The following is a 115343-nucleotide window of genomic DNA, read 5'->3' on the forward strand; positions in this document are numbered from 1 at the left end:
CCTAAAAACACAGGGTAGCTGACCGCGTAATTCTTGCCGTTCTGCCGGAAGGTGAAAAGTTCCCGTTTAACCGCCGCGGTGGATACTTGTTCCGACTCATCCGGCTGGGAAGAAGATGTCAGATCAGAATCACTGGAAGATTCCGGTTGGGAAGAAACCGGAGCAGAGGACTCTTCTGAGGACACCGCCGAACTGTGGGAAGTATCTCTTGAGCACCCCCCAAAAGACAGCAACAGGGCAGCCACCGCCACTCCCGCCAAAAACAGCTGCTTCATTGTCATTCCGCCTTTCTTCTGGACCTTTTGTGTTTCCGGCCGAACCGGCCTATTTGGTGGGAAGCAAAAAGATTTGCAAAAAAGAGAGCAACGCGATAGAACACACCACAAAAGCCACGCAAAGTATTTTCATCTATTATAATCGACGTCACACCACTGTCACAACCAATGATATCGTCATCCTCGTCATCTGCTTCATTATCATCTGCTTCCACGGCCTCTTGATACCAGCCCCAGCCGGTAAAGCCCGCGGCAGCCACAAACCAAACTGCAAGAAGAGTAAATACTGTTCCCAACTTTTTCATAGCATTCTCCCTTTTTGTTTCGCTATTCCCAACTGCTATAAATCAAATTTACAAAACAGAAAAAAGGGAAAAGGGATGGCAGGCATCCTCTTTCCCCTTTTCGCATTCATTTCACATCGGCCTTGTTCGTCCGGCCAGGCAAAACAATTTAATAGGCTTTTCCCCAATAAACCATCGCCTTGGCCTTCTGCCCGCAGCAGACACAGGTCTCCGTAATCTGTTCCTGCTCAAAGGGCATGCAGCGAGAAGTCACTCCGGCTAATTCCTTCAGTTTTTCCTCGCACTCCTGGCTACCACACCACATGGCTTTAATAAAGCCCGGTTCGGAATCCGCCACCGCACGGAACTCATCCAATGTTGTTGCTGTATGCGTCATGCATTCCCGGCGTTTCAGCGCCGCGTCATACATGCCCCGGCGCACAATGTCCAGCTGTTCCAACACAGCCTTCTCCAAATCCGCCAAAGAAACAAAGCTCTTTTCCCTGTCGGTTCTGCGCACCAATACACACTGCTCTTTTTCTATATCCTTGGGCCCGATCTCCAAACGGATCGGCACCCCTTTCATTTCGTACTGAGCAAATTTCCAGCCCGGCGACTGATCACTGTCATCTACCAAAACACGGCAGACTTTTTTAAGCCTTTGTTCCAGCTCTCTGGCCTTTTCCAGAACGCCTTCCTTATGCTGTGCAACCGGAACAATCACAACCTGAATAGGTGCAACCGCTGGCGGCAGAATCAATCCATCATTGTCACCGTGGGTCATAATAATGCCCCCGATAATCCGTGTGCTCAGGCCCCAAGAGGTCTGATACGGATGACAAACGGAATTGTCTCTGCCCTGGAAAGTAATATCGAAAGCCTTCGCAAATCCATCGCCAAAATAATGACTGGTACCAGACTGTAACGCCTTGCCATCATGCATCATGGCCTCTATGGTATACGTCATTTCAGCGCCGGCGAATTTTTCCTTATCGGTTTTTCGCCCTTTAATAACCGGAATCGCAAGCTCCTTCTCACAAAGCTCCGCATACACCTCAAGCATCTGCTCGGTTTCAGCCTTAGCCTCTTCCGGCGTTTCATGCATGGTGTGTCCTTCCTGCCAGTGGAATTCCACCGAGCGCAGGAACGGCCGCGTTGTTTTTTCCCAGCGAACCACAGAACACCACTGGTTGTAAAGCTTTGGCAGGTCGCGCCAGGACTGGATTTTTCGCGCATAATAATCACAGAATAAAGTCTCTGAAGTGGGGCGCACGCACAAACGCTCCTGCAATTCCTCGCTGCCGCCATGGGTAACCCAGGCAACTTCGGGAGCAAAGCCTTCTACGTGATCCTTTTCCTTTTGCAGCAGGCTTTCGGGAATAAACATCGGCATCGATACATTCTGATGCCCCAACTCCTTAAACCGTCTGTCCAGACTATCTCTGATGTTCTCCCAAAGAGCCCAGCCATAGGGTTCAATCACCATACAGCCACGCACGCTGGAATAATCCATCAGCTCTGCTTTTTTTACAATATCAGTATACCATCTGGCAAAGTCTTCCTCCATAGGAGTAATGGCTTCCACCAGTTTCTTTTGTCCGGCCATGCTTTTATTTGCTCCTTAAAATTACGATTGCTATTTCTGCTTCTTGGCGCCTGTAACCTTATCCAAAAGGACAATCAAAGCGTAAATAAGCACCATTACGATAAAGATACCGAGCATTCCTTTGCCCATCAGCTCAAGAGAGTGGTTAATATCCTCGGTTTGTACCGAGCCCATGACGCTCTGAAAGGCAATTGCTAATGTTGTCAAATTCATGATAAACCCCCTCCTTTAAGCCAAAAATACTTTTGCCAAAGACAGAATGATACCGCCGGCTACAACGGAACCAATCTGACCAGCAACGTTTGCACCAACAGCGTGCATCAGCAAGTGGTTCTGATTGTCCTCTTTCAGAGCCATCTTCTGGATAACACGAGCGGACATCGGGAACGCAGAGATGCCGGCGCCGCCGACCATCGGGTTGATTTTCTTCTCCTTCGGCAGGAAGATGTTGAGGATTTTTGCAAACACAACACCACCAATGGTATCGAAAACGAACGCGAACAGTCCCAGAGCCATAACAATCAGTGTGCCCCAGTTCAAGAAGCGGTCTGCCTGCATGGTGAAAGCAATGGTGATACCAAGGAAGATGGTAATCAGGTTTGCCAGCGGGCCCTGAGCTGTCTGAGACAGGCTCTCAAGACGGCCGCTCTCACGAATCAGGTTACCGAACATCAAGAAGCCTACCAGCGCTACAGAATCAGGAGCAATCATGCCCGCAATCAATGTAACGATAACAGGGAACAAAATCTTAGTGGTCTTAGTAACAGACTTGGGGTTGTAGGGCATGCGAATCATGCGCTCTTTCTTGCTGGTAACAGCTTTGATTGCCAAGGGCTGAATAATTGGTACCAAAGCCATGTACGAATAGGCCGCCACAGCAATAGCACCCATGTACTCACTCTGCAGCTGCTGAGAAACCAGAATAGAAGTCGGGCCGTCGGCTGCGCCGATAACACCGATACTCATGGCATCCTTCAGCGGGAAGCCCAACAGAACTGCCAACACAACAGTCAGGAAGATACCGAACTGTGCCGCGCCACCAAACAGCAGCATGCGGGGGTTAGACAGCAAGGGTCCAAAGTCGATCATTGCGCCGATACCTACGAACAGCAGAAGCGGGAACGCTTCGGATGTAGCGATACCAACATTAAACAGCCAGGTTACAATACCTTCGGTCTGCTCGTCACCAATAACGCCCGGAAGGGGCAAGTTAACCAGGATAGCACCAAAGCCCATGGGGAGCAGCAGTGCAGGTTCAAAGTCTTTTTCGATCGCAAGCCACATCAGCAGTGCTCCAACTGCCCACATGACCAGCATTTTGGGGTTGTCGGCCATAGTTTGTATGCCGTCAACTAAAAAGCTGAATTCATTCAACGATTTTAACTCTCCTTTTGAAATATTTTATTTTCCATGCTAACTTCATACATTATATCGGCTTCCTTTGTGATTTTCAAGTCAATTCCCCAAAAAACTTATAAAAAAACCGCTGTGCCTAGCACAACGGTTTAAATTTTTGGTAAAAATACATTATTATACATTATAATACATGACCATACTATACATGCTATACATGTTCTTCAATGTATTTCACAAGTTCGCCGACTGTTTTAATGTTGTCAATTTCTGTGTCGGGAATCTCAATTTCAAATTCATCTTCAATCGACATCAGCAAATCAACCACATCCAGAGAATCCGCACCCAGATCATCCACTACAGATGTATCTAAAGTAATAGAATCCTCCTCAACATCAAACTGCTCGCTGAGAATCGCCTTTACCTTCTCAAAAACCATCCTATTTCCTCCTTGCCTTTATAAAATAAAAAATGATTGCTTCGGTTTGCAATCAAGAATATTGTATGCTACAATTTCCCTACCCACATATTATTAGCAATCTTTCTCTTTGTCAATAGAAATTATAAGATTCCTGATATATTTCTTTTCAGAGGAGTTTCCATATGAAAAAACATCATTTTGGATTGATTGGATTTCCGGTAACCCACACCATGTCCCCGTTTATTCACGAAGAATTATTTCGTCTTAGCGGACTCGATGCGGAATATACGGTTTTTTCCCTTTCCGCCGAGGAGCTAAGCCAATCCCCAACCCAAGAAAAGCTTCGGGAACTGGACGGTTTTAATGTGACAATTCCTCACAAAAAAGAAGTCATCTCCATTCTGGATCAAATGGATCCCAAATCGGAGCTTTCTTCTTCGGTGAATACCGTGAAAAAAGAAAACGAACGTCTGCTGGGCTACACTACTGATGGTGAAGGTTTTTTGGCCGCGCTGCACGCAGGCGGAATCCAGCCCGGGGGCAAAGCTTTGGTTCTGGGCAGCGGGGGCGTTTCGCGGGTGATGGCCTTTGAATTGGCCGACGCCGCCTATTTTCCCGATTTAACGATTTGTGTGCGGGAAAGCGGACTTTCTTCCGCTCACGCTTTAGCGGAATCTCTTACTGAAAAGCTGAAAAAAGAGCAAAAAATATTTGAGGTTCAGGTCTGTCTTTATGAAGAGCTGAATCCGAAAGAATCTTACGCTTTGGCAGTCAACGGAACTCCGGCGGGAATGCATCCCAACATCCATACCATTCCCCCCATCCCACCGGAATTATTCAAAAACATTCACGCAGTTTTTGATGCCGTTTACAATCCGCAGCACACACCGTTTTTGCAAAAAGCCCGTCAGGCAGGCTGTGTGGCCGTTGGCGGTATGGACATGCTGGTCTGGCAGGCAGCGGCGGCACATAAAATTTGGTACGGCGCACAATTTGATCCCGAACAGATTGCTGAAATCAGCGCCAAGGCAGTTATCGAAATGCAACGCCTGTTCGGCGAACCAAAGGGGTGAGGACAAATGGAGCCTTCCATTGTGCTGTGCGGTTTTATGGGCAGCGGAAAAACCACCGTAGGAAAACAATTAGCTCAAATGAGCAATCGCCAATTTGTGGATTTGGATCAATACATTGAACAAAAGCAGGGACAATCGGTTTCCGATATTTTTCGCTCGGCAGGCGAACCCGGCTTTCGCCAAATGGAAACAGCGGCAGCCCGGGATCTGTCCGGCTCCGGAAACCTGGTCATTGCCACCGGCGGCGGCACGGTGCTAAAAGCAGAAAACATCGATTTGCTTTGCAAAAACGGGGTGATTGTTCTGCTGGACGTTCCTCTCTCCACATTAGAAACCCGGCTGGCACAGGCAACCGACCGGCCGCTTCTTCAGCGGGAAGATAAGTCCGAATTTATGCACCGGCTTTATGAAGAACGCATGCCGTTTTATCGCTCTGCGGCACAAATCTGTGTGGATGCAGACGGGGATCCGCAGAAAATTTCAGAATGCATTTTACAAAAAATAAAAATTTATTTCTCTCAAAAGGCTTGACAAACATTTTTTCATTGTTTATCATGAACCCAAGTTGAAATAAAAGCCGGAGGAACCTTTCTCATGGATTTGATTCGTAACAACGCACGATTTACAAGCTACTTTAGCTATCCCCGCCATTATCTGGTGTGGGATTTTGTTGCGTGCTATGAATGCCATGACTGTTTTTGTCGGCCTAAATTTACTTCTCGCACAGGGTGCCAGATGCATCCCTGACTTTTGCTAGGGTAATTATATTAGGGACGAAGCTGCCGGGCAGCTTCGTCCCTATTTCTTTACCTAAAAACGATACAGGAGGGTTATTTTATGATCATCGTATTAAAACCGGAATGCACGAAGCTTCAGCTGGATCAGTTTGTCGAAAGGCTGCAAAGCCGTTATGATCTTCAGGTAAACACCTGGGTGGGCACGCAAAGAACCGTGCTGGGTCTAATAGGCGACACCTCCAGCGTTGACACGGATTCTCTGTCCGCACAGGATTTCGTAGAAAGCGTCAAGCGCGTACAGGAACCTTATAAAAAGGCCAACCGCAAATTTCACCCGGACAACACCGTAATCACTCTGCCGGGCGGACAGAAAATCGGCGACGGCTCCCTGACTTTGATGGCCGGCCCTTGCTCAGTGGAAGGGGAAGAACAAATCTGCGGCATTGCAGAACAGGTTCAGGCTTCCGGCGCTAAATTCCTGCGCGGCGGCGCATTCAAACCCCGCACCTCTCCCTACTCCTTTCAGGGCATGAAAGCAGAGGGTCTGGAATTGCTGAGCCTTGCCAAAAAGAAAACCGGCCTGCCCATCGTAACTGAAATCATGCGCGTGTCTCATCTGGAACTGTTTGAGGATGTGGACATCATTCAGGTGGGCGCCCGCAATATGCAGAACTTTGAGCTGCTCAAAGAACTGGGAAAAATTGATAAGCCGATTCTGCTCAAGCGTGGGCTTTCCAGCACCATTGAAGAATTGCTGATGAGTGCCGAATACATCATGGCGGGCGGCAATGAGAAAGTCATTCTGTGCGAGCGCGGAATCCGCACTTATGAAACCTACACCCGCAACACGCTGGATATCTCGGCAGTGCCGGTGCTGAAAAAGCTCTCTCATCTGCCTGTTATTGTAGATCCCAGCCACGCCGGCGGAATCGCCTGGCTGGTGGAGCCTTTGGCCCTTGCCGCAGTAGCCGCCGGAGCCGACGGCCTGATGATCGAAGTACACAACGACCCACCCCATGCACTGTCTGACGGTGCCCAGTGCCTCACCCCCAACCAGTTTGATCGCGTGGCTTCGCGTTTGTTTGAAGTGGGAAAAGTCTTCGGCAAAACCCGCTGAACAAATGGCACAACTGCCGCTTTGGGGCAGACAAATCGGGTAAGGAGAGTGTTATAGCTTTGAAGGCAACAGAAACCGCCGCTGTGCAGCAGCCAAAAGAACGAAACATCGTCATTGTTGGTCTGGGGCTGATTGGCGGCTCTTTGGCAAAGGCGATTGCCGCCAAAACCCGTCACCGGGTAACAGGAATTGATAAGAACGCAGACGTAATCCAACAGGCTTTGGACTGCGGTGCAATTTATAAGGAAGCCGATGACAAAGACTTGGAAAATGCAGATATTTTAATTCTGTGCTGCTATCCCCAAGACTGCATCGATTTTATAAAGCAAAAAGGTTCTTTCCTTCGGGGTGCCGTTGTGACAGACACCTGCGGCATAAAAAGCGCCATCTGCCCCCAGCTGACAGAATTGTCCCGGGAATTTGGATTTTCTTTTGTGGGCGGCCACCCCATGGCGGGCACAGAAAGAAACGGATTTTCCGCCAGCGATCCGAATTTGTTTCAAGGGGCCAGCTATCTTTTGGTTCCCTGCGGAGCGCCCGACAGCGCCGTCCATATGGTGGAGGAATTGGCCTTTGACATAGGGGCGGCCCGTACCATCACCACAACGCCAGAGCATCATGACGAAATGATCGCCTTTACCTCTCAGGTTCCTCATGCTTTGGCCTGCGCTTATGTGCTGAGCCCCCTCTGCCCTCAGCATCCCGGCTATTCGGCAGGAAGCTACCGGGATGTGTCCCGGGTAGCCCGCATGAATGAAACTTTGTGGAGCGAACTGTTCTTAGAAAACCAAACACCCCTGACTCGGGAGCTGGACATCCTTATCGGAAATTTGACCCAAATTCGAAACCTAATCTCAGAAAATAATCCAGAAGAACTTCGTGCCTTGCTTCGGCAGGGACGCGAAAGAAAAGAAAGGCTGGGAGAATAATGGAACTCATGATTCAAACCTCAAAACCCTATCAAATCCTCATCCAACGGGGATGTCTGGATCAGGTCGGCCATCACGCATCCCAGCTGTTCCGCGAAAATAGCCGGGCACTCATTGTAACCGACAGCAACGTTGCGCCGCTTTACGCCCAGCGCACAGCTGACTCCTTAAAAGAAGCGGGTTTTCTGCCCGAACTCTTTGTGTTTCCTGCCGGGGAAGAAAGCAAGCGGCTTTCTTCCATCGAACAGATTTATTCCGCCATGGCCGAACACAGCATGACCCGAACCGACTTTATCGTGGCTTTGGGCGGCGGTGTCACCGGGGATATGGCTGGCTTTGCCGCAGCCACCTTTTTGCGGGGCATCGGTTTTCTTCAAATCCCCACTTCTTTGCTGGCACAAATTGATTCTTCTGTGGGCGGAAAAACCGGTGTGGATCTTCCCCAGGGAAAAAATCTGGTAGGCGCCTTTCATCAGCCCCGCATGGTTTTGATTGACCCGAACACCCTTTCCACCCTACCTCCCCGTTTTTTTGCAGACGGCATGGCCGAAGCCATCAAATACGGCTGCATCAAAAGCCGCTCCCTGTTTCAACTGATCGAAGAAAATTCAATGGATCAGGATTCCGAAAAGCTGGAGGAAATGATTTTTCAGTGCATTGACTGGAAGCGCCGGGTGGTGGAAGCCGACGAATTTGACACAGGCGAGCGGATGCTCTTAAATTTCGGGCATACTTTGGGCCACGCGCTGGAACAATACTATTCCTTCGGAAAATTAACTCATGGGGAAGCAGTGGGCATCGGCATGGTATGGATGAGCCGGGCCGGGGAATCCTTAGGGCTTACCAAACCGGGAACTGCAGAGAAAATCAGTCGGGTACTGACACAATACGGCCTGCCGGTAAACGATTCCGCTCCGGCGGAACAACTGGCTGCGGCCGCTTCTATGGATAAAAAAGGAATGGGTGAAACCCTAAACTTGATTCTTCTAAAAGAGATCGGCAGTTCCTTGGTTCACCCCATTCCCAAAAGCAATTTGCTTTCTATTATATATAGAAAGGAGGCGCGGATATGAACCGGGCCATTTTATCCCCTTCCCGCCTTTGCGGCTCAGTGACAGTTCCCCCTTCTAAAAGCGCCGCACACCGGGCAATTCTGTGTGCCGCTTTAGCCAGAGGGAAAAGCCGCCTTTCTAATGTATCGGATTCCGAAGACATTCGGGCAACTTTGGGGGCAATTGAAGCCCTTGGGGTGCAGGTATGCCGGGAAGGGGAAACCCTGTTTTTAGACAGCAGCGGAAAATGGGAGGACGAAGCAGAAATTGACTGCGGAGAATCCGGCTCTACCCTTCGCTTTTTGATTCCCATTTTGGCAGGGCTGGGTGTGGATGCCCGCCTGACCGGCCGGGGCCGCCTGCCTTATCGCCCCTTGGGTACTTATTTGGAATGCCTGCCACCTCACGGCGCTATTTTAAAAACAAAGGGCGGACTTCCGCTCACAATAGACGGCGGCCTGAATCCGGGTGTGTATTCTTTGCCGGGCAACATTAGCTCTCAATTTATTACCGGGCTGCTTTTGGCCTTGCCCCTTCTGCCCGGCGACAGCCGCATTGAGCTGACAACTCCGTTGGAATCAGCGGGATACATCGATTTGACACTGGCGGTTCTACAAAGTTTCGGAGTAACGATTCAGCCCACTGATTCCGGCTGGAATATTCCGGGCTGGCAGCGGTATCAGCCCGGGGAATACACAGTGGAGGGGGACTGGTCACAGGCTGCATTCTTTTTGGCGGCTGGTGCTTTGGGCGGGGAATTATCCATTCACGGCCTTCGCCGGGATTCCGCTCAGGGTGACCGGGAAGCAGCTTCTTTGTTTCGGCAATTCGGCGCACAAATCCGATGGCAGGGGGATGTGCTTCTGGTATCCGGTTCTTCGCTTTGCGGTATTGAAATTGATGCCGCACAGATTCCGGATTTGGTTCCGGTATTGGCAGCAACCGCTGCCTTGGCCAAAGGCCGCACGGTGATTACCGGGGCATCCCGGCTTCGTCTAAAAGAAAGTGATCGGCTCAACGCCATGACAGAAGGGCTCACCGCTTTGGGCGCAAAGGTCACCCAATCTTCCGATGGACTGATCATTGACGGGGCCGAACGCCTCTCAGCAGGAGTCGCTCAGGGCTGCCGCGATCACCGGGTCGTCATGGCTCTTTCCATTGCCGCTCTGCGGGGCGGTGAACCCACTGAAATTACCGACGCCGACAGCATTTCCAAATCCTATCCCAACTTTTTTGCGGAATACAACCGATTAGGGGGAAAAGCCAATGTCATCTAGCTTTGGAGATTCCATTCGCATCAGTATCTTCGGGGAAAGCCATGGGGATGCCATTGGCGTGGTGCTGGATAACCTGCCCGCCGGCGAACCCATTCGGGAAGAAGAAATTGAGCAGCAGATGGCGCGCCGCGCACCGGGACAGGATTCCTCCGCAACACCACGCAAAGAAAGTGACCGGGTGCGCATTGTCAGCGGCCTGCTGAACGGAAAAACCACCGGAGCACCCTTGTGCGGTATGATTGAAAACACCAATACCCGATCTTCTGACTATGAAAACCTGCGTATAACCCCCCGCCCGGGGCATGCGGATTACACCGGATCCATCCGTTACAGCGGGGCCAATGATGTGCGGGGCAGCGGACATTTTTCCGGCCGCCTAACGGCTCCGCTGACATTTGCGGGGGCTGTTTGCCGTCAGATTCTGTTTGCCCGGGGAATCCATATTGGCGCCCATGTGCTTCGCATTGCCTCGGTTGCTGATTCTCCCTTTGATCCGGTTCAAATTCCAGACGAACTGTTAGATCGCCTTTCCACACAGTATTTTTCTCTTATTGATAAAAGCAAAGAAGCCCCCATGCGGCAAGAGATTGAATCTGCCCGTCAGTCAGGGGATAGTGTGGGCGGCATTGTAGAATGTGCCGTTACCGGTTTGCCCTCAGGAATCGGTTCCCCCATGTTTGGGGGAGTAGAAAATGTACTGTCCGGTGTCCTGTTTGGAATTCCGGCGGTAAAAGGCGTGGAATTTGGCGATGGTTTTGCCTGCACCTTTCTGCGGGGCAGCGAAAACAACGATGCCTTTTCCATAGAAAACGGCCGGGTAAAAACCGTAACCAATCATTGCGGGGGCATTTTGGGCGGTATCACCACCGGCATGCCGGTTCTGGTTCGGGCCGCTTTCAAACCGACTCCTTCTATTTCTTTGGAACAAAACACGGTAAATCTTAACGCCATGGAAAAGACAACGCTTTCCATTCACGGGCGGCACGATCCCTGTATTGTGCCCCGAGCTATCCCGGTAGTAGAGTCCGCTGTAGCTTTGGGTCTCATCAACTTAATGGCGGAAAGGGGAAAATTACAATGACATTGGAAGAAATCCGCAAAAAAATTGATGCGATCGATAACCAGCTTCTTCCCCTTTTAACTGCACGGCTGGACTGTGCCCAACAGGTTGCTGCCATCAAAAAAGAGTCTGGCGGGCCGGTTTTAAATCCACAGCGGGAACAAGAGATTTTGGATCGCATGGAAACCCGATCCGAAAAGTACGGCAAAGAGATTCGTATGCTCTACACCGCCTTTATGGAATCCAGTCGGGCAATTCAGCATCAGATTTTGGGAAGCGGCGAAGAAATCCGCGCTTTGATTCGTGGTGCATCCCGGGATTTGCCCGACAGCCGTCGCATTGCCTGTCAAGGAGCCGAGCAAGCCTATTCTCATCAGGCGGCACTGCGGCTGTTCCCCCAAGGGCAGCCCACTTTTTACCCGGCATTTGGCGATGTCTTTCAGGCACTGGAAGAACACACGGCAGATTTCGGGATTCTTCCCGTAGAAAACTCTTCTGCCGGTTCGGTATCAGATGTGTATGATCTCATTTTAAAATACCGTTTCTTTATCGTGGCGGCTACCACAGTTCACATCTCGCACTGTCTGGCCGCTCCCCCGGGAATCCGCCGGGAGCAAATCCAAGAGATCTACTCTCATCCTCAAGCGCTGGCGCAATGCGCCGACTTCATTCAAAGTGCCGGGCTGAAAGCCAACCCCTTCAGCAACACGGCAGCGGCAGCCAAAATGGTAGCACAAACAGGCGGAGCCATCGGTGTAATTTGCTCCCAGCAAGCAGCCAAAACCTATGGCCTCGATATTTTGTCTTATGACATCCAAAGCACCCACAATAATTGCACCCGATTTATTGCGGTCTGCCGTAACCCCGTAATCCCACCAAACGCACAAAAAATCAGCTTGTGCTTTTCTTTGCCTCACACCACCGGGTCACTGTCCAGTGTTTTGTCCCGGTTCGCTTTAAACGGACTGAACCTGACGAAAATAGAATCCCGGCCGTTGGCGGATAAAAATTTTGAATACGATTTTTATCTGGATTTTACCGGCAACGTACATCAGCCCAAAACATTGGATTTAATTGCATCTTTACACGAAGAACTGCCCCGATTTTCCTTTTTGGGGAACTATCTGGAACTGGAATAAAATTCCCTATATATAATGAAAAAGGACAGCCCCTCTGTTTTATGGCAATTTGCGCCAATAAGCAGAGGGGCTGTCCTTTTATTTTAGAATGGAAATCAACCTGAGTGACAAGAGCAGATATTATCCCTTCGCAGGAATGTCCGCATCTTTCAGCTTTACAATCATTTCGATTTCACAAGGGGCATTCCCCGGCAGCGAGGTTGTGCCCACTGCGCTTCGGGCTGGGCATCCGCCCTCTTTGCCGAAAATGGAAACCAGCAAATCAGAAGCGCCGTTGGCCACCTTGGCGTGATCTGCAAAATCTTCGGTAGTGTTGAGAAACACCGTCATTTTCATAATAGCTGCCACATTATCCAATCCCCCGGCGTAATGATCGATAATAGTCAGGCAATTGAGGGCGCAGATCTTTACCGCATCATACCCTTGCTCTATGGTAACTTGCTGCCCCAGCTTCCCGGTCAACACCAGCTTGCCGCCGCTTTTGGGGGTCTGACCCGCGGTAAAAATAGTATCACCGCATCGAACAGCAGGGGAATAGTTGGCCGCCGGCAGATTAAATCCCGGTAATTCAATTCCTAATTCTTTTAGTTTTTCTGCGATCTTCATTTTGTCCTCCAAAAATCGTATTTATTTCTTTAAAGTGATGCTAAAAATGGCAGTTCTGTATTCCCGCCAGAAAGCAAAAAGCAAACTTTTTGGTCTGGCTTAAAACGGATGTTGCCCTCCAGAATCGCTCCCATGGTAATGGAAGAGGCTGGCTCTGCAATGATTTTTCCTTCTCTGCTAAGCAGCTGAACGGCTTTTATAATATATTCCTCACTGGTAGACACTACCTGATCCACATGCTGTTTGACCAGCGGAAAATTCGTTTTGCCCGGCCGGGTTACCAGCAAAGCATCTGCCAAAGAAGCCGCCTTGGGTAAGCTGACCGGTTCCCCAGCCTGCAAGCTTTGAGAATAACGAGCCACCACGGCAGGCTCGGCACCCACCACCCGCACAGATGATTTTTCCCCTTTTGCGCCAATGGCAACACCGGATACCAGCCCTCCTCCGCTAACGGGAGTCATAATCACATCCACTTCCGGCAGCTGGCGTACAATTTCTAATCCACAAGTTCCCTGCCCTGCAATAATCGCTTCATCGTCATAAGGGGGTACAAAGGTGTATCCGTGCTCTTCCACCAAGCTGTCAGCCAATGCCTGACGGCTGTTTAGTTCACACAGCATCACCTGAGAGCCCAAATCACGAATTCCGTTGATTTTAATTTCCGGCGCGGTATCTGTCAAAACCACCGTGGCCTTTACGCCCAAAAGTTTCGCGGCATAGGCCACACCGATTCCGTGATTCCCAGACGAAACCGTTACAATGCCTTTTTCCAGCTGTTCCGGGGAAAGGGACAAAATTTTGTTGAGAGCTCCCCGCAGTTTAAACGAGTGGGTTTTCTGCATATTTTCGGGTTTGACATAAACCTGGCATCCCAATGCTTCATCCAAATTTTGAATCCGAATGATTGGGGTTTCGTAAATGTATTTGCCAATACGCTCTTTTGCTTGAGCAACCTCTTTTGCAGTTACCATAAAGTCACTTCTCCTTTTTATTAATCACCTGATTGCACTCTTTCTTTTTATATCTGTAAGAGAAATATATCATCTTAAAGTTACCATATCCCCAACTGTCAGGCAAATAGATATTTATCTATCCTTTCATATAAAACAACTTATAAAATGTAACTGATACCGTGTTCCCGGAACGAAAAAAGAATATTCCAAACATCCACACCCTTTTTCTCCTTCAGCCGGTTTCGCCCCCATGCACAAAAACGTTTTTTGCCATCACTCTCAAAGAACAATCTATTGGATATCACAGCGGCAGTACTAACATCATGGTATAAAAAAACAGGGCGCTTTCCTTTAAAAAGTGCCCTGTTCCAGTGAGTTAAATCATTTCTAAATAAGACCGGAATGTAACTGTAAAATCGCTGATTTCAACAAAATATGCAAAAACGCCATTTACTCCTGACGGTCTCATACAAAACTGCCTTTTACTATAAAATAGGCAAAAGAAACCTTTTTCAGAAATATCTTTTAGTCCAAAATTGCTTTTTCTGTCTCTTTATCAAACAGATGGAATTTATCCATATCCAAAGCAATGTTAATTTTATCGCCCGATTTTGCTGTAGAAGTGGGGGCAACACGAGCAGTCAGGGAATTGCCCTCGCAATTCAGGTACAGATAGATTTCCGCACCCATCAACTCCGTAACCTCAACATCCGCAGAAGTCAGATTGTCTTGAGATTTCGCCAAAAATTCCGGCTCATCATGTACATCTTCGGGGCGAATTCCAAAGGTAACCTCTTTGCCCACATAAGCATCCAAAGAAACCTGAGCAGTCTTCTCTTTGGGAATTTTAACCGTGGTTTTGCCAAAGGTCAGGGTATACTGATCGCCTTCTTTATTCAGCATAGCGTTCAGGAAGTTCATCTGGGGGGAACCCATAAATCCGGCAACAAACTCATTGACAGGATGTTCATACAAATTTTGCGGGGTATCCACCTGCTGAATAAAACCGTCTTTCATAACAACGATTCTGTCGGCCATTGTCATCGCTTCGGTCTGATCGTGTGTTACATAAATAAAGGTAGTGCCAAGGCGTTTGTGCAGCTTGGCGATCTCGGTTCTCATCTGTGCGCGCAGCTTTGCGTCCAAGTTAGAAAGCGGCTCGTCCAGCAAAAACACTTTCGGGTCCCGAACAATGGCGCGGCCCAAAGCCACACGCTGGCGCTGACCGCCAGACAATGCTTTCGGTTTTCTGTCCAACAGGTGAGAAATATCTAAAACACGGGCAGCCTCTTCCACACGGCGCTTAATTTCATCCTTAGGAGTTTTACGCAGCTTCAACCCAAACGCCATGTTATCAAACACAGTCATATGGGGATACAGTGCATAATTCTGGAACACCATGGCAATATCGCGGTCTTTTGGGGCAACGTCGTTCGCCAGCTTGTCCCCAATATACAGCTCACCCTTCGATATTTCTTCCAATCCGGCAATCATCCGCAGCGTTGTTGATTTACCGCAGCCAGAAGGACCAACCAGAATAATAAATTCCTTGTCCTCAATTTCCAAGCAAAAATCAGTAACCGCAGTAACTCCTCCGGAATAGATTTTGTAAATGTTTCTGAGTGATAAACTTGCCATAACTAACCTCCTGAGCATCTTCAGACGAATCTAAAATCATAGCCTTTGGCTATCTAGTTCATTTTGAACAAAGCAATATTTGATACTTATTAATATATCAGAACTGCCTTAATTTTAACAGACCTTTTTTACCCAAACTTTGCATGTTTGGTTTAGGTAAATCCCATAAAACAAGAAAAGATGTAATAAAAAGCATCTGTCTTTTCAGGTGAAAACCGCCAGAATTTCTTCGCTGGTCATCAGACGAACCTGCCCGGGAGCCAAAGATGAATCCAACCCCAGGCTGCCGATCTGAACCCGGCTCAGCTCCTGCACGGTTTTGCCTCTGGATAAAAACATTCTTTTTACCTGGTGATATTTTCCCTCGCGAATACACACTTGCACCTGGCGCTCTGACGGGATAATACCACTGTCACAAAGTTCTTTGGGCAAAATGCACAATTTTGCAGGAAGAGCTTCGAAATCCTTCATTTTTACCCCTTCCACAAACGCTGTAATATCGTCAGAATCAACAGGAAAGTCCAATATAGCATGGTATATTTTTTCTATATTTTTTTTGGGAGAAAGCATTTTATGTGCAAAATCCCCATCGTTAGTCAAAATCAAAAGTCCCGTGGTATCTTTGTCCAATCTTCCCGCAGGAAACAATCCTTTCCTTTGCCATTCTTCTGGCACCAAATCGATTACCGTTTTGGCTCTTGTATCCCGGGAAGCGGACAGCACACCCTTTGGTTTATTCATCATCAAATACACATAGCGGGACACCTCCAGCCGATGCCCCTGCACCGAAATAACATCCTTTTCGGCGTCAATCTTCTGATCCGCGCGCACCGCCGGGGTTCCATTCACAGTGACCATTCCCTTGCGAATCATGGTTCCCACTTGTTTTCGGCTTCCGATATTCTGTGATGCCAGTATTTTGTCCAGTCTTTCCAGCGCCATCCAATAACCCCCACATTTTTTACTATTCTAGTATTGTACCCTTGCCCAAAGCATGCGTCAAGAAAAAGCCTTCGGGTCGCCCTACACTTGTTCGGGATACCCCTCGTTTTCTTCGTCCCTTCTTGTTTCTGTTTTTTTTAAATAGATATCATAATAAATAAATTTCATAAAAACTCAAAAATGAACTATTTGATATCATAACTTGTATCAATCTTTTAATACCAGTTGGTAAAAAATGGTTTTTTGGCAACTCAATTTTTTGTTTTAGATAAAATTCACAGAAATTTTTATCTTGTGTTTTTTGGCGCTGAATCAAAACAAAAACGGGTGAACAGAAAATTCTCTGTTCACCCGTTTTTCTGAATTAATCCACAGGCCACGCATTGGTGGGAATTTCACTGAGGTTCTTGCCTTCCTTTGCCTGAGATTCTGCCGGAAGCTGTTTGGCCATATTGTCAGGAGAAATCCGCTCGCTGCCTGAAAATCCGCACATGTATCCGTCAAGCGGGGTAGAGCTGATGTCGCCGCCGATTACTTTTCCGCCATAAACCAACAGCGTAGCATGCACCGGTGAGCCCTGATCCATGGCATTATTCACCTGATAAACCCATTGTTTGCAGATTTTTCCCGCATAACGGGTTAAGTCCAGTCCCTGTTCTTTTTGAATGGCATTGTATTTTTCATATACATCGTTAAAAGACGCAGGAATGGTCACTTCTCGAATTTCAATGGGCTCTGGGGAAACCTCCCACCCAAACTGCTTTAAAAATGCCACACGATCTTCATTTGTTTCTGCCTTAACGCTGTATTTTCCGCCTGCCATAGTGGTCTGACTGCCGGATCCATGAACCAAAACAGCGGTTAATATCACCAACAACAATATCAATATTAAAAGGATCATTAAAACAATATTTTTCCTTTTCGCTTTTACCGATACCATAAACATTGTACTCTCCCCCTTGTGTCACATAAATATGCACGGCGGCACTCTCTCATGCACAAATCGGCCCAACAAATTCAAAGAAAGCCAGAAAAACCTCTTTTGCGGCGTTTTCAAAATGCAAAAAGTCACTTGTTTTGAATTTGGCACTGTAATCAGCATAGCACATTGATGCACCAGATAACAAATGGCTGATAAAAAACATCGATTAAAAAGGCCCCAACAATGGGAACAATAATCAGCGCCTTGCGTGAAACCCCAAATTTTTCATGAATGGTAGTCATATTCGCCACCGCAGTGGGGGTAGAACCGATGTCGTGTCCGATGAGTCCGGCACACATCACGGCGGCATCATAATTTTTACCCAGCACACGGAAAATCACAAAATAAGTTAAAAGTACCAGCAAAACCGTCTGGGTCACCAGAACAATCAGAAGCGGGAGCGCCAGCTCTGCCAGCTCCCACAATTTCAGAGTCAAAAGCGCCATGGATAAGTAAATTCCTAAACTGATATCGCCCACTTTGTCATTGAGGTCCAGCCGAAAGTCATAAAAGTGGAATTTTTCATTCAGGTTTCGTACCAAAACTGCAAAGAACATGGCCCCCACATAAGTGGGAATCGCCATATGAATCAGCTGGCCCAGATACCCCACAATCATGGATCCCAGTGTCATACAAAGCATCAGAGCAGTCAGGTTTTTCATGGTATCCGCATAACTCATTTCCGCCTTATTTTCTTCTTCATAGCCACTTACATCCATCTGAAAACTATCATCAGATTCCGGCGTTAAGCGATACTGAATGATCAGCCTGCGGCCCAATGGCCCGCCAATCAGGCTTGCTGCAATCAGTCCAAAGGTAGCCGCCGCAAGCCCCACCAAACTGGCACCCGGATACCCCATGCTCTCCAGTGTTTGGCCATAAGCAGCGGCTCCCCCGTGGCCGCCCACCAGCGCCACAGGCCCAGAAACAATGCCATAAGCCGGGTGAAGCCCAACCAGCGGGCCAAGCCCTACCCCAATTCCGGTTTGCAGTACAGTTACCACCACATTTACCAGCCAGTAAACCACCAGCAGTTTTCCTCCGGTGAGCAAAACCTTCAGGCTGGCCCCCAACCCTACGGTAGTGAAAAACGCCAGCATAAATACCGCCTGAAGAGAAGAGTCAAATTGAAAATGAATAATGCCGCTCAGGTAAAATCCAAAATTAAGAAACACAAACAGAAATCCGCCCACTACCGGGGCAGGGATACAGAATTTTTCTAAAAAATAGACTTTTCTTTTCATCCAATAGCCAATTAACAGAAAAATCGAAGCTAAGGTCATGGTTCCGATGTTGTCAAAGGTAAAGGTCAATACAGAATTCAGCATTTCAATACGCACACTACCCGCCCCCAAGCATTCAGAATTTTGTGTGGAATGAAAATCTGCCATGCAATAAAAAAGGAAGCGGAACAGGCTGGTGTACAGCCTGCCCGCAGAGACTTAAAATCCCCACGGGGTTCCGCTTCCTTTGCATTGGCATCAGCATCCCGATTTATAAATATGTCGGGATCGAAACCAATTATGTTTTTTCTATTACCGCATCATTCTTTCGGGTCATCCATAAGATAGACTTCTGTCCAACCTTTAATTTTCCCCTTCTGCGGCCTTGGCCAAAGCCACCACTTTTTGAGAAACCTGTGCCGGCGCTTCTTCATAGCGAACAAAGGCAAACGTAAAGCTGCCGCGTCCCTGCGACACCTGACGGATAAAGGTTGTAAAATCATGCATTTCGGCCATGGGAACTTCCGCTTCCACCACCTGAAGCCCCGCCGTGGCCGGATTCATACCCATAATCCGGCCGCGCCGTTTGTTTACTTCTCCCATCACGTCGCCGGTGTTGGCATCGGGAACAGTGGCTTTCAGCGTGCCGATCGGCTCCAGCAAAACCGGATTCGCCTGAGGCATTCCGTTTTTGTATGCTACAGCCGCCGCCAGCTTAAAGGCCATTTCTGAAGAGTCCACCGGGTGATAAGAGCCATCATATAACGTAGCCCGAAGCCCTACCACAGGATATCCTGCCAGCGGCCCCTTTTGAATGCATTCCCGCAAGCCCTTTTCCACCGCGGGGAAGAATCCCTTCGGAACCGAGCCGCCCACAACCCTTTCTGCAAACTCAAGGTCATCACAGTCACAAGGCCCAAATTCAATCCACACATCACCAAACTGGCCATGTCCGCCAGTCTGTTTCTTGTGGCGTCCCTGAATCTGTACCTTTTTACGGATTGTTTCACGATAAGGAACTTTGGGCTGTGTTAATGTAATTTCCACCCCAAACTTGCTCTTGAGCTTTGACACGATTACATCTAAATGCTGTTCGCCCAACCCGGTCAAAACCATCTGGCGGGTTTCTGCGTTATTGACAAAGCGCAAAGTGGGGTCTTCTTCCAGCAGGCGCAAAATTCCCTGGGCGATTTTATCTTCTTCGCCCTTGCTTTTGGGAACAATCGCCATTGAAAGAGTGGGTGACGGATAAGCCACACCTTCCAGCGTCACTTTGCGGGCAGGCGAGCACAAAGTATCGCCCGTTGCAGTTCCCTGAAGCTTCGGCACAGCACCAATGTCACCGGCTATCAGCCCCTGGGATTCCTCTTGCTTTTTGCCGCGCATCGTAACAATTTTTCCGACTTTTTCCGGGTTCCCGGTTCTCATATTGACCAGTGGTGTTTCCGATGTGATTTTACCGGAAATTACCTTTAAATAAGACAATTTACCAATAAAAGGATCCGCAATGGTTTTAAACACCACAGCCGCAGCCGCACCGTCCTCATTGACAGAAAGCTCCACCGGGTTTCCATCCATATCCATGCCCAGCTCGCCGCCTTTTTCTTCAGCAGAAGGGGCCAGCCAAATCAGGCCGTTGAGCAGGTGTTCAATTCCATAGGTCAACTGGGCATCGCCGCAGAACACCGGGCTAATGGTGCCGTTTTTAACACCCTTGCTGATTCCAACAATGACTTCTTCCGGCGTAAACTGCTCGCCGGAAAAATATTTTTCAAACATTTCGTCACTGGTTTCGGCAACCGCTTCATAAATGGCGGTGCGCAGCCCCTCCAGTCGATCACCCATATCGGGCATGGGCACTTCAGACGCCACTCCGTTCTGATACCGGTACGCCTTATATTCCAAAATATTTACATAGCAATCTGCATTGCCATCCACTATGTAAGGAACTACCACCGGGCAGACCGACGGGCCAAAACTGGATTTCAAATCTTCAAACACCCGGTAAAAACGGGCGCTTTCGTCGCAAAGGCCGTTGACAAAAAATATTTTGGAAAGCCCCCGGGCGGTTGCCGCCTGGTTGGCCTTTTCTGTTCCTACCAGAACACCCGATTTTCCGGATACGGTAATCAGCACCGAATCTGCAGCGCGAACCGCTTCAGACAATCCGCCTTCAAAATCGAACAGTCCGGGCGTGTCAATCAAATTAATTTTATGATTTTTCCATTCCAAAGGAGCTACCGCAGTGGCTACGGATGCCTTTCTGCGGATTTCTTCGGGATCAAAATCACATACCGTATTTCCTTCCCCTACCTTTCCCAGTCGGTCGGACGCACCGGACAAAAACAGTAATGCCTCCGCCAACGTGGTCTTTCCCGAACCGCTGTGGCCCGCGATTGCAATGTTCAGAATGTTTTTTGCATGATACTGCTTCACTTGGTAAAACTCCTTTCAACTTGCCCCAGCCGGGGCAGTAGGGTAATGCCGGGAAACCGTTCTATACGGACAGTTAAAATATAGATATTTATAACAATCCTGTCCCAGTTATTGATTCCAATTATATCCTAAATTCACATAAGACGCAATGCTTTCTCATAAATTAAACGCTTTGAATAAGTATTTTTTATTGATACTATACAATTTAACGAAATCAAACAAACTTATCCGGCACGCCTAAATTTTCTTGACGGCACAAAAAAAACAGACAAGCCCCGGTATTTGGGGCTTGTCTGTTGTATTTTGCCGAAACCAATCGATTTCTGTTTGTTTGGAATAGTTATGGCTTTCGCAGCCTGGGAATCAAAAAGACAGCGGCTGCCCAAAAGAACTGATACAGTACCAAAGCCAAAGTAGTCAGCTGTGATAACCCGGAATAGAACACTAAAAATGTTACCAAAACGAACCCCAGAACCACACCCACGGTTTGCAGCAAAGTGGCCATAGTCACATTGCTTTTTTCGCGTACACAGGCCGACAAGATCCGCATCATGGCCGCAGGCCTGCCCTTGCTGACAAACAATGCGTCTGCCCGCTCTCGGGGCTTTTCGATTTGCTTCTGATAAACTTCTCCCAAAGTCTCCGGCAGAATCCGTACCGAATGGGGGTCAAGGCCAAAGCACTCTGCTACGAATTCCGAAGTGATGTTCGGGTCGGTAGTGCGCAGCACCAAACTGATTCCGTTTTCTTCCATACGGCGCAGCTCCAAAGCCCTGCGCTTATCCGAATTATAAGAAATGACAAACATGGCAACCAGCTCCCCCTGAGAAGCCAGATAAACCACCTTTTTTCCGCCCAGCAGATATTTCTTTTCGTAATCCCGAGAGGGCGGAGTCAAACCGTGCTGTTCTAACAGATGCCGGTTTCCCACCAGAGTCCGCCTGCCGCCAACCCAACCGGTCACGCCGCGCTCATCCTCATAGGTAATATTTTCTGCCTTGGGCAAAATCTCTCTGCGGCTTTGAATGATCTGCTCAAACAAGTCACTGAGCGGCCCTCCCACAGTGCACATCACCGCGGTGGCATCCATGAGCGCTTCGTCGATCCGCTGTCCGCCAAACGTTTTAATTCCGTTCAGAATAACAGTGCCTTTGGGAAACAGCTCTTTCGCGTCCATCATTACCGCATTGGTGTTGCAAAAATATTCCACCGCCGGATTCCCCACCAGCATGGTTCCGCACCGGCGGGCCAATGCGCACAAACGACTGATGGGCATATTGACACAAAGCATATTGGTAAAGGGAGCCCCAATACAGGCCGCAGCGGCAAAAGCCGTAATGGCGGCGGCCGCACTGCGGGTCAGCACCAAGCTGACAATGCATAAAATCAGCGAACCGATAAACAAAAGCGGTGCCATAGACTGTGATGCCTGTTCGCTGGGATCCGGTTCATAAGAATTCCGCAAAAAATTCTTAAAGAAGTCAGTTTTCTTTTGATAGGCAATAATAGGTTCCCCCATTACACAGCCTTTGGCCAGCTGTAACGCTGTGTTGTAATCGTCAAACAGCTCCACCCCCATTTTTTGTTCGGGAGAAGCCAAAAATTTAAAATTGCTTCGGATTCGGCGAACCATCGAAAGTTTTCCGGCTGTATTCAGAAATAATCCCAATGCCGCCAGCACCGCATACAAGTGCAGCTGTGCGCTTGTGACTTCCGGCAGGTAAAACAAAAGCAAAACACCCTGAATCCAGGCCGCAACCACAGCCACCGCCACGCCGCTGTCTGAATTGGCCTGAAGGCGGAACAGCGCCCGCAGTCCGCCAAATACCGCCCGCCAACAAAACCCGATAGAAATGCTGAGCAGACACAGGTTCACAACCAAATAGGCAAGGGGAAGAATCTCTATTCGAAGAAATTCCGGCAGCATCCCCACTCTTTCATTGACAAAACCCCAAAACAGCAAAACTGCGCCAATCATTCCCGTAACCGAAAGCCGCAGCGCCAGCGCCCGGTTTTCCGCGTTCAGTTCATGCAGAATCGAAGGGGCATCCTCCTGCGCGGTGTAATCATCCAGATTTTCCGGCTCCGGTTCTGTTCCGGCTCCCGGTTCATCCCCGGGCTCATTGTCGTCTTCCACTTCTCCGGTAAACCGAAAACTATGTATTCCTGTGGTGCCCACCTGCCGCTTTTTCCTGCTGCGATGCTTGGGCTGTTCTTCCTGTTCCTGCGGCAAAGGCATATAATCCTCCTCCGCTTTGGATAAAGCCAATGTCAGACGATCAAACTCAAGTACATGCACAGGCAGGGTTTCGGGCCGGTATTTTTGAGAGGCTTTAACAAGTTCCCGAATTTGCTCTTTTTTGCGCTGAGTCGCCTCCCGCAGTATTTCTTCGTCTTGTTCCTTCTTCATCTGGGCATCCGCCTGTGGCAATTGCTCCGGTTTTCGTGTTGGCACCTCGACTTCTGGTTCTTCTGTTCTGCAGGTTTCCCCATCCGGCTTACCGCAAGTCTCTGTTTGAACAGAGACCCCTTTCACCGCCTCTTGCTGATCCACTTGCGCCACCGGCAATTCTTCCGTTTCCGGTTCCTGCTCAAGCGAGGGAGAAGGAAGAGAGTCTCTCTGTTTCTTTTTCGCCTTTTTCTTCTCTTCTTTTACAGGCAGCGGCTCTGGTTCGGGCTGGGCTTCCCGCACCATACGGGCAGCCTCTTCAAGGTCCGCATATTCTTCCGGCTCTTTAGGGAAGGGCAGCGGTGTCTGTTTCAGTGTATACACACCGGAAGGTTCCGGCAACGAAAACTCTACTGTTTTGCTCTCTTGCCTTACCGCTTTCTGTTTTGGCAAAGGCACTGTTTTTGCAGCCGATTCTTTTTGGGTTTTTAAGGGGGTTTCTGCCCCTTGCACATCCGCTTTGTCCGCAGGCACTTCCCGAATGGAAGTCCGGTCACCTTCCTGCGCATCTCCGGTTATCAAATGAAAGGGGGCGCGAACGTCCGGTTTCAGCGGTTGAAACCGAGCCGAAATTTCTTTCTCCACCTCTTCTTCAGGAGTCGCATCAAATAAATATTGAAAGGCTGGGGTCGGCCCGTGTTCGCTGAGGGCACCATCATCATACCCTTTTTTGTATTCATCTACGGCTTTCAGCTGAAGTCCGTAGTAAATATCCCCTTCTTCTTCAAACTCACAGCCGCATATCTTTTCTTGCTTACGACGGCGGCGGCGCTCAAAAAAGCCGGTCAGCCCGCGCTTTTCGGCAGGCTGATTCGACATTGATTCATACTCTTCTTCCGGCATTCGCTTTTCAAAACGAATTTCTCCATTTTGCCCGGGCGTGGCCGGCTGTGCCGGCATTTCCTGAGGAGCCGGTTGTACCGGATCCGAAATCTCCGGTTCGGGTTGGGGAACGGCAGGCTGCTCCGGCCGCTGTGGCGGCTGGGGAGGCTGCGGTGTCCTTTGGGTATCATCGCCGGCCAGCGTTTCAAAGGTTTTCTGGCTCAGGCGGCCTTTTGCTTCGGCTAAGATTTCATCCACCGAATAATCCAGCGGGGTTTTTCCCCTGTTGTTTTCCATGGTAGACTACACGCTCCCGTCCTTTCGCTTATTTGGCCTCTATCCCCCTGCGCTGCCGCGCGACCTCATAGCAAATCACGCCGCATGCTACAGAAGCATTGAGCGAGTTTATCTTTCCCAACATGGGCAAAGATATGATAAAATCCGATTTTTCCTTCACCAATCGGCTGACACCAAAGCCCTCCGACCCAATAACAATGGCAGCAGGATCCCGATAATCCACCCCGCACCAATTTTGTCCGTCCATATCGGCGGCATAAATCCAAAGGCCCCGTTTTTTCAAATCTTCAAGAGTCTTCACCAAATTGGTTACCCGTGCCACCGGAACATATTCCACCGCCCCAGCCGAAGCCTTGCCCACGGCAAAGGTTAACCCGGCAGCCCGTCTGCGGGGGATAATAACTCCGTGAGCCCCGGCACATTCTGCTGTACGCAGAATCGCCCCCAGGTTATGGGGGTCTTCCAGCTCGTCCGCCACAATGAAAAAGGGAGGCTCTCCCCGTTCCTCTGCCAAACGGAACATGTCCTCAACTGTAGCATATTCTTTCACTGCAGCAACTGCCACCACACCTTGATGGTTGGCGTGCCCGCACAAATAATCCAGCTTTTTGGGATCCGCCTCTTTGACTGCAATTCCCAATTCCTTTGCTTTGGCAATAATTGCACCGATCGAACCCGTGCGGTTTCCTCTTGCCAAAAACAGACTGTCAATGGTACGCCCTGCTCTCAGAGCCTCTGCCACTGCATTTCTGCCTGCAATGATATCTTCCCCGCGGGTAGATTTGGTTTCTTCCATATGTTATGCTCCCCTTTACCGGTCTTTTGCTTGCTCCTGCGCATAAGCGGGCCGGCCCCGGGCGGCAGCTCCGCCCCATGGGCAAAATATCTTTATTTTTCTAAAAAATCCTTTTATATAGCAGATCAAAACAGAAAAGCCGCTGGGCTATACTTTATTTTTGCCTGCAACCCCAGATTATTGAAACCATAATTTTCCTGCGTACCATTTGTAACGCACAAAATTGCAAAAAAGAGAAAGTCATGATTCAATGTTCTCAGGTATCCGTTCGAAATCTTCGATTTCGGTAACGAGTGAGGTTATTCACACAGGATAATATACCCCCAGGCTCATTTTCACCTGAATTAGCATACTTTCGCTAATCTTATCCTGTTTCAATGTTCTCTCAGCCGCCGAAAGCTTCGCTTGCGTCTGCGGCGTGAGGTTATTTTGGCGCCGTTTTCCTCAAACTACTTTTACTAAAAACGTATCCTCGTTTCTCTCTTAGCCGCGCCCAATGTTCCCTCAGGCGTCCAAAGCTATGCTTTGGTTTACGCCGTGGGATTATTATATCACAAAAGGCCATAAAAAGGGAATAAATTGTTAAAAAAACACGCAATTTAGGTGGCGGCAAAATACAGAACAGTCGCCACCGCCGCCACTGCCGCCGGAGGCACCACACGAGTCAGCCAGAATGACGTTCCCCGGGCTTTTTTCATGCCGGACGGGGCATCCAGGCTGCGCAGAATTTTTCGGGCTTCTTTTTCCAGCAATTCTCGTTCTGCACTGGCGTATTCCGGTTTTACCACCAAATAGGCACTTTCATAGTAAATATTACCAGTTTCCCTTACTTCAATAATTTGCCTGCTGATTCCACGGATCATATGAATCCTCCTGCTGATTTGATTATCCTTATTTTAGGCGGAACCCAGTCGTTTATACGAAAGGTTTGCGTAAAAGAACGCAGAAAACACTTTGTTATACAATGCGTAAAACTTCTGGGTTTACATAAAACCCGTGGATAACCTGTGACACACTGTTGATAACCCTGTTGAAAGTGTTGATAAGTTCCGGTTTTCCGCTGTGGAAAGAATCAAACCCGATGTGTGAAAATATTCATTATGTCAACCAAAAAGCACAAAATTCTCCATTTGTCAAACAACAGTCAGTATTTTTGCCTTTACGGGCAGGCCATTTTAATTTTCTTTTGACCGAAAATATGCTATACTGGATTCAAAAGAACGACAAAAAGCCATCAAAAATTCGGAAGGAAATCGCTATGCGTCAGGATATTACCACCATCCCCATCAGCGAAGTGTTTGAGCCAAGACAGGGCTGCCCCATCTGCCGCATGCAAAAAATGCTGGAGGAACATCTGACGGAATATATTACCGGAGCAGCCATGATGGAGCCGGATGTTCGCGAACAAACCAACCGTTTGGGTTTTTGCGCCATCCACTGGGAAAAAACTCGGCAAACTGGCAGCCGTCTTTCGGTGGCTTTAATTTTAGAAAGTCATTTAACCCAATTGACAGAACAGCTTTTTACCCAAAGCCGCCTCTCAGAAAAAAAGCGGCTTCAGTTAGCACAGAATCAGCAAACCTCTTGTTTTCTTTGTGAAAAAACTGAACAGAGCTTATCTCACTTGCTGGAAACGGTCTATGCTTTGTGGGGAAAAGAGGAAACATTCCGCTCCCTCTATACACAGCAGGAGTTTTTGTGCCTTCCTCACTACACCCGCCTGATGCAAGAAAGCCAGAAGGTGTCCCGCGATCAGCGGCAGTTCTTCCGGGAAGCTACCACCCGTTTGGCTCAAAATCAATTAACCTGTTTGAGCCAGGATATTACCAAATTTTGCGCTATGTTTGATTACCGAAATAAAAACGGTGACTGGGGAAACTCCCGGGATGCCATTGAACGAAGTATTGCGTTTTTAACGGCAGATGCCGTAACGAAAAAGGAGGAACCATGATTTATCAGCAAACCAGCCGCGGAATTGAAATTCCCTCTTCGCCGGAACTGGATTTGGGCCAGACCCTGGACTGCGGCCAGTGCTTCCGGTGGCAGATTTTGCCCGACGGCGTCTATCAGGGAATTGCCATGGGCCGCCGGCTGACCATTACCGAACAGGGCGGTACCGTTCTGTTTCATGATGTGACTGCCCAGGATTTTGAATCGATCTGGGCTCCTTATTTTGATTTGGATTTTGATTATGCCTGCGTGCGCAATGATCTGTCCGAAATTCATCCTGCCCTGTGCGAAGCTGCCCAGTTTGCCCCCGGCATCCGCCTTCTAAGGCAAGATCCCTGGGAGGCGCTGTGTTCTTTTATTATTTCCCAAAATAACAATATTCCTCGCATTAAAGGAATTGTCGATCGGCTTTGCCAGCTGTTGGGTGAAGAACGGGATGGATTTTATGACTTTCCCACCCCGCAGTGTCTGGCGGAACAAACCGTGGAATCACTTGCCCCGGTGCGCAGCGGATTTCGTGCCAAATACCTGATTGACGCCGCCCAAAAAGTAGCCGGCGGGCAGGTTAATTTAGCCGAGCTGTCGGTCATGCCTTTGCAGGAAGCCCGCCAAAGCCTGATGACGATTTACGGCGTGGGGGAAAAAGTGGCCGAATGTGCTTTGCTTTATGGACTGCATCGTTTGGAGGCTTTCCCCATGGATGTATGGATGAAAAGAGCCATGGCAGTTCTTCTTCCCGGATATCGGCCGGAACAACTGGGGGCTTATGCGGGCATTGCCCAACAGTATCTGTTCCATTACAGCCGCTGTAACGCTCAGCTTTTTACCGCTTAAATCTAAAAAAAGAAAAAACAGATTTTTTAAAAACAAAACTGTATTTTCTTTTTATTTATGATATAATCATTTTATAAAATATCTTAGCCCAAGTTAACACTCGGACTAAAAAAATAAAATCAGGAGTGTGATCCAAATGCCATTGGTAAATACGACGGAAATGTTTGAAAAGGCCTATCAAGGCGGATATGCCATCGGTGCATTTAACGTCAATAACATGGAGATCGTTCAGGGAATTACAGAAGCATGCCAGGAGTTAAATGCTCCTGTGATTCTTCAGGTATCTGCTGGCGCGCGCAAATATGCCAACCACACCTATCTGATCAAGTTGGTAGAAGCGGCCGTGGCACAATGCCCTCAGCTGCCCATTGCTCTGCATTTGGATCACGGCCCGTCTTTCGAACTGTGCAAAGACTGCATCGACGGCGGCTTTACCTCCGTCATGTATGACGGCTCCTCTAAGCCTTATGAAGAGAACATCGAAGAAGCCCGCCGCGTTGTGGAATATGCCCACAAATATAACGTGACGGTAGAAGCTGAACTGGGTCAGCTGGCCGGTATTGAGGATGATGTGAATGTGGAAGCTGAAAATGCTTCTTTCACCGATCCCAATCAGGTTGAAGATTTTGTCAAAAGAACCGGTGTGGATTCTTTGGCCATTGCCATCGGAACCAGCCATGGCGCTTATAAGTTTAAACCCGGGCAAAAACCCCAGCTGCGTTTTGATATTTTGGAAGAAGTCTCTCGTCGTCTGCCCGGATTCCCCATCGTTCTGCACGGCGCATCTTCTGTTGTTCCCCAGTTTGTGGAAGAAATCAACCGCTATGGCGGCAATATGCCCGACGCAATCGGAATTCCCGAAGAAATGCTTCGTCAGGCAGCCACCATGGCCGTCTGCAAAATCAACATTGACTCTGACCTGCGTTTGGCCATGACAGCCAGCGTGCGTAAATATCTGGCGGAAAACCCCAGCCACTTTGATCCCCGCCAATACCTCGGCCCCGCCCGCACTGCCATTAAAGACATGGTGGCTCACAAAATCAATACGGTTTTGGGCTGCGCCGGAAAGGCCTAACCACCTTTTGAAAGAAACAGAACTTTTTCTGCGTTTGGCGATAAAGATGGTTCGATTCAAACCGTTTCCAGGACAGTCCGATGAAAATGCAGCGCGCCAAACCTTTTATCAAATCACTTTTCATCTACACTGCGCACATTTTACCCCAACACAAAGCATACGATAAAAAAGGGAGGGAGCTAAATTCAGCTTCCTCCCTTTGTGTTCTTTTGGACGATTATAGGAACAGAGCAAATAGAAGATCTGTTTACACCGCAACTCATTTTAACAAAAGAATCCGGCAAAAAGATAGCCAACAGCATTCAAAGAAGCTGTTCTGTCTTTTTGATCTTTTCTTTGAATGGAGGTATTTTGCATGGTTGAAACACAAAACGACTCGCTTCCTCTGCCAGCAACGGTAAACCCTGAGGAAAAGAAAAAGGCACTGGATGATATCGCTACTGTTTCCTGTCGATTTGGATTGATCTTTCTTTTCTCTTTCCTGGCGGGAACAGCGCTGGAAAGAAACACTCCCTCTGCTTTTTCACAGTGGGCTTTTGCAATACATAATGTAACTTATCTATTTCTGTGTGTTCTATTGTGCATTCGTTTTTTACCAATTCGTCCGAAAAATATCATTCAGGAAGAATCCCGCAAAAAGGATCAAACGATTACCGCCGGTGTCATTCTCTCTCTTTTCATGCTGTGTTTTATGTTTCTGTTTGATATCACATTGATTTCCTTATTACAAGGAATCCATTTAGTAGAAAGAAATCAAATTGTTTTTGAACAAATGATATCCAATCCTCTCGTTCGCATTTTTACCGTAGGTATTATTGGACCCATCGCAGAAGAAATCATCTTTCGGGGAATTCTTTTCTCCCGTCTGCAAAAACATGGCACCCTGTTTGCAATTCTTGCTACTGCTTTTACTTTTGCAATTATCCACGATGGCTTTAACATTTTAGTTGCATTTTTCTTTGGAATATTAGGGGGAATTCTGCGCGCAGCAACCGGCAATATCTTTTATTCCAGCTTCGTGCACAGCTGTAATAACTGTGCTGTCTTGCTGCTGTTGGGTACTTCTCCAAATGGACTCTTAATTTTTTCGATTCTTCTGATTTGCAGTGTCCTGTTTTGTTTTCTTTATTTTAAATATCGAAACATTCCACTGAAAAAAAGTGTTTTCTCAAACAGTATCCATAATATTAAGGTTCAAATAAAAGCAGAAAAGGAAAAATTCACATCCTTTATTACAATCCCCATTATTTTATTATTTGTCGTGATATAAAAAACAAAATCATAAGAAAACGAGCTGTTTCATGGAGTGATTTGAATTGCCGTGCCTTGTCTTACTGCATCTGACAAGTAATAAAACACTACTTTTAAATCCATATCTTTTCTTATTCAATCCAAGAAAGCTCCAGTTCCCTGTGCCAAATGCACAGATACTTTGGAGCTTCTTTTCAAAATACCTTAGTTTGTGAGTGAGAGTTCTTCCAGTTCTTTTAATTCAAAATGGCGCAAATCAAAACAGGCCCCTTTTTCCGTCCCGATGCACAGCCTGACATGACAGCGCCCGCTTCGCCTTTGCAATGGATTCTGGCGAATCACCACAGACTGAAGCGACTCTTTCGGAATGACTGCGGTAAAAATTTGATCCTGAATATACCCACAAGCAACAATATGCGTATCATCCGCTGCCAAAAAGGAATTGCGAAAAGCCAGAATCCGCAGCGCCAAATGATACAGGGGGAAGAGGAACAGAAATAGAATCAGCGGGGCAAACAGCCACAAATATTGTAAAAACACCAGATACAGCGCCAAAACCGCAGCAAAATTGAAAATAGGGCCGATTAAAAAACCCAGCCAGGCCGCTTTGGGCGGCTTGATCTTTTGAATGGATTTCTGAGGAAAAAAATACGGAGCGGCATGGGGATAAAATTGGCTGAGATGAAATTTTAATTCCACTTCATTGGCGGCAGCCATCAGCAAACTGCGATCTCCCTTTTCTTTGCCGGAACCAATGGTGTGTAAATACACCGATGACAGCCGCAACATTCGCATCACCAAGCTTTGCCGCACTCCCACTGCCCGAACAGCCCGATCTGTCAATAGCTGTCGGCTTCTGACCACCATTCCACGAGAAATCATGGTTCCGCCGGGGGATTTTCCTGCTGTAAAAAACGCATACCGAAAAAACTGCACCAAAAAAGCAATCAGCCAGCCCATTGCAAACAGCCACCCCACTGTGGCAACAGCAGGGGGAACACCCAAAGCAATCAGACGTTGGGTTTGGTTCACACTTTGATACAGCCACCCAGTCAATTCGTCGCCCAAAATCTTACCTGCCCGGTTGAGCAAAATACCAATCAGCAAAAGGCCGGAAGCCGGGTTTGACCAGGAAGCCGCCATCAGCACCACCCGCACCGGGCTGGCGGCATAACGGTGCACAATGGTCTTTTTTTGTTCTTCCCACCAGCTCATCAGCCCTTTTTTAGAAAGAATTAAAGTCAAGCTGGGTTTTTTGGCGTTTGCGGCAGGGCTGTCCAGCATAATTTGTGCCGCCCCGAACACATCCAATATCGGGTTCAGCCGCAGGAATACCGAAGCAACGCAGTCCGCCGGAAGAAGCCGATACTTTTGAAAAAACAATCCGCTTTTCCAATAAAGAACGGATATGCTTTTTCCGCCTTCCTCCACTGTTTTGATCCCATATCCACAGCTGGCATACTGAAAACAGGCAATTCCAGTCACTGCCAGAACACCCGGCAGATTGCCCCACGCCACCTCAGAAAAAGGGGCACGCAATATGGCCTGAATTAATGGGAAAATCAAAAGGAAAAAAAAGCGGGATAAATAATTCCATATAGTTGTAAAATGAGGGCGTTTAGTCATTGGCCGCCTCCTCAATAATGCGCAGCAGAACCAAAGCGTCTTCTTTTGAAAGCTGGCGCATAGAAATCGGCGCCCCCACCGGGCGGACAGACAGGGTACATAGCCCCATCATCTGCTGAAAAGGTGACTGCGAAATGGCAGCGGTCAGAATATTTTCCAGCCGCAGCGTTATGGACACCCGAAAAATCATGCCGGTGCGCCAGGTCAATCTTCCTTCTTCCAACAGAACCTGACTGGCTTGAAACAGCCCGGGGACATACCAAAACACATACAAAAAGTATATTGATACAACAATTATACTCAAAGCAATTCCAACTTCCCCTCGAAAGGACAATAAAATTCCACAAAGGAAAAACAAAGGCAAAGCAACCAAAGTTCCCATCAAACGCCAAAACCGGATGCTTTGCTTCCCCAGGCCAAATTTCAAACCGATCACCCCAGTTTATTTTTCCCAAAAACTCTGTATTATGAAAAAGCAAATTGAGAAAGAGCCGGCAGGTTTAAAATTTGAATCTGCCGGTATTGGGTCGAGATCCATCCCTTGCGCGCAAATTCTGATAAAACCCGGCTTGCCGTTACTCGGGACACGCCCGCCATATCCCCCAAATCTTCGTGGGAACAAGATACCGCCCCGGAACCTTGTGCATCCGCCATCTCAGTTAAAATTTTTGCAAGCCGTCGGTCTGCCTGCAAAAACGTCATATGATCCACTTGATTGGAAAGCATGCGAACCGTTTTGGAGAACAGATGCAAAAGCTGAAAGGCCAACATCGGTTCTTCGCGAAAGCATTCCAGCAGCACCGGCTGACTGACCGGGATAATCTCGGACTTTTGCAGAGTTTTGGCAGAGGACATGCGAGGCAGCCCGTCAAAAAATGCCGCTTCACCGAAAATATTTTCCTTTTCTAAAAGAGTCAGCGTTTTTTCCTGCCCGGTTTCTGAACTTAAAAAAATCCGTACTTTCCCGCTTTTTAAATAATAAAACCGATCTGCCAATTCCCCCTGCCGGTAAATCATCTGGTTTTCGGGGTACTGACGGGGGCTTGCCTTTTGCCCCAGCACATCCCACAAGCTTCCGCCTTTCGGTTTGTTTTTTTCTTCCATTGTCGGCCCCCTTATCTGGCGAAATCTTTTCTTTCCATTGATTTTTGTTCTTTTCTGTTTTCTGTGTCCCCAAATTCATCCGGACAACCACCGCTGCTCTTACTCCCTAAAAAATTTTCTAAATTGTAACATGATTTACATTCTATGCGCAAGAAATGTGGCATAATAACCTCACTCCGCAAGCAAAAGAACCGCTTGTGATAAAAGAACATCCAATCATAACTAAGCCTTGGGCATGAAATTGGCTCTGCTTTAAAAACGTTTCGGTGTTTTTCTATGGGTAAATGAAAAATATTTTTGGAGGTTGAGAACCATGGGAATGACAATGACGCAAAAAATTCTGGCGGCAAAATCAGGTCTTGCAAAAGTTGCACCGGGGCAGCTGATACAGGCTTCGCTGGATCTAGTTCTGGGAAATGACATCACCAGTCCCGTGGCAATCAATGAGTTTGAAAAAGCCAAAGCCACCCGGGTATTTCATCCGGATAAAATCGCACTGGTGCTGGATCATTTCACACCCAACAAAGACATTCAGGCGGCGGAACAGTGCCGTCAGACCCGAAATTTTGCCGACAAATATTCTATCGCCAACTTTTTTGATGTGGGCCAAATGGGCATCGAACACGCCCTTTTGCCGGAACAAGGATTGGTCGGCCCGGGTGACTGCATCATCGGTGCCGACTCTCACACCTGTACTTATGGCGCTTTGGGCGCTTTTTCCACCGGAGTCGGTTCCACCGACATGGCCGCCGGTATGATTACGGGAAAAGCCTGGTTTAAAGTACCCGGCGCTATTCGTGTCATTCTGACCGGAAAGCCGCAAAAATGGATTTCCGGAAAGGATGTCATCCTGCACCTGATTGGGCAAATCGGGGTTGACGGCGCTTTGTATCAATCTTTGGAATTTACCGGAGAAGGCATCGCATCCCTTTCCATCGACGATCGCCTGTGCATTGCCAACATGGCAATTGAAGCCGGTGCAAAAAACGGCATTTTCCCTGTGGATGAAATCACTTTGGCCTACTGCAACAATCGGTTCCAACGCGAGCCGGTTATCTATACAGCTGATGAAGATGCCCATTATGAGCGAGAGATCACCATCGATCTTTCTTCCCTGCGCCCCACAGTGGCATTCCCGCATCTGCCTGAAAACACCCGAATCATTGATGAAGCAGGCACCGTTCCCATCGATCAGGCAGTAATCGGCTCCTGCACCAACGGACGCATCGAAGATTTGCGAATTGCGGCCAAAATCCTCAAGGGGAAAAAAATCCACAAACGGGTTCGCTGCATTATTATTCCCGGCACTCAGGCCATTTACCTGCAAGCATTGCGAGAAGGTTTGGCAGAAATTTTTGTGGAAGCCGGCGCAGTTTTTTCCACCCCCACCTGCGGCCCCTGTCTGGGCGGCCACATGGGCATTTTAGGGAAGGGCGAGCGGGCAGTTTCTACCACCAACCGGAATTTTGTGGGCAGAATGGGACACATTGAATCTGAAGTTTACCTGTCCAGCCCTGCGGTGGCAGCAGCCAGCGCGATTACCGGGCAGTTGACCGATCCAGAAATTCTGGCACAGTAAGGAGGGAAACCCTATGAACGCACACGGAAGGGTACACAAATACGGCGATAATGTGGATACGGATGTGATTATTCCGGCTCGATACCTGAACACCTCTTCCCCTGAGCAGCTGGCAAAGTACTGCATGACTGATATTGACCCGGATTTTGTTCACCGGGCAAAAACTGGGGACATTATGGTGGCAAACAAAAACTTTGGATGCGGTTCCTCGCGGGAACACGCCCCCATCGCCATCAAAGCCAGCGGAATTTCCTGTGTGATAGCCGCTACCTTCGCACGGATTTTTTACCGGAACGCCATTAATATCGGGCTTGCCATTTTAGAATGTGAAGATGCCGCTCGAGAGATTCAGGCAGGGGATGAAATCAATGTGGATTTTTCCACCGGCATTATCCAGAATTTAACCGCCGGAAAAACCTATCAGGCTCAGCCTTTTCCTCCCTTTATACAAAATATTATCACCAAGGGCGGGCTTTTGAACAGCATCGTTGGCAGCGAAACTTCCACCAATCCATAACAGATAGAAAAAGAGGGCATTCCTTTTGGGGAATACCCTCTTTCTCTAACCAAATTTCTATAGTGAGATCTTATTAGCAATGATTAAAAACAAGCTTATGTTATTTTGTGCGAGCCATCTCCGGCTCTTTGCTCGTTGTCAGTTCCTGACGTGCCCGGCCTTGAGGCAAGGGGCCGCCGGGAGTGTACCACTTGAATTTATAGCCGATCGCTAAAATGACAATGGTGGTTAAAATACATGCCCAACCCAAAACATAGCTGCTAATCAGCGGGAATAAGCCGATAAAGATAGGCGGAGCCACTGTCAAAAATGTAATAATCGGACGAGAAATCAAGTTCGCAAAACCGGTGTCTTCAATGGCATAGGCTTTTTGATCCGGGTCTACAATGCGTTCCAGCAGAATTCCGGTTGCCAGCACGCCGCATGCCTGGCCCCAAACCATCAGGTTGCGTTCAAACCAATCTTTTGGGGATGTATATCCGCCAATGAAGATAAACCAAACCCAGTTTAGAATAAAGGCAGCTACAATGGTAACCAAAAGCGGAACCGCATATTTCAGCACCACATCGATACTGATAGAGCCCAGCGCCGAAACAATCAGGAAATCGGTGGATGTGCCGCTGATGCGGCTGATGGTGGCTTTATCCACATAGCGGGTACCCTTTGTCTTTTTCAGTACAAACTGTACCACATAACCCATAATCAAAGCGGTGCAGAATACGGGGATATCAAATCCGGTAAACATGTCGATATATTTGGTCATCAAATAGCCCAAATAGCCCGCCAGCAAAACAATGGATAAGTGGAATGCCAAAGAGTCCAAGCTGATGCCCGAAACAGTAATTCTTCCGGCCTTTTTCTGATTTTCCGGCGGAATCATACCGGTCAGCATTTCTTCCGGCAGATCTTTAGGGGAAGTAACATAATTGGTGTACCCCTTGCGCGCACCCCAATTGATAATAACAATACCAAAAATAATACCAAAGATAATACCCACCGAACAAAGGGTATATCCAACAACGGTGCCGTCAGCCCAGCCAACGTTTTCCAAAGCGCCGCCTACAGCAGAAGCGGTGCCGGGGCCACCAAAGAAACAGGTAGCCAGCATCAGGCCAAACCCTTCGTGCAGGCCGGGATAGAAGATTCGCAGCACATACATGGTCAAAAGAATTCCAACGCCATACTGCAAAACGGCAATTCCCATCGTATTGATCGTCATGCCCCACATCATTTTGGAACGTTCGCCATTCTTTTCGGCTTTTCCGTCCTGTTCGTCATCTTCATCAATAGGAGAAGCGGCGAAGATAACCGCAACCAGCACTGCGGCATAAACCGGCAGCTGTTTGGAAAAAGGAATCCAGCCCAATCCGTTGGGACCAAAAGCAAACGCTAAAATACCAGCCAGCAAAGAGGCCGGAATAAACAGCTTTTGAAAAACCGGGATCTTCGCGCGCATAAGCTGCCCGACCACAAGTAATATCCCGATCCAGCTGACATCAACAAATACATCCCATAAAGTCATACAAAAAAACCCTCCAAAATTTCAGGTATTATTCTTGATAGTAAGGAAGCTGCTCATCAAAACGTTTTTTGTCGTTTCGATACCAGGCAACCAGGTGATCGATGGTGTTGATCGCCTTATTCCGTGCCGCCACATCGGAATTAAATGCTTGATGGGGCTGCACATACACGTTACCGGTGCGGTTAATGGCATGATCCAGCAAAACCTTAGCCGCAATGCGATCTTCTTCCCTCCAGTTGGCTTGTCCGTTCAGTGCCTTTTCAAAGCCTTCCTCATCGCTGAAAACATCCAGCCCGATTCCAACGATTTTACCGCTGTTGTAAAGATCCAGCAAAGTGGATTCCGGGGCAATGTCGCCGCGGGTCACATTGACAAACACAAACTCCTTCTCAAAAGAAGTCAAATACTTTTTGGAGAAATAATTCACGTTATACAGGCGGCTTTTGGATGAACGGGTCAAATTCATGGCGCAAACCACAATGTCACTGGTGCGTGCCGCTTCTTCTTTGCTGACAAAGTGCACACTGTCGCCATACTGTTTTTTCAGCTCGTCCTCACGAATATCAACCGCCTGAACGTTCAGCCCATTTCCCGCCAACAAATCATAAATTCTTTTGCCGATTTTCCCCACACCAAACACGGTAGCAGTTCGATCCTCCACAAACTCCATAAAGGATTTCGCTTTGTTGCGCTCAAAGGTCATGGTGTTCATTGTATAGTGGTTTAAAAATCCGGCGCTGGCATGAACCAGCTTGACTGCTGTTTGAGCCACCGAATTGACACAGTATTCCCGCAGGGATGTAATATTCAAAACGTCTGCATACTGCTCAAAGTGATCGTACCCGGCACTTCTGGTAACAACGCTTTTTCTGCCGCTGTTTATGTATTCCTGAGGAAGAACAGAATGGGTTTTCGTTGTAATTAAATCCGGCAAAACCAAACTGGGGTTGGCCTGAAGATAATCCTGCAGGTTGTCGGGTGTAATCAGATAGTTTAAATCTGCGGGCAGCTTCCCCGCCTGAATCGCTTCTTTTGTCCTTTCTTCTAAATGTGCCGCCTCGGCGCCAAGTGCTTCAAAATGAATCACATCATACTTTTCCACAAAAAAACCTCCCATAGATATGTCTTTGCCTGCACCGCAATCTTTTAAAATCCGGTGATGATATTTTCAAATGTTATGGCACTGCATCCCGGCAATGCGCCATAACAGCCCAACCACCCCCTGCGACAAACAATTTTATACAAAGTAAAAAAGCCATAAAGAAATCTCTGTCTATCTCACTTAAAACCTTCGTACAAAATAAAACAGACAAAGAATTGCTTCACTGAATTAAAAGGAAACACACCGGATAAACCGTTTAAAACTAAGCTAAAATATTGTTGGATGTTCTTATAAATAAATCGTATTTAAAAACAACAAATTATAAATAAATTCTAATATTTTCTTTATAAAAGGAACGTTAGTTTATTTTTTAACATCAACGCCTCCTCTCGTTAGAAGAAAAGCCGCCTGTCTTTTGCATCACAGATTTATCTGGATTCTTTTAAGGGTTAAATGTAGCGGTTGGAGGAAGAATAGCTTTCTCCAAACATGTTTTCAATCTGATGGATTTCGCTGTCACTGAAACGCCGAATTCCCCGCATTTTATCGGTTAAATTTTGAGGCCAGATTCCAATATGCCTGGCAACCGATCTCAATTCCACATTTTTCACAATGGACTGTGTTTTAATCCATATCCCCATCGGGGTTAACGGGCGCTGATTTCGTTTTTTCATATGCCTCAACTCCTGTCTTTTTTTATCCCGTCGCAGCATTCGATTTCAATAGACGGCGGCTGCTTTGTGTGATATGATTGGTTTATATGACAACAAAGTTGATGAGTTCAGTATAATACGATATTTCTTATTAGTCAAGGGTAAAATACGATATTATGACGAAATAGTACGAAATGAGGTATTTTGTTGTATGAAAATGAGTGATTGGTATGTATGAAAGTCGAAAATTGTTAGAAAAAATACTGAAAGCAATTGATGAACAGGGGCTTACCGCAAAAGAGTGCTTAATAAAAAGCCAGGTAAACACCAGTTTCCTTTCAGATTGGAAAAACGGAAAGATAAAATCCCCACCTTTTGATAAGATATATCGTATAGCAAAGCAGCTGAACTTATCTTTAGATGAACTCACAGATGACTCCTGCAACAAAATAGAATCGGCACATAACGATTTATCAGAAAATGAATTGTTTCTATTGAATTTCTTTCGGGGTTTACCTCAATTAGAACAACGGATTATCATCGGAAAGGTTTCTGAGATGATTTATCTTAAAAAAAATCAGGAAATATCGAAAGAGGAAGAAACCGAGGTTTTATTGGATCTATGTCCTGACCCGAATTATACAAGCCAAATAAGAAATAGAAACAGGGATTAATTTTTTTTGGAATTATTTGGTTAGTGATAACCGATGCTTATTATTGTAAAAAGAAAAAAGTTGAATTTATAATGTTGGGTTGGTAAGCTTGCTGCAAACAGATCAAACACGATTGTAAATCAGCGGTATACGCAAAAAAACAATCGCCTCCTCTTTGGAAGCGATTGTTTTATCCTGCAATTTTAAGAACATTACAATAATCAGTTTTCAGCTCTCGAAACTCAATACAAAAAGGATGAGCACTATGGACGTACATCATGCAATTTTAAAACGCAGAAGCATCCGAAAATTCAGTGAGATAAAAATTTCAAAAGAAATCGTGGAACAAATCGTAACGGCTGGTTTGCTTTCCCCCTCTTCTAAGAACAGGCAGCCCTGGCGGTTTGTAATTGTGCAGGAAAGCGCAAAACCGGGCATGCTCAATGCAATGGCAGCCGGGCTGGAACGCGAAAAGAAGGGGAAATCTAATCTGCCGGGTTGCCGGCAATTTCTTTCCGGAGCCGAGCAGACCTTAAAGATCATGGAAACCGCCCCCACCACCGTATTTGTTATCAATCCGCTGAATCGGTGGGATTTTCTTCCCACTAATCTGGAAGAGCAGTTTTCTCAAATGGCCAACATTCAGTCAATTGGTGCTGCCATTGAAAACATGTTGCTCACCGCCACCTCTTTGGGGATTGGAACTTTATGGAACTGTGATATTTATTTTGCCTATCCCGAAATATGCCAATGGCTGAACACAGAAGAACAAGTGATTGCCGCTATCTCGATGGGGTATTCTATTGAGAACCCATCTCCCCGGCCGAGAAAGTCTTTAGAGGACACGTTGCAGTGGCTTATATAATCCGAAATGAAAAACACTGCAAAAAACTCATATTTTTACTGAATTGACATAAGAAGTCATGTGAAAATATGCAGGACAAAAAGTTTCAAACGCAAAACTGCCCCCTGATGCATTCAGGGGGCAGTTTCTTTCTATTCAGCTGGGAAACAGGAAAGACAAGAACAGCTTTACCTTGTGCTTATTCTTCCTGTCCACAGCATTTTTTATATTTTTTTCCGCTTCCGCAGGGGCAGGGATCGTTGCGGCCGATCCGTTTTTCAGCGTGAACGGGGCGTTTCGGCTCCGCTTCTTCGCCGGCCAGACCGGCAGATGTGGGTTTTGCCACCTCTTCCCGTTTGGGCTCTTCTCTGGTCTGCAAGCGCACAGTCAGCATCATGCGGGCTGTGTTTTCTCGAATCTGAGAAATCATGGCGTCAAACATGTCATAGCCTTCCATCCGGTATTCCACCACCGGATCCCGCTGTGCATAGGCACGCAAACGGATTCCTCGCTGCAATTCCTCCATGGCGTCAATATGATCCATCCAAAGAGCATCCACGTTCTTCAGCAGCACCACACGTTCCAGCTCCCGTACAATTTCGGGGCCAAAATCGTTCTCTCTTTCTTCATACATCCGGTTGGCAATTTTCAAAAGCTCGTTCTTTACATATTCCGGCTCCAAATCTTCTATCTCTTCCGGAGCAAAGTCCAAATCACTTTCCTGAATCAGCCAGCCCATGTAATGATCACGCAGTCCCTTGAAATCCCAGTCGTCACGCAGCTGATCTTCCGGCAAAAAGCGCTTTACGTTGGTATCAATGGCCTGCTCAATCATGGTAATAATCTGACCGCGGATATTTTCACCGTTGAGCACCTGATCCCGCTGCTTATAGATCACTTCACGCTGGCGGTTCAGAACATCGTCATACTGCAGCACGTTTTTACGAATGGCAAAGTTGCGTCCTTCCACCTTGCGCTGGGCACTTTCAATGGTCTTAGAGAGCATTCCCGCTTCAATGGGCATATCCTCTTCCACTTTTAAAGTGTTCATTAGGTTGGAAATCCGTTCGCCGCCAAACAAACGCATCAAATCGTCTTCCAAAGAAATATAGAACCGGCTTTTACCCGGGTCCCCCTGACGGCCGGCACGCCCGCGCAGCTGGTTATCAATCCGGCGGGATTCATGACGCTCGGTGCCAATGATATAAAGGCCGCCCAACGCACGAACCTCTTCGGCTACGGGTTTAATCTGCGCCTTATATTTGTCATTCAGCTCCACAAAAACTCGGCGGGCCTCTAAAATCTCAGGATCCTGCGTATCGGAATAGGCAGTGGATTCGCTAATTAGCGCTTCGCTGAACTGCATGCGGCGCATTTCGAATTTAGCCATATACTCGGCGTTACCGCCCAGCATAATATCGGTACCACGGCCGGCCATGTTGGTTGCAATGGTAACAGCGCCCTTATGACCTGCCTGTGCCACGATTTCCGCTTCTTTTTCGTGATGCTTTGCGTTCAGCACTTCATGCTTAACACCCCGGCGCTTGAGCATGGCGCTAAGGATTTCAGAACGTTCAATCGAAATAGTACCAACCAGAACCGGCTGGCCCTTTTTATAATGCTCTTCTACATCCTCAATGACCGCTTCAAATTTGGCTTTTTCCGTCTTATAAACCACATCTGCCAAATCCTCACGCAGCAGAGAACGGTTGGTGGGAATTTCCACCACGTCCAGCTTATAAATCTCTCGGAATTCTTCTTCCTCTGTCATAGCGGTACCGGTCATACCCGAAAGCTTGGTGTAAAGCCGGAAATAGTTCTGGAATGTGATGGTCGCCAGCGTTTTGCTTTCGCGGGCAACTTCTACGCCTTCTTTGGCCTCAATGGCTTGATGCAACCCTTCGTTATAGCGACGGCCATACATTAAACGGCCGGTAAATTCATCTACAATAACAACTTCGCCGTCTTTAACCACATAATCAATATCATTGCGCATAACGCCGTTGGCTTTAATTGCCTGATTGATATGGTGCTGAACAGTCAGGTTCTCTGCATCGGTTAAATTTTCAATCTGGAAGAACTGTTCTGCTCTTTTCACACCGGAAGGAGTCAGAGTTGCCGTCTTCAGCTTTTCATTGACCACATAATCATATTCGCTGTACAGCTCGTCATTATCTTCTTTTTCATCCAGCTCGGCCACCCGAATCATTTTCAGCCGTTTTGCGAAATTATCCGCTAATCCGTACAGCTCGGTGGACTTGTCCCCCTGGCCAGAAATAATCAGCGGGGTACGAGCCTCATCAATCAAGATGGAATCCACTTCGTCCACGATGGCAAAGTTGTGTCCGCGCTGCACCTTGTTCTCTTTATAAATCACCATATTATCGCGCAGATAATCAAAGCCCATTTCATTGTTGGTACCATAGGTAATATCCGCCTCATAAGCGGCTTTTCTCAAAGAGTTGTCCAAATCATGCACAATCAGGCCGACGGAAAGCCCCAAAAAACGGTAAACCTTCCCCATCCATTCAGAGTCACGGCGTGCCAGATAATCGTTGACGGTAACCACATGAACACCCTTACCAGACAGCGCGTTCAGATAAGCAGGCAGGGTCGCCACCAAAGTTTTACCTTCACCGGTTTTCATTTCGCTGATCCGTCCCTGATGAAGCACAATTCCACCGATGATCTGAACCGGGAAATGGCGCATCTCCAGAATCCGGGCAGAAGCTTCCCGGCAAACGGCAAACGCATCGGGCAGGATATCGTCCAGCGTTTCACCCGCCGCCAGCCTTTCTTTCAGAGCCGGAGTCTGCGCCTTCAGCTCTGCGTCCGACATGGATTTGTACTTCTCCTCCAACGCCAGAACCGCATCGCAAATGGGCTGAATGCGTTTCAGCTCGCGTTTGCTATAGTTACCAAAAAACTTGGCCAAAATATTCATCGTTTTCACCTCAAAACAAATTAAAACGAAACAGCACCGGTTTCGTCTAAGTACCGTCATACATATACGTTTATGATTATAACACAGCGCTGTGTAAAAAAAAAGAAGTTTGTGTTAACAAAAGATTCCTGTCTGTCGCAGATTGCCGTTACACTGTCATTCCCGGCGGATTATCCCGATTGGATATCACGTTCCCCAATCTAATTTTGCACAAAGAAACGCAAGGGTGAAAAAGGCCGCGTGCTTACCAGTTAAGCATCCTGTTCATTGGTTTTCTTTTCGCAAAATCAATCGGATTTTTTGAATTCTTGCGCTCTCGCTCTTCTTTTTGCGCCAAATGTTAGAAAGACCTAACCCTATCAAAGTAAATGTAACATAAAAACCCCAAAAGAACCAGAAATAACTGCTTTGAAACAACCGCCAAATGCTCCAGCTTTGGCTCGTGGCCGCAGCAACAATCAGATCTATTCCCAATTGAACTGTAAAAATATTAGCTACAATCGATATCTGTTTTTTCAAAAATCGGTTCAACGATCATCATCCCCCATCTTTTGCTAAAAATTCCATTTCAATATCATATGGTACCGTTCATTTCAAAGAGAAAGAAGCATTTCCTCTTTCTTTATAAAACAGTTTCGTATCTTTCGTATTTTATTTCTGTTTTCGCTTTGAACTACTTTCGTAAACAGAATGAAACACCACTAAATATCACATTCACAGCAATGCAATAAATAATGGTTGTTTTAATTGTTTTCTTTTTCACTTTTTCCAGTGTTTTCTTATTATAACACGAAGATCCAAGATATGTAATATCATTGCATAAAAATATATCAAATAAAGAACATTTTCATTTCTGATTCACTCACTTTTCCTGCGCCTAACCCATTAAAAGGATGCTATCTCGCTGTTATAATGTATTTCTGCCGAACGATTCGGCTCTCAGCCTTTTTCTTGCCCCGCCTCTGATTCAATTGCCTGATGGTGTAATCCATGGAGAATTCTTTCAAAACATCAGCTACCCCTTACTCCATTTCAACATCCGCAAAAGAGATTCCATCGGCACTTCGCTCTCTTATTTATTCTATGCTTTTTCTGACCCACACATTTCTTGAATTTCACCTTTTGGGGTATCAGTGCAAACGAACGCACTGTTCCCAGGAATATCAACGCTAAATAATAAGTCCATGCAAAAACCAGCCGAAATCCGCGGTATCCACACGGATTTCGGCTGGTTTCACCTCTGGATAGTGCTATTGAAATATCCGGTAGAGAGAACCGCCGGCCATCACCAGAAAAAGAATGATATACCATAATAATTCATGGCTCTCTTCTTTTGACCTTTCTTCTTTGCAAACGTGCCAGATAACCCCCAGAAAAACAAGTGTAATCACACTAAAAAGGATCTGGGGAGAATAGGCCAAAACCGGAATGTTCGGAAAGAAAATCACCGCACTGCAAAAAAGGAACAGAAAAACCCACAGTTTATAAATGCCTCTTTTTTCCATGATTTCCTGCTGAATTGCCAGCCAGTATTGTTTATTCATAACAAACTCCCCCACATATTTAAGATCGGCATGCAGCGGTGTCAAAAGCAGTTCTTTTCCTTTCGTGAGAAAGAACTTTTTACTAATTCATATTATGAACCAAATGTTTATCAATGTCTATCCTTTTTTGTTTTTTGTTTTTACAGTCAGATTTTTAAAACAGTAAAAAATTTAAGAGTTTTGTATCAACAAAAAGCCCAGAGCAAAATTCTGCTCCGGGCTTTGCATTGCTTATTTATCAAACATATCTTTAATCTTGTCAAAAAAAGTTTTCCGCTTTTGATAGTTCCGCTGTTCATCACCCGCACCATCAAATTCCAACAGCAGTTCTTTCTGCTTTTGAGAAAGATTCTTTGGCACTTCAATGGTTACACGCACATACTGGTCACCGCGTCCGCGTCCGTTGAGATTGGGAATCCCCTTGCCGCGCAGCTTAAACACATCCCCGGGCTGCGTGCCGTCATGTACCTGATAGCTCACCTGACCATCCAGTGTGGGAACAACCACCTCAGCACCCAGTGCTGCCTGAGTAAAGGTGATGGGCATTTCGCACCACACATCGTTGCCCCGGCGCTCAAAAATGGGGTGAGGACGCACGCTCACATAAACATGCAAGTCGCCGGAAGGCCCGCCGTTGACACCGGAATCTCCCTGACCGCCCACATTCAGCACCTGACCGTCATCAATTCCAGCCGGGACGGCAATTTCTAGATTTTTTACCTTTTTCACGCGTCCGGAGCCACTGCACGCATGACACGGTTTTTCCACAACTTTCCCCTTGCCGCCGCATTTGTCGCAGCTTCGGGTTGTCTGCACCACACCAAACGGTGTGCGCTGATTGACCCGAACCTGGCCCGTGCCGCTGCACTGAGAGCAAGTTTTTACATCGGTCCCGGTTTCTGCGCCGGTGCCGCTGCAAACCTGGCAAGACTCTACCCTTTGATAAGACACCTGCTTTTTGCAGCCTTTGGCCGCTTCTTCAAAAGAAATAGCCACTGACGCCTGCGCATCGCGCCCACGCCGGGGGGCATTGGGGTTTGCATTGCGCCCCACGCCGAAGCCACCGAAAAAGCTGTTAAAAATATCGCCCAAATCAATGTCGCCATCAAAGGGGCTTCCCCCAGGGCCTCCGCCGAAATTGGGGTCCACACCCGCATGACCAAACTGATCATACCGTGCCTTTTTCTCGTTATCCGACAAAACCTCATAAGCCTCGTTGACTTCTTTAAATTTCGCTTCCGCGGTTTTGTCCCCGGGGTTTAAGTCGGGATGATATTGTTTCGCCAATTTGCGGTAAGCTTTTTTAATCTCGTCATCCGAGGCATTCTTGGGTACGCCCATTACCTCATAATAATCCCTTTTCTCCGCCAAACCAAGTCACTCCCACATTGGTATGGCAAAGCAGAAAATTCAGCTTCTGCTTTGCCTGTGTTTTACTGCTTTTTATCTGTGCGGCCTGTGCCGCTTCAAGGATGAAGCAAAGGGCGGCCAAAGCCACCCTTCACATAATTGTTGTTCCGGCACTGCCAGTTTCCCGGTCTTATCCTATGCACCCAACCAAATCGCTGTGACCGCCCTTGGGCTGCACAAAGATGCCGGGAATATCTGGTTTTACCAAATAACTGCATGGTAAACAAGAAATCAAAACCGCTTGGCTTTTGTCTGCGCCGTATCGAGAAGCCATTCCGGCTCAACAACGGCGGCTATGATTCAATGTTCTCCCAATCGTTCAAAGCTCTGCTTTGGCTTACGCCGTGAGGTTATTATAACACACAACCCACCGATTTGAAAACACTGGAAATTATTTCTGGCTATCGTCTACATCCTTAAAATCTGCATCATAAACGGTCTGGCCATTGTCAGCGGGGCCTGCCGGCTCACCGTCTGCACCCTGCACCGGAACCTCGCCCTGCGGCGCATTGGCCTTATAGAGCTTTTCCGATACTGCATACAGGGATTTCTGCACATCTTCGGTCTTGAGCTTAATTTCATCCGCAGATGCGGTAGAAAGCATGCCCTTCAGCTCTGCAACCTTCTGGTTCAGCTCGGTTTTATCGACCTCTTCCAGCTTGTCGCCGCTGTCAGTAATCAGTTTTTCTACGGAATAGCACAGGTTCTCAGCCTCGTTCTTAGTATCTACTTCTTCACGACGCTTTTTATCCTCAGCTGCAAACTGCTCTGCTTCCTTTATGGCCTTGTCAATATCATCCTTGTTCATATTGGTACTGGAAGTAATGGTGATATGCTGTTCTTTTCCGGTTCCCAAATCTTTCGCAGAAACATTTACGATACCGTTGGCATCCAAATCAAAGGTAACCTCAATCTGGGGAATTCCACGGGGAGCAGGAGCAATGCCGTCCAGTTTAAACAGACCCAGCTGCTTGTTGTCTCGAGCGAATTCACGTTCTCCCTGCAGCACGTTGACTTCTACCTGAGTCTGGCCATCGGCAGCCGTAGAGAAAATCTGGCTCTTTTTGGTGGGGATTGTGGTATTGCGCTCAATGATTTTCGTCATGACGCCGCCCATGGTTTCCACTCCCAAAGAAAGGGGAGTGACATCCAGCAGCAAGAGCCCTTGAACTTCGCCGCCCAGAACGCCGGCCTGCAAAGCAGCACCCATGGCCACACACTCATCGGGGTTAATGCCCTTAAAGGGATCTTTTCCGGTCAGGTTTTTCACTGCTTCCTGTACCGCAGGAATTCTGGAAGAACCGCCAACCATCAAAACCTTGTTGATTTCAGAAATCTGAAGTCCAGAATCCTGCAATGCCTGACGCACCGGGCCCATGGTCTTTTCTACCAGATCCGCAGTCAGCTCGTTGAACTTAGCACGGGTCAAAGTCAGATCCAAATGCTTGGGGCCTGTGGCATCTGCGGTAATAAAGGGCAGGTTAATGGAAGCAGAAGTCATACCGGACAGTTCAATTTTTGCTTTTTCAGCAGCTTCTTTCAAGCGCTGAACCGCCATTTTATCACTGCTCAAATCGATGCCGTTTTCCTTTTTAAAGGAATCCACCATCCAGTCCATCACACGTTTGTCAAAGTCATCGCCGCCCAAGCGGTTGTTACCGGCAGTCGCCAGAACTTCCTGTACGCCATCGCCCATTTCGATAATGGAAACGTCGAAGGTACCGCCGCCCAAATCATATACCATTACTTTCTGGTCGTTGCCCTTGTCAATGCCATAAGACAAAGCCGCGGCAGTGGGTTCGTTGATGATTCTTTTTACATCCAAGCCGGCAATCTTTCCGGCATCCTTGGTTGCCTGACGCTGTGCGTCAGTAAAGTAAGCAGGCACGGTAATTACGGCGGAGGTAACAGGCTCGCCCAAATAAGCTTCCGCGTCTGCTTTCAACTTTTGCAGAATCATCGCGGAAATTTCCTGAGGAGTATAGCTTTTTCCGTCAATATTTACTTTGTAAGGGGTACCCATCTCTCTTTTAATCGAAGAAATGGTGCGGTCGGGGTTGGTGATGGCCTGACGTTTTGCCACCTGGCCCACCATGCGCTCACCGGTTTTAGAGAATGCCACAACAGAAGGTGTGGTGCGCGCGCCTTCCGCATTTGAAATGACGACCGATTCGCCGCCTTCAATGACTGCTACGCAGGAGTTGGTCGTTCCTAAGTCAATGCCAATTGTTTTTGCCATACTATTACCTCCAAAAAATCAGGTTATCAAATTAAATTTGAATCAGTTTTATTAAAACGATATCGGAACCGCAGTTCCGGAAATGAAGCATTTACAGCCGAATCATCAGTTTGCTACCTGCACGATAGCATATCGGACAATTCGATCCCCAATGCGGTACCCCTTTTGCAGAACTTCAGCCACCACATTTTCGCCCAGCTTCTCATTTTCAATATGAGAAACTGCATTGTGCAGCTCCGGGTTAAAGGCTTCGCCTTCCTGGCCAATGATCGCCACACCCATTTTGGTAAGCACGTCGTTCATTTGACCATAGACCATTTCCACGCCCTTGTGCAAATCCTCCACAGTGCCGCCCTGCTGTGCCAAAGCACGCTCCAGATTATCACAGATCGGCAAAAACTTCTCAATGGCATCTGCTGTTGCGTCGGTGTAAACCATGGTTCTTTCCCGCTCGGTTCTCTTGCGGTAATTATCATACTCCGCGGCAGTTCGCAGCAACAAATCTTTCTGTTTTAAAAGTTCCGCGTTGGTCTGTTCCAACTGCGCTTTCAGCTCCTGCAGCAAAGAATCTGCCGGTTCGTTCCCCGGCGCTTCTGAGCAGCTTGCTGTTTCCGGCTGGTTCACGACCTGTTTTTCTTTTTCCTTCACGGCATTTTCTTCTTGTGCCGCCTGGTTCGCCGCCTGTTGTGCGGCATCCTGTTTGCTCAAGGCTATGCCCCTTTCTGCTGCCACAAAGCGGCAGCCTGTAATGCTATTTAAAGTTTTTTGGTTTTAAAACTATTCTTCCTGACGCAGCTCTGTCAGCCGCCTGCCAACCGTGCGAGATAAATACTCCATCTTGGCAATCAGGCCTGCATAGTCCATTCGGGTGGGGCCAATCAGGCCAATGGCTCCGGCCTTTTCCCCGTCAATGGCATATTGGGCAATAATAATACTGGAATCCCTCAGTTCCGGATGATGGGTTTCTTCCCCAATCATCACCCGAACCTCTTGCTGAGGCTGCAGCAAAAGCTGCGCTAAATCCTGCGGCCGCTCTAAAAAATCCATAACGCGCCGGGCATTTCCGCGCTCAAACTCCGGATGAAACAAAAGGTTCATCTGCCCGTTGAGGCGCACCTCCGTCTCTACAGATTCCTGTGCCGCTTCCAGCAGTGCCATCAGCGCTGAAGACATCAATACGGTCAGTTCACCCAAAGAAGCCGCCAAAGTTTGAATAAAAGCGGGGGTAACAGCAGCCACCGGCACACCGGCCAGTTTTTCATTGAGTACCCGGAAAAACACACGCAGAATTTCTGGTGACAAATCAAATTCGCACCGGAACACCTGATGATTCATGGTGCCCGCAGATGTCAGCAAAATCAGCATGGCGGTTCGCCGGCTGGTCTGCACAAACTGCAAAGCACGAATATCTGCCTTTCGGCCGGAAGGCGCCGTGGAAACCGCGGCAAAGCGGGTCAAACCCGCTAACACCTGCGACACTCCTTCCAGCAGCTTCTGCTGATCATAAGCGCTGGAAAACAGCAGACCGTCCAGATACCGCTGCTCTTCCTCTGAAATCGGTCTTCGATTCATGATTCGGTCAATATAAAGCCGATATCCTTTTTGAGAGGGAATTCTTCCTGAAGAGGTATGGGGCTGCTCCAGCAATCCAATCTCCACAAGATCGGCCATTTCATTTCTTACGGTGGCAGAGGAAACACCCAGATCGGCAGCCAGAACCTTGGAACCCACCGGCTCACCGGTTTTTACATAAGCGTCCACAATTGCCGCCAGAACCCTTAGTTTTCTTTCGCTTAGCTCCATTCCTCTCACCTCGATTTAGATTTTAGCACTCTATTGGTTTGAGTGCTAACTCCTATTACTTAATTTATCATTCCTACCCGCTGTTGTCAAGATTTCAAATGTAAATTAATTATTAATGTGTGCCGGAACAACCGAAAAATTCCTTTTTACGGAAAAGAGAAAAGGCTCTTTTTCTTCTCATTCTTTTCCGCGAAAATCCCCTGATTCACAAACCTTTTTCAGGCGAATCAGGGGATCTTTTAATTTTATCAAACCAGCAAAACTCATTTCCTCTTTTCAAATAAAAGAGAATTTTTTATCCGATGGCTTAAATTAAAACAATTGCCATAGCAATAGCCAAAAAGCAGGTGGCCGTCCATTTGCAAACGCTCATAACCCGATCCTGTTTCCACAGAACTCTTTCCTCCCGATGGGTTTTATTTTCCCGCAGGCGAAGAACAGAATGGTAAAAAATTGCGCTTACCCCCACTAGCATTGCCGCTCCACCCAAAAGATAGAACAGAGGATCGTTCTGGCGCGCCGAAGCAATCGCCACCAAGGCAACTAAAATTGCCTCAAACACAAACAAAAGACCAATAATCCGCCATGTCCGAATGGACTTTTCATTCTGCATAAGATGACCTCCTGTATCAAATCCCACTGCCGCCCCGAAAAAAGCCGTCTCTTTTTTAAGGAACGTGCCGTTCACTGTGGTATCAGCGAACCCCAGAAGCACGGGCATTGTGGACGATACAAGTTTTTCCCATAAATCCATAAAAATTCCCATATCATCCCGATTTGCAGAATATGATCTTACGCTTTTCTTGGTCGAGAGCCCGGTTAGAGCAGTCCGGCTGTTTTATAAAAGCGTTCGGCACCGGGATGCAAAGGCACCGGAAGGTCTTTTGTAACAAAATCCGTGTCCTTCATCCTGTCCATAGAATAATGAAGGTCATCTAAATCATCCACCGATTTGCGCAGAATGCTGGTGATGGTATACACCAGTTCCTCATCCATATCCACATTGACGCACAATACGGTCTTCACACCAAAGGTTGCCACATCTTCCGTTTGCCCGGGGTAAGTACCGGCAGGGATCACGGCCTTGATATACTGCCCGTTGTCGCCCAGAATTTCATTGATCTCTTCATCTGTATAACTGAGCAAGCGGCAGGGAACCTGCTGCGCCAGATCCCGCATGCTCTTGACGGGAATGCCCGCCAACCCGTGAACAGCATCTAACGTTCCTTCTTTCAGCGCTCTGCTGCCCGAGCCAATCCCATAGTTTTGCAGCTGGGTATTTTCCGAATTGATTCCAACCACCTGCAATGCAATTCGGGCAGAAAGATCGGTTGTGGATTCTTCCGGCCCCACGGCGACCCGTTTCCCCAGCAAATCGTGCACATAAACAGCGCCCAAGGTGTCTTTGGCAATCCAATTGGAATAGCTGAAATAGACTGCGCCCACCGCCCTTAAATTTTCCATGGGCTGCCCCACAAATTCATCCATGCCCCGATAAGCGCAGTACGCCACATCTGCGCTGACCAGACCCAAATCAATTTGCCCATTCTTAAGCCCCTGCACATTGACAAGGGAACCGTTGGAAGCCCGAATATTAATTTTCATTTCAGGCACCGATTCATTGATAACCTGTGCAATTGCCCTGCCCACCGGATACATGGTGCCGCCGCTGTCCGCAGTACCGATCGTCAACACCTGAATGGGCTGCTCCTGTGATGAAACAGCATCCGACAAGTTGTTCTCGGTGGTTTGACACCCCGAGGCTATCAGACACAAAGTGCAAATGGCCGCAACTCTGCTTTTAAAATAGCCGCCCATTTTCATTGACATCACCCTCCTTTAAAAACAGCAAGGCTGAAAAAGCAAGCTCTTGCTGTTATTTGCTTTAGACTATTATCTCCTTGAAACGGCAGCCGCCGTCAAAAATGGTCCGCGCGCAAATAAAGACGATAGTTTTACTGTTTCAGCCATCACAATTTTATTTTCTCTGGCCACAAGGTTAACAATAACACAATGATAATAAAGTTTGCCCGGTTGTTCTGCAAGGCTGCACCAGCCTTCACAAACTGTGTTTTCTCGTGCTCTTTGTAATTCAGCCCCCGTTTTTCTATGTATGATGTCGTTCTGACAGCACCTGCACAAAAGATTTTTCTAATTTGAGCAGCAAAACCATATGGGCCAATGTTCATAATTACATTTTTTATGTACGGTAAGATTATTATAACACAAGAGCAAAAGCGATTTTTGCCTTTTCCCGCAGCAAAATCAAAGCATTCAAGCGATCAAAACTGTGTTTTCATACTCTTTCACACAAAAAAACTCAATTTTTATGATCTTGAAGCTATTATAACACGTCAGTTCCGGTATTTCTATGTATATTCACAAAAAGAAAAACAGATCTCCTTTCGGAGATCTGTCCCACCAAATTTCTATTGTTTGACCAGAGGCCGGTCAAATCCAAATGTATTGAAGAATAGGTATAAGCAATTTTAATTTACCAAAGGGATGCAACCCAAGGCGCGACCACCGTGCAGAAAATCGGATTGAAAATATCCAAAACAATCAGCGCAAAAGGTGTGAACACAACCCAAGCAACGTTGGCGGGGCCGTATTCAGAAATAACTGCGCGCATGTTTGCCATTGCGTTGGGGCCGGAACCAAGGCCGATACCCACGTGAGCAGCCGTCATAACAGCCGCATTGTAATCTTTGCCGCACAGATTGAAGGTAACAAAAGCAACCCACAACGCCATCAAAATAATCTGGCAAGCCAGAATGACAACGAACGGACCGGCCACAGAAGCCAGCTTTGTTACATCAATGGTCATCATAATCATTGCAATAAACAGATCCAGAGTAATCGATCCGAGAGCATCTACCTCGGCTTCCCGCACTTCATAGCTTGTCAAATCCAAAATGTTACGGATAATAACACCGCCCAGCATGCAGCCGACAAAATAGGGGAATTCAATCGCCGGAATCATCCCTGCAGCAAGGGCGATATAAGAACCAAGGCCAGCAGAAATAATAACCAGGGCAACACTTCCCATCATGCTCTTTGCATTCAGGGGTAATGCATTCTCTCCGCCCTGCTTGCTGGCATCCACTTCTTCTACGTTTGCAGACAGCTTGTGGCGCTTAATCAGCCAACGGGAAACCGGTCCGCCCACCAGGCTGGCGAAAATCATACCAAAGGTTGCGCCCATAACACTGATAACAACCGCATTGGTAGCACCCAGCTCCTCATACAGGGGAGCAATCGCGCCTGCGGTGCCTACGCCGCCCATCAAAGACAACGAGCCCAAACCAAGGCCCAACAGCGGGTGCAGGCCCAAAGGCTTTGTCAAAAGAATTCCCACAATGTTCTGAATTAAAATAGAACCAACTGTAGTGATGGTGATACCGAGAAGCAGTTTTCCGCCGGCATTCTTAATCAACTTATAAGAAGCGGTCAAACCAATCGCGGTAAAGAAGATATCCATAAAGAATTCTCTCAGTACCTTGATGTCAAAGTTCACAATCAGCACACCATTGTTTCTCAGCAAGGACAAAACGATGCTGACAATCAGTCCGCAGACGATAACGCCAGGAATACAGTAGGTTTGCAAGAATTTGCTGCGTTTTACCATCCAGCGCCCTAACAGAACAACCAGCGCCGCAATCGCACAGCTTTGCATTACGTCAAAAGTAACTTCTACCACAAAATCCTCTCCCTTATGTTTAAATATTCAAAAAATAAAATGGGGCCGCCGTCCCATTTTGGCCTGTGCTTGAATTCCAAAAACATCGAAAAGCATCTTGGAATTCTTTCATAAATTCACCTGTCTTTCTTCATGTGATTCCAGGACTTCCCCGGTCCGTTCGAAATCTAATTTGAGTATAGAGAAACCTACAGAAAAATTCAATTTTAGTAATTATCGTACCCGTTTTGTAACTAAAGTAATTGTACCTTTTTATCAAATGATAAAAAGGTACATAGTTTTTTTATGGAATTCTACCATAACAGTATTTAATTGCCGGCCTTCCGCCGGTTTGATAGTCGATGGTGCTGGTAATCTCATTGGTCTCCATCAAAAAGTTCATATAACGGCGCACGGTAATACGAGAAAGATGGACCTTCTCAGCAATTTCTTCGCTGGTAAACATAGAAGACCGGTTCTCTTTTAGAAAGCGGCGAATTAGATTCATCGTGTTTTCATTGAGCCCTTTGGTCAAAATCTGAGACGGTGCGGCTTTTCCGGCACCGGCAGACAGCATTTGGTCAATGTCTTCCTGCTTTAGAGAGCCATCAAAAGTTTCCCATTTCTCCCGGGTTTGCCGAAACCGATCCAAAGCGACCCGAAAGCGGCTGTAATCAAAGGGTTTCACCAGATAATCCAGTATCCCGCGGGAGACCATCTGACAGACAATCTGAGCATCACCCGCCGAAGTAACCATAATAATATCCGGTGCCTTGCCTAATCCGTGCAAGCAGTCCACAAACTCCATTCCGTTCATCACCGGCATATAATAGTCCAGAATAATCAACGGTACGTCATGCGTTTTTAGATATTCCAGCGCCTGCGCCCCATTTTGAAACACTTCCTTCACCGTAAAGCCCGGCGTATTTTCAATATATTTACAATTGATATCGGCGACCATAGAGTCATCCTCAACAATAATTACCGGATACATCCGTTCGCCTCCTCTCTGGTAAAGGTTATGGTAAAGACCGAGCCTACCCCCGCCTCGGTTTCCACATCAATCCTGCCGCCATACTGGCGCACCGTGCGCCGAACCACATACAGCCCGGTTCCCCGATATTTCCCTTTGGTAGAAAAGTTTTTTTCAAACATATTATCCAGTACCTCCGGAGAAATACCGGTGCTGGTATCCTCACAAACAACAATATTGCAATCCGGGCGGCAATACAGCCCGAACTTAATCTCACGCAGCTCACTTTCATGGCAGTTCAGCTCTTCAATGGCGTTTTCCAGCAGATTCCCCACAATCGTGGTCATGTCGCTAACCGGAATTAAAAGATCCTGCTCAATGCAGCAGCTGTCGCCCATCAGTTTTAACTCAATTCCCTGTTCCGCCGCGTGCATCATTTTCCCTATCACCAGCGCGCAAAGCTCTGATACCCGGATTTGATCCGCCGTTTGACAAATCAGCTGGCTGGTAATCAGATTGCTGTTAACAATCACCCCAATGGCCTGATCCGTCTGCCCGGCTTCCAGATAGCCTAAAATCACGTGCAGTTTATTAGAAAACTCATGATTAAAAGAACGCAGCGCATCGATCATGCTGCGGGCACCAAACAGCTCATTGGACATATTTAGCATCTCGGTACGATCATAAAGAACGATCAGAACCCCCTCTGCCGGGGATTGGTTGTCTTTCCGGATGGGAACCTCGTTGACCAGCACCGATCGCCCGCCAACCATCCAGGAGCGACGTTCTTCCGGCTGGCCGGTACGCAAAACCGATTCTTGCCGGGTATCCGGCAGTAGTTCCCGAACAGGCCTTCCTTCCAACGCTTTGTCTTCGCCAATCATACTGCGGGCAACTGAATTGACAAACAATACAGTGCCTTTGGTGTCAGACGCCACCAACCCCTCGGCTACGGCACTGAGCACCACATCCTGCCGCAGATAACGGCGCAGCAATTCCTCGGGCTGAAGGCCCATCAAGGTGCTGCGCAGATAACGAAGACTGACGTGACTCAGGGAGATACTGACCAAAAGCATGACGCCCAAAATCATCAGGTGCACCAACATAATACTTTGCAGCCGGGCAGAGATAACCCCGATGAACACAGAAACCATTACAAAACCAATAATTTCTCCGTCTTTATTAAAAACCGCATGAAAAGCACGCCTCTGAGCGCCTTTGGTGCCGTATCCGATGGTGATATACGGGTCGCTTCCCTGCAAAATTGGAATTTCTTCCCCGCCTACATAAGATTCCCCTGTTTGCAGCCGATCGGTGTGATAAAACCGAACGCCGTCCTTGTCACAGACTACTGCAACGCTGATGTTCGGAATCGTATCGCACAGCGCATCCAAAGACCGCTCCACCCGCGGGGAAGGGTAACCGCTTTCCAGCATGGCCACCACATCGGTGCCTTCTGAAATATATGCTGCAATTCCGCTGATCATGGTATCCATCTCTTGACGCTGCCGAAGCATGTCAAAGTACATTGTGCCACCCAGCGAAAGCAGAATGACCAAGGTTGAAACCAACATAAAGACGCGATAAAGCTTTCGCTCTAACGCACTTTTTTTCTTTTTTACAGGCATGTGGTTCCTCCCATCCGGTTTTCTTCCAACAGATATTCTTACCGTGCTTTTTTAATATTACGCATATTATCCCACAGCCAAAAGACCCCGTCAAGCAAAGGGCAGCTTTCCTTTTCCTTGCTTTTCCCCACAGACAGAATCGCCAAAGGCCATGCTTTGCAATGCAATGCACGGCCTTTGGCAACGGGATTTCATCCCATTAAAATAGTGGTAATCAATGCGTTGGAAACCAAAAAGCCCTGAGGGGTCAGACGGATGGATTCCTCATCACAAACCACCAGTCCCTGCCTGCAGAAGCGGCGGGCTCGTTCCAAATATTCCGCCGGAATCGGGCGGTTATATCGTTTCATACAGTCTTCCTGCCGTAACCCGGCCGAAAGCCGCAGCCGCAGCATGGCATACTCTTCCAAAGATCCGCCCTCTCCTTCAGAGACCTGTCTGGGCCAACTCAGAAATTCTTCCATGTCATTGGGGCAAAAGAACCTTTTTCCGTTGAGAAAGGAGTGAGCAGAAGGCCCTGCACCGTAGTATTCCTCTGCATTCCAATATTTCAGGTTATGTCGGCTCTCAAACCCGGGCTTGGCAAAATTAGAAACTTCATACTGCCCGTACCCTGCCTGTTCCAACTCTCGGCAAGCCAGCAAATACAAATCGGCCGTTTCCTCATCGTCCGGCAGAACCAAGCTTTCTTTTTGAAGGTAATAGGGCGTTTCCTTTTCTACCTTTAACAGATAGGCAGAAATATGCTGTACGCCGCAATCCGCACAAAACTCTATTGATCGGCGCAGGCTATCCCCGGTTTGGCGCTGTACCGCCAGCATCAGATCAAGGGAAATGTTAGAAAACCCGGCCTGCTGTGCTTCCCGCACCGCCTGACGCACCTGTGCCGCCGTATGGCGGCGCCCCAGCAGGCGAAGTTCTTCCTCATCCGCAGACTGCAAGCCCATAGATAATCGGTTTACTCCGGCTAACCGCAGCGTGTCAAAAAAGCCTGGGGTATACTCGCCGGGATTGACTTCCACGGTGATTTCCGCCTGATCCAACCCCCAGATTTCCCTGGCGGCCTGCACCAGAAGGGTAAGCCGTTCCGCCCCCAGAAGTGACGGTGTTCCGCCGCCAAAATACAGGGAATCCGCCTGTCTGTGAAAGCGTTTCCCCTGTACTTGCAATACCCTTAGCATTTGTTCTACATATTCCGTCTTATCTTGCTCGCTGCCTTTTTGGGAATAAAAGTCACAATAAGGGCACTTGCTTTCACAAAACGGCACATGAATATATAAGCCAATTGGTGTACGAATCAAATTTTCTCCCACGATTCGGCCTTTCTTTTACTCATCCAGCTTTAAAACGCTCATAAATGCTTCCTGCGGCACTTCTACACTGCCCAGTTGGCGCATGCGCTTCTTTCCTTCTTTCTGCTTTTCCAGCAGCTTCCGCTTACGGGAAATATCGCCGCCATAGCATTTTGCCAAAACGTCCTTACGCATGGCCCGAACGGTTTCTCTGGCAATAATCCGGCCGCCGATACACGCCTGAATCGGCACTTCAAACAACTGGCGCGGAATTTTCTCCACCAATTTTTCCGTCATTTTACGGGCTCTGGAATAGGCTTTGTCTGCGTGAATAATAAAGGACAAAGCATCCACTGTGTCACCGTTGAGCAGAATATCCAGCTTTACCAAATTAGATTTTGCATATCCGCTAAGCTCATAGTCAAAAGAGGCATATCCTTTGGTACGGCTTTTCAGCGAATCAAAGAAATCGTAAACAATTTCATTGAGGGGCAAAGTATAGTGAATATCAACCCGGTCAGTATCAATATACTTCATATCCTGAAATACGCCGCGCCGCTCCTGACACAGCTCCATAATATTGCCAACGTATTCCGAGGGCGAGTAAATATGAGCATTGGTCATCGGCTCTTCCGCCAGCTGAATATAAGTCGGATCCGGATAATTGGTGGGGTTGTCCACCAACACCATTTCCCCGTCAGTTTTTGTAATTCGATACACTACGCTGGGTGCGGTGGTGATCAAATCCAAGTCGTATTCCCGCTCCAGCCGCTCCTGAATGATTTCCATATGCAAAAGCCCTAAAAAGCCGCAGCGGAATCCAAATCCCAACGCCACCGAAGTTTCCGGTTCAAAAGACAACGCGGCGTCATTGAGCTGCAGCCGTTCCAGCGCTTCTCTCAAATCAGAATAATGGGCGCCGTCTGCCGGGTATACACCGCAGAACACCATGGGCTGCGCCGTCCGATATCCGGGCAGCGGCTCTGCCGCCGGCCGGGATGCCAAAGTAACCGTATCACCCACGCGGGCATCCTTTACCGCTTTGATGGATGCGGCAATATACCCCACTTCTCCGGCAGAAAGGCTGGGGGCCGGTTCCATTCCGGAAGCCCGAAGATACCCCACTTCCACCACGGTAAATTCACTGCCCGAAGCCATCATGCGAATTTCGTCACCCACTCGCACCGCACCGTCTTTCACCCGCACATAAACGATAACACCACGGTAAGAATCGTAGTAAGAGTCGAAAATCAAAGCTTGCAACGGGGCATTCTCATCGCCCTGCGGCGGGGGAATATCCTTTACCACACGCTCCATCACCTGATCAATATTCAGGCCCGTTTTTGCGGAAATGCAAGGGGCCTCGTCTGCCGGCAGCCCAATCACATCTTCTACTTCAGCGCGCACCCTCTCCGGATCCGCACTGGGCAAATCAATTTTATTAATGACCGGCACAATCTCCAGCCCTGCGTCCAGCGCCAAATAGGTGTTCGCCAGAGTTTGCGCTTCAATTCCCTGCGAAGCGTCCACCACCAAAAGAGCCCCTTCACAGGCGGCCAAAGAGCGCGACACCTCATAGTTAAAATCCACGTGGCCGGGCGTATCAATCAGGTTAAAAACATAATCCTGTCCGTCATTGGCGCGATAAACCAAGGTAACCGCATGTGCCTTGATGGTAATGCCGCGTTCCCTTTCCAAATCCATATTGTCCAAAAGCTGATTTTCCATATCTCGCAGAGCAACCGCCTGTGTTTGTTCCAGAATGCGGTCTGCCAGCGTACTTTTCCCGTGGTCAATATGCGCTATGATACTGAAATTTCGTATTCTATCTCTTGGAATCGACATGCTATCACCTGATTCTCCCCACTGTAACTGAATTATTTTTCGTCACGCTTATTTTTGCCAACACTTCTTCTATAAAAATCAGAAAAGCCATTTTTATGGCCTGTCCTCTCCGATACTCTAGTTATCATTTCATATTTCCTTTGCCGCTAAACACTCTAAGCAGGCATACGGTGCGAGGTTATTGAAACCATAATCTTCCCTTTAGGCCGTAATCTTAAAACCGCAAAACCTTAAAATTAAGCCGGGCTATGGTGCAATGTTCTCTCAGCCGCCAAAAGCTTTCGCTTTTGTCTGCGGCGTGAGGTTATTGAAACCATAATCTTCCCTTTAGGCCGCAATCTTAAAACCGCAAAACCTTAAAATTCAGCCGGGCTATGGTGCAATGTTCTCTCAGCCGCCAAAAGCTTCCGCTTTTGTCTGCGGCGTGAGGTTATTTAAACCATATTCTTCCCTTTAGGCCGCAATCTTAAAACCGCAAAACCTTAAAATTCAGCCGGGCTATGGTGCAATGTTCTCTCAGCCGCCAAAAGCTTCCGCTTTTGTCTGTGGCGTGAGGTTATTTAAACCATACTCTTCACTTGACCCCACAATTTTAAACACTGCAAAACCATAATATCCAGCCGAGCTATGGTGCAATGTTCTCTCAGCCGCCAAAAACTTCCGCTTTTGTCTGCGGCGTGAGGTTATTGAAACCATATTCTTCACTTTAGGCCGCAATCTTAACAAACCGCAAAATCTTAAAATTCAGCCGAGCTATGGTGCAATGTTCTCTCAGCCGCCAAAAGCTTCCGCTTTTGTCTGCGGCGTGAGGTTATTGAAACCATATTCTTCACTTTAGGCCGCAATCTTACAAACCGCAAAACCTTAAAATTCAGCCGAGCTATGGTGCAATGTTCTCTCAGCCGCCAAAAGCCCTGCTTTTGTCTGCGGCGTGAGGTTATTATAGCACAAAGCCAAATAATTGAAAAGAAAAATGTACCTTGCGATGCAAACTGGAAGCACCGGGAAAAATCTCTAAAAAAAGGAATAGAAAAAACCGACAGACCCCATAATAAGAGATATATGACCAGTAATGTGTAAGATTGGAGCTGATTACAACTTGTTCAACCCATTTTCCACCCGCAGAGAAAAACAAGAACAAATTCAAAAAAAAATAAAAGAAATTGGACAAAGCCAATCAAAAGACACCTTTTTATTCAATACAATGGAAGAAAACTGCAAGTTTTTTTGGGAGCTATTTTCCGAAAATGATACCATTGTCGACCGAGAAATACAAAACATTCACAATCCATCAATGAGATTTCGGTTGTTTTACAGCGAAGGTATGGTAGACGAATTCCAAATAAATGAAAATGTGATTCGCCCACTGATCCACTCATCAGAAAAGCCCGGGCGAGAGCTTACTAAAACATTGATAGAAAAAGTGATAACCATCAGCAGTATCGCAATCTATAGCAAGTGGGAAGAGATCATTAACTCCATCACTTACGGAGAAGCAGTTTTATTTCTGCCACACTGTGATAAGGCACTGGTTGTGGATGTAAAAGGCTTTAAAACTCGTAATATCAGTGAACCGGATTCCGAAAAAATTCTGATAGGACCGCGGGAGGGCTTTACGGAAGGTCTATGTACCAACCTAACTTTGTTGCGTCGCAAGCTTCGCACCAACGATTTAAAGCTACGATACCGCACATTTGGGCGCCGCACTCAAACCAGAGCCTGCATCTGCTATCTGGACAGCCTTGTAAATAAAAGAGTTCTCAAAGAACTGGAATCCCGACTAGACAAGATTGATATTGACGGGGTGCTAGATACCAACTATTTCACAGAATTAATTCGAGACTCGTCCCTTTCCCCATTTCGCACCACCGGGTATACCGAACGGCCCGATGTGGTGGCAGCAAAGCTTTTAGAAGGGCGAATCGCTATTTTTTTAGATGGAACCCCATCTGTGCTGACCGTTCCCTATCTGTTTATTGAAAATTTTCAAAGCAGTGAAGATTATTATATGAACTTTTTCTATACTTCTTTTTCCCGTATGTTGCGCATTTTAGGCTTCCTTCTTACTGTCACCGTACCGGGTTTTTATGTTGCGGTTGTAGCCTTCCACCACGAAATGCTTCCCACCCCGCTTCTCATCAACATTGCCAGTGAACGCCAAGGTGTGCCCTTGCCCGCCGCCGCAGAGGCCTTTATCATGCTGATCATTTTTGACATTCTGCGGGAAACTGGACTGCGAATGCCTTCCAACATTGGTCAGGCCCTCAGTATCGTTGGGGCTCTTGTAATTGGCCAGGCAGCGGTAGAAGCCAAATTGGTGGCGGCCCCCATGATTATCATTGTGGGCCTTACCGGTATTACCGCACTTCTGGTTCCCAAAATGAATGCGCCGATTATCTTTGTCCGCCTTTTTATTTTAACCGCCTCATCCATTTTGGGTCTGTTTGGTATGATGCTTGCCTTTTCTACTCTTATCATCCACATGCTGAATCTGGATTCCTTCGGGATTTCTCAGTTAACACCCACCGGAATGCTGCAATTTCAGGATATTAAGGACAAACCTTTCCGCGCCCCGATGTGGAAGATGGTGACACGTCCCCATGCTCTAACACAAAATACCATAAGGTTAAACACCGATAAGAAGGAAGAACCATGAAAAAATTCATCAGTGTTTTGCTGTCTATCTGTCTTTTGATTCCCATGACCGGGTGTTGGAATTATCGTGGGCTCAATGAGATGACTATTGTCGCCGGAATAGCCGTTGACAAATCTGAAAACCAGTATAATGTAGCATTTGAAATTATGGATCTGCAAAAGCCTACCAAAATCCAAGGTCCCACCGCTACCGTGGTATTTTCCCAGGGTGCCACTTTATTGGACGCCGTTCGCAACGCCAAAAAACAATTGTCCAGCAAACTTTATTTTGGCAATACGCAAGTGATCATTATCAGCCAAAGTATCGCCCGGGAGGATGGTCTGCACGCAATCATTGATTTTTTGCTCCGGGATGCGGAAATGAGGGAAAACATAGATCTTGTAATCTCGCAAGAGCCCATGGCACAGGATCTGATTCTTCTCACCGGAAAAACGAGCGGAGCGGTTTCTTATGATATTGTTCGCATCGTTCGGGAAGACAACCGTATCGTAAGCTCCACAATCAGCACGCCTCTCTATCTGGTTTATAACAAACTGGAGGAACCGGGATTTTCAATCGGGCTGCCTGTGTTTTTTAGCCCTTCAGAACCCAATACGGATATTCATCACGTGGAAGCCAATGGAATTGCCGTCTTTCGTCAGGACAAGCTTGTGGGCTTTTTATCCCCACACGAAAGCAAATATCTACTAATGGCGGATCGTCCCCTGCAGGGGGGAGTTTTGGCATTATATATTCCCAAAGTAACTCCCCATAATATTTCGCTGGAAATCAGCGATACGTCCGTATCCAGATCTTATCAATATGAAAACGGTTCTCTTTCCATGAAATTAGATATCACGGTAAACGCTTATTTGGCAGAATACCCGCACAAAGGCAGCAATCTGGATTTTCCCCCCATTGCAGAAATATCTGAGTCCGCCGAAAACCTGGTAGTAGAAAACGTGAAAACTGGTCTGAAAAGATCGCAAACTGAGTTTAATGCAGATGTTTTGGGTTTGGGTAATTATATTTATCGAACCAATTTACCTTTGTGGAAAACGTTAGAGAATAATTGGGATGAAATCTATCAGACGCTCCCGATTGAGGTGAACGCCAACGTTCATATTCTAAATACCGCTATGATACGCCAGAATTAGGAGGGATCCCAATGCTGATTATGCTTATTCTTCTGATAGGGTGTGTCATTTTAATCGATTACCTTCCCAAACGCAAACTCATGGCAAAGTCACTGCGTATTTTCTATCTTAGTTCCACAAGCCTTTGTTTTGTTCTTTTGGTAATCCACATCTTAACGCCGTCAGTTATAAGCATTGCAACTTTTTTAACAGTAGCAATAAAAAAGCTGTACGGCATATAACGGAAGGACTCTTTTATGAAAGCTATTCACAACAATCAGCTGAGCACACGGCAAATGGTTCTGATGATGGTTTTATTTATGTTTGGCAGCAGCGTAGTGCTCGGAATCAATCCCCAGAACCGCCAGGATTCCTGGATTAGCCTGTTGACTGCCGCAGTAATGTGCATCCCGGTTTTTCTGCTTTATGCCAGAATCATACACTTGATGAAGGGGCAGGACTTTTTTACCTCTATTCTAGATTGGTTCGGAACGATAGTCGGAAAAATTATAATTGGACTGTTTGTCTGGTACTGTCTGCACATGGCCGGGATTGTCACACGGAATCTGTCGGAGTTTATGGAAATTGCAGCTATGACAGAAACCCCCCAGCTCCCTTTGATGATTTCTATTCTGCTGGTCGCAACCTACCTTTGCAAAAGCAGAATTCAGGTGATTGGGCGCTGGTCTGTCATCGGGTTTTATATTACTTCTGTGATTGTTGTCATTACCATTCTGGCCACTGTAAGCCACATGAACTTTTATTATCTGCTCCCTATCATGGAACATTCCCCCACTGAAATTCTTGACGGCGCTTTCAAAATCTCTGCATTTCCTTATGCGGAATGTGTAGTTTTTCTTCCGCTGATGTCTGCGGTACAAAACAATAATCCTTATAAAACTTTTCTCAAGGGAAACTTCTGGAGTACTGTCTTACTGATGATCATCATGTTGCGAAATATTTTTTGCATCGGCCCCCATCTGATGGTGGCCGAATATTTTCCATCTTTCACTTGTGCTAAAATTATGGAAATCGGAGATTTTTTGTCTCGCATTGAGGGAACGATCTCTATCAATTTAGTAATAGCAGGGCTAACAAAAACGGCTATATCTCTCTATTCGGCCAATTTAGGTTTGGCAAAATTAATTAACATTCCAAATAAACTGAATCTGCTTACCATGCCCATATTTCTTTTCGCTCTGACTCTATGCATGCTCTCTTATACCGATGCACTACAGATGTTTGGTTTCTTGGATTTTTATGCGTATTATGCATTCCCCTTCCAAATTATTATACCGATCATCATCTGGCTGATGGGTGAATGGAAAACACGCCAAAAACACGTGAACCCTGCACCTACCGCTGCATAAGCTATACTCACACAGCTATTCCTTCTAAAACCAAATATGCAGATCTTCATATTATATTATTAGAGGCTTCACCTGGCCCTAATAAAACTTCTGATAGATAGGAGATTGCATATGTCCTCAAACCAAAATTTTTATTCTGGCTGCGGAAATCAAGGCTTTAATCCCAGCATGAAAATTCACAATGGCAGCGGAAATGCAGCAGGCAGCTACCCGCCTTGCCCGCCACCTTATCCGCCTGTTCCGCCTTGCCCAATTCCATGCCCGGGGCCTCCTGGTCCTCCCGGACCACACGGGCCTGCCGGTCCTGCCGGAGCCCAAGGACCCGCCGGCCCTACCGGTGACACATGACCTATCGGATCCACTGGTGATACCGGACCCGCTGGTCCCGCCGGAGCGCAAGGACCCACCGGACCTACCGGTGACACATGACCTATCGGATCCACTGGTGATACCGGACCCGCTGGTCCCGCCGGAGCGCAAGGACCCGCCGGATCTACCGGTGACACAGGACCTGTCGGACCTACTGGCGAAACCGGGCCCACCGGACCTACTGGCGACACCGGACCTACCGGCGAAACCGGGCCCACCGGGCCTACCGGCGAAACAGGACCCACCGGGCCCACTGGCGACACCGGACCCACCGGGCCTACCGGCGAAACAGGACCCACCGGGCCCACTGGCGACACCGGACCCACCGGGCCTACCGGCGAAACCGGGCCCACCGGACCTACTGGCGATACCGGGCCCACCGGACCTACTGGCGAAACCGGACCTACCGGGCCTACTGGCGAAACAGGACCCACCGGGCCTACCGGCGATACCGGACCCACCGGCCCCCCTGCCCTTTTATCCGGACTTCAAGCTCAGTTTTCCTCGCCAGATACAACTGAGTTAGCGAATGATGACCCCATTGCTTTTAACACATTGATTAGTTCTCAGGGCACTTTCGCCTCTTTAAACACCAGCACCGGAGAAATCACAGTTACTCAACCCGGAACCTATCTGGTCAACTGGTGGGTATCAGCAGAAGGTTCTACCGTTGCACCGACAATTACACTTTCTTTAAATGTCGATGGTGTGTCCCAATCTGTATCCGACTCGCCTATTTTATACGGCCAAATGTTCGGTAGCAATTTCCTTACCGTCACCACCGCCCCCGCAGTTATAACATTGACAAATACAACTGGAAATGACGTGTTTTTGACTGTTTCCACTTCTGTGGGTGCTAATATTACAATAATTTATCTGGATACATAAACCTTCCTCTCGAGAAACAATTCTGCATTCAGATAAAACAAACCAATCTTCTCCGTTGTACTTTCATTTTTTAGCTTCTGCCTCAGCTTATCCGTTTTGGATCAGCGGGGGCAGTTGTCTTTTTCCCCATAGCAGCAAGTCCACAATCTTTGATTATAAAGCAATATAATCGTATCATTCCTTACTTTATGGGGAATTGCTTTGCAACTTATCCCACAAATTTTCATACTATACTATCGGATACAATAACTTTATTGTTTTACAACTTCTGATAGATAGGAGATTGCACATGTCACTAGACAGAAGATTTTCATCTGGTTGCGGAGATCAGGGATTTAATCCGAACATGAAGGTTTACAGCAGCAACGCCAATAGCTGCCCGCCTTGTCCGCCACCTTATCCGCCTATTCCGCCTTGCCCGGTTCCATGCCCCGGGCCTCCCGGACCTCCCGGACCCACTGGACCACAAGGACCGGTAGGTCCTGCAGGACCTACCGGCGCAACAGGTGCTACCGGTGCTACGGGCGCTACAGGAGCCACTGGTCCTGCCGGTCCTACCGGTGCAACAGGCGCTACGGGAGCCACTGGCGCTACTGGTCCTGCCGGTCCTACCGGTGCAACAGGCGCTACGGGAGCCACTGGCGCTACTGGTCCTGCCGGTCCTACCGGTGCAACAGGCGCTACGGGAGCCACTGGCGCTACTGGTCCTGCCGGTCCTACCGGTGCAACAGGCGCTACGGGAGCCACTGGCGCTACTGGTCCTGCCGGTCCTACCGGCGCAACAGGCGCTACGGGTGCAACAGGTGCCACTGGCCCTGCCGGACCTACCGGTGAAACAGGCGCTACGGGTGAAACAGGTGCCACTGGCCCTGCCGGACCTACCGGCGCAACAGGTGCTACAGGAGCTACAGGAGCCACTGGTCCTGCCGGTCCTACCGGTGCAACAGGCGCTACGGGAGCCACTGGCGCTACTGGTCCTGCCGGTCCTACCGGTGCAACAGGCGCTACGGGAGCCACTGGTCCTGCCGGTCCTACCGGCGAAACAGGTGCTACAGGAGCTACAGGTGCCACTGGCCCTGCCGGACCTACCGGTGAAACAGGCGCTACGGGTGCAACAGGTGCCACTGGCCCTGCCGGACCTACCGGCGCAACAGGTGCTACAGGAGCTACAGGAGCCACTGGTCCTGCCGGTCCTACCGGTGCAACAGGCGCTACGGGTGCAACAGGTGCCACTGGCCCTGCCGGACCTACCGGTGAAACAGGCGCTACGGGTGCAACAGGTGCCACTGGCCCTGCCGGACCTACCGGCGCAACAGGTGCTACAGGAGCTACAGGTGCCACTGGCCCTGCCGGACCTACCGGTGAAACAGGCGCTACGGGCGCAACAGGTGCCACTGGCCCTGCCGGACCTACCGGCGCAACAGGTGCTACAGGAGCCACTGGTCCTGCCGGTCCTACCGGCGCAACAGGCACTACGGGTGCAACAGGTGCCACTGGCCCTGCCGGACCTACCGGTGAAACAGGTGCTACGGGAGCTACTGGTGCTACGGGACCTGCTGGTCCTGCCGGTGCAACAGGAGCTACTGGTCCAACAGGCGCTGCTGGGCCTACTGGTCCAACTGGCGCTACTGGCGCAACAGGCGCTGCCGGTCCTACTGGTCCAACCGGCGCAACAGGCACTACGGGTGCAACAGGTGCCACTGGCCCTGCCGGTCCTACCGGTGAAACAGGCGCCACGGGAGCTACTGGTGCTACGGGACCTGCTGGTCCTGCCGGTGCAACAGGAGCTACTGGTCCAACAGGCGCTGCTGGGCCTACTGGTCCAACTGGCGCTACTGGCGCAACAGGCGCTGCCGGTCCTACTGGTCCAACCGGCGCAACAGGTGCCGCCGGGCCTACCGGGCCTACCGGCGCTACAGGTGCCACCGGGCCCGCCGGACTAGGAGCCATCATTCCTTTCGCCTCTGGTACCCCAGTCGTTTTAACTACGGTTTTGGGTGGTTTACTAAACACCTCAAGTGCAGTAGGATTTGGCGCCAACCTGCCCGGAATTAACGCGGTTGGTACCACCATCAGCCTTCTGGGGCTCACAAACTTTGCCTTCTCTGTCCCTAGGGACGGTACCATTACCTCGCTGTCTGCTTATATGAGCGTCAGTGCAGGACTGAGCTTGCTCGGAACAACCATTACGGTGACCGCGCGTCTGTTCCAGTCCACCACCCCCAACGACACCTTTACTGAGGTGCCCGGTGCGGTCGTTACGCTAACCCCGCCGCTTACTGGCCTAATCAACATTGGTAACATCATGTCAGGTGTTACTACAGGCCTAAATATCCCGGTAACTGTAGGAACACGCCTGCTGTTGATTTTTTCTGCAAACGTCACTGCCGGAATTAGCTTGGCTGCAGCTGTGGCTGGTTACACCAGTGCAGGTTTGGCAATTAGCTAACCCTTGCATGAAACAACTTCTGATTTCCGCATAAAAGCCCGGTGCAGGTTTTCCTGCACCGGGCTTCCCTTTGCAAAAAACCTTCTATTTATCCAAATTTTTTTGGTCTGAATGGTTTTAAGCATAATGTACAAGGTTTTTATCATACGCTGGTTATGGAATAAAGTATTTAAAATACCAGTAAAAGGGGGAGTTGCTTGAAATCTTATCATGTCTGCGTCTATGCTATCGCAAAAAACGAAAAGCAATTTGTAGACCGCTGGATGGATTCCATGAAGGAGGCGGATCAAATTATTGTCACAGACACTGGCTCCACCGACGGCACCGTAGAACGTCTGCGGGAGCTAGGCGCCATTGTCTATGAAGAAACCATTCAGCCCTGGCGGTTTGACCACGCGCGCAACCGCTCTCTGGAACATGTCCCCGAAAACACCGACATTTGTGTGTGCACCGATTTGGACGAAGTATTTTCCCCCGGATGGCGTGATGCCTTAGAACAGGCATGGCATTCCGGGGCTACCCGAGCCAGATATCTTTATAACTGGAGCCATCATCCGGATGGATCCCCCGATTTGCAGTTGTATTACACTAAAGTTCATGCCCGCAACAGTTATAAATGGAGTTATCCGGTTCACGAATACCTGATATATGAAGGGACTACTCCGGAACAAACGGTTCTTGTAGAAAACATGGTTCTGGATCACTACCCTGACACAAAAAAGTCCAGAAGTTCCTATCTGCCGCTGCTGGAAATGGCTGTAAAAGAAAACCCCATTGATTCCCGCATGCTATACTATCTGGGGCGCGAATACCTGTATTCCAAACATTGGCAGAAGTGCATTGATACCATGCATCGCCGTTTGAATCTTCCTTTTGCCTCTTGGGAAGAAGAACGAAGCGCTTCGATGCGCTGGATGGCGTATTCTTACTCTATGCTGGGGAAACCTTCTGAAGCATATCGATGGTATTTTAGAGCCATTGCAGAAACTCCTTTTATGCGGGATCCCTATGTGGAATTTGCCCAATTTGCTTACAAGGAACAAAATTGGCCACTGGTGTTCTTTTTGACCCAGCAGGCCTTGCAAATTCGGGAAAAATCCAAAACCTTTGCCAACATGGGCTACGCCTGGGATCACACACCCGAAGATTTGTGTGCCATCGCCTGCTGGAATCTGCAAATGTTCCCCCGCGCAGAGCAACACGCCAAAAACGCACTGCGCATCACCCCTGACAACGAGCGCCTTAAAAACAACCTGCGCATGATTCAGCTGTCGCTGGAACATTTGTCGACTAATCCACAGCATTCAGATCCCCAAAAAAGTGATGGGGCTCCATCCTCTTAGCTGCAAAAAGAGTTCTTTTCTCAGCGGTTTTTCCGCAGAAAAGGGCTCTTTCTTTTTTCATTGCCGGGTCTTGACAATTCCGGCTTTTTTTAATATCATTAATGCATATCGTAAAAGTATGAAATACATCTGTCCAAACAGTATGAAACGAGGTTTGAATTCATGAGAATTTCTGCCAAAGGGCGCTATGCTCTGGCCGCGATGATCAGTATGTCCGAATCCTATCCCAATGGGGAATATATTACAGTCATCAGTATTTCGGAAAAGCTTGGCATTTCCAAAATCTATTTAGAGCAAGTCTTTTCCCTTTTAAAAAGAGGCGGGCTTGTCAATTCGATTAAAGGGGCTCAGGGCGGCTATCAGTTGTCACGAATGCCAAGGCAAATCACCGTCTTTCAGGTTCTGTCTGCCGTGGAATTGTCTTTGTTTGAGCCCACGGAAAACACCGTACAGGAAAAATCGCCTGAAATTGAAAAGGCCATGCGGCTTTCTGCTTTTGACCGGCTGGACAAAGCCGTAACCGACACCTTATCTTCTGTCACTTTGGCGGATCTTGCCGCCGAAACGGAGCGCCACCGCTCTGACACCAGCTTTATGTTTTATATTTAGGGCATTTTCAAAAATACAAATCATCCAGATTTTGCAGCAAAAAGAAAGTAAAGCAAGCATTCTATGTATTTCACAGCTCACACCCTTTATTTTTGCCGCAAAACCCACCGTATCTTTCCGGTGTTCCAACTGCCCTTGGTTCGTATTCAGTACCCCGGTGCTTCGCCTAGCGCAAAGCGCCTATTCAGAAACGGGAGATTTCTATGGACTTTAACACCCTTTGCGTTCACGGCTGTTCTGACCGATATGATATTACCGGAGCCGTCTCCGTGCCTATTTTTCAAACCGCTACCTTTGCCCACCCGGGGGTAGGACAAAGCACCGGTTACGATTATTCCCGGGTGCAGAACCCCACCAGGGAACACCTGGAAAAAACCGTTGCCAAACTGGAACAAGGAAAAGAGGCATTGGCCTTTTCTTCCGGCATGGCTGCCATTGCCGCCATGATGGAATTGTTTTCCCCGGGGGATCATGTCATCTGTTCCGACGATTTGTACGGCGGCTCTCACCGTTTGTTTCATCATATCAACGCCAAAAATGGGATTTCCTTTACCTTAGTAAATACTTCTTTCTCTGAAAAAGTAAAGGCTGCCATTCGCCCCGAAACCAAAGCCATTCTGGTGGAAACCCCCACCAACCCCATGATGCAGGTAACGGATCTGCGCAAAATAGCGGATTTGGCCCATGCCAATGGGCTGCTTTTGGCCGTAGACAATACTTTTTTGACCCCTTATCTGCAAAAGCCGCTGACGCTGGGTGCCGATTTGGTCATTCACAGCGGAACCAAATACTTGGGCGGCCACAACGATGCTCTGGCCGGTTTTCTGGTGGCCAACGACCCGGAAATTTGCGATCGTCTGCGCTTTATCTATAAGAACACGGGCGGATGCCTTTCTCCTTTTGACAGTTGGCTCTTGATCCGTGGTATTAAAACTTTGCCTTTGCGTATGGATCGCCAGCAAGAAAACGCACAGAAAATAGCCCTTTGGCTGACCCAACAGAAAAAGATTGCAAAGGTTTTCTATCCCGGCCTGCCGGATCACCCGGATTATGAACTGTCCCGCAAGCAAACCAGCGGATTTGGCTCGATGATTTCCTTTGAAGTGGACAACCACCGTACCGCAGAGCAAATTCTGAACCGGGTGGAATTGATTCAGTTTGCAGAAAGTCTGGGCGGCGTGGAATCACTAGTTACCTACCCCATGCTGCAAACTCACGCAGAAATCCCAGTAAAAGAGCGGGAAGAAAAAGGAATCAACGAAAGGCTTTTGCGCCTTTCCGTGGGCGTAGAAAACGCAGAAGATCTGATTGCCGATTTGACAAATGCTTTGCAAACAGATTAAAGAGCAGTTCTATTGGCTAGGCAAATGAAACCTGTACAAGCCTTGGCAAATCTTTGCTTCCTTTCTTTTTGCAAGAAAGGAAGCAAAGTAGATATGAGAAGAATGTTTTTAAAAAACAACAAAATAAGAAATTCACAGAAATAAAACCAGACTTTCCCGATAAAGCAACCAAAGAAGCCCTTGCCCGGAGAGGTAAATCCGTTGGCGACAAAGATAACAGGAGGAGAATGAATGGCGTCCTTTGATACTCTATGGAACCGAAAAAATACCAATTCCTTAAAATACGACTGTGCTTCCCGCTATGGCAAACCGGAAGGCCTTTTACCCCTGTGGGTGGCAGATATGGATTTTCCTTCTCCAGACTGTGTGATTCAGGCGCTGGAAGAACGATGCCGCCACGGAATTTTTGGTTATTCCGAGCCAGACGAGCGTTACTTCCAAGCGCTCAGGCAATGGTTTTCCACAAGACACGGCTGGGAAGTGGAAAACTCGTGGCTCATTAAAACCCCCGGGGTGGTCTTTGCCCTGTGCGCGGCCATCCGTTCTTTGACAGAGCCCGGCGACGCGGTACTGATTCAAACACCCGTATATTACCCATTTTTTGAATCCGTGCAAGCCAATGACCGCCGTGTGGTAAAAAATTCGCTGCTATATCGGGATGGCATGTACACCATTGATTTCGAAGACTTTGAACACCAAATCGTGCAGAATCAGATTAAACTCTTTCTGCTGTGCAGCCCGCACAATCCGGTTGGGCGGGTTTGGACCAAGGAAGAATTGACCGGCATGGGAGAAATCTGCCTGAAGCACGGGGTAACCGTGGTTTCTGACGAAATTCACGCTGATTTTGTATACCCGGGGCACCGACACCTGATGTTTTCCTCTTTGCGCCCGGAATTTCAGCAAATGACCATCACCTGCACCGCACCCACCAAAACCTTTAATCTGGCAGGGCTTCAGCTTTCCAATATTTTTGTTCCCAATCAAACACTGCGCCACAGCATCCGTGCAGAAATGCAGCGCACCGGCTACAGTCAGGCCAATCTGATGGGGCTGATTGCCTGCCGCGCCGCTTATGAGAGCGGCGGCCCCTGGCTGGAAGACCTCAAGGCATACCTTCTGGGAAATCTGAATTTTGTAAGGGACTTCTTGGCCGAAAAGCTTCCTCAAGTCCGTTTGATAGAACCTCAGGGAACCTATTTAATCTGGCTGGACTTTTCGGGCCTTGGTCTTTCCAATGATAAGCTAAACCGCCTGATTGAAGAAAAAGCCGGGCTTTGGCTGGATCCCGGAACCATGTTCGGTGAAGAGGGCAACGGCTTTCAGCGAATCAACATCGCCTGCCCTCGCTCTATTTTGCAAAAAGCATTGGAACAGCTGACACAGATAGCAACCAAAGAAGTTTAAAAAAACTAAAAACTCTCCGCAAATTAAGCGGAGAGTTTTTTCATTCATTATCATATGATAGCGTAACGGCAATTCTGAATGTTCTGCGTATTCTTACCCCAAAACCGTACAGGCACCTTGCCGTCATGCTGCGGTTCCCGAATCATCCAGCAGCGTTCTTCCCATTGATTTCGCGCTTACCGGGCAAAGGTATCATGAAATAGGCTCCTGCTCTTTCTGCCGGGACCAATATTCCCGCAGTTTGCTGAAGCTCTCCTCACTGATAGCATGTTCCATTCGACAGGCATCCTCTTTGGCGATCTCTTCTTCTACGCCAAGCGCTATCAAAAACTCCGAGATCAGGGTATGTCTTTCATAGATTCGTTCTGCGATTTCTCTGCCGCTTTCCGTCAGCTCAATGTAGCCGCTTTCGTCCATTACAATCAGTCCGTTTTCGCGAAACTGCTTCATGGCGTGGCTCACACTGGGTCTGGAAAAATTCATTTCATTGGCAATGTCAATCGACCGAACCTCTCCCCTGCGGTTTTTTAAAACCAGAATCGTTTCCAAATAATTTTCCGCGGATTCCTGAATTTTCACATGTTCTCCCCCTTTCGGAATTGTTGTTTCTAATCATATCATAAAGCTATACTTTTTACAACGAGTCTAATGCTCGTATTTTGTGGACTTTTCCTGTAAAATAATCCCGTCTGATAGTTGACAGTGCCAGTTAGCTGTGATAAACTTAAAGACGCAATAGGGTTAGCGTATGCTAACCTTGGCTTTCATTGGAATAAATGCAATGTTTTTTAAATAAAATTGCCTAGGAGGAATCCATTATGCCGCTGACAATGGCAAAAGCCGGAGAAAAAAATTTAATCAAACGGATTACCGGCAAGGATGAAGTTCGCCGCTTTCTGGCCACTTTGGGTTTTGTGGAGGGCGAAACAGTCACGGTGATCAGCGAGATTTCCGGCAATATGATTTTGAATATCAAGGATACCCGGGTAGCCTTGGATAAAACCATGGCGAACCGGATCATGATATGAATAAAGGAAAAGAGGTTGAGGTTTGATGAAGACATTGAAGGAGGTAAAGCTTGGGGAAACCGTTACCGTGGTTAAGCTGCACGGCACCGGCGCCGTTAAGCGCAGAATCATGGATATGGGCCTTACCAAAGGAGCCCAGGTATTCGTCCGAAAAGTTGCTCCTCTTGGCGACCCTATCGAGGTTAAAGTCAGAGATTATGAGCTGAGCCTGCGTAAGGCAGACGCCGAACTGATTGAAGTGGTTTGATAGGACAGCCATTTGAAAGAAAGGCCGTTGGCTTTCGGTCCCTTTGTTAGCCGCGACTTCCGTGAAAAATGAGGAGGAACAAAAAATGTCTTTAAAGTTAGCGTTGGCGGGAAACCCAAACTGCGGTAAGACCACCCTGTTCAATGATTTAACCGGCTCGTCCCAGTATGTGGGCAACTGGCCCGGCGTAACGGTGGAGAAAAAAGAAGGACGGCTCAAAGGGCATAAAGATGTCATCGTAACCGACCTTCCCGGTATTTATTCTCTTTCGCCATACACTCTGGAAGAAGTCGTAACCAGAAACTACTTAATTCACGACAATCCCGATGTGATTGTCAATTTAATTGACGCTTCCAACATTGAAAGAAACCTGTATCTGACCACCCAGCTGATGGAAATGGGGCTGCCGGTTGTTGTAGCTCTGAATATGATGGATGTGGTTCGGAAAAATGGGGACACTATTCAAACAAAAAAATTGGCAGAACAGTTAGGGTGTCCTGTAGTAGAGATTTCTGCTATCAAGTCACAGGGCACACAGGAATTGATTCAGGCCGCTTTGGATGTTGCCAAAAAGAATCAAAAGAACACGATTCCGGCTGTTTTCAGCAACACTGTGGAATCTGCCTTGGGTCAAATCGGCAAACAGCTGCCAAGCCTTGTAAAAGGCGAGCACGCTCGCTGGACCGCCATCAAGCTGTTTGAGCGGGATGAAAAAGTGCTGGCAGAAGCCAAGCTTTCCTCTTCCGACCAGTCAAAGCTGGAAGCTATTCTGGCAAAATGCGAGTCTGAGCTGGACGATGATACCGAATCGATTATTACCAACGAACGATATGAGTATATTACCAAACTGGTTAAGGGCACGGTTCAAAAGAAAAAGGTTGGATTAACCCCTTCCGATAAAATTGACCAGGTTGTCACCAACCGATGGCTGGCTCTCCCCATTTTTGCAGCTGTCATGTGGCTGGTATATTATGTATCCATCTCTACAGTGGGTACCGCAATGACCGACTGGGTGAACGACGCGCTGTTCGGCGATATTGTTCCCCCCGCAATTGAAGGATTCCTGACATCCATCAACACCGCCGACTGGTTGGTATCTTTGATTTTGGATGGTCTGATTGCCGGTGTCGGCGCTGTTTTGGGCTTTTTGCCCCAGATGCTGACCATGTTCCTGTTCCTTGCCATTTTAGAGGACTGCGGTTATATGGCGCGTATTGCCTTTATTATGGACCGTGTGTTCCGCAAATTCGGCTTGTCGGGCAAATCCTTTATCCCGATTTTAATCGGAACCGGCTGCGGTGTACCCGGAATCATGGCTTCTCGTACCATTGAGAATGACCGTGACCGCAAACTGACTGTTATCACCACTACGTTTATTCCCTGCAGCGCCAAACTGCCGATTATTGCTTTAATCGCCGGCGCTCTGTTCCCGAACTCCACATGGGTTGGCCCCTCCGCATATTTCCTCGGCATGGGCGCCATCATTGTTTCGGGTATTATGCTGAAAAAGACCCGCATGTTTGCGGGCGACCCCGCTCCCTTTGTTATGGAGCTTCCCGCATACCATGTGCCCGGTGTTAAGGGTGTTTTAATTCACATGTGGGATCGCGGCAAGGCCTTTATCAAAAAAGCCGGTACTATCATCCTTCTCTCCAGTGTGCTCATCTGGTTCCTGAGCTCCTTCAGCTGGGGTATGGAAATGGTGGATGTGGATGATTCCATGCTGGCAACCATCGGCGGCCTGATTGCTCCCCTGTTTGCCCCCTTGGGCTTTGGCGACTGGAAATTCGCTGTCGCTTCTATTACCGGCCTGATTGCAAAGGAAAATGTGGTTGGTACCTTCGGCATCCTGTTCGGCTTTGCCGAGGTTGCAGAAGACGGCGTCGAAATTTGGGCCAATCTGCAGGCTGCAGTGACTCCTTTGGCTGCCTATTCCTTCTTAGCATTTAACCTGCTCTGCGCACCTTGCTTCGCGGCTATCGGCGCAGTTCGCTCCGAAATGGGTTCTGCAAAATGGACCTGGTTCGCAGCCGGATATCAGACCCTGTTCGCTTATATTATCGCATTGATTATTTACCAAACCGGCAGCCTGTTCACTGGCGGCGGATTTGGAGTGGGAACTGCGGTTGCACTGGTCTTGCTTGCAGCGTTGGTTTATCTGCTGGTCAGAAAACCTTATGACGAAAATGCGGGTGGACAGTTAAAAAGAAAGGTGTCTGCATAAACTATGGCTACCATTATTATTTCTGCGCTTGTGTTTGCTTTAATTGCTTTTGCTGCTTATCAAACCTACCGGACCCATAAGTCCGGTGGGTGCAGCGGCTGCAGCGGCTGTTCCGGCGGATGCTGCCCTTCGGAGCACGAACATTCGCATGAAAACCACGAAAGCCAAGAATAATCAGTACTTTTGCCACGTTGTATTTCCATCGCGTAAAGTAATAGAGTTAGCTTTGCTAACTCTATTACTTACCGAACAAGTTAGCTATAACTAACTTGTTCGGTGTATCTACATAAGCGATGTTAATTTATAATGATTCAAAGAAAGGACGGTAAGAATATGAGTGTTGTCATTATTGGAGGCCACGATCGTATGGTCTGCACCTATAAAGACATCTGCAAGCAATTTAATTGTAGGGCAAAAGTATTTACCCAACAGCCGGCAAATCTGAAAACGCAGATTGGCCGACCCGATCTTCTGGTGTTGTTTACCAGCACAGTATCTCACCAAATGGTGTATAGCGCCCTTCAAATCACGAAAAATACCAATACAGCGGTTGTGCGCTCTCACAGCAGCAGTTCCTGCGCACTGAAAAACATTCTTGCACAACACTGCTACTGCTAATCCCACCAGAAAGGTTGGCTGTTAAACGTCACTAGCCACTGATTCATCTTATACCAAAGGATTGTGAGGAAATATGTTTGAACGATATCTGATTGAATATTGCTCCTCTACACTGGCGGGCCTAAAAACAGCAAGCCTGTTTAGCTACACCGGTAATGACCGGGAAATGGTTTCGGAATACATTGAAGTCTGGAACCAGCATTTGAATTCACGGGGAGTCTATTTGGAATTGCTTCACTGCAGTTCTTCCCGCGCATTAATTTATGTTTATCGCGCTTCGGCGCTAGAGATGGACTTGTCCCGTCCTGAGGCAGTCTGTTTCTTAACCCAATATGGCTATTTACCTGGCCACTTGCAGGACTGTATCGAACATTTGAAAACTCGAATTTCTTTAACCAATTCTTTCCCCCATGAAATTGGGCTGTTCTTGGGGTATCCGCTCGAGGATGTCGCCGAATTTATTCGAAACCAGGGCCGCAACTGTAAATGCTGCGGTATTTGGAAGGTTTATCACAATGAGCCCGAAGCAAAAAAAATCTTTGCGAAAATTGATAAATGCAGAGAAATCTATACCAAGCTGTTTTGCGGCGGAAGGTCGGTGCTTCAGCTGACCATCGCTGCTTAATGATAATTTGAAAAACTGGAAAGGCAGTGAAAGATTATGGCAAAATTGGCAGTAGTATATTGGAGCGGTACAGGAAACACAGAGGCAATGGCAAACTTTGTAGCAGACGGCGCAAGAGATGCCGGCGCTGATGTTTCCCTTTATACATCCGCAGAATTCACACCCGAACTGGCAGATGAATTTGAACTGATCGCATTCGGATGCCCCTCTATGGGCGCAGAAGTGCTGGAAGAAAGCGAATTCGAGCCCATGTTTAATTCCGTAAAGGAGAAGCTTTCTTCCAAGAAGGTTGCTCTGTTCGGCTCTTATGGCTGGGGCGACGGCGAGTGGATGAGAAATTGGGACAGCGAGATTCAGGGCGACGGCGTCACCGTTGTGGGCACTGTAATCTGCAACGAAGCTCCCGATGACGAAGCGGCTGACAACTGCAAAGATCTGGGCAAGCAGTTGGCAAATGCCTGATTGAATTAAAACAAAAAGCAGCGGCTGGTGTTTTTTGCCGGCCGCTGCTTTTCTGTTAACTTACGGTTGTTTTTAATTCCTGCCTTATTTTCTCCCAGTTTTCTAAAACGAAATCCACCACTTGTGGATCATACATAAGGCCACTATTCTTGTCAATTTCATAGCGGCACATTTCATCCGGCAAACTATCGCGATATGCTCTTTTGCTTTGCATTGCATCAATGGAATCACAAACGGCAATGATTCTGGCTTCTAATGGAATTTGCAACTCGGCTAAACCGCTGGGATACCCCGTTCCATCGTAACGCTCATGGTGGCAGCGCACAATTTCTGCAATACGCTCCATTGACGGGGATTTCATCAAAATTCTGGCCCCCAGTTCCGGATGCCGTTTCATAATCACCCATTCCTCCTCAGTCAAGCTGCCCCTTTTGTTCAGGATACAGTCCGGTATCCCGATTTTGCCGATATCATGGGCGTCCGCCGCCAAATAAACCCGCTTGCACTGCATTGCAGACAAACCAAAGCTTTGCGCCACAAACAAGCTGGTTTTTGCAACTCGCCGGGAATGGTGCATGGTGTAAGAGTCCCGTTCTTCCAAAATATGTACCATATGTTTTACAATATCATAGTAATACTTATTATTTCTATTTGATGAATTCTTTTCCATTTCGAAACCTCGTTTATTACAAATCATTGGTTACCACGATGTTTAGTAAGTCATTTTCGTATATAGGTAAATTATCAATTTTGGGATTCCTTTTCAGAATCCATACGACTGAAATATGCCCTTAGATCTTCCGTTGACATGATTAGGAATGTATGCAAAAACAGGAGGTTGCTCACGATATGAAAATTCGGGAATCCGCAAAAGAATATTTAGAGGCGATTTACGTCCTGCAAGAACAAAATGGATTTGTGCGGTCCATTGACATTGCCGGTTATCTGAAAGTTTCAAAACCCAGCGTCAGCCGAGCAATGGGGGTACTTCGAAAAAATGGATACATCCATATGGATGAAAACAGCCAAATTCATTTTCAGCCGGCAGGGCTGGAAATCGCCCACCGCATCTATGACCGACACCGGATTTTGACCGCTTACCTAATCCGCTTGGGCGTTGCCCCTGAAACAGCTGCCGCGGATGCTTGCCGGATCGAACATATCCTCAGTGAAGAAGCCTTCTTAAAAATTAAAAAGTCGGTGATTTCCAACACGTCTTTTCCTACATAAAAAAAGAAACAGAATAAGAATCGGAAGGGCATCCTGAAAACAACATAGGATGCCCTTCCGATGTTTGTATTACATCAGACAACTCAAAAATAGGATCAAAAGGCCCATGATCTAAAGCAGCGATTGAGAATTCGAACCATGTCAGCTGCACTGGATCCCCCTCCAATCAAAACATTTTGAATTGCTTTTTTGGGTATTTAAAACCGGCCGGCGCCGTTGCCGCGGGTGCCACCGCCGCCCCCGCTAAAGCCGCCTCCACCACCGAAGCCGCCAAAGCCGCCGAAACCCCCGCCGCCGAACCAGTCATCATCATCTTTTTTGCGTCCGACACCCTTGCCTCGGGGCTTATCGTCAAACCGGCTATTCTGATTATGCTTATTCTTCGGAAAATTATCACGGTTCATACGGCTTTTGTTTTGAGAACTTCCCCATAGGCTTCCCAAAAGGAAGGGCCAAAAAGAAGATCCCCCCTGGCTGTGTCCACCATATCCACCATATCCACCATATCCACCATACCCACGATATCCGCCACGGTATCTGCGTTTTCGGGAAGTAAAGGAACTGATCAAAATGACAACAATGGTCATTGTAAAAAAGGTAGCAAATATACTGCTGTCCCTGGACTGCTGCCCCTTTGGTGCACCGATATCGGGATCATAATAGCTGCCCCCGCCACCAGTATAATAGGCATCTTTGGGAACGGTTGCCGTTCCACTGATTGTCACGCCATAACTATCTTCATAGATATGAATCAACGCCGTGAACATCTTCCGAACCCCGGCGTCGTATTGCTGCACCGCAAAATCCGGCTCCAGATATTCAACCGTCATTTTTTTTATCGTACCGCCGGGCAATTCATTCTCTATGCTATAGCCGGTCACACAGTAATAATTGTCTTCTCCAATCGCCAACAGCAGCAAAATACCGTTATTGGTTTTCTTAGAGCCTATCTCCCACTGTTCAAACATGGAATAACAATAGTCTTCAATTCCTGCGTTATCCAGAAAATCCACAGTGGCCACCACAATCTGCGCACCTGTTTTCTCATGCAGTTCAATATTCGCCGCAATAATTCCATTTTTGGTGGTGTTATCCAACACACCGGCATAATCGGCCACATAAAATTCACGGGTTGGTTCCGGAACCCTCACCGCCGCAAAACCGGGAAGAGAAAGCAGCGTAGAAAACAAAACGGTAAAAGCAAAAAATAGGCTCAAATGTTTTTTCATAGATTCCCTCCCTTTAACCATACAATTCTAAGGGCGCAATGCCCGCTGCAGACGCCAAGGCCCCTGCGGGGAACGACCCCAATACCTTTTGGTTAAACTCCTGTGCCAATCCGTTATAAGCATCATGGCTGATGGTGACATTGCGAGAATGAAAGTCTGCCCGCAGCCGAATTCGATAATCTGAATCTGTCTTAGCAAGCGTTTGACCTTCTAAAGCCTCATATACGGCCTGAAAGGCAGTATCCAGCTCCCGGTTAGCCTGGTATTTCTCCGAAGGGGTTTGAGCAGCTGTAAGCGCATCTGCGGCACTTTGCAGCTCTGTCAGTCGTGTATCTCCGGCACCCAGATATCGGCGTGCTACCGTAGTTAAATTGCCCGAAAACCGGACACGCGCTTCTAAATCGTGGGCGATGCTCAAACCATCGCCCCGTTCTCCCTGCAGAAACACCTGCTCTGTTTGCTGCCGCAGCGACAAAACAGAACGGTAAGACCCTACAATGCAAGAAAATAAAATAACAACCGCCAGGACAGCGAAAGCAACCGGGCGTTTATTGAGCCATTTCATACTTCCTCCTCCTGACGGCATGTGTTTAATCTTTGAGTTCTAATAATTTTTGTTTCAGCTCGCCTTCAATTCGACCCAGTTCCGCTTCCGCGGCGCGGCGTTTCTGGCTTCCCTCCACCTGAATGCGGCGAACATCTTCCAATGTGGAGATCAATGCCTGATTGGTGTGCTGAAGTGTTTCAATATCCACAATTCCGCGCTCCGATTCCTTCGCTGTCTCTATGGTTCCCATTTTCAGCATATCTGCATTTTTTCGCAGCATCTGGTTGGTCATATCCGTAACACCCCGCTGAGCTTCCAGCGCTTGCTGAGAATGCGCAAGACCCAAAGCCAAAACCATTTGACTCTTCCACAGCGGAATGGTATTCACCAGCGAAGACTGAATCTTCTCCACCATTTGGCTGTCATTGTTCTGAATCAGCCGTACCTGCGGCCCCATCTGAATCGAAATCATACGAGTCAGCTCCAAATCATGCAGCTTTTTCTCAAATCGATTGCACTGATTTGCCAAATCATTTGCCGCTTGAGCATCCTCAGGCAAACCGCTCAAACGCGCCTTTTCATAGGCGGCTTCCAGCTCATTCTGGCGCACACTTTCCAGCTTTTCCTTACCGGCCAAAATGTACATAGACACTTCTTTAAAATAATTTAAATTCTGCCCATACATCTTATCCAGCATGGCGATATCTTTCATCAGCTGAATCTGATGATTTTCCAGCATAGTGCAGATTTTGTCCACATTCACTTCAGCCTTGTCATACTTGGTTTTTAATGTGGTAATTTGATTGTTTGTTTTTTTCAAAAAGCCAAAAAAACCTTTCTTTTCTTCGGGTTTGAGTTCAATCCCCTTCAATTCCACAACCAGATCTGTCAGCATATTGCCGACTTCACCCATGTCTTTTGTTCGCACATTAGACAATGCAGAACTCGAAAAATCGGCGATTTTCTTCTGGGCACCGGAACCAAACTGCAAAACCATATTGGTATCCGTTAAATCAATCTTTTTGGCAAACTCAGTTACCATCTTCTGCTCATCCGCAGTTAACTGGCTTTTATTCAATGTTGTGGCTGTGGAAGGCTCTTTTTCCTCTTCCATAACCGTGGCAGACACGGATTCCAGCTCCGGCTCCAAAGTTAAAGAGGGGGTATATTCCTGATGGTCCATTTCAAAACATCCTTTCCTTGGTTTAATGGGTTTGATTGTCAAACGGATCCTTTGTAAGACCCTCCCGGGCCATCATATTTTCAAGCACAGTAATATCAGTAGAAATATCCAGCGCCTCATCTGCAAACAAATGATCTAACTGTTTTTCAAATGCTTGTTCAATGCTGGATAAAATTCCTTCCACCCCCCGCATAGCAGAGCGGATATTTTCCCCGGAAATATTCTGTGCAGCCATACGCTGATAGCTTTCCAATAATTTGAGTGTAGTGGGCAAGTAATAGTTGAAAAACAGACGCAGCTGCGGCGCTTTTTTCGGTTTGTCTTCTAGATAGGCAAATATTTTTTCGCAAATCCCGCAAATTCTGACAATGTGGGCACTGACAGCAGAATCGGCTATCTGCTGATCCAATTGACGAAGACGTTCCAATTGAGCCCGCCCATCATTGATAACCGCGTCCGCATCAGAATCCTCGGTATTGGCGGGTTTGGGCTTTTCCTCAACCCAAAGAATCTTGGGCGGAAACACGCGGTTCATGACAAAATAGACAGCTGCCGAAAGCACAGCAACCAGCAAAAAATGCCAAGTGTGATATAAGGGAAGCAACAGCCCCCAAATCAACCACACGGCCGCAGCAGCATAAATGGGAATTACTGATTTTTGTGTAATTTGACGCATAATTCCCTCTCTTTCCTGTTTAACTATAATATTTTAATTGTAATGCTTTTGCTTATTCCTGTCAAGAAAATCGCTTTATTCCAAACTGCTCAATCCAGTAGATTTGTGCATAAAAATCTCCCCTTGCCGATTTTACCCGGCAAGGGGAGATAAGTAATATCAGATTATCAATCAGGAATTTGCCTTCAGAACGTCTGCAAACGCCTGAATTGCAGTTGCAGCCTGGCCGAAGTCGCGCATCTGCTGGTCAATACCCAGTTTGACGTGCAGAACGCCAGCCTCATCCAAAGCCTTCTTGAGAGAAGGATATTCCATTTCCTCGGGATCGCAGAACTGCTGCATGAACAGAATCAGACCCTGAGCACCGTTTTCCTTCACCAGGTTGGCTACAAACTCACCGCGGCGGTTCTCGGCAGAATGCTCATCGTAAAGCAGAACGCAATAGTCCTGATTTGCAAACTGCATTGCCAAAGCCATCATCGGATCTTCACAATCCTCAGGAGCATCTACGCGGAACGCACGGCTCTCGTGTGCAACATCATCGGCAGCAATCGCCACGTTGTTTTCCTCAAAGATTTTGAGAAGAGTCGGGTTGTCGCAAACGATACCGCTGGTAACAACTTTCGTGCCCTTCCAGTCACAAACAGGCAGCTTCTCCAGCTCTGCGTTGAGTGCTTCCAGTTTCTCGGTGTATGCGTCTTTGAGCATAAACCAAGAAGCTTTCAGAACAGCGCTGCGCTTGGTGGGAGTAATCACGTCGCAGTGATCATTTGCCAGCTTCACAAACTTACGGCGGGCAGCACGGCTTCTGTTGTATACCTTAATGGTATCCTGCAGTGCTTCATCCGTAATTTCGTTACCGCTGATTTCTTCCAGAGCTTTTTTAACGTTGGTATACTGATCCACGCAGAATTTCAGGCCATAAGAAGGCTTGCGGTTCTGGGGATGTGCCAGGAAAATAGTAGGCATTTTTTCCAACTTTGCCATTGCTACACGAATATTCTGGCTCATCGGGCGCAGAGTATCGCAAATGGTAGGAGTAATCACACCATCCAGCTGATCCATGGTGCCGTCCAGCAGCATTTCAAGGCCCAGCTGTGCAATCGTACAGTAGAAAGTGGCACAATACTCTTTTGCCTGGCTAATGGTCTTTTTATTGCTGCCCCACATGCCCATGGGAACCATGCCAGCGGCATAGACCAGCTCTTCGGGGGTATAGTAAGGCAGGCAGCCGATCACTTTTTTGCCTGCGGCTTTATAATCTGCCAGCTGCTTTTTCGGATTTGCGGCGATGCTGGCGAACTCATTAATAATCGTTTCGATACTCATGTTCGTTAGCCCTCCTTCGCAGCTTTGCTAGCTTCCATTGCTTCAACCAAGCCCTGTACACGTGTTTCGTACTGAGCTGCGTTGAAGTTTCGGGGATCCGCCTGGTCGCCATCGAAAGCGGCGCAGGGAATACCCAAATCGGCAGTAAAACGACGCTGCATTTCGGGCATATAACCGGACCACGGCTTGCAGCTGCGGTTGTAGTGAACCAGAACGCCATCTACCTTATTATCACGGCAGAGGCCCTCACGCCAATCCACACCTTGCTCCAGGCAAACGCTGTTTGGAGCCTTGCAGTATGCGCGACATAAGTCATCCAGGCCATCATATACGAAACCAAAAGCAGGTGCATAAACAACAGCGGTAACGTTCAGTCCGCTGCCCTTCAGCGGTTTAAACAAAGCTTTCAGATCCGGCCAGCAGGGAATTCCTTCAAACATGATGCGGTATTTCTCTTCAAAGGGCAAAGTAGATTTACCGGTCTTCACATTCTCTTCCAGTTCAGTTGCCAGCAGCTCAAATGCTTCTGCAGTCGCTCTCTTACCACGGGCGGTAACAACGTCAGCCATATGGTTGAACAGGTCAAAACCAGACATGGGAGAGGGCACATACTGGCAATAGTCGCAAACTTTCAGCCATGCTTTTGCAGTGCGGTTTGCGTTAGCGCAAACTTCTTCAAACTTCTTCTCATCGAACTTTGTTCCGGCAATCTTTTCCATCTCTTTGATTGCATCATCAAATTGGCCGCGGATGTACTCAACATAAGTATCGTCGACTTCAGGCGTATTGTTATACGGCACGTCAATCATAATGAGCGGAATGTTGTGCATACGGGCAATGTTCTCATACCATTTGGTCATGCAGTTGCAAATGTTGTTGCAGCACAGCACGAAGTCAGGCTGAGGCATCTGACGGGACACGTTCGTAGTCTCAACACCAGAAGCATAAGCAAGGCTGATTCGGGCATAACCACAAATATCAGCATCGAATCCAAGGCCTTCAGCGGCCTCGCACAGACGCTCGCCATCGTGCTGGGCAGCGATACCGGCGGCCTGATTTTCAGGATATACAACTGCTAACCCCAAAGTTTCTGCAATTTCGCAGGGGAATTTGGAGGAGGACCAACCCACAGGGCGGCCAGCTTTCTTTGCTTCCCATGCACCTGCGTAAACATCAGAAACGACTTTACGCAAAGCAGTTACACCAGGACTGGCGGGCTTTGCAGGTTTTTTGGCAGGCGCTGCGGCGGGAGTAGCCTGCTCAGCGGGTGCTGTTTTCTCGATTTCTGCCATCGTTCACACGCTCCTTTTTCAAAAATAATATATATAAACAAATTTCAAACGTGTGGGGAGCTTCCCACACCGGCTAATTCTAAAATTGAACTTTAACTTTTCTGCGCTTCACTCTTGCGGTTTGCCTTTTGCCACGCAAACAGTGCGGCGCCAAGCGCACCGGCATACTGAGCCAGAGGGGAAGTGTAGACTTTGTGTCCCAATTCTTCCTCAAGAGCAGCAATGACACCGATATTTTGCGCAACCCCACCAGTCATAACCACTTGATCGCGTATTCCTACACGGCGTGCCAGACCACTCATGCGGGCTGCTATAGAATGATGTACACCATTGATAATGTCGCACACTTCACTGCCCTGCGCCAGCTGGCTAATCACTTCGCTTTCCGCAAAAACGGTGCAAGTGGAGCTAATCGCTACCCGCTTGGTAGATGTTGCGCCCACTGTTCCCAGTTGGCTGACATCCACTTCCAGAACACGAGACATTACATCCAGAAAGCGCCCGGTACCGGCAGCACACTTATCGTTCATCTGAAAGTTGACCATGATGCCGTTATCGATCTGAAGAACCTTCATGTCCTGACCGCCAATATCAATGACGGTGTGGACTTCCGGAAACAGGTAGTACGCGCCCTTTGCATGACAGCTTAGCTCACTCATCTGGTCATCCGCGATGTCCAAAGAATTGCGGCCGTAACCGGTAGCCAGAATAAAGCTCATGTCTTCTTTCTTCATTCCACAGTTATCCAGCACCTCTTTGATTGCGCGCTCAGGGCCGCTGGTTCCGGCACCTACAAAAACCAGAGACTTGCTGATGATTTCCTGCCCGTCTTTTAAAATAATACACTTGGACGTGGTGGAACCAACGTCAATACCCAACGTATACTTTGTTCCCATAAGTTACCTTCCTAAAAGTGACATTGTGATTGGGGGCTGCTTTTCCGCATAAAGCCAGAAAAGCCAGTCAACCGAATTTTTTCGCACCGCGGGCGGAGCCTGTTAAAACTCCGCCTCGGTACAAAACATATAATTGATGTCTTTATTATTCCTTCGGAACCTTAATAAACACCTGTCCGGGATCAATTTCTTCACGAATTGCCTTAATAACTTCCGGAGAGGGCGGCGGAAGCAGCTCTGCTCTGGAGGTATCGATCTCAAATCCGGTGTTTTCGACGATCTCTTCGATGGAAGAGGTCTCGTAATAGCCAGCCAGATACATTCTCTTGGTTTTCTCGTCGAACTTCATAACGCCCTTATCGGTAACAACCATGATGGGGCCTCTGTTAGTCGGCAGACCCTCATTTTTACGGCCATCGGGGCCGGTCAGCCAGCCGGGGCTGGTAATATAGTCAATCTTCTCAGTGAAGCGGCGCTTCTCGTGCTGCATCATGAGGACGGTATTTACAAAAGTAGCAATGCCGTTTGCACCGCCGGAGCCGGAGAAACGGGTGGTGGGTTTATTGTAATCACCCATAGAGGTGGAGTTTACGTTGCCGTAAGGATCGATTTCAGCACCGCCAATAAATGCGACCATTCTGTCGCGGTTTTTCAGCCACTCATTGGCCTGGAAACCGATGTAACGTACGGGGGGCCACTGCACTGCGCAGTGTGCCATGAAGCGGCAGTCACCGACAGAGGTGGGAACCTGTACAGGATCGCAATCGAGAAGTCCGCTCTCAACGATCAGGGTGCAGTCGGGGGCAAAAATCTTCTTTGCAACGGTTGCGCCGATGAGGGGAAGACCGGTGCCAACAATAGCGATTTGGTCGTTCGAGATTGCGCGGGCAATGGTAATTGCCTGCATTTCTTTGTTAGTGTAATTGGTATAGTTAGCCATTACTTCTGCGCCTCCTTTGCCTGTGCAGTCATATCAACATGGTAGCCGAGACCAGGAACAACCTTCAGGTTTGCCAGTCTGGAACCGCCAACCTTATCCAGGTAAGCTTCGTGTGTGGGGGTAGAGAATACCCACTCTTCGCAGAATGCGTCAAATGCTTCCTGTGTTTTAGAAGCAACGTCATACGCTCTGTAGTACTTGGAGTCATAGTCGTAATAGTCATAGCACTGGGACGGATGTGCGCCCATCGGTGCGTGAACAACCGCGTCCACAACAAATCCAGGAATGCTGTTCAGGTTCGGGTCGCGGCGAATGTACTCATTAGAAACCAGCTCTTCACAGGTAACGATAACTTTCTTCGCTGCGGAAGCAATATCGATATCCTGCAGCTCATCGCCAAGGATACGGCAGGTGCCGTCAACGGAAGCCATCTGCACGTGAATGATTGCGATATCAATCTCAGGAACGGGCAAAAGCAGAAGTCTTTCGTCGGGCTTTAAGGGGTTCTGCTCAATGACGAACTTATCATCAGGCAGCTTGTCAATGGTCTTTCTAACTTCTTTGGAAATACCCCACTTGTTTGCAAGGTCAGTACCCATCAGCAAACGGCTGGGGATATAGGGCAGGCCGAGAGCCGCACCATGCAGCATCTGCATGATAGCATCCTGAGAGTAGTCCTCAAACATCAGCTCACCGCTTTCAATTGCCGCACGGAAACGTCTGGACACATTGGTGTAGCCAGAGTTTGCGGTGTAGCAGTTGATGTAAGCCTTAACGCGACCGCAGCCGATGAGCAAATCGGCGTCACCGCCGTGTGCACTTCCCTGCAAAATAAAGTCTTTCTTGCCCTGTCTGAGAATCTCATGCAGAGTAGCGAAAGGCTTTCTGTTGGTGGTGAAGCCACCGATTGCGATACTGTCGCCGTCACTTACGAATTTGGATACCGCTTCGGATAGCGTATACACTTTTCCCATGGTGAAACCTCCAATATAATATGATGGATGGAACTGCCCGGACAGAACGGACAATTCCATCTAAAAAAAGCATGTGTTTCGGCGCGGCAGTGCGCGCAATTTTGCACTGGGCCGGGGAAAGCTCGCGCGGCGGCGCGAAAACCTCCAGTGTAAGTTTTTACGCTCCGCCGTGCCGAAAGCCTAAAAATTAGGCGTTGCTTTTTTCTGCCTTGGTTTTTCTGACCTGCTCTGTAAATAAGGGCAGGACCTTCATAACATCACCCACAACGCCATAGTCTGCCACCTCAAAGATGGGAGCGCTGGGGTCTTTATTGATAGCGATAATTACATCGGACTCTTCCATACCAGCCAAGTGCTGAATGGCGCCGGAAATACCGCAAGCAATATACAGGTTCGGGCGAACTGTTTTACCGGTCTGGCCAACCTGGCGATCTTTCTCAACCCAGCCTGCGTCAACCGCAGTACGGGAAGAAGAAACGGTTCCGCCCAAAACTTCAGCCAGTTCTTCCAACAGCTTAAAGTTCTCAGGGCTTCCCATTCCACGTCCACCAGAAACCAGAACATGGGCATCCAGAATGTCCATTTTTTCGCTAACCTTTTTGATAACTTCCAAAACTTCCACGTTGACATGCTCAGCCAAATCCGGAACAGAGAAAGCCTCTATAACCGCTTTGGCGGAATCATCGGGAGTCAGGCGCTGCATAACGCCGGGGCGCACGGTAGCCATCTGGGGACGGAAGTCCACGCAAGCGATGGTAGCCATGATGTTGCCGCCGAAAGCAGGACGAGTCATCAACAGGTTGCCGGTGCCTTCCTCAATTTCCAAAGAGGTGCAGTCGGCGGTCAGGCCGGTGTGTACTCTGGCGGAAATACGGGGAGCCAAGTCACGTCCCACAGCGGTAGCGCCGTACAGAACGATTTCAGGCTTATATTTTTTCACAATTTCAGTAATGACATGGGCATACGGCTCGGTGGTGTAGGTTTCCAAAATCGGATCCTCTGCCACGATCACACGGTCTGCTCCATAACGGCCCAACTGCTGAGGCAGATGACCGATATTATTACCCAGAACTACAGCGGTTACGTCAACGCCCAGATCTTTAGCCAAAGCTTTACTTTTGCCGATCAGCTCCAGCGCAACGTTTGCCAACTTGCCATCTTCTTGCTGGGCAAATACAAATATTCCCTTGTAAGCTTCGTTACTCATAATTCCTCACCACTTTCCTACTACAGAATGAATTTTTCACGCAAACGGTCAGTCAGCCAGTTTGCAGCCTCTTCGGACTCCAGTTCCACAACTGTGCCCTGTCCCTTAACCGCTTTGGTAAAGGACTTCTTCACGCGAGTGGGGGATCCTTTCAGGCCGATGTTGCTGTCGTCAACATCCAGGTCTGCACGGTTCCACACGGTGACTTCTTTCTGGAAGGCATCAAAAATGCCGCCGGGGGTCATATAGCGGGGTTCATTCAGTTCGGTCAAAGCAGTAATGAGGCAAGGAGTTTTGACGCGAATGATATGATAACGATCTTCATACTGGCGCTTAATCTTCAGCGCATCGCCATCTACCCACAGCTCTTCTGCATAGCTGACGTTGGGCAGTCCCAGGTGCTCAGCAATCTGCGGGCCAACCTGAGCGGTGTCACCGTCAATTGCCTGACGGCCTGTGATAATCAGATCATAATCCAATTTGGAAATAGCAGAAGCCAAAGTGGAAGAAGTTGCCCAAGTATCTGCGCCGCCGAATGCACGGTCGGTTACCAGAATTGCCTCGTCTGCACCCATAGCCAAAGCTTCACGCAGAGCAATGTCTGCCTGAGGCGGTCCCATGGTCAGAACGGTTACATGAGCACCGATTTGATCCTTCAGCCGGAGGGCTGCTTCCAGACCAGCCTTGTCATCCGGGTTAATAATGCTGGGAACCCCTTCACGAATCAGGGTTCCGGTAGCCTGGTCCAGCTTAACCTCGTTGGTATCCGGAACCTGCTTAATGCTTACAATGATTTTCACTGCGTACCCTCCCCTATTTCAAAAGCGCGTTGGAAATAACCATGCGCTGCACTTCACTGGTGCCTTCATAGATTTCTGTGATCTTTGCGTCACGCATCATGCGCTCAACAGGATATTCTCTGGTGTAACCATAGCCGCCATACAGCTGTACGCACTGTGTGGTAACTTCCATGGCGGTTTCTGCTGCAAACAGCTTGGCCATAGCAGCATCGGAAGAGAATTTCTCACCGTTCTGCTTTTTCACAGCTGCACGGTAAACCAACAGCTTTGCTGCGTCTACCTTAACTTTCATATCAGCCAGCTTGAACTGTGTGTTCTGGAACGCTGCGATGGAACGTCCAAACTGCTTTCTCTCTTTTACATACTTAACGGTTTCTTCCAAAGCGCCTTCAGCAAGACCCAAAGCCTGAGCCGCAATGCTGATACGTCCGCCGTCAAGAGTGTTCATGGCAACGGTAAAGCCCTTGCCTTCCTGGCCGAGCAGGTTCTCTTTGGGAATGATGCAGTTTTCAAAGACCAACTCAGTGGTAGCGGAACCGCGAATACCCATCTTCTTCTCTTTTTTGCCGATAGAGAAGCCAGGTGTGCCTTTTTCTACGATGAACGCAGAAATGCCTTTTACGCCCTTAGACTTGTCTGTCATAGCAAAAACGATATAGATGTCAGCTACGCCGCCGTTGGTGATAAAGATCTTGCTGCCGTTGATGATATAGTTATCACCATCCAGCACAGCCTTTGTCTGCTGACCGGAAGCATCGGTACCTGCGCCGGGCTCAGTGAGGCCGAATGCGCCGATTTTCTGGCCGGATGCCAACGGAACCAAAAACTTTTCTTTCTGGGCTTTGGTGCCATACTTCATGATGGGATCGCAGCACAAAGAAGTGTGAGCTGCTACCACAACGCCTGTTGTTCCGCAAACCTTAGAGAGCTCTTCTACACACATGATGTATGTCAGAACGTCGCAGCCCTGGCCGCCGAACTCCTTCGGAAACGGAATTCCGAAAAAGCCATATTTTTGCATTTTTTCAACAGTCTCTGCCGGGAAGCGCTCTTCCTCATCAATATCATGAGCTAAAGGCTTAACTTCCTTTTCTGCAAAGGCCGCGAACATTTCCCGAGCCATTGACTGCTCGTTGTTCAGCTCAAAATTCATATCCATCCCCCTGATTTTTAATTGTTGAATGATTTGGATTTATTTGCCAACGAAGGGCGCGGGCTTACGTTTTTCAACAAACGCTCCCATCGCTTCCCGCTGATCTTGAGTTTCAAAGCAATTGCCGAAGTATTTGGCTTCCAGCTCTGCGGCTTCCCACAGGCCCAATCCCGTTCCTTCATTCATTGCACTCTTGGCTGCCTGAACGGCAACCGGCGCATTTGCGGCAATTTTCAGAGCCATTTCTTCGCTCTTGGCAAGCAGCTCTTCCGGTGTGTAAACTGCATTTACCAGTCCGATCGCCAGCGCCTCCGGCGCTTTCACGCGCCCGGCGGTAAAAACCATTTCTTTTGCTTTGGCCGGACCCACAGCCCGAACCAGCTTCTGCATTCCGCCCCAGCCCGGAGTGATACCAAGTCCGACTTCAGGCAAAGCAAACACAGCTTTTTCCGATGCCAAGCGAATATCACAGGCCAACGCCAATTCGCAGCCACCGCCAAGGGCAAAGCCATTAATGGCAGCGATTACAGGAGCCGGGAACTGTTCCACCAAGTGATAAATCTTATCGCCAAGCAGACCAAATTCCTCCCCTTCCTTTTTCGAAAGGCCTTTCATTTCGCCGATATCCGCACCTGCCACAAAAGCTTTTTCTCCGGCACCGGTGATAATCAGGCAGCGAATTCCACTTCCCTTGGCCTGCTCCAGCGCATTCTGTAAATCCTTCATAACCTCCAGATTTACTGCGTTCAGCGCTTGGGGCCGGTTCATGGTCAGAATTCCGATCAAATTGTCATGCTTTGCTTCAAACGTGACCAGACTCATCTTTATTTCCTCCTGACTTTTGACTTTTAAAACTTGCTGTATCTTAATTCTATTAATATTTTGCGTGAAAACGCTTCTCAAACTCTTCTTTTAAAGAATCACGGAAATCAGGATGTGCAATCTCAATCAAACTGCGGGCTCTGTCGCGCATCGTGTGTCCGCGCAGTTCTGCAATTCCGTATTCTGTAATAACATAGTGCACATCATTGCGGGACGTAGTCACGGCTGCCCATTCATCAATAAAGGGCACAATTTTAGACACTTTTCCGCCTGCAGCGGTAGAGTTCATCGCAATAATGGAACGGCCGCCGCGGCTCATAGAAGCGCCGCGAACAAAGTCAATCTGTCCGCCTACGCCGCTGATTTGAGTGGGGCCCACACTTTCAGACACAACCTGTCCCAATAAATCAATCTGGACACAGGAGTTAACGGACACCAAGTTGTCATTTTTCGCAATGACCACCGGGTCGTTGACATAGTTTACCGGGTACATCTCCACAGCCGGATTATTGTGAACATAATCGTACAGCCTTTTGGTTCCCATAAGGAACGTGGCAATGCTTTTCCCTTTGTGCAATGTCTTTTTGGAGTTATTGATCACGCCGGCTTCTACCAGCTCGACCACGCCGTCCGAGAACATTTCCGTATGAATTCCCAAATCCTTTTTATCCTTCAGGAACAAAAGAACCGCATCGGGAATTGCACCAATTCCCAACTGCAAGGTGTCACCATCGTGAATCAGTTCTGCGCAGTATCCGCCAATTTTCTTTTCCACATCGGAAATTTTAGGCGGATTCAAAACAGGCACCTCGTCATTGTATTCTACAATGCAGTCAATGTCGCTGACATGTACAAAGCAATCCCCCAAGGTTCGGGGCATATTCTCGTTCACCTGTGCAATCACCAGTTTTGCTGTTTCTGCAGCATGCTTGGAATAATCCACTGACACACCCAAACTGCAATAGCCGTGCTCATCCGGTGAAGATACATGAATAATTGCAACATCCACCGGCATGGTGGTGTCAAACAGCTCCGGTATCTTATGGAAAAAGCAGGGAGTATAATCGCCAACCCCGGCCTCTATGGTGCCCCGGGTGGAGCCTCCCACAAAAATTGAGTTATGGATAAAATGTTTTTCCATTCCCGGCTCTGCGTAGGGTGCTTTTACAATTGGAACCATGTGAGAAATTTCCACATTTTCCAATTCATCCTTACGTGCTACCAGCGCATTAAACAGATGAACCGATGCGCCCGCCGCGTTTGGGGTAACGACCCTGTCGCCGGAACGGATGCGGGCAACCGCCTCTTCTGCGGTCATCTTCCGCTTCGCGTACAGATCTTTCCAATCCATATTTTTGCTCCTCATTCTAAAATGATAAATGCTTCATCCCAAGCCCCTGCCGATGCCGGTCTCTCTCATCGACAAGCCCGGTACGCTCATTTTGCTCGGAAATATTCTCCGGCTGCGTGGGATTTTTCTCCCTCGCGGTCGGAATCAGTGAATTCCGGTGCATTCCCTTAATCAACAGTAAGGGTAGATACCACACGGTTTGATTGAACGGGCATTACACCGGAATCCGGATTCTCGAACTCCTGCAAAATACAGGAAGTTAAATTATTTATTCAGACTTCAAAAACACGTTGTTGAAATCGCGAATCACTCTGGGCAGAATCATCTGATGATGTGCGCAGAAGGAACGGGGATTCTGGTAAACAGACTCCGCGAAAGCAATCACGTAATCTCTGATCTTAGTCAACTCAACAATCTCATCGATAAAGCCATGCTGTGTAACGAAGAGAGGAGCAGACTTCACGCGGTATTCCTCAATCAGCTCATTCATCTTGTCGATGGTGGGCTTCAAGTCCTTGCCGGCCTTGTTGTCTTTCACCAAGCGGCGGGAATACATTGCAGCAGCAGCGGTTTCGCCATGCATAACGTTAACCTCGGTAGCAGCGGTGCCCAAAGTAAAGGCGTTGGTGTCGTTGCCCTGAGGTCCGCCCATAACATAGTGAGCAGCTGCGGTGCTCTTTCTCAGAGTGATTTCAATCTGAGGCACCTTAGAGGACTGAATGGAGTAAATCAGGGACTGGCCCAGACCCAGCAGCTCAGCCTTTTCTGCATCGTTGCCAACATCGATACCGGTTGTATCCTGGAACCAAACGATGGGCAGACGGTCTCTTGCGCAGAAGGTAACGAACTCGCTCATCTTAATCAGACCCTGGCGATACAGCTTTCCGCCCACGCCAACGCTGTTCTCTTTGTACTCCGGATAGTTCATCAGAATGCCCTGATAGTTAGCGATAACGCCTACCAGCAGACCGTTGATTTTCGCAATACCAGCAATAATTTCCGGACCATAGCCCTTCTTAAACTCAGAGAACTGGCTGCCGTCAAAAATACGGCTGAGCACGTTTTCCACGTTATAAGGACGCTTGTGGTTCATAGACAGAATGCTGTACAACTCGCTGGGCTCAAAGTTGGGCTCCTGGGGCTCATCCACACGGAAGAAGTCCAAGTTGTAAGCAGGAATATCATCCATATACTTCTTAATAGCCTCGATAACACCCAATTCCTCGGTGTAAGCCTCACGGAAGAAGCCAGTCTCGCCATAGTGAATAGACACTGTGCCGGGAACATCCTCTTTAAAGCCTTCGGTAGCCTTAATCAGATCCTGAGCAGCCTCTTCATCCACATAGCCCTTGGGGTTCATGCCGCCAACGATGCCGGCGCCGCCAACAGCCATGTTAGCCTTTTCATGAGCAAGCAAAATGGTGGGGCTGATAGCGTGGTATCCGCCGCCGGCCGGGTTTGTACCGTAAATGCCAACAATAACGGGCATACCGTTCTGCTGCAAATCTGCGTTGCGGAAGAAGGGGGTGCCGCCGCCGCGACGATCGGGATATACTTTCTCCTGCTCATCCAGCTTAACACCACTGCAGTTCAGCAGATAAACCAGCGGAATGTTCAGCAGTTTAGCGGTGTCAGAACCACGCAGCAAAGTATCTGCCTGGCCTGCAACCCATGCACCTGCCAGCTTCTTATTATCAGAAGCAATAATCACAGCCCACTTGCCGTGAATTTTACCAAGGCCTTTTACAATACCAGCGCCGCCAGTAGAGTTGGACTCGGGATCAAACAGGCTGTTCAGCGGCAAAAATCTGCCTTCGTCAACCAAAGCGTAAACACGATCCAGTGCGGTCATCTGACCGGACTGGTGAATGGATTCGTCGGAACGGCCGGTTTGCAGCACTTCCTGAATCTTATCATTAATTTCTTTTTCAATCTTACGGAACTCCGCCTCGTTTTCCGCATTTACCTGGGGGTTTGCCGAACCGATGATCGGCATATTTTTAAAGTATGAGGGCATTGAAAATCCATGCTCAGCCATTTTGCGGGTGCCTCCTTTTTCTTGTAAAAAATCATAAAATATCAAAATTTATTCGTAATTACTAAAAAAATCAAAAAGAAACATTAAAATACAGTAAACCAATTGATTTGTTAATTTTTTGACAGCTTGCCCATGCTTATGTATATTTTATCACATAAACACCAGTTTGCCAAGGTACATTTTTCGGGAATTCACAAATCCGCCTCTGTTTGTGACCTCATAAAATCCGCTGAAAAGCCCGCACTGGTTTTTTTACCAAACACATTTCGATGTGATTCGACAATCAGAGAAACACAAGAACTGCGTTTAAAAAAACCGGCGAGCCGCTATTCAGCGAAGCCGGCAGAACCGGCTGCGCAATTATTAACGATATCTAAAAAATTAACCGATGATAGCCAACTGCTCGTTGGACTGTACCACGCTGCCCTTGGTGGTGGAAATGCTCTTCACAACGCCATCAGCAGGAGCAACAATCTCGTTTTCCATCTTCATTGCTTCCAGAATGAACAGGGTGTCGCCAGCTTTTACAGCCTGGCCTTCAGACACTTTAACCTGCAAAATGGAACCGGGCATCGGGCTGCTAACTACCATATCACCAGCCGCTGCTGCTGCGGGAGCCTTTGCAGGTGCGGGGGCCGGAGCCGGAGCCGCTGCAGGAGCAGGAGCTGCTGCCACGGGAGCGGGAGCTGCTACAGGAGCCGGAGCTGCTGCGGGAGCGGGAACTTCACCAGTATAAACGCCTCTGGGAATCGGTTTGTATGCGGAAGGAGCGCGCTCTACTTCCACCTCATAAGCTTTACCATTGACTCTTGCCAAATATTTCATAATCGGCCATCTCCTATCATTACATAATCTTTCTTCCGGTTTCTCTTGTTCTCTAACATTCTCTAATGCTGTTAAACTGCAATTGTTCCAGCGGAATCTGCAAATCCTCGCTGATAACAGCCATAATAACCGCATAGACTTCGTCATTTCCATCATCTATGGGCTGCGGTACCGGTGCGGCAGCGGGCTTGGCTGCTAATTCTTCAATCGCCGTTTTGATTTTCATCAGCGTTGAAAGAATAGCAATTGTCAGAATTACGGTAAGTCCTGAGAACAACAGCGGCAATAACTGCTCAACTGGCATACTTTAATCCCCCCTCTTGATTTCCCGTATTATGAAATTCGTTTCATTTTTTGGAATTTTCAAATAAATGATAGCATCAATTGATTTGTGTGTCAACAAAAAAACAAGGACAACGCTTTTTTATTTTCCATAAAAATAAAATAAAAATATTGTTATTTTTGGACAAAGCCCAACAAAGACGAAAGTTGTGCAGCGTGTTCTTTCACCAGTTGTTTGAACTCGTTCTCTTGCTCTAAAGTGGTGCGCGACTGGGGGGCGATCAGCCCAATAGAAGCAATCGCCTTGCCTTTCATGTCAAACACCGGGGCCCCGATTCCCACTGCATCGGGGATGTACTCCCCCTTAGAAATCGCAACGCCTTCCCGGCGGATTGCATCAAGACTTTCCAAAAGTTTCACTTCTTCTTCGTGGCTGAATTCCCGCTCTCTTCTCAAGTGGTTGTCTATATACGCCTGAATGAAGCTGTCGTTTTGAAACGCTAAAAGAGAGCGCCGGCTTCCACCGCAATGCAAATCCACTTCATTGCCAAACCGTTCAATCACCTTCAGCGGATTCGGCCCTTCTACTTTTTCCAACACCATGCCCTGATATCCGGAAATAATAATTAAAAACACATCTTCTTTTGTAATTTTCATCAGGTCTTTTAGCACCGGTACAGCCGAATCGCGCAGGTGCAACCTTCTTGTAGCGGCCATTCCCAAGGGGATAAGTGCTGTTCCCAATCGATAAAGGTGTGTTTTGGGATCTCGTACCACATAATTAGTACTGCAAAAAGTCTGTAAAATCCGGTGCACCGTACTGGAAGGAAGCTGCGCCATTTGCGATAGCTCTGCCAGTGAACAGGATCTGTCAGCCTTTCTTAAATGCTCCAGAACCTCCATAGCACGCACCAAGCTTTGTATCATAAAAGATACCTCCTCTGTTAAAAACCAATGATTCCCGTTTCTCCATAATCCGGTTAGCAGTAAAATACGGTTACCATAATACAAGATAATTTCACATTATGCAATTGATCTTTCCTCAACTTTTCCAAAATACCCACTTCGCACCAGCAGAACAACAAAAACACTAAAAAAGTATTTTCCATTTTGTTCAAAAAATCAAGATTCCAGCCCTTGTGTTTTTAATGCTATAGTGAGATAATAGGTATGAATCTATTCCATGATTCAGAACGAATTCCTTATGGTGAAATCTGAATCTGGATTCTTGACAAGAATACCCTCTGCATGTATTTTGGATAAGTGTTGAGAAAAATTTAGGAGGTTAACACCACTATGGCAACAGAAATCGTATTGGCCGGTGCCGTTAGAACGGCATTGGGTAAATTTGGAGGAAGTCTGACGGGCGTTCCCGCAGCACGTCTTGGTGCATTTGTAATTGAGGAAGCCCTGAAAAGAGCTGGCATTTCCGGTTCTGATGTAGACGAAGTTTTGATGGGCTGTGTTATTCAGGCCGGTCTGGGTCAGAACGTAGCGCGTCAGGCAGCAATTCACGCCGGCATTCCCCAGGAAGTTCCGGCTCTTACCTTGAACCAGGTTTGCGGCTCCGGTCTTCAGAGCGTAAACGTGGCGGCATCCCGCATCCGCAGCGGCGAAGCCGATGTAGTCATCGCCGGAGGTATGGAGAACATGTCCGCTGCTCCTTATGCATTGCAGCAGGCTCGTTTCGGCTACCGCATGAATGACAACAAAATCGTAGATACCATGGTAAATGATGCTCTGTGGGATGCATTCAACAACTACCATATGGGTGTAACCGCAGAAAACGTAGCAAAGAAATATAATGTTACCCGCGAAATGCAGGATGAATTTGCTGCATGGAGCCAGAATAAATGCGAAGCTGCCCAGAAGGCCGGCAAATTCGCTGCAGAAATCGCTCCCTTGGAGATCGCTTCCAAGAAACAAACCATCGTATTCGACACCGATGAATTCCCCCGTCAGGGTGTAACCGCAGAGGGCCTGAGCAAGTTGCGTCCCGCATTCCTGAAAGACGGCACTGTAACCGCAGCTAACGCTTCCGGCATTAATGACGGTGCAGCTGCTGTGATCGTGATGAGCGCTGAAAAAGCCAAAGAGCTGGGCGTGAAACCTTTGGCCAAATGGGTAGGCGGCGCATGGGCTGGCGTGGATCCTTCCATCATGGGTATCGGACCGGCCTTCTCCACCAAGAAGCTGTTGACCAAGCTCGATATGTCCATTGACGAGATGGAAGTTATCGAAGCTAACGAAGCATTTGCTTCACAGGCACTGGCTGTTGGTATGGAACTTGGTTGGGACAAAGAAAAAGTTAACCCCAACGGCGGCGCAATTGCTTTGGGCCACCCCGTAGGAGCTTCCGGATGCCGCATCTTGGTCACTTTGATTCATGAGCTGCAGCGCCGTGGCGGCGGCAAGGGTCTTGCCACTCTGTGCGTCGGCGGCGGCATGGGCGTATCCACTATCGTGGAAAGCCTGTAATTCTATCTATATATAATGTAAGAAAAGTCCTTTTCTAATGAAAAGAGCTTTTTAAGGACGCTACGGGTAAGGACATCCTTACCCGGGCGGCCTATTCCGTTCGTTTTATTTTACAAAGATTCCCCCGCTGGCGGCTGCGGCCGATGCATGGCGGTTCTGAAAAGACTTGACCTTGTAAAAGACTTTTCGAAAGAAAGTCTACAGCCGGGCCATAATCATTTTACAGCGGCGGAAACATTGAAACAGGAGGTTATCCGCATGAAAGTAGGCGTAATTGGCGCCGGAACCATGGGCTCCGGTATTGCGCAGGTATTTGCCGTAACAGAAGGCTATGAAGTTGTACTGTGCGACATTCAAGAAAGCTTTGCGCAAAAAGGAAAAGAAAGAATTCAGCAAAACCTGGAAAAACTGGTTTCCAAAGGAAAAATGGAAGCTGAGAAAAAGGATGCTATTTTGTCCAAGATCACAACTGGTCTGAAAGACAAGGTGGCAGATTGCGACTTGGTGGTGGAAGCCGCAATTGAAAACATGCAGGCAAAGCGCGATCTGTTCCTTTCTTTGCAGGAAATTTGCAAAAAAGATACGATTTTTTCCACCAATACATCCTCTTTGTCCGTTACAGAGCTGTCCTCTAAACTGGATCGCCCGGTAATCGGAATGCATTTCTTTAACCCGGCTCCTGTTATGAAGTTGGTTGAAATTGTAGTGGGTCTGAACACTCCTCAAGAGTTGATAGACCGTATTTCTCAAATTTCCCAGGAAATTGGAAAAACCCCTGTTATTGCGAAGGATGCAGCCGGTTTCATTGTAAACCGAATTCTGATTCCTATGATCAATGAAGCAATTGGCATTTATGCAGACGGCACCGCATCTGCAGAAGACATTGACACTGCGATGAAGCTTGGCGCAAACCAGCCTATGGGCCCTCTGGCTTTGGGCGATCTAGTCGGTTTGGATATTTGCCTGGCCATTATGGAAGTTCTTCATAATGAAACAGGCGATCCCAAATACCGCCCGCACCCGTTGCTGCGTAAAATGGTTCGCGGCGGCATGCTGGGCAGAAAAACCGGAAAAGGTTTTTATACCTATTAACCTGATTTCACCATGCTAACTGAAGAAAACCCAAGCCTTTCCATTCTCCGTTGGAATCGCTTGGGTTTTCTGATCTTTATATTACTTAGAGCCCGGCTCACCTTCGGCATGAGCCTATCCTTTTTTAAAAAACACTGTAACATTTGCCCGTCGCCGGGCAAAATCATTTTTCTAATTTTCATACAGCCATTCTTCTGCCCATAAAACAGCGGAAAAATGGCTGTTTTTCTTTGATTATTGATCCATAAAAATCAACAGGCCATTAATGAACTTTTTAATGTTGATTTTGCCGCCTGAAGCGCGTTTGCCGCGGATAAAATCCATTTCAGTCTTAATGCCTTCAAAGGAAAATAACGTGCTGGAATAGCGCGTAAAGGTATCATTCATGAAATCCTCAATTCCCAAATTCGCCAGATTGCTCATTCCTTTTGCAATTGCACGGCGGATACGCTGTTCCATACTTTTGGGATTGTCGCTCAAAATCTCACACAACTTGCCAATGTTCTCTTCAGCCATGCTGGTTTTATCTTGTTCATACAGATATTGACAGACCGTCAAGATATCTTTTGAACCCTTTTCACCAGACATTCCTAACTGATTTAAAATATATTGCAGTTTTCGAACCGGAATATCTTTATCTTCCCTTTCAGGGGCAGAGGAAACCTCGGCCTGAAACATTTTGCGAATATTTGAAAGAGTGTGTTCCATTTGAATCTGCCGGGTAATATTTTCAATCACGCGCTTAATTTCAATCACGTTGATGGGCTTGCTGATAAAGAAATCCACCCCGGCATTATAAGCCTTCATAATCAGTTCCTTATTGGATACCTGAGAAATCATAATGCATTTTGCTGTACAGCCCAGCTCCCGCAAAGCAGAAACCACCTGAATCCCATCCACATTCGGCATCAGGAAGTCCACCAGAACCACATCCGGCGCAGATGCTATAATTTCTGCCGGATTGGGAACCTTTTCTCCCGAACTGCCACACACATTTCCTAAATTATTGCTTTCAATGATATCTTCCAAATTATTGATGACCGATACATCATCTTCAACAATATAAAAATTCATGTCGTCTTTTCCTCCAGCATGTCTGCAGGAATCTCTACACGGAATTCTGTCCCTATCCCAGGTTCTGATTTAACTTCAATCGACCCGTGAAACCTTTCTTCTACTGTCATCTGCACGCCAGACAGTCCGACTCCCCGATAGATATTTCCTGTTGCTTCATCAAATTTTGTAGAAAAACCCATTTGAAATATTCGTTCCATATCTTTCTTTGAAATTCCCGGGCCATCATCCGCCACAGTAAAGATAAAATTCTCTCCTTCTTTATGTACCGATACCAGAATCCATCCTTTGCTTGCTTTGCGCTCAATCGCTTCGATTGCATTGTTTACCAGATTTACCATTACCAGCATCAGCGAATAATGGTCTTGGGTAACAAATTCGTCTTTGACCCGAAAGTCTAATTGTATGTCCAGTCTGCGCGACTCCAACGTGCGGTAAGTAGATTCTTTCAAAATCTGCATTAAATCCCGGATTCCCATTTCTTCCCGGTTATACTGCTCATAAATTTCTTTCTGAATCCCTTGCATGATCCGTATGTAATCTTTTTTAATTTCATGCACATCCCTTGCGATGGAAAGCGCCATTTTTTTCAGTTCCGGCTGCAAATCCAATTCAGACAGCTTTTCGTACAGCCGATAGGCATTGCTCATTGCCGACTCAATTTCCTCTGTATTTTTTTCCATGAAATAAACTTCATTTTTTAACCGGGTAGTCATCAGGTACAAACGCTGATACCGGGTTTCATGTTCCATCTTTTTCATCAGCGTGCGGTAATTCCGTTCCCCCAGTAAGACAGAGCCCGCGATTACTGTGCGAATTGCCGCAATGGCTAATAAATAAAGATAGAAACGGGTATCAAGGCTATCATACTTCATTCCGGTTCTGAGCCCAACCTCAAAAATGTTGGAACAATAATCACTCAATACCATTCCAATAATCAGCCGCTGAAACGAAATGGTGTGCTTATTTTTAACCAGTAAAGAAAACAGGAAACCATAAGCTATATAAAACAAACCGCCAATCAGTGCCACAACTACATTATCCTGAATTTGCGTAATCCCGGAACCAATTAGGAACAAACGCACAATGAACACCATTGCGCCGGTTACACAACCGACAGCCGCTGAATGCTGCTCTTTGGCAACCGTCATCAATAAAATAGGAAACAGGATGACAGCCGCTGAAATACGAAAATTATCCGTGAAAAAATTAAAATACAGCTGAGATGAAAAAGTCACGATAATCGCAATCAGCAATGTTCGTTTCCAATAATTCATGTTTTTCTTAATTTCTCCCTTACTTTAATTTATTTGTTTTCCTCCAGTCCATATCCAAATCTAGTCGGCCAGCAAATTGCTTAGCAGCGCATTTGTGCGCCAGACTGAGTCAAATTGAGCCCTATCCGCCAAATAATCCTGCTCAAAAAATGATAACTTTACGAATTAAAATTCATGCTTTAATTGCTTTTATTATACCATAGCTTTTTGTAAAATCAACTAGACAAAAATAAAAGCTATATAAATCAGAATTATTATGTATTTTTTAGTAATTTAAACAGCAATTTATGATAAAATACTGATTTTATTTCATTAGTTATACTAAATAATTGCTAATTTTTTTATGTATTTTTCTTAATAAATTGCTTTATCGTAAAAAGAATGTGAAATATATAAAATTTTCACTGCTTTTCTTTGTATTATTCACTAACATACCTTGTCTTGCAATCTAAGCATTTTCTTATTAAGAACTAATACTATGAAAAGACAGGCCAAAAGATAAAAAAATCTCCCGTATTCCGTCTGAATACGGGAGAGAACAGAAGAATCAGTCGATTTTGTTGCCAGGGAAGGCAACCGGCTTATTGTTCATAACCTCTACAATACCCTGAGCAGCGGTGGAACAGCAGCGTATCACAGCCTGCTGTGTGGTTGCAGCGGTATGCGGGGTCATAATAACATTGCTCATCTCCAGAAGCGGATTAGTGTAATCAATCGGCTCCTTATCAAAAACATCCAGACCAGCACCCAAAATAACGCCTTCCTGCAATGCACGAATCAGGTCGGCTTCCACAACAACATCGCCGCGGCTACAGTTAATAAAAATCGCCTTATCCTTCATCTTTTGAAAAGCTTCTAAGTCGATGCTGCCACGGGTAGAGGGAAGAGAGGGAAGGTTCAAACTGATAAAGTCTGACTGCGCCAGAACATCGTCTCTGGACTTCAGCAATTTAATGGGAGCCTTCATCTGCTCTTGCTTGGCATAGGGATCATACCCAATCACATCCATGCCAAAACCGAAAGCCGCCTTATTGGCAATAATCTGCCCAATACGGCCGCAGCCCAGAATCCCCAGGGTTTTGCCATCCAGCTCATAAGTATCCTGCAATGTATAGCGAACATCAAAGTTACCATTGCGGAATTCCCGATCCACATGCTGAAAACGGCGTGCAGCCATCAGCATTAACATAATCACATGCTCAGCAACCGAATTAGAGTTGCCCAAAGGTGCATACACAACCTGAATTCCCTTTTTAGTAGCATATTCCATATCAATGTTGTCAAGGCCTACACCATGTTTAGCAATAACCTTTAAGTTTGGGGAAGCATCCATCATAGCCGGAGTAACGATTTCGGTGCGGCACATAATTGCATCAACCTGATTGTCACGGATCTCCTGAATGAAAACCTCTTCCGAATGACCGCCGGTTACAATAATCTCCGCGCCATCATCCCAGAGAATATTTTTTCCGGAAACATCCAGTTCTTTCAAAAATATTACCTTATACTTACTCATAAAATTAAGTTCCCTTTTACTTATTGCTAATAATGAAAATAGGCGGGCGTTGCCGCCCGCCTATCATATAAACCAGTCAAACCCACTTGCGCAGAATGAAAGGTTTCATTTCGTTCTTAGATTACGCCCTGAGCGATCATAGCCTCGGCAACCTTCTTGAAGCCAGCGATGTTAGCACCAGCAACCAGGTTGTAGCCCAGGTTATACTCTTCAGCAGCTGCTACGGAAGAATCATGAATGTTGGTCATGATCTGCTTCAGCTTAGCGTCAACCTCTTCTGCAGTCCAAGAGATTCTGCCGCTGTTCTGGGACATTTCCAGACCGGAAACAGCAACGCCGCCAGCATTAACAGCCTTGGAAGGAGCAACGATCATGTTCTTCTGGCCCATCAGGTAAACCAGAGCATCGTTGGTGGTGGGCATGTTAGCAACTTCGATGTAGTACTTAATGCCGTTCTCAACGATCTTCTTAGCCTGCTCCATATCGATATCATTCTGAGTTGCGCAAGGCAGAATGATGTCAACTTTACGGCTCCAGGGCTTCTCGCCGGGGAAGAATTCCACGCCGAATTTGTCAGCATAATCCTGAACCTTGTCACGGCCGCTGGAACGCATTTCGAGCATGAAGTTGATCTTCTCTTCGGTTACGATGCCTTCGGGATCGTAAATGTATCCATCAGGACCGGAAATGGTAACAGCTTTGCCGCCCAGCTCCGCGATCTTCTTAACAGCACCCCAAGCAACGTTACCAAAGCCAGAAACAGCAAAGGTCTTGCCTACGATGGTGTCGTTCTCATGCTTGAGCACTTCGTTTACATAGTAGATAGCGCCAAAACCAGTTGCTTCGGGGCGAATCAAGCTTCCGCCGAAGGAACGGCCCTTACCGGTGATAACACCGTTTTCGAAAGCGCCACGAATGCGGCGATACTGGCCATACAGGTAAGCAACTTCCTTACCGCTAACACCGATATCACCAGCGGGAACGTCAACGTCGGGTCCAATGTGACGATACAGCTCACTCATGAAAGCCTGGCAGAAACGCATGATTTCGCCATCGCTCTTACCGCGAGCATCAAAGTCGGAACCGCCCTTTGCGCCGCCCATGGGCAGAGTGGTCAGGCTGTTTTTGAAAGTCTGCTCGAAGCCCAAGAACTTCATGATGGACAGGTTAACAGACGGATGGAAACGCAGGCCGCCCTTGTAAGGTCCGATAGCTCCGTTGTACTGTACACGGTAGCCGCGGTTTACCTGAACCTGGCCAGCATCGTCAACCCAAGATACGCGGAATTCGATTACGCGCTCGGGCTCGATCATTCTCTCCAGCAGACCCATCTTCTCGTACTCGGGGTGTGCATCGATTACAGGTGCCAAAGAAGAGAGAACCTCTTCTACGGTCTGAAGAAATTCGGGCTCGCCGGCATTCTTCTTTTTGGTTGCTTCCAGAACCTTTTCTACATACGCGTTCATAAATAAGACCTCCATAAAAAATTTTATCCAAAATTTAAGAGTATTATAAACAAAAGAATACCGAACAAAACAGTTTTAAAAAATAATTTTTTCAAACGGAACCTTCAGCGCCGCAAAAAAACTGTTTTTCAAATACCAATTTGTCCATTTTATCAACAGAGAAAACTTTTTTAAAGACGAAATGCGGAATAGCCATTCTTCCTGAAACCACACATAACATTCCGAATCGCTGCTCCGCTTTTCTTTATTGGGCCGCCCGGTTTTGAAAGCCGGGCGGCATCATACATTTCAGTAAAATCGCAGCAAATCTTCTTTTCGTAGATTTATTGCTTAAGCCCACCAGTTAAGGAAACCGGTGATAATGGTTGCGTTAAAGAAGTCGATGAACAGACCACCAACCATGGGGATTACGAAGTAAGCCTCTCTGGCAGGACCATACTGGCGGGTAATCGCCTGCATGTTAGCCATTGCGTTGGAGGTAGCACCCATTGCAAAACCGATGAAACCAGCGGTCTGAACAGCTGCGTTGTAGTTCTTGCCCATTACGTTAAATACTACATAGTAGGAGAACAGGAACATCAGAACAACCTGTGCAGCCAGTGTAATGATCAGCGGCAGAGCCAGGTTGATCAATTCCCACAGCTTCAGGCTCATCATGGCCATTGCCAAGAACAAGCACAGGGACAGGTTACCAACAACTTCAATTTCTTCGCCCTGGAATTTCTTACCACTAGCGTCAATGATATTACGCATAGCAGCAGCAACCAGCATTGCGCCGATGTATCCGGGGAATGCGATGCCGGTGGTATCTTTCAGCAAATTGGATACCAAAGTACCAATACCAACAGCAACTGCCAGCAGCATTGCAGCCTGAGTAAAGTCTGCGCTGGTGGACTTGAAGGTCTCGCCGTCTTCGGAATCAGAATCAATAGTCTCAGAAGATTTCAGGTTGAACTGTTTAATTCTTCTGTAAGCAGTAGGTCCACCCATGATGGAACCCATAACCAGACCAAAAATAGCTGCAGTAATACCAACCGTCGACCCGCCGACTATTCCCATCTGATCCATTGTTGCGCCGATAGCAGCCGCTGTGCCGGGGCCGCCAACCAGTGCTGTTGCACCAGCTGCTACACCGAGTCTGGGATCCAGACCGAAAGCTGCCATGATGCCGCCACCCAAGAAGTTCTGCAGGAAAATCATAATGATACCCAACAGCAACATAATCAGGATGGACTTACCACCGCTTTTCAGCAGCGGAACACTAACGGTAAAACCAACTGTGGTAAAGAATACCAACATAAAGAACGACTGTAAGGTGTCGTCGAAGGTAACCTTCATAACACCACTTAAAGTAAGAACTGTGTTTGCAAAAGCAAAGAACACACCGCCTACCAACGGTGCAGGGATGCACTTTTCTTTCAAAAAGCGAATTTTCTCAACTAAGAAGTTTCCCCACCAAAACAGTATCGCCGCTATACCAGCCGCCTGGTACATGTTTAGATTGACTTCTAACATAAACCGTCTCCTCCTACAATAGAAATTTGGTTGAAAGTAAGTATGACACCACGATGTCAAAATGTTACAGAAAAATACAATAACGTTAAAAACATTAATAAAATTATTTTTAGCGCAGAAACGTTTCTAGTGCAAATTGTGTAAAACACAACTGTTTTTTTTGCTTATTTGCCAAAAATCGACCCACATTAGACGTTTCAACCTGTTTTCATCTGCATGATTTGGCGTTCTCCGCACCGGGTATCCGCTTTCATTGGTTACTCAATAAACTAGGAGGTTTTATTGTAACATAACCGGCAGAAAACGAGGAATCGGCCACGGCACTGCGCCAATCGAAAGCTCATCTTTATGTATGTCAAGATATATATGTCGAGAGCCTTCTTTTTCCACTGTCTCTGAAAGCAAGAAACAAAACTTACAGAGAAACTTGCTCCAAAGCAGTGGGGTCTTTCATTCCGATCCGCTTAGCTACCTCTACATAAACCTGTGGGTCGCCAGAGGTACAGATGGTAAAGCCGCCCTGTCCATGCTCTGCCAGGGCACCGTTTTCCTGTAAAAACCCGCGAACCGCATTGGCTTGTTCCAACGCCGGGTTTATAAAGGAAAGATCGGGGTAGCAATTCTTAAAGTTCTGCTCCACAATGGGGTAGTGGGTACAGCCCAAAATCACATGCTTAATTTGCGGATCCCTATCCAAAATCGTATCGATCTGGGTTCGGATTTCTGTGTTGATATCCTGTTGACTAAAATCCCCTCTGTCAACCAACCCTGCTAAAAGCGGGCTTCCTTTGCCGGTCACCTGAACCTGAGGATCCAAGGCATGAATCAGCTTATCGTAATTTCCCGTTTGAATGGTAAATTCGGTAGCGATCAAACCAACCCTCTTAATTCCCGAGCGTGCCACATAAGCAGCGGAAGGGGCGATGATCCCAAGAATTTCAAAATCAAAATCCTCAGATAATACATCAACAAGAGTAGAAATGGTATTGCAGGCAATCGCGACAACCTTAACCCCTCGGTTGCCCAGATACCGCAGCATGTTGCGGCTCAGTTCTGTGATTTCCTGCGCGGTCTTGTTTCCATAGGGGCAATTTGCACTGTCGCCAAAGTAAAGGATATCTTCGTGAGGCAGAAGCCGCTGAATTTCTTTTGCAACGGTCAGTCCTCCAATTCCGGAATCCATTACTCCAATGGAACCTTTTAAGCTTAACATAACAGCCTCCTTTTATTGCCGGATGATTGACTGTCCGGACCTTTAAATTTCTTGACGCCCTTATTATAGTGTATTTTATTTTCAAAGGCAATAGGTCCAAACGTACGATCCAGCGTGGATTTGCAGCTGTTTTGTCCTCACTGGAAGGACATCATTCAGAAACCGGGAAATAACGATTTCTTTCGAATTTTTTCGCCATTTTCTACATGGATTTTTCAAGTTTCACTACCGGTTGTATTTCGGCGAGCTTTTTCTTTTTTCGCCAGAGCATTGGCACTCCCAAATCGTTCGGCGACACACCTCGTCTCTTTTCACCCCCCTTCTGCGGCAGTTGATTGCAAAAAATTCCAAATAACCAAACAAAAACCGACGATCCACACCATACTTTCTCCAGTGCCTCCTATAGAATGCCGGTTTTATTCCACTATAGTTTTATTCTGAAAGGCATGTCATTTATGACAAATGTATGTACTATATATAGAATTTTTGACATTTGTATTATTTTGTTTTTTTTTGATACCTTTTGAAAATACTATACTCTTTGTTTTGGGCATGTCCCGGGACAAACTGTGCACATTACACAAACAGATACCGGCTTAATTTCTTTTACTGTCCTTATAATAAGAACATTTTATTCAGATTTAGAATTAAAAAAATATGAATTTTTTTTGAACTAACTCCGTAGACACAGTATACTTTGGTGTTTTTGCAAAAAAATAACCGGATCACTTCGCTTAACAGCCGCGATCCGGTTCCTTTTGTAATATGGCTCACTTTATCAATGCCTATTTCAAAACATATTCGGTTATTAAATCGTATACCTCAAACAGCAGTTCTTCCATAGAATTCTCTTTATCCCGAAAAAAGTTCAGCTCCAAAACAATTCCGCCAGACAAAACCAGCTTGATCTCTGCATCCAGATCCAAGCTTCCTGCTGTTTCAACCGCATAGGTTACAATATTCTTGTACGGAACCGAAAAATACTCCACCTTTTTTCCGGTGATTCCTTGTTTATCTACGATCAGAATCCGTTTGTCCGTAAAAACTGCCGTATCCCGAAAGGTTTTTACACAAAACTGAACCTGCTCTGATGAATGCAGCATTCGTTCCAGTTCCGGCGTAATCGTCGATCTTCCGTAAAAGCTGAATATTTTATTGACTACGCTATCCGCCACAATGCTTCCTCTTTTCTGTTTTGCATCCCTTTTTGAAATACTTTTACCGGAATTACGGTTCTTGAGAAGGTTTCGGCTTTCTCCAGCGCGCCTTGCCGGTGATCCGATCAATGGGTATTTTAATAATTTCCATCCGATCCACGCCGCCTTCAATTTTCTTATCTAAGAAAGAGCTGCCGCCCGGAATCCCATATTTCTCACACAAAACCCGAAGAACCTGAACCTTTTCAGCCCGATCGGTTAAGATCTCTGCACAGCCCACAGCCACCGCACTTTCAAAATCGGTGGTGTATTGCTCCGGATAAAGCAAAGTCTGCCCAACACAGCTAACACATACCCTAGAATCGGTTCTCAGGTTATCTAGCTTTTGTCCTTCCAAAGCCATATGAATGTATATGACATGATCCTGCACAACCAGAGAAACCGGAATGCCATAAGGCGCACCGTCATCGGCATTGATGGTACAAAGCGTAGCATATTCGCAATTTTCTAAAATACGATAAGCTTCTTCTTCGCTGATTTGTCTTTCTTTTTTTCTCATGGGCCGCATCGTTTCACTCCCTGTCTATTCTGCGTATCGTTGAAAAGTCGTATCTAACAAAATAATTTTTCTGTGGATATCATACTCTATTTTTTCTAAAAACACAACAATCCTGCACATACAAAAATCGGACAAAATTGGTTCACACCCTGCTCTTTTCTTCTCGGCCAAACTGTGATACAATAACAGCAGAAATTCGCCGGATTGCCGCGTAAAGGAGCATATTGCCATGATATTATCGGGAAAAAAGATTTTAAAGCACATGGGCAAAGAGATTATCATCGAGCCGTTCGACGAAAAGAAGATGAATCCGAACAGCTATAATTTGTCCTTACATAATGAGCTTTTAGTCTATGATACCCCTGTGTTGGATATGAAAACCCCCAACCCCGCCACTTTAATTACCATCCCACCGGAGGGGCTAACTTTGGAACCGGGCCGCTTGTATCTGGGCCGCACGAAAGAATTCACCAAAACCGAATGCTTTGTACCCATGCTGGAGGGTCGCTCTTCCATCGGGCGGCTGGGGATGTGCATCCACGCCACAGCCGGATTTGGTGATGTGGGCTTTGCCGGCTATTGGACACTGGAAATTTTTGTGGTACAACCCCTGATTATCTACCCAGATGTAGAAGTCTGCCAGGTTTACTACCACACCATAGATGGGGAGTACGCCCCCTATTGCAGCGGAAAGTACCAGAACAATCAAGGAATTCAGCCCAGCCTGCTGTATAAGGATTTTGAAGCAAAAAAAGAGGGATAACTCTTTTCAAAAAGGAAGCCCGGGTCAACCGCCCGGGCTTCCTTTCTATTTATATAGTAATTCTGGCACCAACATTGCTCCCGTTCTTTTTTCCTACATTTTATTAAAATCCCCCACAGAACCCAATAAACCTTCTCCATTTTCTATTTCGTCAACCGCCGGCGTGATAAATCGTTAGTGAATATCGTCCTGTGTAAAATAGTAGCCCACAAATGACATGATTAAGCCAATGATCGAGACCAGCCATCCTATATAAACAAGGTTAACTTCACCAGCTCCGCCAACCCCACCAATACCAATGGATATCCCGAACAATATGATTGCTATACCCATCAACATTTTCTTCACCGATTTCATAAATATCACCCATAATATAAAAATTTAATTTGTGGATTAATTTTTGGTTCGATTATATCGCCCTATCAGAATATACGCAAATATTCTTTGACCCCTTTCGCGCCTTCGGCGGCAAACCCTTTGGTTTGAGCGATAAGAACAACCTATCCGTTCCCCGCATCCAAAAGGGGTTCTCACCCCAACGGACGTACCAGCTTTTTGAAATAAAAAAATAGGACAAAGCAAAAAGCCTTGTCCTGTTTGGCGCGCCCGAAGGGATTCGGGCGCACAACGCCTTTTACGCCTTCGGCGACAAACCCTTTGGTTTGAGCGATAAGAACAACCCATCCGCTCCTCGCATCCAAAAGGGGTTCTCACCCCAACGAACGCACCAGCTTTTTGAAATAAAAAAACAGGACAAAGCAAAAAGCCTTGTCCTGTTTGGCGCGCCCGAAGGGATTCGGGCGCACAACGCCTTTCGCGCCTTCGGCGGCGAACCCTTTGGTTTGAGCGATAAGAACAGCCTATCCGCTCCCCGCATCCAAAAGGGGTTCTCACCCCAACGGACGCACCAGTTTTTTGAAATAAAAAAAACAGGACAAAGCAAAAAGCCTTGTCCTGTTTGGCGCGCCCGAAGGGATTCGGGCGCACAACGCCTTTCGCGCCTTCGGCGGCAAACCCTTTGGTTTCAGCGATAAGAACAACCTATCCGCTCCCCGCATCCAAAAGGGATTCTCACCCCAACGGACGCACCAGCTTTTTGAAATAAAAAAACAGGACAAAGCAAAAAGCCTTGTCCTGTTTGGCGCGCCCGAAGGGATTCGAACCCCTGACCTTCTGATTCGTAGTCAGACACTCTATCCAGCTGAGCTACGAGCGCAAATTCAATTGCATGTCCCAATTTGAAACAGCTTTATTATTATAGTCAACAACGCGGAAAAAGTCAAGATATAATTAAAATTATTTTTATGGTTTATTTGGCCGGTAAAAATACCGGCCAAATTCCAGAACGGACAAGCAACCTACTTTGCCTCAGAAAATTCTACTCTTTTATTAAAACCGAAAAACCAAGAGGGGGCAGAACCAGTGCGCCGTCCTTTGCTTCTTCTCCTAATAAAACATCTGCTGTATTCCATTCTTCCGACAAAACAATCCGCTCGGTGGAACCGCCAGAATTCAGTGCTACCAAAATTGTTTGTTCTTGACCCTGGCGCAGATAGCAAATACACCGGCCAGAAGCCAAAAGCGAAACCAATTTCCCCTGTGTCAGCGCCCCGGTGGCATTTCGCCTTAACTTAGCCAGGGTTTGATACCACTGAATCAAATCCGTATCTTCCTGTCCCCAAGGGTAGCATCCCCGGTTAAAGGGATCCCGGTATCCTTCCATTCCGGCTTCGTCTCCATAATAAATACAAGGCACGCCGGGCAAAGTGTACTGCATCAGCGATGCCAGCCGCATCCGGCGCAAGCCCATCTCACGCTGCTGCGGTGTCAGCTTCTGCCAGCTTTGCCATTCCCGATCCCTGCCATTAAGCGGTTCCCCGCCCAGCACAGTCAATGCGCGCTCGGTGTCATGGGTTCCCAAATGGTTCATCAAACACCGCAGCACCTGGGGCGGGTAGTTCTCTTGCACGGTCAGAAGGATTTCCATGGTATCTTCCGACCGCTGACCGGTTAAAAAGCCTAAAATTGCACTGCGATAGGGATAATTCATCACGCTGTCCAACTGCCTGCCCAAAAGGTAGCGTCTGCGCTGGCCATAGGCCGTTTTATTGGAAGCATCTTCCCAAACTTCCCCCATTACCAAAGCGTCTGATTTTTCTTCTTGCGCCGCTTGGGTAATTAGGTCTAAAAGTGGATCCGAAAGCTCATCGGCTACATCCAGCCGCCATCCGGCCGCACCCCGGCGCAGCCATTGGCGCACAATACCGCCTGCTCCGCCGATGTACTCCCGGTAACTCGAAGCCGATTCGTTTACGCCGGGAAGTGTAATAAACCCCCACCAGCAATTGTAGCGATCCGGCCAGTGTTCAAATTCATACCAGTCATAATAAGGGGATTGGGTGGACTGATATGCCCCCAAACCGGAATAGCGCCCTTGACGGTTAAAATACACGCTGTCGCTGCCGGTATGGTTAAATACGCCATCCAAAACCACGCGAATCCCCAGCTTTTCTGCCTTTTGGCAAAGAAGCTCAAAATCCTGCTCCGTGCCCAAAAGCGGATCCACACGACTGTAATCAGCCGTATCATACCGGTGATTGGAATGAGCTTCAAAAATCGGGTTTAGATACAAGCAAGTTACGCCCAACGACTGTAAATAAGGCAATTTTTGGGTGATTCCGATTAAGTCGCCGCCAAAAAAATCCCGGTTGGTAATTTCTCCGGTTTCATCCGGGCGCCACTCTGGCTGCTCGCCCCATTCAGCATGCATTCTGCGGTCAGAAGGAACCTCTTCCTTTGGCTGTCCGGAATTACAAAACCGATCGGGGAAAATCTGGTACATAACCCCTCCCGGCAGCCATTCAGGTGTTTCAAACCCTTTTTCATACACCGTGATCTGCCACTGTGTGCCGCCCGTTAAAATCCCTTTGCCGCCAAACCCTTTCCCCAGGCGCAAAACACCCTGTCCAGTCTGAAGCTCAAAGGAATAAAAATACAGTCCGCTGTGTTCCGGCGCCAAATCACATTCCCACCACTCGTGGTCATTCCCGTTCATGCCGCACCAAAACATATTCCAGTTAAACTGTGTCCCGCCGTCTTCCTGAACCTGCAAAACAGCAGCAGAACAACCAAGAGCGCGGGGTAGCGTTATTTTAAAATGAATATTCTGCCCCGCCGGAATTGCTCCGACGGGGTTTCGATACAATGAATTTCTGGAATCAAACATACAAGCCGCTCCTCATCGCCTTTTTTCAGAAAAGCACTTACTTTTGTGAAGGGGCAATGTGTATTTTAGGGTGAGCGGGAACCGGTTCCGCACTCCAAATTTCTGTGGCATAATCCCGAATGGAACGATCCGCCGAAAAACACCCGGCATGGGCAGTATTGGTCAGGCCTATCCGATACCACTGAGCGGAATTCGCATACAGTTCCATGGACTTTTTCCTTGCCCTGACATAATCATCAAAATCGGCCAGAACCATATAAGGATCGGAATTCCGAAGAGAATCAGAAATCTGCTGGAAGCTAACGCCGCCAAATCCCCGGCCCATCTCGTCAATCGCCTGATGCAGCACCGGATGGTTTTGGTATATATTCCCCGGGATATAGCCATTGCGTTTTGCCTGCTCTACCTGAGGAGTCGTCATGCCGAACAAGAGGATATTTTCATCGCCCACAGCCTCGTGAATTTCCACATTGGCTCCGTCCAGCGTGCCCAGTGTTACTGCACCGTTAATCATAAACTTCATGTTGCTGGTTCCTGAAGCTTCGGTACCCGCCAGCGAAATCTGCTGGCTGATATCGGCTGAAGGAATCAGCAGCTCTGCCAAAGTAACCCGGTAATCTTCCAGATAAACAACCTTCATCTTTTCGTTTACCCTGGGATCGTTATTGATGGTGTTGCCCAGATTCACAATAAACTGAATAATCTGTTTTGCCATATAGTACCCCGGCGCAGCCTTGGCGCCAAAAATATAGGTGCGGGGTGTAAAATCCGCACTCGGATTTTCGCGCAGCCACTGATAAGTGGCCAAAATATCCAAAGCATTCAAATGCTGGCGTTTGTATTCGTGCAGCCGCTTGACCTGAACATCAAAAATCGAGTCCGGATCAATGGTTACACCGTTATTTTTCAGGATATAGTCTGCCATGCGTTCCTTGTTGTGGCGGCG

103 protein-coding genes and 1 tRNA gene (2 of these 104 only partly in view) are annotated in these 115343 nt (G+C 47.5%); 37 read left to right on the plus strand and 67 right to left on the minus strand.

Annotated elements, in window-relative coordinates; genetic code table 11:
- From C1A02_RS06105 to acpP, 6 genes are all read right to left on the minus strand, one after another.
- Positions 1–275: the 5' end (the start) of a hypothetical protein gene (locus C1A02_RS06105; protein WP_101697314.1), read on the minus strand. Its footprint begins 553 nt before the window's first position; only the first 275 of its 828 coding nucleotides appear in the window; its start codon is at positions 273–275; the stop codon falls past the left edge of the window.
- 2 nt (positions 276–277) lie between these two features.
- Positions 278–580: a hypothetical protein gene (locus C1A02_RS06110; protein ID WP_101697315.1), complete on the minus strand. Its 303-nt coding sequence runs from the start codon at positions 578–580 to the stop codon at positions 278–280.
- 148 nt (positions 581–728) lie between these two features.
- Positions 729–2165, minus strand: coding sequence for a proline--tRNA ligase (gene proS / locus C1A02_RS06115; RefSeq protein WP_101697316.1), 1437 nt, complete (start codon positions 2163–2165; stop codon positions 729–731).
- Positions 2166–2195: 30 nt separating this feature from the next.
- Positions 2196–2378: an OadG-related small transporter subunit gene (locus C1A02_RS06120; RefSeq protein WP_101697317.1), complete on the minus strand. Its 183-nt coding sequence runs from the start codon at positions 2376–2378 to the stop codon at positions 2196–2198.
- A gap of 15 nt (positions 2379–2393) precedes the next feature.
- Positions 2394–3482 (minus strand): sodium ion-translocating decarboxylase subunit beta, encoded by a 1089-nt coding sequence (locus C1A02_RS06125; RefSeq protein ID WP_101697502.1) that lies wholly within the window; start codon positions 3480–3482, stop codon positions 2394–2396.
- Positions 3483–3729: 247 nt separating this feature from the next.
- On the minus strand, positions 3730–3957 hold the full coding sequence (acpP, locus tag C1A02_RS06130; protein ID WP_009065587.1) for an acyl carrier protein: 228 nt from the start codon (positions 3955–3957) through the stop codon (positions 3730–3732).
- 164 nt (positions 3958–4121) lie between these two features.
- Here acpP and aroE point away from each other — a divergent pair, with 164 nt between their 5' ends.
- From aroE to C1A02_RS06170, 8 genes are all read left to right on the plus strand, one after another.
- The gene (aroE, locus tag C1A02_RS06135; RefSeq protein WP_101697318.1) at positions 4122–5012 is read left to right on the plus strand and encodes a shikimate dehydrogenase; all 891 of its coding nucleotides are present in this window, start codon (positions 4122–4124) and stop codon (positions 5010–5012) included.
- A gap of 6 nt (positions 5013–5018) precedes the next feature.
- Positions 5019–5543, plus strand: coding sequence for a shikimate kinase (locus tag C1A02_RS06140; RefSeq protein ID WP_101697319.1), 525 nt, complete (start codon positions 5019–5021; stop codon positions 5541–5543).
- Between the two features lie 306 nt (positions 5544–5849).
- Positions 5850–6866, plus strand: a complete 1017-nt coding sequence (gene aroF / locus C1A02_RS06145) for a 3-deoxy-7-phosphoheptulonate synthase (protein ID WP_101697320.1) — start codon at positions 5850–5852, stop codon at positions 6864–6866.
- Positions 6867–6925: 59 nt separating this feature from the next.
- Positions 6926–7795, plus strand: coding sequence for a prephenate dehydrogenase (locus C1A02_RS06150; RefSeq protein ID WP_101697321.1), 870 nt, complete (start codon positions 6926–6928; stop codon positions 7793–7795).
- Positions 7795–8868 (plus strand): 3-dehydroquinate synthase, encoded by a 1074-nt coding sequence (gene aroB / locus C1A02_RS06155; protein WP_101697322.1) that lies wholly within the window; start codon positions 7795–7797, stop codon positions 8866–8868. The genes C1A02_RS06150 and aroB overlap by 1 nt, the downstream gene beginning before the upstream one ends.
- Positions 8865–10124: a 3-phosphoshikimate 1-carboxyvinyltransferase gene (aroA, locus tag C1A02_RS06160; protein WP_101697323.1), complete on the plus strand. Its 1260-nt coding sequence runs from the start codon at positions 8865–8867 to the stop codon at positions 10122–10124. The genes aroB and aroA overlap by 4 nt, the downstream gene beginning before the upstream one ends.
- Positions 10114–11205: a chorismate synthase gene (gene aroC, locus C1A02_RS06165; protein WP_101697324.1), complete on the plus strand. Its 1092-nt coding sequence runs from the start codon at positions 10114–10116 to the stop codon at positions 11203–11205. Before aroA ends, aroC begins: the two co-directional genes overlap by 11 nt.
- Positions 11202–12323, plus strand: a complete 1122-nt coding sequence (locus C1A02_RS06170) for a bifunctional chorismate mutase/prephenate dehydratase (RefSeq protein ID WP_101697325.1) — start codon at positions 11202–11204, stop codon at positions 12321–12323. Before aroC ends, C1A02_RS06170 begins: the two co-directional genes overlap by 4 nt.
- Before the next feature lie 120 nt (positions 12324–12443).
- Here the strand turns inward: C1A02_RS06170 and C1A02_RS06175 are convergent, their stop codons facing one another.
- The 10 genes from C1A02_RS06175 to C1A02_RS06220 all read right to left on the minus strand — a co-directional run bounded on the left by C1A02_RS06175 (position 12444) and on the right by C1A02_RS06220 (position 26330).
- Positions 12444–12929: a RidA family protein gene (locus C1A02_RS06175; RefSeq protein ID WP_101697326.1), complete on the minus strand. Its 486-nt coding sequence runs from the start codon at positions 12927–12929 to the stop codon at positions 12444–12446.
- 29 nt (positions 12930–12958) lie between these two features.
- Complete coding sequence (locus C1A02_RS06180) at positions 12959–13900, minus strand: threonine ammonia-lyase (protein ID WP_101697327.1); 942 nt, start codon at positions 13898–13900, stop codon at positions 12959–12961.
- A 507-nt stretch (positions 13901–14407) separates the two neighbouring features.
- The gene (locus C1A02_RS06185) at positions 14408–15520 is read right to left on the minus strand and encodes an ABC transporter ATP-binding protein (RefSeq protein WP_101697328.1); all 1113 of its coding nucleotides are present in this window, start codon (positions 15518–15520) and stop codon (positions 14408–14410) included.
- Between the two features lie 204 nt (positions 15521–15724).
- Complete coding sequence (locus C1A02_RS06190; protein ID WP_101697329.1) at positions 15725–16462, minus strand: pseudouridine synthase; 738 nt, start codon at positions 16460–16462, stop codon at positions 15725–15727.
- Between the two features lie 364 nt (positions 16463–16826).
- Entirely contained in the window at positions 16827–17408 is a 582-nt protein-coding gene (locus tag C1A02_RS06195) for a DUF4830 domain-containing protein (protein ID WP_101697330.1), read from the minus strand.
- 149 nt (positions 17409–17557) lie between these two features.
- Entirely contained in the window at positions 17558–18784 is a 1227-nt protein-coding gene (gltS, locus tag C1A02_RS06200; protein ID WP_101697503.1) for a sodium/glutamate symporter, read from the minus strand.
- Between the two features lie 246 nt (positions 18785–19030).
- Positions 19031–21103, minus strand: coding sequence for an elongation factor G (locus tag C1A02_RS06205; protein WP_101697331.1), 2073 nt, complete (start codon positions 21101–21103; stop codon positions 19031–19033).
- 340 nt (positions 21104–21443) lie between these two features.
- The gene (locus C1A02_RS06210; RefSeq protein WP_101697332.1) at positions 21444–24671 is read right to left on the minus strand and encodes an HAD family hydrolase; all 3228 of its coding nucleotides are present in this window, start codon (positions 24669–24671) and stop codon (positions 21444–21446) included.
- 28 nt (positions 24672–24699) lie between these two features.
- A complete protein-coding gene (gene rlmB, locus C1A02_RS06215; RefSeq protein ID WP_101697333.1) occupies positions 24700–25467 on the minus strand; it encodes a 23S rRNA (guanosine(2251)-2'-O)-methyltransferase RlmB in 768 nt (255 codons plus the stop codon).
- A gap of 599 nt (positions 25468–26066) precedes the next feature.
- Entirely contained in the window at positions 26067–26330 is a 264-nt protein-coding gene (locus C1A02_RS06220) for a hypothetical protein (RefSeq protein ID WP_101697334.1), read from the minus strand.
- A gap of 395 nt (positions 26331–26725) precedes the next feature.
- On the opposite strand from C1A02_RS06220, the gene C1A02_RS06225 reads away from it, so the two are divergent.
- The 4 genes from C1A02_RS06225 to C1A02_RS06240 all read left to right on the plus strand — a co-directional run bounded on the left by C1A02_RS06225 (position 26726) and on the right by C1A02_RS06240 (position 30596).
- Positions 26726–27418, plus strand: a complete 693-nt coding sequence (locus C1A02_RS06225; RefSeq protein WP_129588147.1) for a DUF6062 family protein — start codon at positions 26726–26728, stop codon at positions 27416–27418.
- Positions 27415–28251 carry a DNA-3-methyladenine glycosylase family protein gene (locus C1A02_RS06230; protein ID WP_101697336.1) on the plus strand — a complete coding sequence of 279 codons (837 nt, stop codon included), beginning with the start codon at positions 27415–27417 and terminating at the stop codon, positions 28249–28251. Before C1A02_RS06225 ends, C1A02_RS06230 begins: the two co-directional genes overlap by 4 nt.
- A 136-nt stretch (positions 28252–28387) precedes the next feature.
- Positions 28388–29326, plus strand: coding sequence for a class II fructose-1,6-bisphosphate aldolase (fba, locus tag C1A02_RS06235; protein ID WP_101697337.1), 939 nt, complete (start codon positions 28388–28390; stop codon positions 29324–29326).
- A gap of 355 nt (positions 29327–29681) precedes the next feature.
- Entirely contained in the window at positions 29682–30596 is a 915-nt protein-coding gene (locus C1A02_RS06240; RefSeq protein ID WP_164997157.1) for a CPBP family intramembrane glutamic endopeptidase, read from the plus strand.
- 185 nt (positions 30597–30781) lie between these two features.
- Here C1A02_RS06240 and C1A02_RS06245 read toward each other — a convergent pair whose 3' ends face one another.
- The 3 genes from C1A02_RS06245 to C1A02_RS06255 are packed head-to-tail and all read right to left on the minus strand — an operon-like array spanning position 30782 to position 33307.
- A complete protein-coding gene (locus tag C1A02_RS06245) occupies positions 30782–32203 on the minus strand; it encodes a YdbT family protein (protein ID WP_101697339.1) in 1422 nt (473 codons plus the stop codon).
- A complete protein-coding gene (locus C1A02_RS06250) occupies positions 32196–32630 on the minus strand; it encodes a PH domain-containing protein (RefSeq protein WP_101697504.1) in 435 nt (144 codons plus the stop codon). The genes C1A02_RS06245 and C1A02_RS06250 overlap by 8 nt, the downstream gene beginning before the upstream one ends.
- Positions 32631–32668: 38 nt before the next feature.
- The gene (locus C1A02_RS06255) at positions 32669–33307 is read right to left on the minus strand and encodes a Crp/Fnr family transcriptional regulator (RefSeq protein ID WP_101697340.1); all 639 of its coding nucleotides are present in this window, start codon (positions 33305–33307) and stop codon (positions 32669–32671) included.
- Between the two features lie 313 nt (positions 33308–33620).
- On the opposite strand from C1A02_RS06255, the gene leuC reads away from it, so the two are divergent.
- Together leuC and leuD are read left to right on the plus strand one after the other, a co-directional pair.
- Positions 33621–34886 (plus strand): 3-isopropylmalate dehydratase large subunit, encoded by a 1266-nt coding sequence (gene leuC, locus C1A02_RS06260; protein WP_101697341.1) that lies wholly within the window; start codon positions 33621–33623, stop codon positions 34884–34886.
- Positions 34887–34899: 13 nt separating this feature from the next.
- Entirely contained in the window at positions 34900–35403 is a 504-nt protein-coding gene (gene leuD / locus C1A02_RS06265) for a 3-isopropylmalate dehydratase small subunit (protein ID WP_101697342.1), read from the plus strand.
- Between the two features lie 100 nt (positions 35404–35503).
- On the opposite strand, the gene C1A02_RS06270 is transcribed toward leuD, so the two are convergent.
- The 3 genes from C1A02_RS06270 to C1A02_RS06280 all read right to left on the minus strand — a co-directional run bounded on the left by C1A02_RS06270 (position 35504) and on the right by C1A02_RS06280 (position 38701).
- Entirely contained in the window at positions 35504–36925 is a 1422-nt protein-coding gene (locus C1A02_RS06270; protein WP_101697343.1) for a sodium/glutamate symporter, read from the minus strand.
- A 28-nt stretch (positions 36926–36953) separates the two neighbouring features.
- Positions 36954–38027, minus strand: a complete 1074-nt coding sequence (locus C1A02_RS06275) for an NAD(P)-dependent oxidoreductase (RefSeq protein ID WP_243577934.1) — start codon at positions 38025–38027, stop codon at positions 36954–36956.
- Positions 38028–38476: 449 nt separating this feature from the next.
- The gene (locus C1A02_RS06280; RefSeq protein WP_101697345.1) at positions 38477–38701 is read right to left on the minus strand and encodes a hypothetical protein; all 225 of its coding nucleotides are present in this window, start codon (positions 38699–38701) and stop codon (positions 38477–38479) included.
- A 209-nt stretch (positions 38702–38910) separates the two neighbouring features.
- Between C1A02_RS06280 and C1A02_RS06285 the strand changes: the two genes are divergently transcribed.
- Positions 38911–39354: a helix-turn-helix domain-containing protein gene (locus C1A02_RS06285; RefSeq protein WP_129588148.1), complete on the plus strand. Its 444-nt coding sequence runs from the start codon at positions 38911–38913 to the stop codon at positions 39352–39354.
- A 244-nt stretch (positions 39355–39598) separates the two neighbouring features.
- A complete protein-coding gene (locus C1A02_RS06290) occupies positions 39599–40198 on the plus strand; it encodes a nitroreductase family protein (RefSeq protein WP_101697346.1) in 600 nt (199 codons plus the stop codon).
- A gap of 178 nt (positions 40199–40376) precedes the next feature.
- On the opposite strand, the gene secA is transcribed toward C1A02_RS06290, so the two are convergent.
- From secA to lepA, 13 genes are all read right to left on the minus strand, one after another.
- Entirely contained in the window at positions 40377–43121 is a 2745-nt protein-coding gene (gene secA, locus C1A02_RS06295; RefSeq protein WP_101697347.1) for a preprotein translocase subunit SecA, read from the minus strand.
- A gap of 1250 nt (positions 43122–44371) precedes the next feature.
- A complete protein-coding gene (locus tag C1A02_RS06305; protein ID WP_101697505.1) occupies positions 44372–44665 on the minus strand; it encodes a hypothetical protein in 294 nt (97 codons plus the stop codon).
- 231 nt (positions 44666–44896) lie between these two features.
- Positions 44897–46036, minus strand: a complete 1140-nt coding sequence (dnaJ, locus tag C1A02_RS06310) for a molecular chaperone DnaJ (protein ID WP_101697349.1) — start codon at positions 46034–46036, stop codon at positions 44897–44899.
- A gap of 430 nt (positions 46037–46466) precedes the next feature.
- The gene (dnaK, locus tag C1A02_RS06315; protein WP_101697350.1) at positions 46467–48314 is read right to left on the minus strand and encodes a molecular chaperone DnaK; all 1848 of its coding nucleotides are present in this window, start codon (positions 48312–48314) and stop codon (positions 46467–46469) included.
- Between the two features lie 105 nt (positions 48315–48419).
- Entirely contained in the window at positions 48420–49022 is a 603-nt protein-coding gene (gene grpE, locus C1A02_RS06320) for a nucleotide exchange factor GrpE (protein WP_101697351.1), read from the minus strand.
- Positions 49023–49091: 69 nt separating this feature from the next.
- Entirely contained in the window at positions 49092–50117 is a 1026-nt protein-coding gene (gene hrcA / locus C1A02_RS06325) for a heat-inducible transcriptional repressor HrcA (protein ID WP_101697352.1), read from the minus strand.
- Positions 50118–50424: 307 nt separating this feature from the next.
- Positions 50425–50730 carry a hypothetical protein gene (locus C1A02_RS06335; RefSeq protein WP_129588149.1) on the minus strand — a complete coding sequence of 102 codons (306 nt, stop codon included), beginning with the start codon at positions 50728–50730 and terminating at the stop codon, positions 50425–50427.
- A gap of 206 nt (positions 50731–50936) precedes the next feature.
- Complete coding sequence (locus C1A02_RS06340) at positions 50937–51941, minus strand: TAXI family TRAP transporter solute-binding subunit (RefSeq protein ID WP_164997158.1); 1005 nt, start codon at positions 51939–51941, stop codon at positions 50937–50939.
- 670 nt (positions 51942–52611) lie between these two features.
- On the minus strand, positions 52612–53817 hold the full coding sequence (locus C1A02_RS06350) for a sodium/glutamate symporter (protein WP_101697356.1): 1206 nt from the start codon (positions 53815–53817) through the stop codon (positions 52612–52614).
- Positions 53818–54100: 283 nt separating this feature from the next.
- Positions 54101–54790, minus strand: a complete 690-nt coding sequence (locus tag C1A02_RS06355) for a response regulator (RefSeq protein ID WP_101697357.1) — start codon at positions 54788–54790, stop codon at positions 54101–54103.
- A complete protein-coding gene (locus C1A02_RS06360; RefSeq protein ID WP_101697358.1) occupies positions 54778–56397 on the minus strand; it encodes a sensor histidine kinase in 1620 nt (539 codons plus the stop codon). The genes C1A02_RS06355 and C1A02_RS06360 overlap by 13 nt, the downstream gene beginning before the upstream one ends.
- A 191-nt stretch (positions 56398–56588) precedes the next feature.
- Complete coding sequence (gene hemW, locus C1A02_RS06365; protein WP_101697507.1) at positions 56589–57698, minus strand: radical SAM family heme chaperone HemW; 1110 nt, start codon at positions 57696–57698, stop codon at positions 56589–56591.
- Positions 57699–57725: 27 nt separating this feature from the next.
- Positions 57726–59534: a translation elongation factor 4 gene (lepA, locus tag C1A02_RS06370; protein ID WP_101697359.1), complete on the minus strand. Its 1809-nt coding sequence runs from the start codon at positions 59532–59534 to the stop codon at positions 57726–57728.
- Positions 59535–60606: 1072 nt separating this feature from the next.
- On the opposite strand from lepA, the gene C1A02_RS06375 reads away from it, so the two are divergent.
- From C1A02_RS06375 to C1A02_RS06425, 10 genes are all read left to right on the plus strand, one after another.
- Positions 60607–62190, plus strand: a complete 1584-nt coding sequence (locus C1A02_RS06375) for a spore germination protein (protein WP_243577935.1) — start codon at positions 60607–60609, stop codon at positions 62188–62190.
- Positions 62187–63326 carry a Ger(x)C family spore germination protein gene (locus tag C1A02_RS06380; protein WP_243577936.1) on the plus strand — a complete coding sequence of 380 codons (1140 nt, stop codon included), beginning with the start codon at positions 62187–62189 and terminating at the stop codon, positions 63324–63326. Before C1A02_RS06375 ends, C1A02_RS06380 begins: the two co-directional genes overlap by 4 nt.
- An 11-nt stretch (positions 63327–63337) precedes the next feature.
- Positions 63338–63547, plus strand: coding sequence for a hypothetical protein (locus tag C1A02_RS06385; protein WP_101697361.1), 210 nt, complete (start codon positions 63338–63340; stop codon positions 63545–63547).
- 15 nt (positions 63548–63562) lie between these two features.
- Complete coding sequence (locus tag C1A02_RS06390; RefSeq protein ID WP_101697362.1) at positions 63563–64675, plus strand: GerAB/ArcD/ProY family transporter; 1113 nt, start codon at positions 63563–63565, stop codon at positions 64673–64675.
- A 924-nt stretch (positions 64676–65599) separates the two neighbouring features.
- Complete coding sequence (locus C1A02_RS13735) at positions 65600–65932, plus strand: hypothetical protein (protein ID WP_243577947.1); 333 nt, start codon at positions 65600–65602, stop codon at positions 65930–65932.
- Between the two features lie 289 nt (positions 65933–66221).
- Positions 66222–68381, plus strand: coding sequence for an exosporium glycoprotein BclB-related protein (locus C1A02_RS06400; protein ID WP_207204877.1), 2160 nt, complete (start codon positions 66222–66224; stop codon positions 68379–68381).
- 197 nt (positions 68382–68578) lie between these two features.
- Positions 68579–69724, plus strand: a complete 1146-nt coding sequence (locus C1A02_RS06405) for a tetratricopeptide repeat-containing glycosyltransferase (protein WP_101697364.1) — start codon at positions 68579–68581, stop codon at positions 69722–69724.
- 162 nt (positions 69725–69886) lie between these two features.
- Positions 69887–70333, plus strand: a complete 447-nt coding sequence (locus tag C1A02_RS06410) for an RrF2 family transcriptional regulator (RefSeq protein WP_101697365.1) — start codon at positions 69887–69889, stop codon at positions 70331–70333.
- A gap of 203 nt (positions 70334–70536) precedes the next feature.
- The gene (locus C1A02_RS06415) at positions 70537–71676 is read left to right on the plus strand and encodes a trans-sulfuration enzyme family protein (RefSeq protein WP_101697366.1); all 1140 of its coding nucleotides are present in this window, start codon (positions 70537–70539) and stop codon (positions 71674–71676) included.
- Between the two features lie 231 nt (positions 71677–71907).
- Positions 71908–73083, plus strand: a complete 1176-nt coding sequence (locus C1A02_RS06425) for a MalY/PatB family protein (protein WP_101697368.1) — start codon at positions 71908–71910, stop codon at positions 73081–73083.
- 192 nt (positions 73084–73275) lie between these two features.
- On the opposite strand, the gene C1A02_RS06430 is transcribed toward C1A02_RS06425, so the two are convergent.
- Positions 73276–73662, minus strand: coding sequence for a metal-dependent transcriptional regulator (locus C1A02_RS06430; protein WP_101697369.1), 387 nt, complete (start codon positions 73660–73662; stop codon positions 73276–73278).
- 239 nt (positions 73663–73901) lie between these two features.
- Between C1A02_RS06430 and C1A02_RS06435 the strand changes: the two genes are divergently transcribed.
- The 7 genes from C1A02_RS06435 to C1A02_RS06465 all read left to right on the plus strand — a co-directional run bounded on the left by C1A02_RS06435 (position 73902) and on the right by C1A02_RS06465 (position 78287).
- Complete coding sequence (locus tag C1A02_RS06435; RefSeq protein ID WP_101697370.1) at positions 73902–74111, plus strand: FeoA family protein; 210 nt, start codon at positions 73902–73904, stop codon at positions 74109–74111.
- Positions 74112–74136: 25 nt separating this feature from the next.
- A complete protein-coding gene (locus C1A02_RS06440; RefSeq protein ID WP_101697371.1) occupies positions 74137–74358 on the plus strand; it encodes a FeoA family protein in 222 nt (73 codons plus the stop codon).
- An 85-nt stretch (positions 74359–74443) separates the two neighbouring features.
- Positions 74444–76582, plus strand: a complete 2139-nt coding sequence (gene feoB / locus C1A02_RS06445) for a ferrous iron transport protein B (RefSeq protein ID WP_101697372.1) — start codon at positions 74444–74446, stop codon at positions 76580–76582.
- Positions 76583–76585: 3 nt separating this feature from the next.
- Positions 76586–76756 (plus strand): FeoB-associated Cys-rich membrane protein, encoded by a 171-nt coding sequence (locus C1A02_RS06450; protein WP_101697373.1) that lies wholly within the window; start codon positions 76586–76588, stop codon positions 76754–76756.
- 159 nt (positions 76757–76915) lie between these two features.
- The gene (locus C1A02_RS06455; RefSeq protein WP_101697374.1) at positions 76916–77200 is read left to right on the plus strand and encodes a DUF2325 domain-containing protein; all 285 of its coding nucleotides are present in this window, start codon (positions 76916–76918) and stop codon (positions 77198–77200) included.
- A gap of 73 nt (positions 77201–77273) precedes the next feature.
- Positions 77274–77825: a DUF3793 family protein gene (locus C1A02_RS06460; protein WP_101697375.1), complete on the plus strand. Its 552-nt coding sequence runs from the start codon at positions 77274–77276 to the stop codon at positions 77823–77825.
- A gap of 36 nt (positions 77826–77861) precedes the next feature.
- Complete coding sequence (locus C1A02_RS06465) at positions 77862–78287, plus strand: flavodoxin (protein ID WP_101697376.1); 426 nt, start codon at positions 77862–77864, stop codon at positions 78285–78287.
- A gap of 55 nt (positions 78288–78342) precedes the next feature.
- On the opposite strand, the gene C1A02_RS06470 is transcribed toward C1A02_RS06465, so the two are convergent.
- Positions 78343–78957, minus strand: a complete 615-nt coding sequence (locus C1A02_RS06470; protein WP_101697377.1) for an HD-GYP domain-containing protein — start codon at positions 78955–78957, stop codon at positions 78343–78345.
- 179 nt (positions 78958–79136) lie between these two features.
- On the opposite strand from C1A02_RS06470, the gene C1A02_RS06475 reads away from it, so the two are divergent.
- Positions 79137–79517: a metal-dependent transcriptional regulator gene (locus C1A02_RS06475; RefSeq protein WP_101697378.1), complete on the plus strand. Its 381-nt coding sequence runs from the start codon at positions 79137–79139 to the stop codon at positions 79515–79517.
- 197 nt (positions 79518–79714) lie between these two features.
- Here the strand turns inward: C1A02_RS06475 and C1A02_RS06480 are convergent, their stop codons facing one another.
- The 18 genes from C1A02_RS06480 to C1A02_RS06565 all read right to left on the minus strand — a co-directional run bounded on the left by C1A02_RS06480 (position 79715) and on the right by C1A02_RS06565 (position 97988).
- On the minus strand, positions 79715–80746 hold the full coding sequence (locus C1A02_RS06480; protein ID WP_101697379.1) for a TPM domain-containing protein: 1032 nt from the start codon (positions 80744–80746) through the stop codon (positions 79715–79717).
- Between the two features lie 13 nt (positions 80747–80759).
- Positions 80760–81311 carry a LemA family protein gene (locus C1A02_RS06485; RefSeq protein WP_101697380.1) on the minus strand — a complete coding sequence of 184 codons (552 nt, stop codon included), beginning with the start codon at positions 81309–81311 and terminating at the stop codon, positions 80760–80762.
- A 25-nt stretch (positions 81312–81336) separates the two neighbouring features.
- Positions 81337–82476 carry a toxic anion resistance protein gene (locus C1A02_RS06490; RefSeq protein WP_101697381.1) on the minus strand — a complete coding sequence of 380 codons (1140 nt, stop codon included), beginning with the start codon at positions 82474–82476 and terminating at the stop codon, positions 81337–81339.
- A 22-nt stretch (positions 82477–82498) separates the two neighbouring features.
- Complete coding sequence (locus tag C1A02_RS06495; RefSeq protein WP_101697382.1) at positions 82499–83152, minus strand: 5-bromo-4-chloroindolyl phosphate hydrolysis family protein; 654 nt, start codon at positions 83150–83152, stop codon at positions 82499–82501.
- A 171-nt stretch (positions 83153–83323) separates the two neighbouring features.
- Positions 83324–84481, minus strand: a complete 1158-nt coding sequence (gene hgdB / locus C1A02_RS06500; protein WP_101697383.1) for a (R)-2-hydroxyglutaryl-CoA dehydratase subunit beta — start codon at positions 84479–84481, stop codon at positions 83324–83326.
- 5 nt (positions 84482–84486) lie between these two features.
- Positions 84487–85773 (minus strand): 2-hydroxyacyl-CoA dehydratase subunit D, encoded by a 1287-nt coding sequence (locus tag C1A02_RS06505; RefSeq protein WP_101697384.1) that lies wholly within the window; start codon positions 85771–85773, stop codon positions 84487–84489.
- A gap of 92 nt (positions 85774–85865) precedes the next feature.
- Positions 85866–86669, minus strand: a complete 804-nt coding sequence (gene hgdC, locus C1A02_RS06510; protein WP_101697385.1) for a (R)-2-hydroxyglutaryl-CoA dehydratase activase HgdC — start codon at positions 86667–86669, stop codon at positions 85866–85868.
- 145 nt (positions 86670–86814) lie between these two features.
- Complete coding sequence (gene gctB / locus C1A02_RS06515; protein ID WP_101697386.1) at positions 86815–87609, minus strand: glutaconate CoA-transferase subunit B; 795 nt, start codon at positions 87607–87609, stop codon at positions 86815–86817.
- Positions 87609–88583 carry a glutaconate CoA-transferase subunit A gene (gene gctA / locus C1A02_RS06520; RefSeq protein ID WP_101697387.1) on the minus strand — a complete coding sequence of 325 codons (975 nt, stop codon included), beginning with the start codon at positions 88581–88583 and terminating at the stop codon, positions 87609–87611. The genes gctB and gctA overlap by 1 nt, the downstream gene beginning before the upstream one ends.
- A 187-nt stretch (positions 88584–88770) precedes the next feature.
- Positions 88771–89790, minus strand: a complete 1020-nt coding sequence (locus C1A02_RS06525; protein ID WP_101697388.1) for an electron transfer flavoprotein subunit alpha/FixB family protein — start codon at positions 89788–89790, stop codon at positions 88771–88773.
- A 20-nt stretch (positions 89791–89810) separates the two neighbouring features.
- Entirely contained in the window at positions 89811–90590 is a 780-nt protein-coding gene (locus tag C1A02_RS06530; protein WP_101697389.1) for an electron transfer flavoprotein subunit beta/FixA family protein, read from the minus strand.
- Positions 90591–90603: 13 nt separating this feature from the next.
- The gene (locus C1A02_RS06535) at positions 90604–91743 is read right to left on the minus strand and encodes an acyl-CoA dehydrogenase (protein WP_101697390.1); all 1140 of its coding nucleotides are present in this window, start codon (positions 91741–91743) and stop codon (positions 90604–90606) included.
- Positions 91744–91782: 39 nt separating this feature from the next.
- On the minus strand, positions 91783–92565 hold the full coding sequence (locus tag C1A02_RS06540; protein ID WP_101697391.1) for an enoyl-CoA hydratase-related protein: 783 nt from the start codon (positions 92563–92565) through the stop codon (positions 91783–91785).
- Between the two features lie 52 nt (positions 92566–92617).
- A complete protein-coding gene (locus C1A02_RS06545; RefSeq protein WP_101697392.1) occupies positions 92618–93916 on the minus strand; it encodes an acetyl-CoA hydrolase/transferase family protein in 1299 nt (432 codons plus the stop codon).
- Between the two features lie 268 nt (positions 93917–94184).
- On the minus strand, positions 94185–95954 hold the full coding sequence (locus C1A02_RS06550; RefSeq protein ID WP_101697393.1) for an acyl-CoA carboxylase subunit beta: 1770 nt from the start codon (positions 95952–95954) through the stop codon (positions 94185–94187).
- Positions 95955–96335: 381 nt separating this feature from the next.
- Positions 96336–96779 (minus strand): biotin/lipoyl-containing protein, encoded by a 444-nt coding sequence (locus C1A02_RS06555; protein WP_101697394.1) that lies wholly within the window; start codon positions 96777–96779, stop codon positions 96336–96338.
- 52 nt (positions 96780–96831) lie between these two features.
- Positions 96832–97083, minus strand: a complete 252-nt coding sequence (locus C1A02_RS06560) for a hypothetical protein (RefSeq protein WP_101697395.1) — start codon at positions 97081–97083, stop codon at positions 96832–96834.
- 152 nt (positions 97084–97235) lie between these two features.
- A complete protein-coding gene (locus C1A02_RS06565; protein WP_101697396.1) occupies positions 97236–97988 on the minus strand; it encodes an IclR family transcriptional regulator in 753 nt (250 codons plus the stop codon).
- Positions 97989–98357: 369 nt separating this feature from the next.
- Between C1A02_RS06565 and C1A02_RS06570 the strand changes: the two genes are divergently transcribed.
- The gene (locus C1A02_RS06570) at positions 98358–99539 is read left to right on the plus strand and encodes an acetyl-CoA C-acetyltransferase (RefSeq protein ID WP_101697397.1); all 1182 of its coding nucleotides are present in this window, start codon (positions 98358–98360) and stop codon (positions 99537–99539) included.
- A gap of 258 nt (positions 99540–99797) precedes the next feature.
- On the plus strand, positions 99798–100631 hold the full coding sequence (locus C1A02_RS06575) for a 3-hydroxybutyryl-CoA dehydrogenase (protein WP_101697510.1): 834 nt from the start codon (positions 99798–99800) through the stop codon (positions 100629–100631).
- A 234-nt stretch (positions 100632–100865) separates the two neighbouring features.
- On the opposite strand, the gene C1A02_RS06585 is transcribed toward C1A02_RS06575, so the two are convergent.
- From C1A02_RS06585 to C1A02_RS06620, 8 genes are all read right to left on the minus strand, one after another.
- The gene (locus tag C1A02_RS06585; RefSeq protein ID WP_101697399.1) at positions 100866–101705 is read right to left on the minus strand and encodes a response regulator; all 840 of its coding nucleotides are present in this window, start codon (positions 101703–101705) and stop codon (positions 100866–100868) included.
- Complete coding sequence (locus C1A02_RS06590) at positions 101702–102982, minus strand: sensor histidine kinase (RefSeq protein ID WP_101697400.1); 1281 nt, start codon at positions 102980–102982, stop codon at positions 101702–101704. The genes C1A02_RS06585 and C1A02_RS06590 overlap by 4 nt, the downstream gene beginning before the upstream one ends.
- 547 nt (positions 102983–103529) lie before the next feature.
- Positions 103530–104498, minus strand: coding sequence for a hydroxyacid dehydrogenase (locus C1A02_RS06595; RefSeq protein WP_101697401.1), 969 nt, complete (start codon positions 104496–104498; stop codon positions 103530–103532).
- Between the two features lie 116 nt (positions 104499–104614).
- Positions 104615–105964, minus strand: a complete 1350-nt coding sequence (gdhA, locus tag C1A02_RS06600; protein ID WP_101697402.1) for an NADP-specific glutamate dehydrogenase — start codon at positions 105962–105964, stop codon at positions 104615–104617.
- Between the two features lie 330 nt (positions 105965–106294).
- Positions 106295–107479, minus strand: a complete 1185-nt coding sequence (gene gltS, locus C1A02_RS06605) for a sodium/glutamate symporter (RefSeq protein ID WP_101697403.1) — start codon at positions 107477–107479, stop codon at positions 106295–106297.
- Positions 107480–107894: 415 nt separating this feature from the next.
- Positions 107895–108692 (minus strand): glutamate racemase, encoded by a 798-nt coding sequence (murI, locus tag C1A02_RS06610; RefSeq protein ID WP_101697404.1) that lies wholly within the window; start codon positions 108690–108692, stop codon positions 107895–107897.
- Between the two features lie 785 nt (positions 108693–109477).
- Entirely contained in the window at positions 109478–109867 is a 390-nt protein-coding gene (locus C1A02_RS06615; RefSeq protein WP_101697405.1) for a PH domain-containing protein, read from the minus strand.
- A 52-nt stretch (positions 109868–109919) separates the two neighbouring features.
- On the minus strand, positions 109920–110408 hold the full coding sequence (locus C1A02_RS06620; protein ID WP_101697511.1) for a pyridoxamine 5'-phosphate oxidase family protein: 489 nt from the start codon (positions 110406–110408) through the stop codon (positions 109920–109922).
- Positions 110409–110637: 229 nt separating this feature from the next.
- Between C1A02_RS06620 and dcd the strand changes: the two genes are divergently transcribed.
- Positions 110638–111171, plus strand: a complete 534-nt coding sequence (dcd, locus tag C1A02_RS06625) for a dCTP deaminase (protein ID WP_101697406.1) — start codon at positions 110638–110640, stop codon at positions 111169–111171.
- Positions 111172–111345: 174 nt separating this feature from the next.
- Here dcd and C1A02_RS06630 read toward each other — a convergent pair whose 3' ends face one another.
- The 4 genes from C1A02_RS06630 to C1A02_RS06645 form a co-directional block, all read right to left on the minus strand.
- Positions 111346–111528: a hypothetical protein gene (locus tag C1A02_RS06630; RefSeq protein ID WP_101697407.1), complete on the minus strand. Its 183-nt coding sequence runs from the start codon at positions 111526–111528 to the stop codon at positions 111346–111348.
- A 782-nt stretch (positions 111529–112310) separates the two neighbouring features.
- Positions 112311–112387 (minus strand) — tRNA-Arg (locus tag C1A02_RS06635).
- A 162-nt stretch (positions 112388–112549) separates the two neighbouring features.
- Positions 112550–114397: a glycoside hydrolase family 13 protein gene (locus C1A02_RS06640; protein ID WP_101697408.1), complete on the minus strand. Its 1848-nt coding sequence runs from the start codon at positions 114395–114397 to the stop codon at positions 112550–112552.
- 37 nt (positions 114398–114434) lie between these two features.
- Positions 114435–115343 carry the 3' portion of a glycogen/starch/alpha-glucan phosphorylase gene (locus tag C1A02_RS06645; protein ID WP_101697409.1) on the minus strand. It continues 1539 nt past the right edge of the window, so 909 of the gene's 2448 nt are visible here — the last part of the coding sequence; the start codon falls outside the window, past its right edge; the stop codon is at positions 114435–114437.

Source organism: Clostridium minihomine, from assembly GCF_900240385.1.
Classification (GTDB): domain Bacteria; phylum Bacillota; class Clostridia; order Oscillospirales; family Acutalibacteraceae; genus Faecalispora; species Faecalispora minihomine.

What these genes read in the sequence shown, in the direction of transcription:
- C1A02_RS06640 (WP_101697408.1), bottom strand. Translation starts at nt 114,397, where the DNA reads ATGTTTGATTCCAGAAATTCATTGTATCGAAACCCCGTCGGAGCAATT.
- C1A02_RS06375 (WP_243577935.1), top strand. Translation starts at nt 60,607, where the DNA reads ATGTGTAAGATTGGAGCTGATTACAACTTGTTCAACCCATTTTCCACC.
- murI (WP_101697404.1), bottom strand. Translation starts at nt 108,692, where the DNA reads ATGTTAAGCTTAAAAGGTTCCATTGGAGTAATGGATTCCGGAATTGGA.
- C1A02_RS06190 (WP_101697329.1), bottom strand. Translation starts at nt 16,462, where the DNA reads ATGGCGCTGGAAAGACTGGACAAAATACTGGCATCACAGAATATCGGA.
- C1A02_RS06410 (WP_101697365.1), top strand. Translation starts at nt 69,887, where the DNA reads ATGAGAATTTCTGCCAAAGGGCGCTATGCTCTGGCCGCGATGATCAGT.
- C1A02_RS06180 (WP_101697327.1), bottom strand. Translation starts at nt 13,900, where the DNA reads ATGGTAACTGCAAAAGAGGTTGCTCAAGCAAAAGAGCGTATTGGCAAA.
- C1A02_RS06585 (WP_101697399.1), bottom strand. Translation starts at nt 101,705, where the DNA reads ATGAATTTTTATATTGTTGAAGATGATGTATCGGTCATCAATAATTTG.
- C1A02_RS06225 (WP_129588147.1), top strand. Translation starts at nt 26,726, where the DNA reads ATGCGTCAGGATATTACCACCATCCCCATCAGCGAAGTGTTTGAGCCA.
- C1A02_RS06140 (WP_101697319.1), top strand. Translation starts at nt 5,019, where the DNA reads ATGGAGCCTTCCATTGTGCTGTGCGGTTTTATGGGCAGCGGAAAAACC.
- hgdC (WP_101697385.1), bottom strand. Translation starts at nt 86,669, where the DNA reads ATGGGAACAAAGTATACGTTGGGTATTGACGTTGGTTCCACCACGTCC.
- C1A02_RS06540 (WP_101697391.1), bottom strand. Translation starts at nt 92,565, where the DNA reads ATGAGTCTGGTCACGTTTGAAGCAAAGCATGACAATTTGATCGGAATT.
- C1A02_RS06355 (WP_101697357.1), bottom strand. Translation starts at nt 54,790, where the DNA reads ATGTATCCGGTAATTATTGTTGAGGATGACTCTATGGTCGCCGATATC.
- C1A02_RS06415 (WP_101697366.1), top strand. Translation starts at nt 70,537, where the DNA reads ATGGACTTTAACACCCTTTGCGTTCACGGCTGTTCTGACCGATATGAT.
- hrcA (WP_101697352.1), bottom strand. Translation starts at nt 50,117, where the DNA reads ATGGAGCTAAGCGAAAGAAAACTAAGGGTTCTGGCGGCAATTGTGGAC.
- C1A02_RS06380 (WP_243577936.1), top strand. Translation starts at nt 62,187, where the DNA reads ATGAAAAAATTCATCAGTGTTTTGCTGTCTATCTGTCTTTTGATTCCC.
- C1A02_RS06460 (WP_101697375.1), top strand. Translation starts at nt 77,274, where the DNA reads ATGTTTGAACGATATCTGATTGAATATTGCTCCTCTACACTGGCGGGC.
- C1A02_RS06280 (WP_101697345.1), bottom strand. Translation starts at nt 38,701, where the DNA reads ATGAAAAAACGAAATCAGCGCCCGTTAACCCCGATGGGGATATGGATT.
- C1A02_RS06525 (WP_101697388.1), bottom strand. Translation starts at nt 89,790, where the DNA reads ATGAGTAACGAAGCTTACAAGGGAATATTTGTATTTGCCCAGCAAGAA.
- rlmB (WP_101697333.1), bottom strand. Translation starts at nt 25,467, where the DNA reads ATGGAAGAAACCAAATCTACCCGCGGGGAAGATATCATTGCAGGCAGA.
- C1A02_RS06175 (WP_101697326.1), bottom strand. Translation starts at nt 12,929, where the DNA reads ATGAAGATCGCAGAAAAACTAAAAGAATTAGGAATTGAATTACCGGGA.
- C1A02_RS06230 (WP_101697336.1), top strand. Translation starts at nt 27,415, where the DNA reads ATGATTTATCAGCAAACCAGCCGCGGAATTGAAATTCCCTCTTCGCCG.
- gltS (WP_101697403.1), bottom strand. Translation starts at nt 107,479, where the DNA reads ATGTTAGAAGTCAATCTAAACATGTACCAGGCGGCTGGTATAGCGGCG.
- C1A02_RS06595 (WP_101697401.1), bottom strand. Translation starts at nt 104,498, where the DNA reads ATGAGTAAGTATAAGGTAATATTTTTGAAAGAACTGGATGTTTCCGGA.
- C1A02_RS06125 (WP_101697502.1), bottom strand. Translation starts at nt 3,482, where the DNA reads ATGCTGGTCATGTGGGCAGTTGGAGCACTGCTGATGTGGCTTGCGATC.
- aroF (WP_101697320.1), top strand. Translation starts at nt 5,850, where the DNA reads ATGATCATCGTATTAAAACCGGAATGCACGAAGCTTCAGCTGGATCAG.
- leuC (WP_101697341.1), top strand. Translation starts at nt 33,621, where the DNA reads ATGGGAATGACAATGACGCAAAAAATTCTGGCGGCAAAATCAGGTCTT.
- C1A02_RS06450 (WP_101697373.1), top strand. Translation starts at nt 76,586, where the DNA reads ATGGCTACCATTATTATTTCTGCGCTTGTGTTTGCTTTAATTGCTTTT.
- aroC (WP_101697324.1), top strand. Translation starts at nt 10,114, where the DNA reads ATGTCATCTAGCTTTGGAGATTCCATTCGCATCAGTATCTTCGGGGAA.
- C1A02_RS06620 (WP_101697511.1), bottom strand. Translation starts at nt 110,408, where the DNA reads ATGAGAAAAAAAGAAAGACAAATCAGCGAAGAAGAAGCTTATCGTATT.
- C1A02_RS06400 (WP_207204877.1), top strand. Translation starts at nt 66,222, where the DNA reads ATGTCACTAGACAGAAGATTTTCATCTGGTTGCGGAGATCAGGGATTT.
- C1A02_RS06435 (WP_101697370.1), top strand. Translation starts at nt 73,902, where the DNA reads ATGCCGCTGACAATGGCAAAAGCCGGAGAAAAAAATTTAATCAAACGG.
- feoB (WP_101697372.1), top strand. Translation starts at nt 74,444, where the DNA reads ATGTCTTTAAAGTTAGCGTTGGCGGGAAACCCAAACTGCGGTAAGACC.
- C1A02_RS06570 (WP_101697397.1), top strand. Translation starts at nt 98,358, where the DNA reads ATGGCAACAGAAATCGTATTGGCCGGTGCCGTTAGAACGGCATTGGGT.
- acpP (WP_009065587.1), bottom strand. Translation starts at nt 3,957, where the DNA reads ATGGTTTTTGAGAAGGTAAAGGCGATTCTCAGCGAGCAGTTTGATGTT.
- C1A02_RS06560 (WP_101697395.1), bottom strand. Translation starts at nt 97,083, where the DNA reads ATGCCAGTTGAGCAGTTATTGCCGCTGTTGTTCTCAGGACTTACCGTA.
- C1A02_RS06290 (WP_101697346.1), top strand. Translation starts at nt 39,599, where the DNA reads ATGGACGTACATCATGCAATTTTAAAACGCAGAAGCATCCGAAAATTC.
- C1A02_RS06455 (WP_101697374.1), top strand. Translation starts at nt 76,916, where the DNA reads ATGAGTGTTGTCATTATTGGAGGCCACGATCGTATGGTCTGCACCTAT.
- C1A02_RS06110 (WP_101697315.1), bottom strand. Translation starts at nt 580, where the DNA reads ATGAAAAAGTTGGGAACAGTATTTACTCTTCTTGCAGTTTGGTTTGTG.
- C1A02_RS06545 (WP_101697392.1), bottom strand. Translation starts at nt 93,916, where the DNA reads ATGGATTGGAAAGATCTGTACGCGAAGCGGAAGATGACCGCAGAAGAG.
- C1A02_RS06220 (WP_101697334.1), bottom strand. Translation starts at nt 26,330, where the DNA reads ATGATCCGTGGAATCAGCAGGCAAATTATTGAAGTAAGGGAAACTGGT.
- C1A02_RS06425 (WP_101697368.1), top strand. Translation starts at nt 71,908, where the DNA reads ATGGCGTCCTTTGATACTCTATGGAACCGAAAAAATACCAATTCCTTA.
- C1A02_RS06245 (WP_101697339.1), bottom strand. Translation starts at nt 32,203, where the DNA reads ATGACTAAACGCCCTCATTTTACAACTATATGGAATTATTTATCCCGC.
- dcd (WP_101697406.1), top strand. Translation starts at nt 110,638, where the DNA reads ATGATATTATCGGGAAAAAAGATTTTAAAGCACATGGGCAAAGAGATT.
- C1A02_RS06120 (WP_101697317.1), bottom strand. Translation starts at nt 2,378, where the DNA reads ATGAATTTGACAACATTAGCAATTGCCTTTCAGAGCGTCATGGGCTCG.
- C1A02_RS06285 (WP_129588148.1), top strand. Translation starts at nt 38,911, where the DNA reads ATGTATGAAAGTCGAAAATTGTTAGAAAAAATACTGAAAGCAATTGAT.
- dnaK (WP_101697350.1), bottom strand. Translation starts at nt 48,314, where the DNA reads ATGGCAAAAACAATTGGCATTGACTTAGGAACGACCAACTCCTGCGTA.
- hgdB (WP_101697383.1), bottom strand. Translation starts at nt 84,481, where the DNA reads ATGAGTATCGAAACGATTATTAATGAGTTCGCCAGCATCGCCGCAAAT.
- C1A02_RS06575 (WP_101697510.1), top strand. Translation starts at nt 99,798, where the DNA reads ATGAAAGTAGGCGTAATTGGCGCCGGAACCATGGGCTCCGGTATTGCG.
- C1A02_RS06335 (WP_129588149.1), bottom strand. Translation starts at nt 50,730, where the DNA reads ATGCAGAATGAAAAGTCCATTCGGACATGGCGGATTATTGGTCTTTTG.
- C1A02_RS06255 (WP_101697340.1), bottom strand. Translation starts at nt 33,307, where the DNA reads ATGGAAGAAAAAAACAAACCGAAAGGCGGAAGCTTGTGGGATGTGCTG.
- C1A02_RS06340 (WP_164997158.1), bottom strand. Translation starts at nt 51,941, where the DNA reads ATGAAAATGGGCGGCTATTTTAAAAGCAGAGTTGCGGCCATTTGCACT.
- C1A02_RS06270 (WP_101697343.1), bottom strand. Translation starts at nt 36,925, where the DNA reads ATGACTTTATGGGATGTATTTGTTGATGTCAGCTGGATCGGGATATTA.
- gdhA (WP_101697402.1), bottom strand. Translation starts at nt 105,964, where the DNA reads ATGAACGCGTATGTAGAAAAGGTTCTGGAAGCAACCAAAAAGAAGAAT.
- C1A02_RS06630 (WP_101697407.1), bottom strand. Translation starts at nt 111,528, where the DNA reads ATGAAATCGGTGAAGAAAATGTTGATGGGTATAGCAATCATATTGTTC.
- C1A02_RS06590 (WP_101697400.1), bottom strand. Translation starts at nt 102,982, where the DNA reads ATGAATTATTGGAAACGAACATTGCTGATTGCGATTATCGTGACTTTT.
- C1A02_RS06185 (WP_101697328.1), bottom strand. Translation starts at nt 15,520, where the DNA reads ATGGCAAGTTTATCACTCAGAAACATTTACAAAATCTATTCCGGAGGA.
- C1A02_RS06305 (WP_101697505.1), bottom strand. Translation starts at nt 44,665, where the DNA reads ATGAATAAACAATACTGGCTGGCAATTCAGCAGGAAATCATGGAAAAA.
- secA (WP_101697347.1), bottom strand. Translation starts at nt 43,121, where the DNA reads ATGAATATTTTGGCCAAGTTTTTTGGTAACTATAGCAAACGCGAGCTG.
- C1A02_RS06240 (WP_164997157.1), top strand. Translation starts at nt 29,682, where the DNA reads ATGGTTGAAACACAAAACGACTCGCTTCCTCTGCCAGCAACGGTAAAC.
- gctA (WP_101697387.1), bottom strand. Translation starts at nt 88,583, where the DNA reads ATGGGAAAAGTGTATACGCTATCCGAAGCGGTATCCAAATTCGTAAGT.
- C1A02_RS06480 (WP_101697379.1), bottom strand. Translation starts at nt 80,746, where the DNA reads ATGAAAAAACATTTGAGCCTATTTTTTGCTTTTACCGTTTTGTTTTCT.
- C1A02_RS06360 (WP_101697358.1), bottom strand. Translation starts at nt 56,397, where the DNA reads ATGCCTGTAAAAAAGAAAAAAAGTGCGTTAGAGCGAAAGCTTTATCGC.
- C1A02_RS06210 (WP_101697332.1), bottom strand. Translation starts at nt 24,671, where the DNA reads ATGGAAAACAACAGGGGAAAAACCCCGCTGGATTATTCGGTGGATGAA.
- C1A02_RS06170 (WP_101697325.1), top strand. Translation starts at nt 11,202, where the DNA reads ATGACATTGGAAGAAATCCGCAAAAAAATTGATGCGATCGATAACCAG.
- fba (WP_101697337.1), top strand. Translation starts at nt 28,388, where the DNA reads ATGCCATTGGTAAATACGACGGAAATGTTTGAAAAGGCCTATCAAGGC.
- C1A02_RS06495 (WP_101697382.1), bottom strand. Translation starts at nt 83,152, where the DNA reads ATGCGTCAAATTACACAAAAATCAGTAATTCCCATTTATGCTGCTGCG.
- C1A02_RS06470 (WP_101697377.1), bottom strand. Translation starts at nt 78,957, where the DNA reads ATGGAAAAGAATTCATCAAATAGAAATAATAAGTATTACTATGATATT.
- C1A02_RS06195 (WP_101697330.1), bottom strand. Translation starts at nt 17,408, where the DNA reads ATGTTTATGGTATCGGTAAAAGCGAAAAGGAAAAATATTGTTTTAATG.
- C1A02_RS06385 (WP_101697361.1), top strand. Translation starts at nt 63,338, where the DNA reads ATGCTGATTATGCTTATTCTTCTGATAGGGTGTGTCATTTTAATCGAT.
- C1A02_RS06390 (WP_101697362.1), top strand. Translation starts at nt 63,563, where the DNA reads ATGAAAGCTATTCACAACAATCAGCTGAGCACACGGCAAATGGTTCTG.
- C1A02_RS06555 (WP_101697394.1), bottom strand. Translation starts at nt 96,779, where the DNA reads ATGAAATATTTGGCAAGAGTCAATGGTAAAGCTTATGAGGTGGAAGTA.
- gctB (WP_101697386.1), bottom strand. Translation starts at nt 87,609, where the DNA reads ATGGCTAACTATACCAATTACACTAACAAAGAAATGCAGGCAATTACC.
- C1A02_RS06490 (WP_101697381.1), bottom strand. Translation starts at nt 82,476, where the DNA reads ATGGACCATCAGGAATATACCCCCTCTTTAACTTTGGAGCCGGAGCTG.
- lepA (WP_101697359.1), bottom strand. Translation starts at nt 59,534, where the DNA reads ATGTCGATTCCAAGAGATAGAATACGAAATTTCAGTATCATAGCGCAT.
- aroE (WP_101697318.1), top strand. Translation starts at nt 4,122, where the DNA reads ATGAAAAAACATCATTTTGGATTGATTGGATTTCCGGTAACCCACACC.
- leuD (WP_101697342.1), top strand. Translation starts at nt 34,900, where the DNA reads ATGAACGCACACGGAAGGGTACACAAATACGGCGATAATGTGGATACG.
- C1A02_RS06475 (WP_101697378.1), top strand. Translation starts at nt 79,137, where the DNA reads ATGAAAATTCGGGAATCCGCAAAAGAATATTTAGAGGCGATTTACGTC.
- C1A02_RS06440 (WP_101697371.1), top strand. Translation starts at nt 74,137, where the DNA reads ATGAAGACATTGAAGGAGGTAAAGCTTGGGGAAACCGTTACCGTGGTT.
- aroA (WP_101697323.1), top strand. Translation starts at nt 8,865, where the DNA reads ATGAACCGGGCCATTTTATCCCCTTCCCGCCTTTGCGGCTCAGTGACA.
- C1A02_RS06465 (WP_101697376.1), top strand. Translation starts at nt 77,862, where the DNA reads ATGGCAAAATTGGCAGTAGTATATTGGAGCGGTACAGGAAACACAGAG.
- aroB (WP_101697322.1), top strand. Translation starts at nt 7,795, where the DNA reads ATGGAACTCATGATTCAAACCTCAAAACCCTATCAAATCCTCATCCAA.
- C1A02_RS06565 (WP_101697396.1), bottom strand. Translation starts at nt 97,988, where the DNA reads ATGATACAAAGCTTGGTGCGTGCTATGGAGGTTCTGGAGCATTTAAGA.
- C1A02_RS06535 (WP_101697390.1), bottom strand. Translation starts at nt 91,743, where the DNA reads ATGAATTTTGAGCTGAACAACGAGCAGTCAATGGCTCGGGAAATGTTC.
- proS (WP_101697316.1), bottom strand. Translation starts at nt 2,165, where the DNA reads ATGGCCGGACAAAAGAAACTGGTGGAAGCCATTACTCCTATGGAGGAA.
- C1A02_RS06505 (WP_101697384.1), bottom strand. Translation starts at nt 85,773, where the DNA reads ATGGCAGAAATCGAGAAAACAGCACCCGCTGAGCAGGCTACTCCCGCC.
- C1A02_RS06550 (WP_101697393.1), bottom strand. Translation starts at nt 95,954, where the DNA reads ATGGCTGAGCATGGATTTTCAATGCCCTCATACTTTAAAAATATGCCG.
- C1A02_RS06485 (WP_101697380.1), bottom strand. Translation starts at nt 81,311, where the DNA reads ATGAAATGGCTCAATAAACGCCCGGTTGCTTTCGCTGTCCTGGCGGTT.